Genomic DNA, 115,343 nt, shown 5'->3' on the forward strand with positions numbered 1-115,343 from the left:
TGCACGACGGAAGTTGCTTACAGATTGAACCAGTATTAACAAATGTACTGCAGTGGAAAGGTAGAGATTGTGCCACTATTATTGGATGGTCTATTGATACTGAAAATAAACGATGCGCTAATTAATATAAAAGGAGTTCAAGGTTTTTATCCTTGAACTCCTTTTTGTTAAGCGATATGGATGTGATACGTTTTTAACCATTCATTTACTTGAAGCATGTATTCCATAGCACTTCTTGCTTCAAAATTGTTAATTTCTTTATTGCTTTCATCGGCAATGGCAAGTAATGTAGAATGATTAATAAGTGAGAAAATAGGATTGTTTTTATTACTGCACATGTCGAGTGATAAATGACGGATTGTTTGCAGATAATGTGGATCTTGTGAAGTTGGATAAGCACTTTTTCTTCTATTACGTACATCGTCAGGTAAAGCAGGTTGTAGTGCTCTACGTAAAATGCCTTTTTCAATATTATCAATGCTTTTTATGTTGAAAGGAACGTTCCATAAATATTCAACTAATCGATAATCGCAAAACGGTACACGAACTTCAAAGCCTACAGCCATGCTCATACGGTCTTTACGGTCAAGTAAGAAAGGGAGAAATCTCGTTAAAAATAAATAAAACATTTGACGTTGTTTTGCGGATTTTTTACTTTCGCCTTCAAGAGTAGGTACTTCAAGTATCGCTTCTTGGAATCGTGCATCAATATAGTTTTCTAGGTTGCATTGGCTATTTACTTCATTTAGTAGAAGAGGAGAAGTGTTTTTCCAATTTGTTAGCCACGGAAACTTATCTACATATAGTAATTCTTCTTGATGAAACCAAGGATACCCACCGAATACTTCATCAGCAGATTCTCCAGATAAAGCTACAGTTGCATCTTTTTTCATTTCGCAAAATAGTAAATATAGTGAAGTTTCCATTTCACCGGCACTCGGTAAATCTTTTGCACAAAGGGGAACGAATAAGTGATTTGCTAATTCTTCAGCATTCACGATAATGTCATGATGCGATGTCCCTACATGTTCAGAAACGCGTTTTACCCAAGGAGCGTCTAAACCAGTGCGAGCAAATGTCAGCTCGAAATCTTTTGCGCTATTTACAAAGTCAACGGAATACGTATGAAGTGTTTTATTTTCAGCAGCAAATTCTTTCCCCGCTAGTGCAGTAATCCCGCTAGAATCTAATCCTCCTGATAACATACAAACGAGAGGAACATCGGCAATTAATTGTCTTTTTACTGTATCTTGTAAAATAGATAAAATATGTGATGATGTATCTTCAGTACAGTCTGTATGAACCTTACTTTCTAAATTCCAATACTTCTTAACTACTTTTTTATCACGTGTAAACGTTATAGAATGTCCAGCACGCACTTCTTGAATATGTTTAAAGACGCCACATCCTGGAGTTCGAAATAAGCCTAATCCAAATATTTCGTTTATGCCATCCGAATCAATTTCAGCAGGAACAGATGGATGAGCCAATAGCGCTTTTATTTCAGATCCGAAAATAATGCTGTCATTTCTTTCAGTATAAAAGAGTGGCTTTACGCCTAAGTGGTCACGTGCTAAAAATAATTGTTGCTTCTGATCATCCCATAAGGCGAAAGCGAAAATTCCGTTTAAATGTTGTACGCAATCTTCTTTCCATTCTAAATAAGCATGTAGTAACACTTCTGTATCTGAATGCGTTTCAAATGCATGACCACATTTTCGAAGTTGTTCTCTCAGTTCACGGAAATTATAAATTTCTCCATTATAAGTAAGAGCATACGTATAATCACCAGAACGAAATGTCTTCGGCTGTGTCCCACCTTCTGGATCAATAACAATTAAACGCCGGTGTGCAAAGGCCGCACGAGGTGAAAACCAAAATCCTTCAGCATCAGGACCACGATGCTGAATACTATTTGCCATCTTTTCTAAAATAACATGTTGATTTGAAAGATCTTTCTGCCAATCTACCCAACCTGTAATTCCACACATACACATCTCATCTCCTAATTTAAAATGTTGAAAAGTAGATTAATGAAATAAAGTGAAACTTTAATCAGTGGGGGGCCAGCCCCCACTGATTATTAGTTGAACCAATCGGGCTTTTACGGGCAGTTATCTCCCACCTAACTTCCTCGTATTCGCACAATTTTGAGGTGGGATTTACTGCCCGTTAATGCGGGGTAAAATGTACACTAAGTTAAAGAGTGACTATATAAATAGTGTACTACATGAATTAAAAGGCAGACTTGAGAAAATTTTCTTGTAATACATAGTTATGTGAGACAATGGCTTAGGGAAAGTATTCCATAACATACAAAAAATAAAAAAAGATGAGAGAAATTTTTTTGTAAGACGTTATATAGGGTGTAAAAGCTTTTACAAAAAAATAAGGGGAATCGCTACATGAAATCAAATGAGAAAAATTTTATAAAAAGATTACAACGGCAAAAAGAAGATGCGCTGGAATTCGTTGTTGATACATACTTACCACTCATAAAAGGAATCACGCACAAAGTTCTTCTTCCAGTTCAAAATGACGGACTCATTGAGGAATGTGTAAACGATATATTTCTTTCCATTTGGAATAACGCAAATAAATTTCATGGAGAGCCAAGTGACTTTAAAAAATGGATTGCGGCAATTGCGAAATTTAAAGCGATTGATTATTACCGGAAAGCGACTAGAAAAGTAGAAATTATTTCAGATGAGTTTCATATTAGTACGGAAAAGTCAGCTGAAGATGAATTAATCGTTATGGAAGATAGGGAAGAGTTATTGAAGCTTATTAATCAATTAGAACCGTTAGATCAAAAGGTGTTCATTATGAAATATCTTCTCGGTATGAAGACAGAAGAAATAGGAGACAAGTTAGGGTTAACTCGGGCAGCGATCGATAATCGTGTGTACCGTGGAAAAAAGAAACTACAACAAAATGCTACGAATATTAGTTTTGGAGGTAGTGCAATATGAAAGACATTTATGAACTATTAAATGATATTGATATAGATGAAAAAGAACTTGAAGAAATTGAGACTTCTGAAATTGAAAAAGAAAAAGTAAAACGGAATGTAAAACAGTCGATACGTACGAAGAAAAAGATGAAAAGTTGGAAAAAAGGTGTTGCTGCTGCATCTATTTTAGTAGGATTATCAGTTGCAACACTGGGCATTGGATTTCCTACGTATGCCGGGGGATTGCCAATTGTAGGTGACATATTCCGATTTTTAGATAATGGTAGAACAGGGTTATATGAAAATTATAAAGAGTTTTCGACTGAATTGAATATGACGAGAGAGAGTAATGGGGTTAAGGTTACAATTAATGATGCTGTTTTTGATGGTAGAACAATTACCATCACATATTCTATTGAGAGTGAAAAAGATTTAGGAGAGAAACCGTTCCCATTTGGAAGTCCGCAAGTTATGGGCTTTAATGGCGGAGGAGGTAGTTCGAACGTTACAAAAGTTGGAGAGAGAAAATATGTAGGTATGACTACGATGAGTGGTCATGGTAGTGAAAGGCTAGATGTAGCAAATGTTTGGTGGGATATAGAAGCAATTGAGTTGGATTATGAAGGTAATACAATAAAGGGAAACTGGAATTTCGCACTTAGTTTAAAAGCAATGGATAGTAAGGAAGTAAAGGTTAATAGGGTTTCTGAAAATGAATTAATAAAAGTAAACATAGACAAAATGGAAGTAACCCCGATGTCCTTTATCGTTTTTTTCAATCAGGAAGAATCTAAGGCATTACGAAGTATATGGGATAGTGCGGATGTTGAGTTAGAAATAAAAGATGATTTAGGAAATAAATATGCAGGTGAAGGAAATGGCGGAACTAGTACAGTAGCCGAACCGCATAAAAGTAGTTGGAGTGCTACATTCCAAAAGTTAAACGAAAATGCAACAAAGCTTATCGTTACACCTCGTGTGCACTTGCGAGTGCATACACCTGAAAATCATGGTGGAGTGGAGTATGTGAATGGAAAAGAGAAGAAAATTGAAGTTCCGAAAAAAGAAGCGAAGAGTAAAGATATAGTGTTAGATGATATTGTCATTGATTTAAAGAAATAAAAGAGAGACTGCCTAAAACCATTAGGCAGTCTTTTTTCGTTAAGAACTAGTTACGAGTAACGCATGAGGATGCTGCGTTTTATACTCATCTTTCCAAGGAATATTTAGTTGTTCCCATGATTCGCCGCTATCATTGGATTGAAACAGGCCGTTGTTATTTAAAGTGTAAAATGTATGTGGTTCTGCTGGATTTGTCGCAAACATCGAAATGACTGTACCGATTGCAGATGGTAGACCTTGTTGTACTTGCTGGAAAGGAGTATCTTTCGTTTTACGATAAATATAAGATTCATAAGGAATACGGTGATGAGCGAGGTCAGCACTTGGTGCGGCAGAAACGAGAATTGTATCGCAATCAGCCGGATCGATAGCCATACTGTATAAATAATGATGTTCAAGTCCTTCACTGCATGAGATCCAGCTGTTTCCACTGTTATAACTTTCGAGGTATGCGCGATCAGGTCCGCCCATAAATCCGTCACCGCATGATGCATAAAGGCGATTTGGAGCGTCAGGATGCATAAGCAATTGATGAGCATCGATAGGAGCACCAAATTTTTTATCAATCCATGTATGCCCTCTATCATTACTTTGAATAACAGCACCTGCTTCAATTGAAACATGGATTGTATTTGGAGTGTTTGGATCTACTGTTATCCAGCGTACGTGATGGGTGAAAGGTCTAGGAGGAAAAGCCCACGTATAAGAAGATAATAATGATTTCATATTTTTAAGTTCAGTCCACGTTTCACCGCCATTTTCTGAACGGAATAAAGCGCTCGGTTCTGTGCCGACATAAACGACGCCATATCCATTAACTTGTTCATTTGAGCTTATCGTTATGGAAGTGATAGAGGAGTGCAGAATACCATCCTCTTTAGGGAAATCAAAGTAACGATAGGAATCTCCAATCGGTCTCCACGAATACCCGCCATCGTCGCTTAACCATAAACCTCGTCCAAATGTTCCGCAATATACACGGTTTTGTTGGAATGGATCAACTGCAATACAGGTAGGTTGCATATTTTGTAAGTGATAGGATGCTTCATAGTTACCATATCGTTCTTTTACAACAACAAGTTCACGCTCCATACAGAGAAATAATCTTTTCAATTTCGTCTCCTCCTTAAAAATTCTTTCTTTAGTAAACAATATGAAAATAAAAAAGAAGTAGTCTTGTTTTTATTTGAGAAAAAGGACTTGTTTGAAAAAGAGCGAAGTGTGTATACAGAGGAAGCGGGATAAAGCGGAATTTTAATCAGTGTGTGGGGCACCGTTACTGATTATGAGCCTTCACCAATCGGGCGTTAATTCGGGATAAAGATGGGGAGTTTGTTTCATACTAACATACAGATATTGCACTTAAAGGAGCATTCGTATGGGACATTCACATGATCACGGTCATTCTAACAATAAAAAGGCGTTACTGATTGCTTTCGTACTAACAACAAGTTTTATGATTGCTGAAGTAATTGGAGGATTTGTAACAAATAGTTTAGCACTACTATCTGACGCGGGGCATATGTTAAGTGATGCGGTATCTTTAGCTTTAAGTTTACTTGCGTTTAAGCTTGGAGAAAAAACAGCAACAGCTGCGAAAACATATGGGTACAAGCGAGTCGAAATGTTAGCAGCATTATGTAACGGTGTCGTTCTTATTGTCATTTCAGTATACATTTTTATTGAAGCAATACGCCGTTTTAAAGAACCGGTTGAGATTGCTAGTAATGGGATGCTCATTATTGCCGTACTTGGTCTATTTATTAATATTTTATCAGCTTGGATATTAATGAGAGGCGGAGATGTGAAGGGCAATTTGAATTTAAGAAGTGCTTTCTTACACGTATTAGGCGATCTGTTAGGATCAGTCGGAGCGATTATTGCAGCGCTATGTATTAAATTTTTCGGATGGACTGCTGCAGATGCGATTGCTAGTATTCTTGTGTCTATTTTAGTCATTATTAGTGGATGGCGTGTAACACGTGATACGGTCCATATATTAATGGAAGGTGCACCACAGCACATAAATGTTGAAGAGGTAAAAAGTACATTATTAAATATTACGGTTGTAAAAGAAGTTCATGATTTGCATATATGGTCTGTCACATCTGATTTTCAAGTATTAACTTGCCATTTGATTATTAAAGATAATGAAACGCAAAGTGTATTAAAAGAGGCTACGGATATATTAAAGGAAAAATTTCATGTAGAACATGTCACCATTCAAGTAGAAATAGATGGTGAGTTTAATCATGGTGAGACAACTTGCAAAGTATGAAAGAAAAAGGATAAGAAAATGTGTCATAACATTTTTCGCACGGCATACATATATATAATGTGGCCACAAATACTTTGTAAGGTAAATATTTCATGAAATTACTTTACTTATAAAGAGTCATCTTTTATAATCAAAAGTGGTAATTGATAAAGATTATCATTTTCAATGATCGTAGAAAGGAGTTTTTTAAAAGATGAGTAGTCAACTCCGTTTTGCTGTTGAAAATCGTAAGAGGCATTTAATCGATGAGTTAATTGGAGCAGGTGTGTTTAAAATTCGCGACCGACAATTATACGAGCTGTCTTTAGAGGAATTGGAAAAAGAGTACGAAGATATGGAAGATTATGCAGATATTCAGGCATAACTATATAGATTAATAATAGAGCTGGTTACGATTTTGTGTAACCAGCTCTATTATTATTTCGTAGAAATTATTTTTTGTATTTCTTTCATTGGACGGAGCCAGTTTTGAGACATCATTTGTTCCATTTGTTTTTCGTCCTGCTTCTGCAGTGCTTGAATGATAGAATGATGTTCTTCAATAGATTGACCTGCTGGAACGAAGTTTTGGAAAAATAAATATTCAAGTCGTAAAACGTGAAGTTGCATATTTTCCAGAAATGGTTCAATATATTGGTTTTTAGCAATAGAAGAAATTGTATTGTGAAATTGTATATCTAGTTGTAAAGCTTGTTTTGCATTTTTGTTCTCTATAGAGCGCTGAAAGTCATCATTTATTTCAGAAAGTAGTTTCAAATCAACGTCTGTAATGTTTTGAAGTGCTTGCTTTCCTATAATAGAGTGAAGACCAGCCATCGTTTCATAAATGATAGGTATGTCGTCTAACTTAATAGGAGCAATTTTTGTTTTTTGCCCAGGTACCATTTCCACTAATCCAGAAAGTTCTAATATTTGAAGTGCTTCTCTTACAGGTGTTCTGCTTACTCCTAGTGCTTCAGCCAATTCCCCATCATTAATTCTTTCATCAGGCTGCAGTACACCTTCAATAATCCAATCTTGTAGTTGATTTAAAACGAGTGATTTTGCCGAAACTCTTCCTTGTTTTTTATAATTTTGAGGGATAGGCATAGTGAATTCAATCCTTTCATTGTATATTTTCCTTTTTCTCATGAACAAGCTTTAATTCGGGTTTGCCTTCATCTGGCTTTTGGCTTAAGATAAGCACCATTACAATTACACAAAGAGCCCCTAATAACTGAAAAGATTGAAACGGTACGTGTAATATAAGTACAGAAGAAATAATAGCTGCGAGTGGCTCTGTACAACCGAATAATGTCGTTTCTTTCGGAGTCAAGTATCGTATGCTGTCTAAGTATAAATAAAATGCAATAAGTGTCCCGAAAATGACGACAAATGTGATAAGCGGTAGGGTAGTTAGTTTTACATATTTCATAGTTGATAATAAAATGAATTCTTTTGTAGAAATAAAGTGTAGAATCGTTACTCCAATTCCCCCAATAATCATGCCCCATCCAACGATAACAGAGGAAGACCATCTTTCTAGTAATCCCTTTGAATATAAACTATAAAAAGCAAGAGATAATCCAGATAAAATACCCCAAATAATAGCTGGTGTAGAAACGGCCAAGTTATGAACAGATCCGTTTGTTAGTAAAAGAAAAGTTCCTACTAATGAAAGGGCAATTGAAATAAAATCAATTTTTGATGGACGAACGTTCCATTTGAAAAGTAAGTATACAGTGATAAATATAGGAGCTAAATATTGCAATAATGTTGCGACGGCAGCATTCCCTTCTTTAATAGAAGCAAAATACGTGTACTGTACAGCAAGCATACCGAATAGGCCAAACAAAATCATTTTAATAGCATCCGATTTTTGTTTCCATATGCCGAATATTTCTTTTTTTCTCGTTCCGAATGACGAAATAATGAGCAAGATAACGCCGGATATAAGCAATCGAATTGTAACTAACCATTCAGTAGAAACGTGTTCATATTGGAAAAGTTGTTGTGCAGCTGTCCCGGATAATCCCCATAAACAAGCACCAATTACAACCATAATGATTCCTTTTAAACGATTTGGATCCATATAGTTTTATTTCCTTTCTCTAAAAATAAGTTTTGAATACAATATGCAATATATCACGAAATGCATAAAAAATAAACTGAAATTTCTGTTTTGTGATATGGGGATTTTAGTAGTTCCAGTTATCTTTACGATATAAGTGATTAGGTTAAATAAAACGAGGCGAAATTATAAAATTAAATCATAATCAAGAAGATAAAAAAATAAAGATAAGAGTAATTTGGTTTGTTAAAAATATGTGTAGAAGGAGAAATGTGATGAGCTGGGTTACTCATAAACCAATATTTGAATTTGATCAATATAGTCCATATATTCGAATGAATTCGGCGTGGGTGGGACACTTAAACTTTGCTTATGATTTAGTACGATTTGAAAAGCCAGAAATATTAGTTGAGTTAGGTACACATTTAGGAGCTTCTTTTTTCAGTTTTTGCCAAGGGGTAAAAGATGGAGGATTATCTACAAAATGCTTTGCTGTAGATACTTGGGAAGGGGATGAGCATACAGGTCCATATGGAGAAGGTGTTTTTCAAATAGTGAGTAAATATACGGACATGAGTTATCCTCAAATAGGGAATTTAATTCGATCTACCTTTGACGAGGCGGTGGATCAGTTTCAAGATGGAACGATAAATTTGTTGCATATTGATGGTTATCATACGTATGAAGCAGTTTCTCATGATTATAAAACATGGTTACCGAAACTTGCGAATAACGGTATTGTTTTATTTCATGATATTGAGGTGAAAGGTCGAGACTTCGGCGTGTATAAATTTTGGGATGAGGTCAAAGCGAAGTACCCTCATTTTCAGTTTGAGCATTCATACGGACTCGGAGTGTTGTTTCCGAAAGGTTGTAGCGATAAGTTTGTGGAAATACTAAAAAATAAAGAAGAAATACAAAATATGTATAAATAAAAGTGGAGCATGCATCATTTTAATGATGTGTGCTTTTTTGCGTGGGGAAAAATGGTAGTCCTTAAAAGATGGGGAATAGTAAAAAGGTTTGTTGTGGCAAATATTAAAAAGGTTATTTTTGGGTTGTTCTATATAAAAAATGTAACATTTTTTATATTTTCCATTGCGAAAAGTAACATCTACTTTTACAATAGAAAAGGTGTCCAATATATTATACTGGAAAAATAAATCGAAATAATATGAAAATTTTGTTTTGTCTTCGCTAATTGTATATTACATACATGTAAGACGACATACGTCATGTTATCGACTTGTAAGGAGAGAAAAAAATGAAAAGTGTAAGATTACCATCGATGCTAGAAATCATAGTTCTTTTATTACTATTTCTTGCTGTTGTCTTTTCCTTCCAAACGATTTTTGATCTCCCAATTCAATTAGCGCTATTTATTTCATGGTTTTTAGTAATTGCGCTTGGATTAAGATTAGGATTTCGTTATCAAGAATTGCAAGATGCAATTACGAAAGGGATTTCTAACGGATTAGAAGCAATACTGATTTTAGTTGCAGTAGGTGCTTTAATTGGAACATGGATTGCTGGTGGCGTTGTCCCAACATTAATCTATTATGGATTAGAGTTTATTCACCCTAGCATATTCTTACTGGCAACATTAATTATTTGTTCGATAACTTCTATCGCGACAGGAACATCATGGGGAACAGTAGGAACAGCAGGTATTGCTATGATGGCAATTGGTGAGGGACTTGGATTACCACTTCCGCTTGTTGCTGGTGCAGTTCTTTCGGGAGCTTATTTCGGCGATAAATTATCACCACTTTCTGATAGTACAGTTCTTGCAGCGTCTATGGCAAAAGTAGATGTTATTGCTCACGTTCGAGCTATGCTCGTATTAGATGTTCCGGCTTATATTATTACTAGCATTATGTTTACAGTTGCTGGTTGGATGTATGGCGGCGATAATGTAGATTTGAATCGAGTAGAGTTTTTAAAAGAAGCTTTATTAAAGGAATTTGATATTAAAATATGGATGCTTGTTCCGGCGGTCATTGTTATCGCACTATTAGCGATGAAGAAACCATCTATGCCAACAATTGCAATGGGAGCTTTAATTGGTGCAATTTGGGCAACTCTTTTCCAAGGAATGAACTTTGGAGAGGCGATTGGAACAGCGTATAACGGATTCTCAATTCAATCTGGTGTTGAGTTTGTTGACAAGTTATTAAACCGTGGTGGAATTAACGGTATGCTTGGATCAGTAGCCGTTATTATTTTCGGTTTAGGATTTGGTGGATTACTTGAAAAACTAGGTGTTTTAAAAGTAATCGTATCAAAATTTGAGAAGAAATTAAATTCTGCAGGTAATGTAACATTGTCTACATTAATCGTGGCATTCTTAGCGAATATATTTGGTTGTGCGATGTACGTATCACTAATTTTAACACCGAAAATTATGGAAGATAGCTATGATAAATTAAAAATAGACCGACGTGTATTAGCACGTAACTCGGAAGTAGGTGGAACGTTAACTTCTGGTATGGTTCCGTGGTCGGATAATGGTATTTTTATGGCTGGTATTTTAGGTGTAGCAACGTTCTCATACGTTCCGTTTATGTGGTTAAGCTTTGTATCGTTAATTTTAGCAGTTATTTACGGATATACAGGCAAATTCATCTGGTATGTAGATGACGTTGAAAAAGGAAAGCAAGTATCATAAAAAATACCTTCTGCGATGGCAGGAGGTATTTTTTTATATATATAAGTGAGAATTCTTATCATCTGGGTGAAAGTCTGTTAATATAAGAAATGTAGGTATTTTATTTTCAAGGGGATGAAAAAATGGAGTACAGAATTGAAAGAGATACAATAGGAGAAATAAAAGTTCCAGCTGATAAATTATGGGCAGCACAAACGCAACGTAGTAAAGAAAACTTCCCGATTGGAACAGAGCAAATGCCGCTTGAAATTGTAAAAGCGTTTGCGATTTTAAAAAAGAGTGCAGCACTTAGCAATCAAAAATTAGGAAAGCTATCAGAAGAAAAAGCAAAAGCAATTGTGGCAGCAGCTGACGAAGTGATTGCAGGGAAATGGAATGAACATTTTCCACTTGTCGTATGGCAAACGGGTAGTGGTACACAGTCAAACATGAATGTGAATGAAGTAATTGCAAATCGAGGGAATCAAATTTTGAAAGAGAAGGGTAACTAACTGTTACGATTTATTTAACCAATTATAATGAAAGTTAATTAAATATATCAGTAAGCCCTGCTAGTCAAGTGATTGGCTAGTAGTGAGGGTTAACTGCGGGCAATCCCTAAAGCTGATTGAACTACAACGTGGCTAGAAATAGCGAGCGTGAATGTCGCGAAAGCAGAAAAAATCAATCAGATGGTGCAAGGTTAAATCCTAAACACTAGAACAATGGGTCTTCCGCCTCGAATCATCTAAGTCAAAATGGATAAGATGAACGTTCAACGACTATCTCGTATAACTGACGAGAGTACATCACAAGCCTATGGTGGTGGAAAAATCCTCTATCTCTAAGTAGATAAACATATAGTCTGCGCTCATGTGAAAACATGAGAAGTTCATAAGAGAACTGGCTAAGGAATTGCGCCCTTAGTTGAACAAGATAAATTTTATTGAATCTATCAAACTTCATTGAATTTATCGAACGTACGTGCTATGTTTGGTTCAATGAGGTGAGAATAATAATGAAATTTTCACGAGTTAGTCAAGTATCGGAATTAACAGGTTTGTATCCTGGTAGTCTTAGGAGAATGCTGGTGGAACACGCTACGATTCAGAAGAACAAATCTTTCATTAAAGGAGTTACATTCTGATGATATTGGCGAAGAAAGTCAGACTGATTCCAACGCCTGAACAAGAAAAAGTGCTTAGAAACCATGCTGGTGCTGCAAGATTTGCTTATAACTATTGTAAAAGAATGAGTGATAGATACTATAAGCTATTTGGAAAATCTGTTTCACAGTTAGCTTTACAGAAACGATTTACAAAGATCAAGAAGCGAAAGAAATATGAGTGGTTAAAAGACATCAATGCACAAGTTCCTAAACAGGCTTCAAAAGATTTTGATACGGCGAGGAAACATTCGTTCAAAAAGTACAAAAATGGTTATCACACTTCTTATAAATCCAAAAAAGATTTAATCCAAGGATTTTATGCCAATTATGAAAGACTGATTATAGGAAAGAAAGTAGTTCATATTCAGTCTATTGGAGAAGTGAAAACAAGCCAACAACTACCAAGAAACAAAAAAACATCCAATCCAAGAGTTACATTTGACGGTCGTCACTGGTGGATTAGTATAGGATTTCAAGAAGACTTTGAATTACAAGAACTAACCGATAAGTCGATTGGTGTGGATGTTGGTTTAAAAGAGCTTCTAATGGTATGAAAGAACGAAATATAAACAAAGATGCCAAGGTTAAAAAACTTTTGAAAAGGAAAAAGTCAGCACAAAGAGATATGTCTAGGAGATTTAAAAAAGGTGTAAAAATTCAATCTGCCGGATATGAAAAAGCTAAAACTGAGCACCTGCGGTTATCTAGGAAAATTACGAATATCCGAAATAACCATATCCATCAAGCGACAGCTAAATTGGTGAAAACCAAACCAATGAGGATTGTTGTGGAAGACTTATCCATCTCAAACCTGTTAAAAAACAAAAAACTATCGAAAGCATTTTCATTTCAAAAATTAGACTTCTTCTTTCAATGTTTGTCATACAAGTGCGAAAAGTACGGCATTGCGTATGTAAAAGCTGATAAATGGTTCGCCTCAAGCAAGATTTGCTCATGTTGCGGAGTAAAATACGACCATTCAGTTCAACCAGAAGGACAGTCGAGTTTAAAAATACGTGAGTGGTGTTGTGCTTCATGCAATAGCCATCACGATAGGGATGTAAATGCGTCGATAAATTTATCAAGATGGGTAAAATAAATGCTTGATAATAGGAGGTAACGATACTGCCTCGTGTGGAGTGTTATACCCCTCGTCCCTTCGGGGTTGCGAGAACACGATGAAGCACTAACTTGTGTAAATTTGATTGAATTGTATAGATTTAGTTAAGTTTATCGTATCGGATCTGATGTACATATTCATCCAAATGATGATGTGAACATGTCTCAAAGTTCAAATGACACATTTCCGACAGCGCTTCATGTAGCATGTGTAATTGCAGTAGAAAATCACGTATTGCCAGCAATTACGAAATTAAAAGAAACGTTAGCAGAAAAAGTAACTGCATTTGAACATATTATAAAAATTGGTCGTACACACTTACAAGATGCAACGCCTTTAACATTAGGACAAGAAATTAGCGGATGGCATCGTATGCTTGAAAAAACAGAGCGTATGATTGCAGAGAGCAATACATATATGAAAGAGCTTGCAATTGGTGGTACTGCAGTTGGAACAGGTATTAATGCTCATCCTAAATTTGGTGAGATGGTGTCAGAGGAAATTAGCCAATTTACAGGTAAGCAATTTATTTCTGCACCAAATAAATTCCATGCATTAACGAGCCATGATGAAGTTGTATATACGCATGGTGCATTAAAGGCATTAGCTGCTGATTTAATGAAGATTGCTAACGATGTACGCTGGCTGGCAAGCGGTCCACGTAGTGGTCTAGGCGAAATTATTATTCCGGCAAATGAGCCAGGAAGCTCTATTATGCCAGGGAAAGTAAATCCAACGCAAAGTGAAGCGTTAACTATGGTAGTAGCGCAAGTGATGGGAAATGATACAACAATCGGATTTGCTGCGAGCCAAGGTAATTTTGAGTTAAACGTATTTAAACCTGTTATTGCATATAACTTCTTACAATCTGCTCACTTATTAGCGGATGCAATTGTTTCATTTAATGATAATTGTGCAGTGGGTATTGAAGCAGATGAAGAAGTAATTAAAGAGAATGTGAATCGTTCATTAATGCTCGTTACAGCATTAAACCCGCATATCGGATATGAAAATGCAGCGAAAATTGCGAAGCATGCTCATAAAGAGGGGTTAACGTTAAAAGAGGCAGCATTGCAATCTGGACTACTAACAGAAGAGCAATTTGATGAAATTGTAGATCCGAAAAAAATGATTGCTCCGAAAGAGTAATAAAAAAGCCAAGATTCTTTGTTTAGAATCTTGGCTTTTTTGATATATATTTGTATGTCTTCTGTTTGTATTACTGCAATTGCCAAAATATATTATTTGTTAGCAGGACTATTCAATACTTTCATTTGTGGACAGTTTTCTTTTAAGAGTTCAATGAATTTTTCTTCTTCTTTGGGTACGAAAGTTGTCACAGAATCAAATAAATTGTAATGGATTTCTAATTGCTGCCTAGTCCACTTTTCAGAGCGAAGTGTTTTGCCGGAGAATTTAACGTGATGAATATCTTCAAATGGAATTTCAGTATGAAATACAAAACCATGTTTTACAACAAGGGATGTTTCCGTTACATTGTAGTGAGAAAAATAGAATGAAGAAAGATTCACGACATTTAGTAGCATCATGAGAGTGAAAAAAATAGAATTTTCATTTTGGAAGAATAGTGAAACGAGAAAAATACTGATAAATAATGTAATAAAAATGACGTGAAATGGATTCTTTTTCGCTTTAAATTTCAAGTTAGTCACCTCGGTATACGTGTACTCTAATTAAATTAAATCACAACATCGTAATAAAACGCGTGAATATGCAGAATTGCATATTCACGCGTTTTATTATTCATGTAAAATTTCTTGATGGGATAAATTCAAGGGAAGTTTTTTAATAGTGGAGTGACATGAAGTGACTTACAAGAATAGAAAGTTAGTGTTAGTTGTAATTAGTTGTATGATGATTTTGGGTAGTTGTGCTAATAAATTTGTTGAAGATCGAAACCTAAAGCATATATTTGTACAGGCAAGTAAAGTTTTACTAGAGATTGCAAATAGAATATATAATGGATAAAAGGTGTTTTCGTATACGGAAACACCTTTTTTGTAGTTAAAATTGAATACTGAAGTTTTGGAATGAGTGAGTACCAGTGCCGTGTTGAATGAGGTTGTTGTCACTCAAATATTGAATAGCGCATTTTACTTCTGTCAGTATAGTAGGCAGGAGACCAAGAGTATGATGTGAACCGTAAATTTGATTAATAGGTGAGAAATTTGTAATTTTGCGTAGAGACTGGACGAAGTCTACAGGATTAGTCGTTGGATAAAACGCAAAAATTGTGCCTTCATAAAGCAAATCTCCTGTGAATAAAAACGCAGTTTCATAATCGTATAGGCAAATATGTCCTGGTGAGTGACCTGGGGTATGTATAATTTGAATTTTCCTATTTCCAATATCAATCATATCTCCATCTTGTAGTAATTTTGTTGGTGTCCCTTGGAATGGCTCGAATGTTTCAGGTTGAAATGTTTTAGGTGTAGGTAAAGTAATGTCACGAGCGATGTCGTGCCTAATTTGAGTAATAGGGAGTCCTTTTATGCCGTTAATGAGCCAATCTTCTTCTAAAGCATGTACATAGATTTCTTCATATTGTGCGTGGCTACCGATATGATCCCAATGGACGTGTGTTGTGACAACTGTAATGGGGAAGTTTGTTAGTTGGTCTGTTATACGTTTCATATTATCGATACCTAGTCCTGTATCGATAAGAATTGCAGCAGTATCGCCTATAAGTAAGAAGGAATGTACTTTCTCCCAATGTCCATATTCACTAATTGCATATGTATTTTGTGCAATCTGCATTACAGTAAACCAAGGGTCTTGAGGAATAGTCATGTTCTATTTCACATCCTATTGAATGAATTTATATAAATACATTCGCTTTTCGTTGTACCAAACCCTTTTAATAGATGTTTTTATAAAAGTTTATAAAATGGGTAAACGAAGCGTTGAAGTGTTTGTTTGTTTTATGTTAAGATGATGAAGTAATAGTAAACGTTATTGGAAAATGTCTGTTTTTAGATAAACATTTTAAAGGAGTGTTTAGTATGAGTGATATTTCAGAGAAGTTTTGGGATGCTTCGGTTGAGGAATTGAAGAAAGGGTATGTATTTGAAGCGGAAGCAGAGGAATATATTTGTTTAGCTTGTGGAGAAGCATTTATTAAGGGAGTTATTTATCAAGATAATCAAGTTTTGTATGAAGCTGAGAAGTTTGTACAAGTGCATGTGCAAAATGAACATACGTCTATGTTCGATTATTTATTAAATCTTGATAAGAAGTATACGGGCTTAACGGATTTGCAAAAGAAAATGGTTCAGTTTTTCCATATGGGGCTGAATGATAAAGAAATTGTAAAAGAGATGGATGGCGGAAGTACTTCAACCATTCGCAATCATCGATTTACACTTCGAGAGAAAATGAAGCAAGCGAAAGTGTTTTTAGCTTTAATGGAACTGTCAGAAGAAAAATCAAAAGTACAAACGAAATTTGTACCTATTCATAGAACAGCGACGATGGTAGATGATCGCTACAATATTACGGAAGAAGAAAATGATGAAGTATTAAAAGCACATTTTACAGAAGGATTAGATGGACCGCTTTCTAAATTTCCGAAAAAGCAAAAGCGTAAATTAATTATATTACGCCATTTAGTGACGAAGTTTGATAGTAATAAAAAGTACACTGAGAAAGAAGTAAATACTGTCATAGAAAGTGTATATCCGGATTTTGTAACGTTAAGAAGATATTTAATCGAATATGGGTTTTTAGATAGAACAGCTGATGGAAGCCAATATTGGGTGAAGTTATAATCATACGGAAAAGAAAATGAATAGAAGCACATTGTTATAACAACTATACAAAGAGATAGAAGTTGAAAAATAGATTTTTAATAAAAGGAGAAATGAAATTTGAAACCACCTATAGATAACAATAAAGAAGGTGCGGGGTCACATAAGTTAGAAAGTGAGAGTAAACCGATTTGGAAGTCGATGTCCATGTTTTTAGTACCGTTACTATTAAGTAATGTATTACAATCGATTGGACAATTATTCGGTATGGTAGTAGTAGGAAGATGGCTTGGAGTTAATGATTTAGCAGCCATATCAGCATTCTTCCCTCTATTTTTCTTACTCGTTTCATTTGTAATTGGTATTGGTTCAGGTAGTTCTATTTTAATTGGTCAGGCGTTTGGCGCTAAAAACGAAGATCGTTTAAAAGCTATCGTTGGTACGACGCTGACATTTACATTTATTATTGGAGTTGTGTTGGCGATAGTAGGCAGTATTTTTGCAATGGATATTATGCGCCTTATGGGAACGCCAGAAAATATTATTGAAATAAGTGTACATTATGCACGTATATTATTTATATCGATGCCAGTATTATTTTTATATTTCGCATATACAACATTTATGAGAGGTACAGGAGATTCTAAAACGCCATTTTACTTTTTAATTGTAAGTACAGCACTAAATATGATTTTATTACCAATTCTTATTTTTGGATGGTTAGGAGCTCCAAAATTAGATGTGTATGGAGCAGCGTATGCTTCTGTTATATCTACAGTTATTACGTTTATTGTCATGTTGGTGTATTTAAAGAAGAAAAATCACCCACTACAATTAGATAGTACGGTAAGGAAATATCTTCGCATGGATGGGGAGTTATTGAAGCTATTGCTACGACTTGGTATTCCAGCGAGTATTAATATGATATTAGTTTCATTATCTGAAATTGCGGTCATCGCGTTTGTAAATCGTTACGGTTCGGATGCAACAGCAGCATATGGCGTTGTGAATCAGGTTGCAAGTTATGTACAAATGCCAGCAGTTAGCCTCGGTATTACAGTTTCTATTTTTGCAGCACAATCAATTGGTGCAAATCAATTTGATCGATTGCAGAAAGTTGTGAAGGCCGGAATTATTATGAACTATGTCATCGGTGGTGTGCTAATATCTCTTATTTACTTGTTCTCAAGAGACATACTATCACTATTTTTAACGAGTCAAACTACAATTGATATTGCTCACAGCCTAGTTATGATCACATTATGGAGCTATTTAATTTTTGGTCATGCGCAAATTATTAGTGCGACAATGCGAGCAAGTGGTACAGTATTATGGCCAACTGTTATCGGCGTTGTATCAATTTGGCTTGTTGAAGTACCCGTAGCGTATTACCTTTCTTACCATACAAGTCTCGGGATAGAAGGGATATGGATTGGGTACCCAGCAGCATTTATTGTCAGCTTAATTTTACAGTATGCATATTATAAGCTTTCATGGCAGAAGAAACGAATTACACGATTAGTGAGCTAAATCATGCAAATGTCCCTAAGTTATTATACTTAGGGACATTTTTGGTAAGTGTAGGTTTATAAATAGCTTTTTAAAGTGATATCAAAATGTTGTCTAATGAGTTTGTTATCACTCATATAAAACTCCCACGCTTTTTCAGGTTCGCCGATAATTTCAAAAGACTCTTCTGTAATATATAAAGCGCAATTATCCTCTAGTGCAATTCCTTCTATATTACCTTGATGATTTTGTAAAAAGGAATGGAAGGCGTTCATTCTATTTAATTGATTATAGTGTGGACAAAATCTTTTGTTCACAATCCCCCAGCCGTTGCTCTCAATATAACCAGAACTTTCATAATCAGATCGGATACTAGATGTGAACCAACACATAGCACCGGCGCTACACCCTGCAATGAGCGTTCCTTGTTGCAAAGCAAATAATAATTTTTCATCTAGTTTAAGTTCTTTCCATTGTGTAAGCATGTGAATATAGTTTCCGCCACCGAGATAAATTAAATCAGCCGATTGAATCATTTCGTCTATTTCATATTTAGAAGGTGTATCGGCTATAGTACGTAAAATTTGTACTTCACAGTGTAATTGTTTTTCGAACGTATCTAAAAATAGTTTTATATAGCTTTCATCATCATGACTTGCTGTAGGAATGAATAATACTTTTGGATACTGTTTATTTGTTAATGCTATAAGTCGTTCATTAATAGGCGAGTGATTTGAATCTTGTAAGTCACCGCCACCAATGACAGCTAATTTCATAGTAAAGCACCACCTAATCATTTTCGTTATATAAAAATTCGATAGAAGAGACTTACATTCCTTCTCTATGTAATGAATAAGTAGAAAATGTAGTTTCAGTATATCGGAATAGTAAAGGTGGCGACGGTTGATAAAAGTTTCACTTTATCGATATATAATACTTCATACTATTGTTTCAAAATATGGAAACAATATGTTTAAATAGATATAACAAAGCATGAATTCATATTGAATTAGTACTTATACTTTAAAAAAGAATCGGAAATAATAGAGATTTTACAAATGAGTTTTTACTTTTAATAGGAACTTGTATTACAATATGGTAAAATTATTTCAATATATTTATTTAATATAAAAATACAAAGAGGGAGCGTGAAAAAAGTGGATTTTCGATTTGAATTTACAACGAAGGTGAAAGAATACTTAGATGATGAGAAGGATGAAAAAATAATAAAAGATGGACATAGAGATATCATTTTTCAGTATTTATACCCATTAGAGAGTGAAATTGGCATTTATAAAAATCCTAACTTTACTTTTTTGGCATCAGGAAGACGCTCGCATATCGTATTAGAAAACATTGAATTTAAAACAGAGGTAAATGTAAAAAGTAACATCATTGAAATTACAAAAATAGTGGATAATGTCGTTATTCCGTTAGATACGATTGTAGCGAAAGATCGGGAATTATTTGCACTTGGACGTAATGAGAAGTTTAGTGTGCAAATATTAGAGCAGTATCTCTTTGATACATTTGGAGAGAAATTAGGTTTACGATGAATAGAACGGGGTACTGATTTATAGGTAGTGAATTTTAGTGCATATCATTCATGTTTGACCTTTCATTTAATTTATACTACAATTCGTAGTGTGAAAGGAGCCATACTATGTTTACTCAAAACTATAAGTTAAATGAGCAAGGGTTAAATCATTTCTTTGGACCGCTTGAAGCGAAAATTATGGAGATTGTCTGGTCTACCGAGGGAATTACGATTAAAGAAGTGCAGCAGAAATTAAGTGAAGAATCACCTGTGAATTTTAATACGGTCATGACAGTTATGAACAGGTTAGTAGAGAAATTCCACTTAGAAAAACAGACTGTGAAAAGAAGTGGTATATATCGTGCTGTGCAAACAAAAGAAGAATTCTTATCCAATCAAACGAAGAAAATGACACAGGAATTGATGGAGGAATTTGGAGATCTAGTTGTAAATCATATGCTTGATGAGTTAGAGCAGGCTGATCCGACTTTAATAAAAAAATTAGAAGACAAATTGAATCAGTTAAAAAAAGAGGATCAATGAAATGAAATGGCAAATGCGTAAAATCATATTGTTAGCAGTAATTGTTAGTACTCTCTTTTTCAGTTTGTTAGTGTATTACGTTACATATCCATTTCTATTTCAAAATAAGGCGTTCTTTCTTTCAAAGTTTTGCTTGTTTCAGTTAGAACAACATATGAAGGAATTATCGCTCATTCGTATTATAATTGCTGGATTACTATTACTTACTGTACTCATAGTATGCAAAAGAATTTGGCGACAGTTTTTCTATAGTAAAAAATTACAAAAAGTACTTATCCCTTTCATTCGAAAAGGAAAACAAATATATATATTGCCGACCTCGGAAGTTGCGGCATTTACAATTGGGTTATTTCGTCCGAAAGTTGTCATGTCAGAAGGGATGCTTCAAACATTCTCAGATGAAGAAATGGATGCAATTATTTTTCATGAAGAATATCATCAAAATAATCGAGATCCGTTAAAATTATTTTGTTTTACGTTATTAGCAGAAGGAATGATATACATCCCGATATTAAAAGGGCTATTGCAACGCTATCATGTGTATCAGGAGTTAGCTGCAGATAAATATGCAATGCGAAAAATGAAATCTAAATTCGAGTTAGGTAGCGCATTATTAAAAATAATTAAAATAAAGACAATCGAAAATCGATGTGTGACAGCTTCATTTGCAAAAACAGCAATAAATTTACGAATCGAGCAAGTGTTAAATGAAAAAGTTGTTAAGCTCAATATTCCATTACATACGAATTCGGTATATGTAACATTAGCTTTATTCTGTATATCGGTTGTACTTATTGTCGGAGAGTGCATATAGCCTCTTTTTTTAAGAATTAACACTACTCATTGTAGTGTATTTAGGGGGAATAAAATGAATGCAGCAGATTTAACAATTTGGCTTGTAGCTGGGGCAGGGGTATTGTCATTTATATCACCGTGTTCTTTACCGCTATATCCATCTTATTTATCATATATTACAGGTGTCTCTATTCAAGATTTAAAAGATAATCGTGGAATGATGCAAAAATCAGCGATTATGCATACCGTATTTTTTATGATCGGATTTTCGGTTATATTTTATGCGTTAGGTTTATCGGTAAGTTGGATTGGAATAACATTTTCATCTAATCAAAAATTGATTCAACAAATTGGCGGGATTTTCATTGTTTTGATGGGGCTGTTTATGACAGGTTTGTTTCAGCCTAAGTGGCTTATGGCAGAGAAAAAGGTACAGTATAGAAGTAAATCGACTGGATATATTCGCTCGATTTTAGTCGGTATGACATATGCAGCCGGTTGGACGCCATGTGTTGGACCGATATTTTCAGCTGTACTCATGCTTGGGGCGACGAATCCTGAAGGTGCACTTCTTTATATTACAGCGTATACTCTTGGGTTTGCGGTTCCGTTTTTCGTGATGGCATTCTTTATTGGGAAGGTAAAATGGATTGTTACATATGCCAATGTCATGATGAAAATTGGCGGTGGAATGATGATTATAACAGGTATTTTACTGTATACAAATCAAATGACGAAAATTACAGCATTCTTTATTCGCCTATTCGGTGGATTTACTGGTTTTTAAAAATGAGGAGGAAGAAAAGTGAAGAAACTAATTGCGATTATACTGGCCGGGGCATTAATTTGGGCCGGAGTGAACTTTTATAATACAAAAAAAGAAGAAAAAGAAAGAAAAGCAAAACAAGCTGAGTTACAAAAAACAGAAGTATTACCACAAGTAGGATTTAAAGCACCAAACATAACGTTAAAAGGATTAGACGGGAAGCTGCATTCATTAAATGATGCAAAAGGAAAACCATATCTTATTAATTTTTGGGCATCATGGTGTGGCCCATGTGAAATGGAGGCACCTGACTTAGTTCATTTGTATGATAAATATCAAAAGGATGTTGAAATTTTTGCGGTAAATGCGACAATTGGAGATCCAGTACAAGAAGCGAGCGCATTTGCAGATCGTCACGGATTTAAGTTTCCTGTTTTACTAGATATGGACGGAGTAGCTGGATTAGATTATAAAGTATTTTCGTTACCAACGACATTTTTTGTTAATAAAGATGGGATTATCGTAGAGCAAGTACGAGGTGTATTACCTCCAGATCAATTAGAAGAGAAATTTAAGAAATTAATTGAGAGTTAAGGGGATTTTGTATTGATGGAATGGATCATGAGGTTACAACCTGTATCTCTTATAATTGGAAGTTTATTTGGATTTATGTTGATGAAACGAAAGATGAAGAACGAAAGTGTACCATATGAAAAAATGATGGATGCAGTAACAAATGCTTTTCTAATCATTGTATTTGTATGGAAATTTGCACCGGCAATAATAAATCCAGTGTGGGCTTTTGGGTCGCCATTGCAAGCATTATTAGCTATAGGAAGTATGAAGCATATTATAGCAGGCTGTGTAATTGCGAGTGCATATATTGTTTGGAAAAGTAAAAAGGAGCAATTTTCGCTTCGTATTTTACTTGATGCATTGCCTATTGGGCTATGTATGAGTATTATTTTTTATTTTCTATTCCACCACAAAATAGGTGTACAAACGACACTGCCTTGGGGTGTGAAAATATATGAATCTAAATTTTTATATCATCCCATTTTCGTATATGAAATCATCCTTGGCCTTTGTATACTGGGCTTGTTATGGATGAAAAATGAAAGACTCGGAAATGGAAAGAATATAAGTGCTTTTCTAATAGTTGAGGGGTTTGCTCATATCATTATGTCGCTTGTTAGTGAACAAAATTCGGTTCTATTTGGTTTATCAGCACAGCAAATAATGAGCTTTTTTGTTATTAGTTTAGGGATTTTGTTGGTGCCGAAAAAATAAGAGGTATGCATGTATGGAATTTTCATACATGCATACCTCTTTATAATTGGGATTGTGAGCTTTTTTGAAAAAAATGAATGGTCTTCTTCCATGAATCAATACTAGCAAAAGCGTTATCTTTTTTGCTCCCCTGGTTATAATTTATTCTTAAATAAGGGATGCCGATAGAATGTCCAGCCCCTTTATATACGAGTTGTTTATAAAAATGAGGAGAATGAAATGTATCCAATCTATCAATCGCTTTTTTTGATAATCTTACAATATCAGCTTCATCTTCTTCACCAGCAATTAGCAATACATCCCCATCAATTTTTTCAACTGGTATAGTAGCATTTTCTACAACTTCAGAATTTGAAGTTAAAGCGTTATACCACTTTCTATATGGCATTCCCCTATGTTCTTCAAACATTTTACGACATTCGAGTGCGATGGAAATGGGATTTTTAGGAGACGCATACGGTAATGCTTTCCCTTTAAAGGTCCAAGCAGGAGGTAATGTTGTAACATCAGACCACGGTACAATCCCACTTAATGCAATAGCTGAACCGTTTAGAGAAGTAACAGCTTTTAGTTCATGGAAAAGGCATGCTGATAAAAGGGCTAGTTCACTTCCTCGAGAGGTCCCATGTATACCTAACCAATTGTCGGTGACTTCTTCTCGTTGTTTCATCCACTCAATGGCTGTTTTTATGTATTCAAGGGGAATTTCTACAAGTTGTTTTGGTAGATTATCGATTCCGAAATAAGCGAGGGCGAGTACTGAAAAATTATGTGATGCAAGTAAAGCGGAAAGGTATTCATTTAATCCACCCTCTGAACCGCCGAGTACAATAATTCCTGGATACGCTTTCTTATTTTCGTTGTAGAAAAAAGTAGCGACCAATCCATTTTCTCTAATTGGATACCGAACGATTTGTTTTGATTTCCATAACCTTGATATGTTTATTTCATCAATAATAGATCCATCAATTTCAAGTGATAAAGTTAAGTTTTGAGGCGACAGTGGATTCTTATCATTTTGCGTAGACTCGTAACGTTCGCCTATTTTAATAATGTCTAAGGACCAAAATAATCCCATTCCATCAATCCCTGTATAAGAGCCAGTAATGGGCGCTTGTTCAGTAAGGTTTACATTGCCATCTTTAGTTGCAATAAAGGTAGCATTTGATTCTAAATATATACCATTTATTCCCTCGGCAATTCTGGAGGCTCTTATTGTTACTTCTTGTAAAGGTTCTAATCCAGTTATATAAATTTGAATGGGAGAATCAATTAATGAGATTGACGAACTAACATGAATACGGGGTTTCGTTTTTTTGTGAATGCTCATTTCATAACACCTCAATATAAATTATATATAACAAGTTTTCTACGAATAACAAAATAGACCTCTACTGTAAATAGAATTTTATTAATATGAGGAGTAGTTTCCTTCTTCTTAAATAAGAAGGATAATCCATGTTTTACAAAGATTATCCTGTTTTTCTTAAATGTATTAAAAAATCGGTGGAGTAACAGAAAATAAAACAATGGCATTTTTCTCGAATTGATTTACCCATTTATGTTTTAAATAGGCGGGGATTTTTACGCTATCACCCGTATCTAAAGTGTACTCTTCTTCGTTTAAGTGCAATGTGATTGTCCCGTCTAATACAAATGCTAGTTCTTCACCTTTATGTTCTAGTACATTTTCAGATGAAGCTGTATTTGGCGGAACGGTCATAATTGCTGTTGCTAAATTCCCTGTAAAATCAGGTGATAACAATTCATATGATAAATTATCGATAATCATTTTTTTTCGTTTATGAGAACGTACAATTAAATCGTCTGTATTTGTATCTTCAAGTAAAAAGCTAAATGTTGGAACATCTAACGCTTTTGCGAGTACTTTTAATGTTTGGATAGAAGGGTTAGCAGACCCACGCTCAATTTGACTTAACATAGAGGGTGTTATACCTGCCATCGTTGCTAGCTCTTTACTCGTTAAACCTTTTTCTTTTCTTTGCTTTTCAATCTTTTTACCAATATCTATATTTTCCATAATGAAAGGCTCCTTAATTATTATTAAATTATATTTAAATGAATTAAATTAAAATTAACTGAAGTGGATAATTTGTGTTAAACTATATTAAAATTAATTTAATTATAATTTATAAAATCGTAAGCTACAAGGTTATGAGGAGGAAGAGAAATGAAGGGAATAGAAAATTTAAAAGAGGAATATCCACTCTTAAATAAATTAATTGAAACAGAAGAAGTGTTTTGGCTGAATCCGAACATGGAAAAGTATGAAGCGGCAATGAAAGATTCTCCATTAAATGAAGATAATGTAAAAGATGCCGAAGAGAGGTTAAAGCGTTTTGCACCATATATTGCAAAAGTTTTTCCTGAAACGAAAGAGACTAACGGCATAATTGAATCACCCTTACTAAAAATCCCTTCAATGAAACAAGCTTTAGAGAAACATTACGAGCAACCTATTTTAGGGGAATTATTATTAAAATGTGATAGTCATCTTCCGATATCAGGGTCAATTAAAGCTAGGGGCGGCATTTATGAAGTGTTGAAGCATGCTGAACGATTAGCTTTGCAGCATGGTATGTTAACAGAAGAAACTGATTACTCTATTTTAGATAGTGATACATGTAGAGAGTTTTTTGCAAAATACTCAATTGCGGTAGGTTCTACAGGTAATTTAGGGCTAAGTATTGGGATTATGAGTGCGAAACTAGGTTTTAATGTAACTGTTCATATGTCAGCAGACGCAAAAGAATGGAAAAAAGATTTATTAAGAAGTAAAGGTGTAAATGTTATTGAGTATGAAGCTGATTATAGTAAAGCAGTAGAAGAGGGGCGTCAGCAAGCAGATGCCGATCCTAGCTGTTATTTTGTAGATGATGAAAACTCCCATGATTTATTTTTAGGATACGCAGTAGCGGCATCGCGATTACAAAAGCAATTAGAAGAGTTAGAGATTATAGTAGATGAAGAGCATCCTTTATTCGTTTACCTTCCGTGCGGAGTAGGAGGCGGACCTGGCGGTGTCGCATTTGGTTTAAAGTTATTGTATAAAGACAACGTGCACTGCTTCTTTGCGGAGCCTACGCACTCTCCATGCATGTTACTCGGTTTAATGACAGGACTTCATGATAAAATTGCTGTTCAAGATATCGGGATTGATAATGTAACAGACGCGGACGGACTAGCGGTAGGAAGACCGTCTGGATTTGTCGGTAAAACGATGGAACCATTTTTGAGTGGAAATTACACAGTAAGTGATGAAGAGTTATATAGATTATTAAAAGAACTAGCTGATACGGAAAATATTTATTTAGAGCCTTCTGCGTTAGCCGGTATGATAGGTCCAGTGAAAGTATGTAAAGAAGATACGTATTTACAAAAACAACAGTTAACAGAGAAGATGAAGAAAGGTACTCATATTGTGTGGGGAACTGGCGGTAGTATGGTTCCAGAAGATGTAATGAATGGGTATTATAAAACAGGTGAGTCATTAACAATATTAGAAAAATGAGGCTAATTGTAGCCTCATTTTTTATTTAAATGACATATGTATTATTATAAATTCTTTGTTATTTTTGCATTAGTTCATTATAGTATAGATATAAAGAACGAATATCAAATAAATATAACAAAAAGCTTTATTTTACATAATAAGAGGATGTGTATACGATGTCATTACAGACTAAATATATAGCGGGTATTTCGCTTGGGGTTATGGGAGTAGGTTTTGCGGCTTCTATTCCGTTTCAAGGAACGGTAGCTGGGGAGATTATTCAAGGGGGATTTGAAGCTGGGTTAGTTGGTGGACTTGCGGATTGGTTTGCAGTTACAGCTTTATTCCGTCATCCGATGGGAATTCCCATTCCGCATACAGCGTTATTACCTAAAAATCGTAAACGAGTAACGAAAGGGCTCATTCATACGTTAGAAAATGAGTGGCTGACGAAAGAAAGTATTACGAATAAAGTAAAAGAAATGCAGCTAGCGCAAATGGTACTGCAAATTGCTGAGAGAGAAATGCAGTCTGACGCTGTAAAAAAAGGAATTGTAACAATTGCTGAGAAGGCGATTGTTACAATAGATACGAAAAAATTAGCGGTTATTATTGAAAAAGAATTAAAAACGTATTTGCATACAATTAATACAAGTAACATATTACAAGTACTTGTTGATCAATTAGTTGTGCAAGAATATGATGAAAAGACACTTGATTACATATTAGTAAAAGTGAAAGATTGGACAGCGCAAGATGAAGCGCGTTATCAGCTCGGAAGCTTAGGCATGAAGGCGATGGAAAACATAAAAGTAGATGGATTTTTACAGTTTACTTTGAAATCGTTTATGAATATTGTAGATGAAGATAAAATTGGCGGCATTTTGCAGAAGTTTATTATTAGTAATATTAACAGCTTACAAGATGCGGATAATAGCACAAGACAACTTATATTATCGAAAATTCGCCAAGAAATTATAAATGTAAAAGAAAATGAAGCGTTACTACAAGAATTAGAAAATTGGAAAGAAAAATGGATTGCCAATTGGGATGCTACTGACAAAATTAAAGAGATGCTGGAGCAAGTACAACAAAGGGCAATTACTTTTGTGAAAAATGAAGAATTTACGGATAAATATGTTATTCCATTTTTACAAACACAAATGAATAAAATAAAAGAAGATGAACAAACTGTTCAAAAAATAGAAGAATGGTTACAAAAACAAGTTGTCACACTTGTGGAAAAGAATCATTCGAAAATCGGAAAGCTTGTACAAGAAAACCTTGATAAGTTAGATGATAAAACGTTAATTGAAATGATTGAAAATAACGTGGGTAAAGATTTACAGTGGATCCGAGTAAATGGGGCTGTTTGCGGATTTATGATTGGATTAGTGTTAGAAGGAATTAAAGCGATTATATGAGGAAAACCTTCCACAATTGTGGAAGGTTTTTTATTTTTCAATAACACTCATATTTAAATTGTAAGCTTTCTCAATGTTTAACTTGTACGTCCCATTTCCTGTTTTAATCGAGTTTTTATACCAATGTTCTTGCTCGTTGAATTCTTTATTTTCTTCTGAAGTATTCTCTTCTTTTTTCGTTAAATCTTCAACTTGTTCCCAAGGTGTGTTCCCGTGAGCCTCTTTTTGATTTGTTACGGCGATTACAGATACATCGCTTTCTTTTGTTAAATGAACAGATACATGTGAACTTTCTTGTACAAACCAATTATTTTGTAATTGACCTGGGTAAAGGGATAGTTCGTTATTTGAAGCGCGAACTTCTACATTTTTATTTTGCGGAAGAACGAGTGTCGGTTTGACCTGTGGTGCTGAATTCCATAATGTATGTTGAACCGGTAATGATTTTAAACTAATATACATCGTTTCCCCAGCTGTTTGAACCGAAAGGAAATCTTCTTGTTTTAAATTAAGTTTTTCATTAGCTTTCGTCGTCATTTCATATGTTCCAAGAAGGTGAATTTGATTTGTATCATTTCCCTCTATTGTTAGAGGGTACTGTCCTGCATCCACTACAATTTTTTTGATAGATTCAGGTATATCAAGTTGTCCACTTGGAATATTACTCGTTTGGCGAGTCGTATGAATAGAATGACGAACTTCATCTAGCAATCCAGTTGATAATAAACAGTAAAAAGCAATTCCAACGCTTCCTAAAACGCCGATAAAGAAAATACTAAAAATATCATATTTAATAAAGGATTGTTCCTTCTTAGAAAATAGAAGGTATAGTAAAATTTCCACGCCAAGTATAATAAGTAAAACAGGCCACCATGCTGTTAAGGAATCTAATACCTCAGTACCTTTTACAACTGAAAATAGTAAGAAGCACCCTAATGAAATAATAGAAAGCCCCATTGAAAATGTTCCAACGCGCCATGTTCTCATTCTTTTGTACCACCTTTGTTTTCTTTATTTCCAATTAACAATTTAAAGCCGCCACCAATTAAGAGGAGTGCAACGATAGATGTTTGGAAATAGCGATAATATAGCTCGCTAAGATGAATGTTAAATATAGTTGCAAAATAATCATTCAAAATAGGAAGGACTGTTTGATCTAATAAATAATAACCACCGAGTGTAATTAACCCGATACCGATCCATCTTTGATGATTGATAAAATAATCAATAATAGGTTCGTCACGTACACGTTCTTTTCCATACTTTGCAGTTTGTTGTAAAGCGTCAAAGAAGCTATAGAACCAAATGATTGGAACTAAAAATAAAAACGCAGAAAGTCTTAACAAGTCAAGTAAATAGATTGAAAGTAAAAAGGCTGCCATAAGCTGAAGGCCGCGGCGTTGTAAGCCTAAATACATATGTCCCGCTCCAGGGAACATCGCTAAAATAGAAGCGAATGTTTTATTCTTCTTTCCTTGTTCACGATGCTCTTCAAACTCTTCGAAAATAGTACGATCATCTAGTTGCTCGCCACGTTCTTTTTTCTGGAGTTGCTGAACAACATCGAAGAAATTGTATATCCATAAAACAGGTAATGTAATAAGGAAGATAAGGAAACTTTCTTGCGATGTTAAAAGTGCAACGAAAATAATCATACTTCCGATCCCTGTGCAAGCTACTAAAAATGTAAGTCCACGTTGCATAAGTCCTAATTGAAAATGTCCAAGTCCAGGGATGATTGATAGAAGAATGATATAAAATCGTTCGCTCTCTTTAGAGGACTCTGTAAATTCTCCGGTTGCTTGTTTTTTCGATTGATTAATAATAGTGATAACTAAATCTAATAAATTGATCGCCCATAACACGACTAGTAAAAATAGAGAAAGAAAAGCTATATCACGCGCTCCTAATGCTATTGTACAAAATGCTGCGAAGATAAATAGAAATACAGCCCCTCCGCTATATAAAATAAACCGTCCAAACTTCTTTAAATATAAATGTCCAAGCCCGGGGATTAGCCCTAATACAAGTGCTAAAAAGGGATTTTTATTCATGCTTTGAACCTCCGTCCTTTTTTGATGTGTCTACCGATTTGTTTACAATTTGTTGTGAGATAGAAGACTCGTTATGTTTTGAAGATTTCTCGAAATTTGATGTCGCTGTGAAAATATATTGGAATAAACCACTTACCATAAAAATAATTGTAGCTGCGGTCGCAATTATGTAGTGAATAATCGTTCGCTTTAGTGAGTTTGTTTTTATATTTTCACTAGGTTGTAGCGTTTCAAAATCAATTTGCGTCATAACTGCATTCGTAAATGAATCATCATTTATCATTGGAAGGTTTTCGTGTTGTTCATCGATACTTTCCATATAAAGCGCTAAACAATGATCACATTCATAAAGGTGTTCTTCCATAGATTCACGTTCATTGCTTTCTAAAAAATCTAAAGTATAATTGCGCCAATCTTCTTTTGAATAATGCGTCATAGAAACTCTTCCTCCTTCCAATGTTTTTTAATCCATTTTCTTGCCCGATACAATTTCATTTCGACTGTTTTCACTTCGATGTTTTCCTGTAAAGCAATTTCTTGATAGCTTTTTTCTTCTAAATAATGTGAGAGAACGACGTCGCGGTAATTTTCAGGAAGTTCTCTCAGTTTTTGAGCAATGAGTAATTTTTGCTCTTTCGTCAATAATAAAGCCTCAATATTATGAGAGGATTTTATATTTTCCTCAGTTTCTTTACATAAGGAGAGTTCTTCGTTTTCTCTAGCTTTTTTTCTCTTATAATCAATAGCGTGATTGGTGGCAATACGCGCCATCCACGTTTTTAATCCGCGAAATTGATAATTTGGGAGAGAGGCGTGGATTTTTACGAATACTTCTTGTGTAACATCTTTCGCATCTTCTTCATGTCTTAAAATAGAAAAGATAACTTGGAAAATATAGTGACGATATGTTTGCACTAGGATACGAAAAGCATGCTCGCTTCCTTGCTGTGCTTTTTCAATTAATTGTTTTTCTTCAATGGGTCTCTCCCTCCTTTTTGACGCATTCTATTATATAGACGTAAGAAATGGCCGGTCACCCTACACATGTTGTAAAAAAAGAATAATATATTTTTAGAAAGGAGGCTATATGAAAAAAAGGTGTGAAAAAATGGTAAAGAGAAGTATATAATGAGCAAGTAGGAAATGTTACACGAAGAAAGGATGTGAATGTTAGTAGGGGAATGTCCATACTAACAAAGATGAAAATTAAAATATTAATAGCAGATGATAATTCTTTTATTAGAGAAGGCATGAAAATTATTTTAAATACATATGAAGAGTTCGAAGTGGTAGATACAGTAAATGATGGGAAAGAAGCAGTGGACTATTGTAAAGAGAACGACGTTGATATCGCTCTTTTAGATGTTCGTATGCCAAATATGAACGGGGTAGAGGCGACGAAATTCATTTGTGAAGAGACGAAAACGAAACCGCTAATTTTAACGACGTTCGATGATGATGAATATATTTTGGACGCAGTAAAAAACGGGGCGAAAGGTTATTTATTAAAAAATAATGATCCAGAGCGTATTCGTGATGCAATAAAAGGAGTATATAACGGTCAAACTGTTATGCAAGATGTAGTGCTTGATAAAATTAAGTCTAATTTAATGGAAAGTAAAGAGGACGAATGCAAAATAGATAAGAGTCTTTTTACAGAAAGAGAGCTTAGTATTATCGCATTAATTGCGAAAGGTTTCTCGAATAAAGAAATTTCAAAGCAACTTTTCATATCAGAAGGAACGATTGCAAATTATATTACATCGGTTTTAGGGAAAACTGGACTAGAACATCGCACACAAATTGCGATTTATTACTTAACAGGGAAAGTAGATTAGTGATATGGAATTTTGGTTAATTGTAAGTAAATTAATTGTTTTTATATATATTGTGTTTAGTTACATTTATTTAAATGTTGTGAACTTACCATGGATTATACTGACTTTGCTTTTATATCTTTCTGTAAACGTGCTAATTTCTATATTTAAAAAAGATACGTACAAAAACATATTAACTTCTCTATCAATTGGCGTAGTTATGTTATTTGCATGGAAGGTTCATCCGTTTTTTATTTTGTTTTTACCATTGAACTTATATGAAATTATATTTCCTTATATAGAGAAGAAATGGCAGCTCTTTATCATTATGATGATTCCTATTATCTTTACAGATGAAAGTATTCGAATGACATATGGATTAATTGTTGCATTTTCTTTCCTTGTATTAACTATGGCAGAACGTTATATATCGCGTGTGTTAAAGCTTGAATCACAAAATGATAAGATGCGAAAAGATATGCAGCGGCTGACGAAAAGCTTACATGAAAATAAAGAGTACATAAAGCAATCAGAGTACACATTTAAGTTAGAAGAGAGAAACCGGCTCTCTCAAGAAATTCATGATAAAATTGGCCACTCGATGACAGGGGCGTTAATTCAAATGGAAGCGGCAAAGAGATTAATGGGGATAGATAAAGAGAAATCTGCCGAGTTATTACAAAATGCAATTCATATTTCGAAAGATGGAATTGAAAGTATTCGGGTTACATTAAAAAATATGAAGCCACCAACTGAGCAAATTGGTATTCATCGTATGAAATTATTCATAGAGGAATTTGCCGGTAAGCATGATATAAATATTCCTTTCGTATATAAAGGGAATTTAGATATGATTTCACCGATTCAGTGGAAGATTATCGGTGAAAATGTTATGGAGGCACTAACGAACGCGATGAAATATGCTGATGCGACAGTCATTTCAATCGATATTCATGTACTTAATAAGATGGTGAAAGTACAAGTGAAGGATAACGGAAAAGGTGAAACTCTCGTTAAGAAAGGTCTAGGGATTATGGGGATGGAGGAGCGCACAGCGTCAGTAAACGGGAAAATTATTGTAGATGGAACAAGTGGTTTTTCAGTAACAATGCTGTTGCCGATATAAGAGAATGGGACGAAGATGAACCATCTCATATGAAAAAAGTGAATAATCTCATGTGAAAAGAATGAACTTCTGCACTGAGCAGGTTCATTTTTTTTGTTTATAATAAATAGCAGAGAAACCGAAATAGGGGTGAAATGATGAATACATTAGAAATTAAAAATTTAACGAAAAAATTTGGTGATTTCATCGCGGTAGATAATATGTCTTTATCTATTAAAGAAGGAGAGATATTTGGCTTTTTAGGATCAAATGGTGCTGGTAAAAGTACAACGATAAATATGATTGCGGGGTTGTTAAGAAGTAATGAAGGTGAAATTAGCATATTAGGAAAAAATATAAAGAAACATAATCGATTTGCGAAGATGAATATCGGTATCGTTCCGCAAGATATTGCGATTTATGAAGAGTTAACTGCCTATGAAAATGTGAAATTCTTTGCTGGATTGTACGGGTTAAGAGGTGCTGAGCTAAAAGCAAGAGTAGAGGAAGCACTTCAGTTTGTAGGGCTTAGTGATAAACATAAAAGTTACCCGAAAAACTTTTCTGGCGGGATGAAACGAAGACTGAATATCGCTTGTGCGATCGCTCATAGACCGAAGTTAATTATTATGGATGAGCCGACAGTTGGAATTGATCCACAGTCAAGAAACTATATTCTCCAGTCTGTTCGAAAATTAAATGAAATGGGAAGTACCATTATTTACACGAGCCACTACATGGAAGAAGTAGAAGAGATTTGTACAAAAATAGCAATTGTGGATCACGGTAAAGTAATTGCAGAAGGTACGAAAGAACAGTTAAAAGCGATTATTACTGATACGAAAGATATTTGGGTGGAAGTGAAGTCAGTAGAAAATTTAGATGTAGAACAGTTAAAAGTGATAAACGGTGTGAAAGCTGTTCAAATTGAAGAGAACGTAATTAAAGTAAACTCGGATGCAGGAGTAAACAATTTAAATAAAATTATTCAACACTTCATTAATCATGACATTGAAATCCGCTCGTTAGAGGAACAGGCTCCAAATTTAGAAACAGTATTCCTTACGTTGACTGGACGAAACTTACGAGATAAATAAAATGTAAATGAAGAAAAGGTAAAGGGAGGTTCATCAATTGAACATCTTCAATATTGCAGTTATGCATATTAAAAGAGATTTCAGAGACGTAAGAACTTTAGTTTTTATGTTAGCATTTCCGATTGTGCTTATGCTTGTATTAGGAACAGCGTTAACAAATGCATTTAATAGTGATAGTCAATCGATTAAGGATATACAAGTACTATATAAAGATGAAGCGAGTAGCTCACTTTCACAAGCGTTTGCAGCATTTACGAAAGAAGTCGATAAATCGGGTATTCATTTTAAAAAAGCTTCCGGCAGTATAGATGGGAAAGAAGAGGTGAAGCAAAATAAATATGCTGCTTATGTAGAGTTAAATAAAGATGGTGCAAAATTTTACGGGAGTGACAAAAGTAGTATTGAGGGAAGTATTGTGGAAGGCATGCTTACAACATTTGTTGATAAGTACAATGTAGCGGCCGAAGTTGCAAAAGTTGATCCTAGTAAGGTGAGCGCAGTTATTTTAAATGGAAATCATAATGATTATATAAAAGAAACATCTTTACAAGCTGCGAAAAAACCAGGTTCTATGGATTACTATGCGGTTGTAATGACAACGATGATTGCACTATATGCTGCAATGGGAGCAAGTTCTTTAATTCGAGGAGAACGAATACGTAAAACAGGAGATCGTCTCATTGCTGCACCTATAAGTAAGGCTGAAATATTCATTGGAAAAGTACTTGGTAGCCTAGTAGCAAATGCTCTGTGCATATTACTCGTCATGTTATTTAGTAAATTTGTTTTTCAAGCGAATTGGGGCGACCATCTTGGAATCATATTTATTATTTTATTAACACAAGTCTTCTTAGCAATTAGCTTCGGTTTAGGGATCGGATATATTACAAAAACACCGGAAGCATCAAGAGCAATTATTATGGTAGTAGTGCAATTAGCTTCTATTTTTGGTGGTGCATATTTCGTAATTGAAGAAAATTTCGTTACGAAGTTATCACCATTAACGTGGGCAAACACAGCCGTTATGAAAATTATTTATGCAAATGATGTAGGAGCAGCACTGCCGGTAATATGTTTAAACCTTGGAATTTCGGCACTCTTTTTATTAATTGCAATTATCGCATTACGTAGACGGGAGGGGCTATAGTATGAAAGATATTTTATGGCTCATACAAAAAACATTATCTGTGCTTTTGAAAAATAAAAAAAGTTTACTCATTATAATTAGTTTACCGATAATAGGGACGCTAATCTCCTTCTCAATGTATGGGAATGTGGGGCAAGGGACGTTAAATATCGGGGTTATAAATAAAGAAAATCAATCTATAGCAAATGATACGGTGAAATTTTTAGAAGGATTAAATCATGTAAAGGTAAGTAAAATTAAAGAATCTGAAGTAGAAGATAAACTCACTTCCAAAAAACTTGATGGAGTTATTACATTAGATTCTGGTTTTTCCAAAAGTGTTCGAGAAGGGAAACCAGATCATATTGAAATTTCATCGATTAAAGGCGATCAAGTAACAGGATTTATAAAATCATATTTATATAACTATATTGATAATGTAGCGGCTATTAGTAAAGTAGCAGGGGCAGATCAAAGTACATTTGATACTATGTACGCTGGGTATCAAAAAGGTTCATTTAAAATGAAAACTGAAACGTTAGAAGATACTTCGAAAAATAAAGATATGACAAAACAAACGCTGGGTTACCTTATTATGTTTATGTTATTTTCAGCAGCGAACTTATCTGGTCAGATTTTAAAAGAAAAAGAGAATAGAACGTATTTTAGACTCATATCAACGCCGATAGATGGGAAGAAGTTCATATTATCTAATGTCGGGGTAAATTTGATGATATTAACAGTACAAATTCTAATTACAATCCTAGTCCTAACGAATGTTTTTCATATAAATATTAATATGCCTTTCATCGTGATGATTGGTATACTCATGCTATTTGCTTTAATAGCGATTGGAATATCGTTAGTCCTTGTCGCTTTTTCGAAAAACTCAGCATCAGCAAATGCACTGCAAAATATGATTATTGTACCGACATGTTTACTAGCTGGATGTTATTTTCCGTATGACATTATGCCGAAAGCGGTACAAAAAGTAGCTGATTTTCTTCCGCAGAGATGGCTATTAGACACTGTATCAAAACTACAACAAGGAATTCCATTCTCTGAGTTGTATTTAAACATTTTAATTTTATTCGCCTTTGCGATTGCATTCTTCTTAATTGCTATTTATAAGTTTGGAAGAAATAATGATGCGAGAAACTTTGTTTAAATAAAAAAGGTGTGGCTTCATGCCGCACCTTTTTTATTCGTGCTTTAGAGTATCTTTTGTAATATAGGGATGCTTTTGTAGAGCACTTCGTTATGTGAAGCATGCACAATATATTGATTTCCCTCCAGAAGAAAAACGCTATGTAGAACAGCGTTACCATCACCATGTTTTGTAAGTATATCACCGACGACTTTGCCGTCTGTCCATTTCAGTTTGGAATGTGAAGGGACAACTTGTAAATATTGAATGGTTTCCTCTCCATCTCCGGCAATGAGTGTAGTTTCAATATTTCTTTTTTGTATCATAAATCTATTTTCATTTAATGCATCGAGGAAAGGGTTTTTCGTGTTCATCCTACTATAAGGAAGAAATGTAATCGAAGATCCAGATTTTACAAATAAATAATTTCCGTAATCTTTACACGGAATAACATCTTGTAATCCTGGAAAGTAAAGATGTATCGCCTCAACTGTATTCATGTTATGTAAGGTGCCTAAATAGTGAATGTATTGTTCCATATAAAAATGGACGATATTTATTTTAGAAGAGGCATGGACAGGAAGACTACCTCCAGTCCAATAACTATAATTTGCCGGAGATCCAGCGTTTGGTGTACAGAGTATAATAAGCTGATTCACATCATTTTTATATTCGTCACTTTGAACGTAAGTACGTCCAAGAAGCCCGCCCATACTATGACAAATGAGATTTAATTTATCGCAACCTGTAATTTTTTTCGCATAGGCAATCGTTTGTAATAAATATTTTTGTGTAGAAAAAACGATGCGCTGCCGCCAGTCATAAAAACAAATGAACAAGTCTTTATTTCGTTTGTACCCCATACTTTCTAACATCATGATGAACGGCTCATAAACAAACGCAGAAAGTCCAAAGCCCCAATTACCGGTACCTGGAATAATAATATTACTCATAGAACCGAAAAGCCCTGGAATAAAAACAATAGGGGTTTTTCCTTTTCTCATATTCTTCTCTCCTTTATCTGTTTAACATCGATAAAAAATTAAGAAATACATTTCGTATGAAAACATATTTAAATGAAACACTACGGAGTAGAAAGTAATTTGAGCGGAAGGAAATCAAAATGATAAAAAAAATATTGCGAGTTACTTCTATTATTATTGCGATTGTTATTTTTATATTAATTTGTATGCATATTGACGTTACGCTCGGAAGAAAAATGGAAGCCGGGAAAAACATGCCGACAGAGTATGCACCTCATCATAGTGACTTTCAATTATATGTAGAAGGGAAGTCATTTTATAAACAGTTATTTACTGATATAAAAGAAGCGAAACAATCTATTTACACGTACTTTTTTATTTTGTCGGATGATAAAAGTAGTCATACTTTTTTAAACTTATTAAAAGAGAAGGCAAAAGAAGGAGTAAACGTTTATTTATCAGTTGATCGCATTAATGATTTATCATTCGAAAGAAAGGTGATAAATGAATTGCGGGAAAGTGGTGTACATTTTACATATAGTAGAAAACCTCAATTGCCATTCGGATTTTATTCACTTCACCATCGCAATCATCGTCGTATTACGACGATTGATGGGGAGATTGGCTATACAGGTGGTTTTAATATAGGAGATGAGTACTTAGGAAAAGATAAGCGATTTGGATATTGGCGTGACTATCATGTGCGTCTTAAAGGAGAAGGAGCAAAAGATTTAGAAGAGCAATTCGCTTTAGATTGGAAACGAGATACGAAAGAACATATAAAAAGAAGTACGAATAAAGCGAGTAAAGGGAATACACTACATACGATGGTTAGCTACAATGGACATTACGTCGTTGAAAAATATATAGAGTTAATAACTCAGGCGAAGCATTCAATTGTCATTACAACACCTTATTTTATAGCGAAAAATAAAGAATTTATGAATGCTTTAATTGAAGCGAAAAAACGTGGTGTTACAGTAAAAATACTATGGTCATATAAACCAGATATTCCTCTTATTAAAGAAGCAGCGTATCCGTATATTCGTCAAGCTGTTAATAACGGGATTACGGTATATGGTTATAAAAAAGGTATGTTTCATGGAAAGTTAATGCTGATTGATAATGAACTAACTGTTATCGGCACAACGAACATAACTGCACGAAGTTTCTATATAAATGATGAGATGAATTTGTATATTCATGGTGGAACTATCGCTTCAGAAGTGAATAAGGCGTTAACAGAAGATTTTCGTGATTCAAAAGAAATGACGAAAGAGTTTTTTGAGAAGTTATCGTTTTGGGAGCGTTGTAAGGAAAAGTTGGGGGGATTGGCTGATTTCTATTTATAAAGGTTAATGAAAAAGGTGTCTTTTATAGACACCTTTTTTTATGGTAAATAGTTAGTTTTCATGCACAAGTAATGAAGCATCATCATTAATCAATGTCCCTACATGCTCACCTAAGCAAATTCTTTTCATTACACCAGGCTCATCAAAGTTAAAGACGTGTGCGGGTAAATTATAATCACGAGCAAGTAGTAAAGCGGCTTGATCCATGACTTGAATGTTTTGCCTAACAACATCGTTATAATTTAGTTTTCTATACATTTTCGCTGCTTTATTATGTTTTGGATCACTAGTAAAGACGCCATCTACTCCTTGTTTTGCCACTAATATTGCGTCACTATTCATTTCAATGGCTCTTTGAACACTTGGATAATCTGTCGTAACGAACGGTTGCCCGTTACCACCGCCAAAAATGACAACATAACCGTTATCTAAATGATGTACTGCTCTGAGGCGAATATAAGGCTCTGCTACTGCATTAAACGGGATGGAAGTCATAACACGTACTTCTCTATCTGTTTTACTTGTTAAAACGCCGCGAAGCATTAAGCTATTAATGATTGTACCTAATGTACCGATATTATCAGCTTCAACACGATCAATTCCCCATTCTTCAGCTAGATGACCTCTGAAAATGTTGCCACCGCCGATGACAATGGATACTTCGATACCTAAGTCAATAATGGATATAATTTCGTTTGCGATATGTTCTAATCGTTTGGAGTTAAAGCTATTTCCGGATTGATCAGCAAGTGCGCCGCCACTTAATTTAATTAAGACTCTTTTGTATGGCTTCATAACAATTCCCCCTATATAGATCGCAATAAAAAAGGAACAAAGGCAAATGCCTTTGTTCCTTTTTAAGAAAATGAAAAAGAAAAGAAAAAGATAGGACGAATTTTTGTACATAATTTTTCATACCATCCACTCCTTTTCATTTCGATTTGTTGTAAGTATATATCTTTTTGATTATACGAAACAATCTGATTACTTATCAAGTATATTTTATTTCTTTTTCACGAAAAGGTGTCAATGAAAAAGAAAAGAAAAATTTTCGAATTTTTTGTGACGAACTTGTAGGTTTTTGTATGATTTTGTAGGTTCACCTATATGATGTGTGTGTAAGGTTTTATAAATACGAAATGAAAGCGTTCGCATAAAGGGGATGAACATAAATGAAAAAATTCGGATTGGCAACACAAATTTTTGTTGCACTTGTTCTAGGGATTGTAGTAGGGGCAATCTTCTATGGTAATAAAACGGCGATTTCTTATATCACACCAATTGGGGATATATTTATTCACTTAATTAAAATGATTGTAGTACCAATTGTTATTTCAGCATTAATTGTCGCGGTAGCTGGTGTAGGCGACATGAAAAAGCTTGGGAAACTGGGCGGGAAGACGATTCTTTATTTCGAAATCATTACGACGATTGCTATCTTAATGGGATTACTTGCAGCGAATATATTCCAACCAGGTACTGGCGTTGATATGAGTAATTTACAGCAAAGTGATATTTCTTCTTATAAACAAACAGCAGATGCAACAGAGAAGAAAGGCTTTGCAGAAACGATTGTTCATATTGTACCGAAAAATATATTTGAGTCTATTACACAAGGTGACTTATTACCGATTATTTTCTTCTCCGTATTATTCGGTTTAGGAGTTGCGGCAATTGGAGACAAAGGAAAGCCTGTCTTTAACTTCTTTGAAGGTGTACTCGAAGCGATGTTTTGGGTTACAAATCAAGTTATGAAATTTGCACCATTTGGTGTATTCGCATTAATTGCGGTTACGGTTGCAAAATTTGGTGTAGCAACACTACTTCCTTTAGGAAAACTAGTGCTAGCTGTATACGTAACTGTTATACTATTCGTTGTGATTGTATTAGGTATTAATGCACGAATGGTTGGCGTAAACATTTTTACATTAATGAAAATTTTAAAAGAAGAACTTATTCTTTCATTTACGACAGCAAGTTCAGAAGCTGTTTTACCTAATATAATGAGAAAAATGGAAGAGTTCGGTTGTCCAAAGGCAGTTGCCTCTTTCGTAATTCCGACAGGTTATACATTTAACTTGACTGGATCGGCTATTTATCAAGCTTTAGCGGCATTGTTTGTTGCACAAATGTACGGTGTGCACATGTCACTGACAGAGCAAATTACGTTATTATTCGTTCTCATGTTAACATCCAAGGGTATGGCGGGAGTTCCAGGTGCATCATTCGTTGTTGTATTAGCAACGTTAGGTTCAATGGGATTACCACTAGAAGGTATCGCGTTAATTGCGGGAATTGACCGCATTTTAGATATGATTCGCTCATCTGTCAATGTATTAGGAAATGCATTAGCGGCCATTGTTATGTCGAAGTGGGAAGGCGAATTCGATAATGAGAAAGCAAAACAATATGTAGAAACAGTCAAAGAAACAAAAGCAGCATAAGAAATCGTTAAGGAGTGAATAATCATGGCAACATTAACTGAAGTTAAAAATGGTGTTCGAATTGAAAAAGATTTTTTAGGTGAAAAAGAAGTACCAAACTATGCATACTATGGCGTACAGACTATGCGTGCAGTAGAAAACTTCCCAATTACAGGATACAAAATCCATGAAGGCTTAATTAAAGCATTCGCAATTGTAAAAAAAGCTGCAGCGCTTGCTAATACAGATGTAGGAAGATTGGAATTGAACAAGGGCGGCGCGATCGCAGAAGCCGCTCAAGAAATTCTTGATGGAAAATGGCATGATCATTTCATCGTAGATCCAATCCAAGGCGGAGCAGGTACTTCAATGAACATGAATGCAAATGAAGTCATGGCCAATCGTGCTCTTGAATTATTAGGAATGGAAAAGGGAGACTATCATTATATTAGTCCAAATAGTCATGTGAACATGGCGCAATCAACAAACGATGCATTCCCAACGGCGATTCATATTGCAACATTAAACGCATTAGAAGGTTTATTACAAACGATGGGTTATATGCACGATGTATTTGAATTAAAAGCAGAACAGTTCGATCATGTGATTAAAATGGGTCGTACACATTTACAAGACGCTGTGCCAATTCGTCTTGGTCAAGAATTTAAAGCATACTCTCGCGTACTTGAACGTGATATGAAACGTATTAAGCAATCACGTCAACATCTATATGAAGTAAATATGGGAGCAACTGCAGTTGGTACAGGATTAAATGCAGATCCAGAATATATTGAAGCAGTTGTAAAACATTTAGCTGCAATCAGTGAATTACCACTTGTTGGTGCAGAAGACTTAGTAGATGCAACGCAAAATACGGATGCATATACAGAAGTATCAGCAGCACTTAAAGTGTGTATGATGAATATGTCTAAAATTGCAAATGACCTTCGCTTAATGGCATCAGGTCCACGCGTTGGTTTAGCGGAAATTATGCTACCAGCTCGTCAACCAGGTTCATCAATTATGCCAGGGAAAGTAAATCCTGTTATGCCAGAAGTAATTAACCAAATTGCGTTCCAAGTAATTGGTAACGACCATACAATTTGCCTTGCTTCAGAAGCAGGACAACTAGAATTAAACGTTATGGAACCAGTACTTGTATTCAACTTACTTCAATCTATTAGCATTATGAATAATGGTTTCCGTGCCTTTACAGATAATTGCTTAAAAGGAATTGAAGCAAATGAAGATCGCTTAAAAGAGTATGTTGAGAAGAGTGTAGGAATTATTACAGCCGTGAACCCTCATATCGGTTATGAAGCAGCAGCTCGCGTTGCGAAAGAAGCAATTGCAACAGGGCAATCCGTTCGAGAACTTTGTGTGAAAAATGGTGTATTGTCACAAGAAGACTTAGAGTTAATTCTAGATCCATTCGAAATGACACACCCAGGGATTGCAGGAGCAACTCTTTTAAAGAAAAATTAAAAGAAGAGGGGGGACAAGCCCCTCTTTTTTGTTTACAATATAGAAATGCTATATATGAATAGAGGTAGGGATGTTATGAGTAAGTTTACAGTAGCTTCTAATGGTTCATTAGAAACGACATTAAGAGGAGTAGAAGTATTATCAACACCACTTTTAAATAAAGGGGTCGCTTTCACGCAAGAAGAGAGAGAAGAATTAGGTTTAAAAGGGTTATTACCGCCAGCAGTTTTAACGTTAGAAGAACAAGCACGCCGAGCATATGAACAATTTTGTTCTCAGCCGGATGATTTATTAAAGAATGTATACTTAACGGCATTGCATGATCGAAATGAAGTATTATTTTATCGTATATTAACAAATCATTTACGTGAAATGTTACCGATCGTATATACACCAACTGTTGGTGTAGCAATTCAAAGATATAGTCATGAATATCGTAAACCACGTGGTGTGTATTTATCAATTAACGATCCGTCAGGTATTGAAGAAGCATTCGCCAATATTGGTGCAACAGCAGAAAATATTGATTTAGTCGTTGTAACAGATGGAGAAGGCATACTTGGAATTGGTGACTGGGGCGTTGGTGGTATTAACATCGCAATCGGAAAACTAGCTGTTTATACGGCCGCGGTTGGAATCGATCCTAGTCGTGTATTACCGGTAATTCTAGACGTAGGTACAAATCGTGAAGAACTATTAAATAATCCATTTTATATTGGAAATCGTCACCCTCGTATAACTGGTGAAGCTTATGATGAGTTTATTGATACGTTTGTACAAGCGGTAAATAAGCAATTCCCGAAAGCACTATTACATTGGGAAGACTTTAGTTCTCGAAATGCACGAAAAATTTTAGATAAATATCGTCATGATATTTGTACATTTAATGATGATATTCAAGGTACAGGTGCAGTTTCTCTTGCTGCTGTATTATCGGCAGTGAAAGCTTCAGGTGTACCGTTAAGTGAACACCGCGTTGTTGTATTTGGTGCTGGGACGGCTGGGATCGGTATCGCAGATCAAGTTAGAGATGCAATGGTCCGCGTAGGCGTATCAGAAGAAGAATCATATAAGCGTTTCTGGTGTATTGATCGTAACGGGTTAGTTACAGATAATATGGAAGATCTTCTTGATTTCCAAATGCCGTATGCACGAAAAGAAGTGGAAGTAAGTGAGTGGAAACAAAATGATGTGATCGGACTTGCTGAAGTTGTGAAACATGTAAAACCGACAATTTTAATTGGTACATCAACGGTTGCAGGAGCATTTAAAGAAGAGATTATTAAAGAAATGGCTTCTCACGTAGAAAGACCAATCATTTTACCAATGTCGAATCCGACGCCACTTGCTGAAGCGAAACCAGCTGATCTAATCGAGTGGACAGAAGGAAAAGCATTAGTAGCAACAGGAAGTCCATTTGAACCAGTTATATATAACGGTGTAACGTATGTGATTGGACAATCAAATAATGCACTTATTTTCCCAGGGCTTGGCCTTGGAACAATTGTTGTACGTGCAAGCGTCATGACGGATGGAATGTTCGCAGCAGCTGCTGAAGCGGTTGCAAGCATGGTAGACACAAGTCAGCCAGGAGCACCTATTTTGCCAGAAGTTGAAGAGTTACGTAATATCTCGGAAATGGTTGCAATTGAAGTAGCGAAAGTTGCTGTTGCAGAAGGTGTAGCTAGAGAGAATTTAAGTGATAACGATATCAAGATTGCAGTGAAAGAAGCAATCTGGGAGCCTGAGTATCGCCAAATAAAAGCGGTAGAAAAGGTTAGCATATAGAAATAAAGCCCGTTTATTATATAAGCGGGCTTTCATTTTTACTACTGACAAAAAGTATAGGAAGTGGCACCTTTGAATTGGAATCAGTTATGGAAGAAAGATATATCCCTTTTAATTATATTAATGGTTGTTGTTCCGATTGCTGGAGAGCTTAATTTTCATCCTTTTAACGATACGTTTCGCGTTAGTTTTGGGACACCGCTTTTCTTCTTTTTATTACTATTTTTAAGAAGAATACCAGCGGCAGCTGCAGGTATTCTTGTCGGTATATGTGTCGTTTTATTCCGCGTATGTCTTGACTGGGTTATGCAAGGGTCATTTCATATGACAGAATCATTTTATTTGCGTTATCCTGTGTTCTTTTATTATTTTATTTATGGAAGTCTTTTTTCATTTTGTAGGGTGAATAAGTTTCATCAGAAACCAATCGTTATTGGTTGCCTTGGAATTACAATTGAAATTATCGCAAGTATGTCAGAACTAGCGATTTATCATATGGTCGTGCTCGGTACAACGATAACAGTTTCTGAAGTAAATAAACTTATCATTATTGCTATTTTCCGTAGTTTCTTTGCACTAGGCTTTTTAAATATGATGATTTTATATGAAACGAAATTAAAAGAATCGCAAGTTCGAAAAGAAAATGAAAAAATGTTCATGCACCTTTCAAATTTATATGTAGAATCAGTTCATTTGAAAAAAACGTTACAAAATGCAGAATTGATTACACAAGAAGCGTATCAACTATATCGAAATTTACAGACAGGCGATGATTCCAGTAGTAAAACAGCATTGAAAATAGCAGGAGAAGTGCATGAAATTAAAAAAGATAATCAAAGGATTTTTGCGGGGTTATCTAAACTGCTATTAGATAAAAATGTGGCGGAGTATGTAGAAGGTCATGAGCTTACAGAAATGATCGTAAGAATAAATGAAAAGTATGCTGAAATGCTAGGTAAAGATATACGTTTTTCTAAACATATAGAGGGTGAACACGCTGCATACCACGTGTATACAGTGCTATCAATCTTTAATAACTTAGTTGCGAATGCAGTGGAAGCAATTGAAGATAGAGGTCTTATTCATATAAAATTATATAAACGAGAGCAACATGTAGTCTTTGAAGTAATTGACGATGGCCCTGGTATAGCACAAAAGTATAAGAAATTAGTATTTAAGCCCGGGTTTACGTCCAAGTATGATCAAACAGGAACACCGTCAACAGGGATTGGACTTTCTTACATACATGAAATGGTAACAGAGCTCGGCGGAGAAGTAAGGTTAGAAGATAATGAAACCGGAAAAGGGTGTAAGTTTATCGTTTGTTTACCGGAGTGCAGTTTAAAGCGGGAAGGGGAATAGGTTTGTTTTATTATATCGTAGATGATGATGAAGTTTTCCGTTCAATGCTTTCGCAAATTATTGAGGATGGCGACCTTGGGGAAGTAATTGGAGAATCGGAAGATGGAGCTTTTGTTGAAGCAGAACAGTTAAATTATAAAAAAGTGGATATTTTATTTATTGATTTACTTATGCCGATGAGAGATGGCATTGAAACAGTTCGCCAAATAGCGTCTTCATTCAATGGGAAAATTATTATGATTTCTCAAGTTGAATCGAAACAGCTCATTGGTGAGGCATATACACTTGGTGTGGAATATTATATTACGAAACCACTAAACAAAATTGAAGTTGAATCTGTCGTACGAAAAGTAATGGAACGGATTCGCTTGGAGCGTTCCATACATGATATTCAAAAATCATTGAATAACGTGTTTCAGTGGGAGCAGCCGCAAATGCGCAATGAACCGGTGCAAGAAGCAAAAAAGATAGCAGATTCCGGACGCTTCTTACTAGCAGAACTCGGTATTGCGGGAGAGAATGGAAGTAAAGATTTACTTAGTATGCTGGAATATTTATACGGACAAGAAAAGGCGCAAACATTTGAATTTGGATTTCCTGCGTTAAAAGACATTTTTCACCAAATCACATTAAAAAAATTAGATCATATAGCTTCAGATGTAGATATAGATAAGGAGAGAAAAGCATCTGAACAACGTGTAAGAAGAGCGATTTATCAATCATTGAATCATTTAGCTTCACTCGGACTAACAGACTTTTCAAATCCAAAATTTGAAAGCTATGCCCCGAAATTTTTTGATTTTACTGTAGTGAGAAAACGAATGACAGAAATGACAAAGGATGAAATAGCGACTTCTGGACATATACGAATTAATACGAAAAAATTTATTCAAGTGTTGTATTTTGAGGCGAAAAGGTTGATGGAGATAGAGTGAAGAAGGTGCTTATAAATAAGCATCTTTTTTTGTTCAATCAACATTTTATATTTTCTCGTTAAGCATGTAAAATGTTAAGTAAGAGAAAATGGTTTTACATTAAGGAAGTGTCAAAACAATGAGTTTTACATTAAATAAATCGATTATTAAAGAAGTGTGCGGAGAGACCTCATATAAAAGAGGCGAAGCTTATTATAAGGCAAATAAAGTAATCGTGAATCATTATGATGAAAAGAAAGAAATTTGTGAGGCGACGGTAAAAGGGAATGAAGATTTTCATGTTACAGTAGAAAAAGCTAAAAAAGGTGATGTAGTTGCTAGATGTAGTTGTCCTTCATTAGCGTCTTTTCAAACATACTGTCAACATGTTGCAGCCGTACTAATACAAATAAATTATAACCAGCAAACGGGTGGAATGGGCCCTGTTAGTAGTAAAAATGATCAATTAACAAACGGGATGTTTCAGTTGTTTGCAGACAAACCACTGCGGCCAAAAAGTAAACAACACCGTTTTGATACACGTGAAATATTAGATGTTTCGTTTATATGTTCACCAGTAGCTACGAAAAGTGGTGGGGCCCTTCTTGGAATTCAGTTAAAACTTGCGAAAACATATGTTATAAATCATATTAGAGAATTTCTTTCTAAAGTGGAGAAAAGAGAGAATTTTCATTGCTCTAATGAATTTACATACACGCCAGATGTACACAGCTTTAAACAAGAAACGGATACAATTATACAACAACTCATTAAAATATATCATAACGAAAAAATGTATGAAGATACGTTAGAAGTACATGCGAAACAAGATGAAAGTATGATATTCATACCGCCAGCTTCATGGCAAGATATGCTCTCTTCACTTACTAAAGTTGAGTATGTACAGCTGAAACAAAATGAGCAGCTGTTTCATGGCTTGCAAATGTCAAACGGTTTATTGCCATTACATTTTGAATTTACGAAAGGAAATAATGGTGGATTCACACTTCATATAGACGGCTTAAATCGTGTTCAAGTGATGGACATGTATAACAACGCTCTTTATGATGGGAAACTATATCATTTACCTATAGAAGATTGTATGCGACTTATCGAACTACAAAAGATGATGAGTCGCTCAAATAGCAATCAGTTTTATATTCCTGAAAATAAGATGGAACATTTTGTAGCGAAAGTTGTACCAGGATTAATGAAACTTGGAACGGTACGCATTGATGAAGTCATATCCGATCGTGTTGAAACACCGTCTCTAAAAGCAAAGTTGTATTTAGATCGAGTAAAAAATCGTTTGTTAGCAGGACTTGAATTCCATTATGGAAACGTCGTGATTAATCCGCTAGAAGAAGACGGGCAGCCGTCTGTTTTTAATCGGGATGAGAAAAAGGAAAAAGAGATTTTAGACGTTATGAGTGAAAGTGCCTTCGCGAAAACAGAAGGCGGTTATTTTATGCATAATGAAGAAGCTGAGTATAACTTTTTATATCATGTCGTTCCAACGTTAAAAGGCTTAGTTGATATTTACGCGACAACAGCAATTAAATTACGCATTCATAAAGGGGATACAGCACCTCTTATTAGGGTAAGAAGAAAAGAAAGAATTGATTGGTTATCGTTTCGTTTTGATATAAAAGGAATACCGGAAGCGGAAATTAAAGGTGTATTAGTGGCTCTTGAAGAGAAACGCAAATATTACCGATTAGCGAATGGTTCTTTATTGTCACTAGAGAGCAAAGAGTTTAATGAAATTAATCAGTTTGTAAAAGAATCAGGTATTCGAAAAGAATTTTTACATGGGGAAGAAGTGAATGTTCCGCTTATTCGGAGTGTAAAATGGATGAACGGACTTCACGAAGGTCATGTTTTAAGTTTAGATGAGTCTGTTCAAGATTTAGTTGAAAGCATTCAAAACCCGAAAAAATTAAAGTTTACAGTGCCGCAAACTTTACATGCTGTAATGAGAGAGTATCAAGTATACGGATTCGAGTGGATGAAAACACTTGCCTATTATCGTTTTGGCGGTATTTTAGCAGACGATATGGGACTTGGAAAAACGCTACAAAGTATTGCTTTTATAGATTCTGTTTTGCCTGAAATTCGGGAGAAGAAGCTACCTATATTAGTCGTTTCACCGTCCTCGCTCGTCTACAATTGGTTTAGTGAATTGAAAAAATTCGCCCCGCATATTAGAGCGGTTATTGCAGATGGAACTCAAACAGAACGACGGAAAATTTTAAAGGACGTAGCGGAATTTGATGTTGTAATTACGTCATATCCGTTACTGAGAAGAGATATAAGATCGTATGCGAGGCCGTTTCATACACTATTTCTTGATGAAGCACAGGCGTTTAAAAATCCTACAACGCAAACTGCAAGAGCAGTGAAAACTATTCAAGCTGAGCATCGTTTCGGACTAACGGGAACGCCTGTCGAAAATTCATTAGAAGAGCTATGGTCTATCTTCCATGTCGTCTTTCCGGAATTATTACCGGGAAGAAAAGAATTCGGTGATTTAAGGCGCGAAGATATAGCGAAGCGCGTTAAACCTTTCGTATTACGACGATTAAAAGAAGACGTATTACAGGAGCTTCCAGATAAAATAGAGCACTTACAGTCATCGGAGTTATTACCAGATCAAAAGAGACTATATGCTGCTTATTTAGCGAAATTAAGGGAAGAAACGTTAAAGCATTTAGATAAAGATACGTTACGTAAAAATAAAATTAGAATTTTAGCTGGCTTAACGAGATTACGACAAATTTGTAATCATCCCGCTTTATTCGTTGATGATTATAAGGGGAGTTCAGCTAAATTTGAGCAATTGCTAGAGATACTAGAGGAATGCAGAAGTACTGGTAAGAGAATTTTAATCTTTTCTCAATTTACGAAGATGCTGTCCATTATTGGCCGTGAGTTAAATCGTCAAGCGATTCCATACTTTTATTTAGACGGAAATACACCTTCGCAAGAACGTGTAGAGCTATGTGACCGCTTTAACGAAGGAGAAGGGGACCTGTTTCTCATTTCTTTAAAAGCTGGTGGTACAGGTCTAAATTTAACGGGTGCTGATACGGTTATATTGTACGACTTATGGTGGAATCCAGCTGTTGAACAACAAGCAGCAGATAGAGCATATCGAATGGGACAAAAAAATACGGTACAAGTTATTAAGTTAGTGGCCCACGGAACCATTGAGGAAAAAATGCATGAACTGCAAGAAAGTAAGAAAAATTTAATAGCTGAAGTGATTGAGCCAGGAGAAGAGAAATTGTCTTCAATTACTGAGGAAGAAATACGAGATATTTTAATGATTTAATAAAAAAGCTATGCTTTCACATGTATGAGAGCATAGCTTTTTTAGTGTAATAATTATAAATTGTTTTGAACAAAGTAAAGAGATAATACAGAATTTACTTTTTATTCCCTTTACTTTTATATGGCTTGGCAGCTGCCTTTTTCTTTGCACTTGATTGCCAACGATTCCATCCTTTACTTCCTGTACCTTGTCCTACACCTTTTTTCGGTTTTGCTTTCGTTTTACTCATATGATCACTCCGTTATATAAAAATCTTATTTGATAATAGTCAATGATTTAGAACATACTCTTTATAAATGACTATGTTTACTTTAAGTAAAAATAAACTGCTTGAATGCTATAGTATAACACGAATTTGCACGTAAACTGAAAGGAATTACAAAGAAAATGAAAATAATACGAAATACTGCGGATTCTATATTTCGAACGATTACATTACTTGTTGTGTATATGTTAGTCTCGGTTAGTGAAACGTTTTTTGGATTGACGAGACAGAAAAAGTAAAGATGTTAAATTAGCAACAATCAATAAAGCCGTAAAATAAAGAATTGAAAAATATTTTTAAATTTTTGTTGACTTTCTTTATTTTTTGTATAGAATAATCATTAATAAAATGTTTCAGAGATGTGACAACAAAACGACTATGAAAGGACGAGTAGTAGTAGGATGTAGTCTAAGCGAGTCAGGGGTGGTGTGAGCCTGATACGAAGCCTATTATGAAGAACCTCCTGGAGTTGCTAACCGAAATCCTTTACAGGAAAGTAGACTTAGCCGGGAACTTCGCCGTTACAAGAAGAACAGTATCGAGATATTTTATCTCCGTATTGTATAAGTGAGCAACCTCTGTTGCTAATTTGGGTGGTACCGCGGAACCAAAGCCTTTCGTCCCAGTTTTTTGGGAAAGAAGGGCTTTTTTTGTTGGCTTCTTTTCACAACATCCAAACATTTTAGGAGGAAACCACCATGTATCAATCATTAATGACAGTAAGAGAGACTCAAATCGCAATTAAGGAAGTTAAAACATTTTTCGAGGATCAATTAGCAAAACGCCTTGAACTATTCCGCGTATCTGCACCATTATTCGTAACGAAAAAATCAGGATTAAATGATCACCTAAACGGTGTAGAACGTCCAATTGAATTTGATATGTTACACTCAGGAGAAGAATTAGAAATTGTTCATTCACTAGCGAAATGGAAAAGATTCGCATTACATGAATATGGATATGAAGCTGGTGAAGGTTTATATACAAACATGAACGCGATTCGTCGTGATGAAGAACTTGATGCAACACATTCCATTTACGTTGACCAATGGGATTGGGAAAAAATCGTTCAAAAAGAATGGCGTACTGTAGATTACTTACAAAAAACAGTACAAACAATTTATGGAATATTCAAAGATTTAGAAGATCACTTATTTGAAAAGTATCCGTTCCTTGGAAAGTATTTACCAGAAGAAATTGTTTTCATCACTTCCCAAGAACTAGAAGATAAATATCCAGAATTAACACCGAAAGATCGTGAACATGCAATTGCAAAAGAACACGGTGCAGTCTTCATTATCGGAATTGGTGATGCACTTCGTTCAGGTGAAAAGCATGATGGGCGCGCAGCTGATTATGATGATTGGAAATTAAACGGTGACATTTTATTCTGGCACCCAGTATTACAATCTTCATTCGAATTATCATCAATGGGAATTCGTGTTGATAGCAAATCACTTGATGAGCAATTAACGAAAACAGGTGAAGATTTCAAACGTGAGTACGATTTCCATAAAGGTATTTTAGAAGACGTACTACCATTAACAATTGGCGGTGGTATTGGACAATCAAGAATGTGCATGTACTTCTTACGAAAAGCACATATCGGTGAAGTTCAATCTTCTGTATGGCCTGACGATTTACGTGAAGCTTGCAAGAAAGAAAACATTCATCTGTTTTAATAGAAGAGAGAGAATAACTCAAAGAGTTATTCTCTCTTTTTTATTGTGTAAACGAATGGTTTACAGTGGATTTTACCAATAGTTTCTTTCTTTTTTATCTCCTATTATGTAATAATTTGTTAAAGGGGGGGCGTTATGAGCTTAGGACAACAACTTAAAAGATTACGAGAGTCAAAAGGTTTTTCACAGGAAGATGTTGCTAAAAAGATTGGTATAACGAGGCAAGCAGTGTATAAGTGGGAACATGATAAAAGTTGCCCGGATATTGAAAATTTGATTTTATTGAGTGAAATGTATAATGTTACGCTCGATGAGTTAATAAAAGGGAACCAAAATTTAAAAGAGAAAATACATATTGAGGAAGATGAGGATTTTGAGAAAGAGAATGAGTTTGGTTTTTATATTGGATTTGGTTTGCTAATTGTTAGTGCTTTCGTTGATTATGAAGGAATGCAAGAGATATTATTAGGAATTGCACTATTCATGATGGTTTTTTACTCTGACGTAAAGAAAGTTATGTTGAATGAGTTCAAATCGTTTTTCAAAAGAAAAGATATATATGATAAGAAGTGAGAAGCGTAAGTTATATTTCCTAGGAAAGAGTATAGCAAGTGAAAAATTGTTATATAATGTTTTTTTGATGTCGATAGTATGTTAAAAAGCTCAAATAAGCATAACCCCGTTCTAAAGTTAGAACGGGGTTGAAAATCTAAGTTTTATGAAGCAAGAATTTCTTTCAAATATTTTTACTTTAGTAAAGACTTCTTATAAAACATTACTTATTTATTACCGAGTTCTTCTGCTAAACCAATTAAAATCCCCTCGGTTCCACGAATGTAGCAAAGTCGATACGAGTTCTCGTACTGAACTACTTCGCCAACGAGCTGAGCACCGTGCTTAGTAAGTCTGGATACCATTTCGTCAATGTCTTCAACGGTGAACATGACGCGCAAATAACCGAGGGCATTTACAGGAGCTGTCCGGTGATCTGCAATAGTAGGTGGTGTGAGAAATCGCGAAAGTTCAATTCGGCTATGGCCATCTGGGGTTACCATCATAGCAATCTCCACGCACTGAGAACCGAGTCCGGTTACGCGACCAGCCCATTCACCTTCGACAGTAGCGCGTCCTTCTAGTTTTAATCCAATCTCTTCGAAGAAAGATATTGCGTTATCAAGAGATTCTACAACGATGCTGACATTGTCCATTCTTAGTAATTTGTTGTTTGCCATAGTTTTTATCTCCTTATATGTAGAAATGTATTATTTAATTCTCCCCATAATTATACTAAAGTTCCTTCTAAACAAAAAACACCTTGTCACAGTGTAGGAAAGTGTGACAAGGTGTTTTCAGTATAGTATATAATATCTTATTAACGAACAACACTTCGTAAACCCTCTACTATTGAAATACGCGTGAACTTTCTTTCGTGAATGCTATTATTGTAAGAATTTGATAATGTAGTTTTTATTCGGTAATATAACTTCGACTTCCCCGCAAAATATTCCCATCCTATTTCTATTAATATAGGTAGGAAATAGATTCATATAATTTGTTTTAAGTTTTACTAGTGGAAATTAACTCATCTGCACTAAAGGCTCAATTTTCGCCATAAATGATTGATGCAGCGCCTCGACACCTGTTACTAAATGAAGGCGGTCAATAACGACAGACACTTTAATTTCTGATGTACTTACCATTTTAATATGAATATCTTCTTCTTTTAAAGTAGAGAACATATTCGCAGCAACACCCGGATTAGAGACCATACCAGATCCTACAATTGATACTTTTGCTAAATGATTTTCATATTCTACAGATTCATATTGTAATGTTTCTTGATGTTGTTCTAATACCTCTAATGTTTCTTTTAAATCATTAGAATGGATTGAGAAGGAGAGGTGAACAGTTCCTTCATTTGTAATACTTTGAATGATGATATCTACATTAATATGTGCCGCTGCTAATGTAGAGAAGACTGTTGAAAGTGAACCGTGTTCCAATCCTTTCATTGTGACGCGTGTAATATTATCTTCAAATGCAATACCTTTAACGATTGATTGTTGTTCCATGTTACATTCTCCTTTTACAATTGTTCCGTTTTCTTGTTCCATACTTGAGCGAACTTCTAAAATGACATTATGATTTTTAGCAAATTCAACAGCACGTGGGTGTAATACACCAGCACCGAGATTCGCTAGTTCTAACATTTCATCATAAGAAATTTCATCTAATTTATAAGCATCTTTTACAACTCTTGGGTCCGTCGTATATACACCGGTCACATCCGTGTAAATATCACATTTTTTTGCTTTCAGTGCAGCAGCTAATGCAACAGCTGTTGTATCAGAACCACCGCGTCCAAGCGTTGTAATTTCATGGTTTTCACTAACTCCTTGGAAGCCAGCTACAATAACAATCGTACCTTCAGTAAGATAAGATTGAATTCGATCTGTATGAATGTCAGTAATCCGTGCACTACTATGTACAGATTCTGTCGTAATACCAACTTGCCATCCTGTTAATGAAATCGCGTTATAACCTTTTGCTTGTAGTGCCATCGTTAATAATGAAATAGTTACTTGTTCTCCTGTAGATAGAAGCATATCCATTTCGCGTTTACTCGGATTTTCTGAAATCGCGTTAGCAAGTGCGACAAGTTCATCTGTGCTCTTTCCCATTGCCGAAACGACAGAGACGATATTATGTCCTCGTTCATATTCTTCAATAATTAAATTTGCTACATGTTGAATACGCTCAACACTTCCGACAGAAGTGCCACCAAATTTTTGTACAATCGTTTCCATTACGAATTCCTTCTTTCATCCATTTTTAAGAATAGATTAGGACATATATAAATCCCAATATTCCTGTAGTTACCAGAGAAAAACAAAAAACACCATCTCAAATAAGTGAGGATGGTGCTGTTACAGGAAAAGGGAAACAGAAAACGGAGCTAATAAAAAAACCGCCAAAAAAGGAATATCATAAAAATGATATCTCTTTTTTGTAGATAGCTCTTCATACATACACTTCTGTACATATGACAGTTCTGTTTCTATTCGAAAACAGCCCCAATCGATAAATGCAGAGAAAATTATCGATTTCGGCAATACTTCCTTTCGTCTAATTTCATAGACATCTCTGTGTCTCCATTAGAATAATCATAAGTATCGCAACCTCTATCTCACGTTTTAGGCGAGAGTGTTTGATTTATAAAGTTGTTGGTAACATTTGTTTTATAATAATTTAAATTTTTCGGGGAATCAAGTGTTTTGTATAAATTTTAAAAATTCTTTCTTTTTATAGGGAAGTTTGTGAAAAATGTAGCAAAATAAATTTTTTACATGTACATTAAAATCATAGAGCATTGGAGGTAGAAGAATGAAGGGAAAAAAGCCTATTTATGTTTCGACAGAAATGAACACAACAATGGAGAAATTATGGGAATATACGCAAGAACCAGATATACATACAGAATGGGATGCTCGCTTTACTAAAATTTCGTATTTAGAGAAAAAAGAGGGAGAACCGCAGAAGTTTTTATATAAAACAAAAATCGGATTTGGACTTGAAATAGCTGGTGAAGGGGAATCGATAGGTGAAATAAGAAAAGAAACAGGTGAACGAATTTCTTCTTTAAAATTTTGGACAGACAATCAATTATCAATTATTCAAATAGGGCGTGGTTATTGGAAGTATACACCGTGTGAAGAACAGATTCATTTTGAGACACAATATGATTATGATACGAGGTTTGGTCGTATAGGGAATGTAATAGATGTCTATATGTTTCGGCCGTTATTGGGCTGGGCGACTGCATGGAGTTTTGATGCTTTAAAATTATGGTTAGAAAAGGGATTGCACCCTAGATTACTAATTAGAAGAACAATGACATATTGGCTCGTATGTTTTTTAATTGCATTTGTATGGATGTATCAAGGAATAGTGCCGAAACTAGTGTTTACTCATTCAGAAGAAGTAAAAATGCTGTCTGTGATGATTGGTTCAACTGAACATAGTATTTTTGTACTTAAAATAATTGGATTACTAGAAATTATTTTTGGTGTCATATGGTTGTTGCCATTTCAAAAGCGAAAAGTATTTGTCGTACATATTTTTATGTTAATAGCCTTAACGATAGCAGCAGGATTTACGAATATCGTAAGCTTTACAGAGCCGTTTAATCCAATTACATTAAACGTTTTACTAATGGGGTTATCGATTGTCGGTTATATAAATAGTTTTGATTTACCAAGTGCAAAAAATTGCAAGAGGAAGAGAAAGGGATAATGTATGGCTAATATGTATGAAAGACTATTAGGTGATTCTTATAAAAAACTTCATCCGAAATTGCAGAAACGCTATGAAATTACAGAAGAAAATAGTTTTACTGGAGAAGGAAAGATGGATGAGATTTATGGAGGTTCTTTTTTCGTAAAATTCATATTAAAAATTGCATCGAAGTTCCGTATGTTTTTCTCTGAGCGGGGGAAGGAAGTGCCATTTACAATACATAATACCGCTGAGCGAGATGAACATGGACATGAATTTGTGCGGTGGAATCGTACTTTTTATTTTCATAATAAGAAAAGATATTTTAATGCCGTTATGCGGTTGGATGAAAAGAATAATGAAATTGTAGATTATTTTGGTGAACCGCACTTACTTGTTTCTACATTGAATTTTCATATTGATGAGGTGGGAGCAATGCATATTTCTTCAAAGAAACAATGGTTTTACATGTTTGGAAGGAAAGTCCCGTTACCTAGATTTTTATATGGGGAGGCCAATATTATAGAAAGTTATGATGAAACAAGGCAATGCTTTCGGATTCATGTACAAGTACGCAATCCGTTAATTGGTTCATTATTTTCATATAAGGGAACATTTGTGGAAAGGAAATAAACGAAATGAAAAATATAATAGTTGGGCTTGCTTGTTATATTATTTTTCTAATATGTGAGTGGTCAAATATAAACCCAGTTGAAGCAATTATATTATTATCTATTTTGTTATTTATACCGATGTCATTTTGCATCATTGATAAGAAAACAAGAGATGGATCATATGTATTCTTTTATAAACTGGTATCGCTGTTATATCCAATTGCAGCAATTAGTGCAACGCTAGCTTTCGTAACAAATCACTATTTCTTTGCGTTACTTTGGTTTGTATATACAGGAATTGTTGCGTTATTTGGTGTAAGTAGATTGCTAGAAAGAGGATGGAAACCGTTAGAAGAGACGGCTATCGATAGTGCGTTTATGTATTTGTTTTTAGGTGGTTTCTGGTTTTTTGCTTCAGTAGCAAAACTTTCCATTATGAATTTTAGTTCTGACATTGTTTTGCTTACCGCTGCACACTTTCATTATTCAGCATTTCTATTGCCGTTATCAGCCGGTTTAATTGGGAGAAAAAGAGAAAAGAGAAGTAAAGTATATGATGTTATTATGTTTATCATCGTTATTTCACCTATGACAGTTGCAATAGGAATTACGTACTCAAGAGTATTTGAAATTTTTGCAGTGTTCCTATATTTATGTGCGATTTATAGTTATGGAATTTATGTTTGGCGCACGAAATTTAATGCTATCAGTGCAAAGGTTCTTCTGATCATATCGTCTAGCACACTTATGGTAACAATTATGTTTTCACTTATATATTCATATGGGAATTTGAAATATGTACTGACGATTACAATTGCTCAAATGGTTTGGATTCACGGTGTTGTCAATGGGATTGGAGTGGCGTTACCAGCATTTGTCGGTTGGATGATTGAAAAGAGTGCTCCGAATTATAAATATTACGGGAAACCAATGAGCAGGTTAAGAGGAAATACGACAGTTGGGGAAGCATTTTTACATAACAGACATTTAATAGATGGCAAGGAATACAAAGGTTTAGTTGATAATATGAATGATTTTCATAGTGAGGCATTTAACGTGACGAAGATTCCTTTAAGTATTATTCGCTTTTATGAAAATACAATAGAGTATGAGTTACAATCACATATTAAATGGAATCGTTGGTTCAGCCCGCTTGCATTTTGCTATGAGAAAATGAGTAAACGTGTAGGACAAATACATTTAGGAATGGGTGGCAAGTGGGAAACGATGCATGGCTCTATCGTCGGGATAATAGATGAGAAGGATGGAAGAGAGGATGTAAGGGCTTGGTTAAGAAAAAATGAAGCAGGAGAATCTATATTTGTAGCTCTTTACTCAAAGCATACATATAGGAACGAGACATATATGAATATTGCATTACCTTTACCATATTCGAATATGACAGGGATTTTGAAATTATGTAATAAGAGTAATGATTTAATCATTACTAGTAAGCTGAGAAGCAATGGTAAGGGAGATGAGGGGATTTATTTGCATACTCGTTTCTTTACAATACGTTTACCGTTAGCAGAGACTTTTATTATAAAAGAGGGCACGGATCATATACTAGAAGCTAACCATAGAATGTGGATATTTGGAGTTAAGTTTTTAGAAATTGATTATGAGATTAAGAAAATAGAGGAGAAGTAAGAAAAGCTTGGAGAGATTCCAAGCTTTTTTACGTATGTGTAATTGTTATAGCAACTTGTTTATCTAAGTCTCGGTCCCAAACACGTTGAATTTCAAACGTACCTTTTTCAAAAAATAATGGGAATCGTTCTTTAAACCAATCTTGCATAGGAAGATTTAGTGCTTCATCAATTGGCACCCATAATAATTCGCCCTCAGGAGGGTTCATAAGAAGTTCACCATCAAATGAATCTGTCCAATAATTGAATACCATATATCGAACATTTTCTTTCGGATTTACGTATTCATCTAGTCCCTTGAAAATTAAGTTAGAAACGTGAAGTCCAGTTTCCTCTTTTGATTCTCGTATAGCAGCTTGTAAGAGGCTTTCTGGGAAATCTACTTTTCCGCCAGGAGCTATGTAGCCAGGAAAACCTCGATGATTGGGACGTTTTATAAGTAAAACGTCATTATTTTGCTGGATCATACACATTGTATAGATGCGGTGCTCGATGTTATGAGGATTTTGAGGCATAATCATGTATTCTCCTTTATTTTTCTTGATAATTTTACCATAACATAATAGTTTCTTATATAATAAAAAATAGAATAGTATTAATTTTCAGTTATATATTATAAATCCTATAATCAATTGAAAAGAGGAGAGAGAAATGCAAGGGGAAGTACAAAGAGAAAAAGATTTGGGGTATGTTGGAAAATTATTGTTGCCAGTTAAAGCATCACCACATTTTAAATTTTTGTGGATTGGGCAATTACTTTCGACTTTAGGCAGTTCGATAACGATGGTTATTTTGCCAGTCGTTGTGTATTCATTAACTGGTTCAACAGTTGTAATGGGAATGACAATGGCAATGTACATGCTTCCTAATATTCTTGCGTTACCGTTTGCTGGATTAGTAGTAGATCGAATTGATCGGGTGAAATTAATGTTATTTACAGATATAATCCGTTGCACATTAATGCTATTACTTGCAATGCTTATATTTATGGATGTTTTAACAATTCCACTTCTATATGTACTCGTAGCATTATATGGGCTTATGGAAGGGATATTTCAGCCAGCATATGCGGCTGTAAGAGCGAAAGTATTTGTACCGGAAATTCGAAATGCAGCTAATGCATTAACGCAAATGAGTAATCAAGGTATACGACTAATTGGACCGGCTCTTGGAGGATTAGTCGTTTCAGTTGCATCTGCTGGAATAGGATTTGGACTGGATGCAGTAACATATTTGCTATCATTTTTTTGTTTATTATTTTTAAGAGAAATAAAGTTTAAAAAAGTAAAACCCATCGAAAAGAGAAAGATTGATTACAAACAAGAGTTTATGGAAGGTGTATTCGTTTTAAGAAGTCATCCGTGGCTGTGGGTTACAATTTTAGTTTTTTCTTTTGTAAACATTTGTTATGCCGGCATTATCGTCGTATTAATTCCATGGTTATTTAATGTTCATCATCATTTTGAAGCATACGTGTATGGATTAGGAATGGCATCTTCTGGTGTTGGAGCTGTAATTGCCGCACTTATTTTTGGTGGGAAGGAGCGGTGGCATAAGCGGGGATTACTTGCCTATGGTGGTGTTTTAATAAGTGGTTGTGCGCTTTTGATAATGCCGTTTATTGCTTGGGCACCTGCATTAATTGGATTAATGGCAATTGAAGGGTTCGGTATGATGATATTTGGACTCATTTGGGAAACAAGTTTACAAGAACTCGTACCAGAAGAAGCATTTGGAAGAGTGGCAAGCCTTGATATGCTAGGTTCATTTGCTTTATTGCCACTAGGTTATGTGGTTGTAGGGTGGTTAGCTACTGTCATAGGTGGCGAGATAACGATTATAACACTAGCTATATTAGTACTTGTAACCATTGGAGTAGCGTTATGTGTGCCAAGTATTCGACGATTTGATTGATGATATAAGGGAAAGGAGAATAACTTATATGATTATAGAAAACTTGAACGACATAGTAGCAAAGGAATTGGACAGCGAATACACTTTGCAGGAAAAGATCTTTGAAGCAAAAAATTTCACAGTCTATATCGTTACCCGTAGAGAACATACTCTAACATATAATCAACTAGTATTATTAAAACATCTTTGTAACGAAAAGCCTTCTGTACATATTTGGCGTAAGAAAATTAGCACCGAAGCAACAGAACTGGAAATCACAAAAGAGGTAACAGAAGCGATTCAATCTGGTTTTGTAAATGAAGAGTAAGCCCTAATCAAATTAGGGCTTACTCTTCATTGAATACAAATGTTTGTTTCATTTGTTCCCGCTCACTTACCGGATGGCCGTTGTAAGAGAAATTATTTTCTTCCCAAGTGATGACGACTTTGAAATTATGGCTGTGAAAGTCTAAAGGGAATACGATGTAGTCAAAGCTTGTCTGACTTTTTGAAACGTTGTTATGTAATGTAGTAGGATTAAAAGTAGTTTTAGAGGTAGTAGTGTTATCAACGATTTCTACAGCCACATTTGATACATCATTACCGATGTTTTTTACGAGTAAACGATATGTATCATACACACCTTGTTTTGGCTGCACTGCTTGCTTGTTTGCGTTATGTGATTTATCAATTTCGATATACCACTGTCTAGACTTTGATTCAATTGGTAGTGATTGAAATGTGTATGCACTAGCTTGTATTGGTAGTGCTAAACAGATTAGTGCAAAGAGAGAAAATATTTTTCGTTTCATTTTTAGAGAGCTCCCATTCTGTAACGGATTTATTTGTTATTATCTACTCTTTGTGAGAGGCTATACCATAATTCAACTGTAAAAAATATAGTCTCTCTTCATAAAAGGGAAACCATATGTTGTTTCCTTAATTCCAGCGATATTTATGACACTCATGACTGTAATTTACATTTTAAATGCAAAAATAGGTTTTAATATTCCATTAAATACATCTTATATTGTAGGTACAGTTATTACGGTTATATTAACGGCTGTATTCTTTATGAAAGCTGTGAAAAATAAAAATGAGAATATTGAAGTAGATGTACAAGTAGAGAAGGAAGCTGTGTAGAGATTTTTCTACACAGTTTTTTCTAATGTGAAAATTTTTCCAATGATATGTTAAAATAACATTGTCATACAACAAGGGGGATTTGTTTGATGGAAAATGGATATCTTGCTAAAGTAGATGTAACGAAAAGAATTGAATCAAAATCCAAGTACAATAAGAAATTAGAAAAATATCAAAGGCGCTTATTAGCATTGCAGCAAATAGTAAAAGAAGAAAAAATCGCAGTTATGCTCGTTATGGAAGGCTGGGATGCGGCTGGAAAAGGCGGAGCGATTAAGCGAGTGACAGAACACCTTGATCCACGTGGGTTCCAAGTAAATCCAATTGGAGCACCAGCACCTCATGAAAAACGGTACCATTACTTGCAACGTTTCTGGCGGAAACTACCTCAGTACGGGCAAATTACTATTTTTGATCGCTCATGGTACGGCCGTGTGTTAGTTGAGCGTGTTGAAGGTTTTGCTACAAAGGAAGAGTGGACGAGAGCGTATGATGAGATTAATGATTTTGAAAAACTATTAACAGATGATCATTATATAGTCGGAAAGTTTTTCTATCATATTAGTAAAGACGAACAATTAAAGAGGTTTAAAGATAGAGAGAACAATCCTTTGAAAAGATGGAAAATTACAGACGAAGATTGGCGCAACCGTGAAAAATGGGATGAATATGTTGAAGCGATGGAAGATATGTTTGAAAAAACAAATAAGCCAAATGCGAAATGGCAAATTATCGCGAGTAACGATAAATTATACGCTCGTTTGAAAACGTTGAAAGTGATTATTTCATTAATTGAGGATTATCTCTTAGAACATAATATAGAATTACCTTCGTATTATTATGAGATGAAAGAAGGTAAGACAGAAGACTTTGAAACGAATCAAGATGAAGTTGTAAAATAGTACAAAGTTTTTATATGAAATATAAAGTAGAAATACCCTGTAATTTTGAACAATAAAATTACAGGGTATTTTTTATTTAGAAATATTTTACAAATAACGGAATAAGGTATATAATCAACAATCATATTAACATTGTTAATATGATTATTGATTATATACTATGCGGGGGTCTTATTTTGAAAGGAAGAGATGTTGTTTTAGGCTTGTTAATGGGAAAAGAATTGTCTGGTTATGATATTAAAATTGTGTTTGAAGACGTATTTACTCATTTCTTTGATGGAAGTTTTGGGATGATCTATCCAACATTACGTCAGTTGGAAAAAGAGGGGAAAATAAAAAAAGAAGTTGTTATGCAAGAAGGGAAACCGAATAAGAAAATGTACTTTATTACAGATGCAGGGCGTGAAGAGTTTTATCAATACATGCAAACCGATGTAGAGAAAGATGTTTTACGTTCAGATTTTTTAATGAGGATGTATTTCGGTAATTACAGCGATGATCAGGCGATAAAAAAATGGATTAAGGACGAAATTGAAAGGAAAGAAGCATACATTGCGGATCTACGTCTGAAATATGAAAAGTGGAGAGAAGGTATTACTTTTGTTGAGGAAATTTCACTTGATGTAGGAATCGCATCGTATAGTGCTCAAGTAGAGACTTTGAAAAGAAAACTAGAGCAACTAGAAGCAAAAGAACACAATAAAATGGAAGAGTGAAAAAACGTTCATAATAAATAAAGGGGTAGAAGAACATGGAACAATCAAAGGGTATTAAGGTTGTCTTTTTAATGTGCTTAGGTATATTTCTTTGTATGATTGATACGACAATTATGAATATAGCTTTACCAGCGATACAAACGAGTGTAAATACTTCATTAGAAAAAATGTCTTGGGTATTAAATGTTTATACAATGACAATAGCTGTACTCGCTATTCCGCTAGGACGGATAGCTGATATTTTTGGGAAAGCAAAGATGTATATTCTTGGTTTGATAATTTTTGGTGGTGGATCAGTACTTTGTGCTTTTGCTAATACGGGCGATTTTCTTATCTTTTCTCGCTTTATACAAAGTGTAGGTGCAGCGATTTTATTTCCAACTAGTATGGTAATTGGCGTATCAGCTATGCCATTAGCAAAGAGGCATGTTGCACTTGCGATTTTGGGAGTAACACAGGGACTATCAGCTGCGATGGGTCCAGTAATAGGGGGAATTATTACACAAAATTTCGGTTGGAGATGGGTGTTCTTCGTAAATGTTCCAATTTGTATTCTTGGAATCATTTTATGCTGCATTATGTTACAAATAAAAAATGAAGAACGTATTATCTCAAAAATAGATTGGGTAGGACTACTATTAAGTAGCGCAGCAATTTTTTCTTTTACTCTCATATTAGTAAAAGGAAATACATGGGGATGGCAAAGTAATATAGCTTTGTCTTGTTATGCAATTAGCACTATTTCTCTTATTCTATTTGTTTTAGTAGAACAAAAGATTCATAATCCGATGGTGAATTTAAATTTATTTAAAGATCGAATGTTTGTCGGAGCATCTATCGTTGTCATATTAAGTAATTTATTTTTAATTGGAGTTACTGTATTGCTTCCGACGTTCTTGACTAAAATACAAGGCCGAACGGAAATTGAAGCAGCCTTTTTAGTGACACCTATTTCAGCGATGATATTTTTTGTCTCACCAGCTGCAGCAACTTTAATTAAAAAACTCGGAAAAGTAACTATTATTTCGTCAGGCTTTCTTGTTATGGGCTTATCTTATTATTGGTTGCAAATGATTGATGTTAATTCAACAAATATAGAAATAATTATTCCATGTATGATATTAGGTGTTGGGTATGGTTTAGTAGTAGGTCCAATTACAGTTTTAAGTGCTTCTTCGTTTGAAGGGGAATTATTAACTGCTTCTCAAAGTGTTGTCTCGATGTTACGACAAGTTGGAATTGTATTAGCAGTTGCAATATTTGTATCTAACTTAACGCACAACATAACTGTAAATAAAGAGAATGTATATCGTTATGCAGAAGAAAAAGTGCGTAATATTCATGTGAGTAGTGCCGAGCAAGCTGAGATATTGCAAATAACAAAAGGAAAAATAGAGAAACAAAGTATAGAAACAAATGCAGAAAAACATCAAAATGAAACATTTGTAGAGTTAAATAAAGAGAAAAAAGATGAATTAATCCGCCAAAAAGTGAATGAAGTATTAAATGATGTTCCGGTAGAATATAGAGATATAAAAAGAGAAGAAGTTATGAATCAAGTGACAAAGGAAGTTGAAAAACAAGAGGAAAGTATAAAAAAAGAAGTGCTTGTATTTTCGAATGATGTAAATCACTATGCTCGAAATCAAATGGCTATGAGTTTTACAGATCTATATAAAGCAAGTGTGCCGATTATATTCATGTGTGCTTTAGTAAGTTTGTTATTTTTGGAAGGAAAGGCTTGGAGTAAAAGGAGAAGGGGAAGAGCGGTTGGGGGACTGTAAGGGAAATAAGTTAAAGATCAGTTATATTCAAATGATGGAACGCTAGTTATGAAAAAAATAGTATAGTTATTTTGGGAACTCTTCGGTAATGGTTGAAACATAAGCCGTAGGGTTCTTTACATGTATAAATAAATGTTCGTATTTTAAATTTGGGGATTTTGTTGTTCTATAGTACATTAACAAGAGGTATAAGTTTTATAGAAAGGGTGAGAAAATGATAGATACAGCAGATGCTTCAATAAGTAATCATATATATACAGAAGAAGAGCAACAAAAGTTATACAAAAGAACGTTACTAATCGTAAGTATTTCACAAATGTTCGGTGGGGCAGGGTTAGCTGCTGGTATTACAGTAGGTGCACTTCTTGCGCAGCAAATGCTTGGGACAGATGCATATGCAGGATTGCCGGCAGCTATGTTTACAATGGGATCTGCGGTAGCAGCTTTCTTTGTTGGGAAGTTATCGCAAAAACATGGTCGCCGCATGGGGCTTGCAGGAGGTTTTATAGTAGGTGGACTAGGGGCTATTGGAGTTGTGGTGGCAGCTTTAACAAATAGTATTATTCTTTTACTAGTTTCTTTACTTATATATGGCGCGGGCACAGCTACGAATTTACAAGCGCGTTATGCTGGAACAGATTTAGCGAATAAGAAGCAAAGAGCAACTGCTATTAGTATTACGATGGTAATGACGACTTTTGGTGCAGTCGCAGGTCCAAATTTAGTAGGTGTAATGGGAAGGTTTGCTCATTCAATTGGAATTCCTGAACTTGCTGGTCCGTTTATATTATCTGCAGCTGCATTTATACTGGCGGGTATTGTCCTATTTGTTATGCTTCGTCCAGATCCGTTACTTATTGCAAATATGATAGAAACATATAAACAAGAACATACATATAAAGGGCAAGAAGTAATAGAAGAAGTGACAGAAAACAAACGAGGTATTACTGTTGGAGCTATCGTAATGATACTTACACAAGTCGTGATGGTTGCGATTATGACGATGACGCCGGTTCATATGGGACACCACGGTCATGGATTAAGTGAAGTAGGGCTTGTGATCGGTTTTCATGTTGGTGCAATGTATCTTCCATCTCTCGTTACGGGAATGCTAATTGATAAAATTGGAAGAACTACGATGAGTATAGCTGGTGGAGTAATTTTACTGGCAGCAGGTGTCATAGCTGCGTTAGCGCCGAGTGACTCTTTAATACTATTAATCGTTGCTTTGTCTTTACTTGGATTAGGATGGAACCTCGGTTTAATAAGTGGTACGGCTCAAATTGTTGATGCAACTATACCTTCCACACGTGCAAAAACACAAGGGAAAATAGATGTGTTTATTGCGCTAGCTGGAGCTTCTGGCGGTGCGATGTCAGGTATGGTAGTAGCGAATTCAAGTTATGCGGCATTGTCATTAGCTGGAGGAGTTTTAGCTTTCATGCTGATTCCTGTTGTGATATGGGCTCGGACAGGTAAAGTGAAACTTTAATTAGTGGGGGGTTCTTCATCCCCCACTAATTATTAGTTGAACCAATCGGACTTTTATGGGCAGTTGATCCACCACCTAAATTCGTTGCTTTCGCTGAATTTTGAGGTGGGGGTCTTACTGCCCATTAAAGCGGGATAAATAAAATTAAGATAAAAAAAGCTGCGTTCAAAGGGAGAGAACCAATCTTTGAATGCAGTTTTTTTGTAGTTAGTTGTATAAAAGAAAAATGTTAGTTTAAATCCCACTCTATAATAAGTCCTAAATGTGTAAGACCACCGCCAAATCCATATAGTAAAAGTGTATCTCCGTTATTTAATTTCCCTTCTTTTCTAGCTAAATCTAGAGCGAGTGGAATGGAAGCTGAAGATGTATTCCCCATGTATTTTACACTCGTTAAAGTTTTTTGAATTGAAATTTCGGTTTTCTCACAAATAGATTCAATCATTCGTAAGTTAACACTGTGTGGTATGAACCAGTCTATATCATCTATTTGCATATTTGCAGTATGTAATAGTTCTTTTATACCTGCTGGCACCGTGCGTGTTGCCCATTTATATACTTCTCTTCCATTTTGCACGATTTTTTCATTTGTTTGCAGTGGTGTACCATTCATAGTAGTAGATAAGTTTGTTCGGTATAGATGAATACCACCGTGCCCATTTGTTCCCATATGCGTAGCAATAAAGCTTGGTTTGTTTTCATCTCTTTCTAATAAAATAGCTCCAGCACCATCGCCAAATAAAATACAAGTCGTTCTATCGGTGTAATCAGTAACTTTAGATAATGTCTCTGTCGCTACGACAAGTACCTTTTCATGTGATCCAGAAGTGATTAAGCTATTCCCAACGTGCAATCCATATGTGAAACCAGCGCAAGTTGCATTTAAATCAAATGCAATTGTATGAGGTATGCTGAAGTGTTGTTGTATTTGACATGCGACACTCGGAAAAAAATAGTCAGCGGTTGTTGTAGCGACGATGATACAGTCTATATCTTCTAAGTTCTTTTTAAAAGTTGTACATAAATTTTCAATTGCTTTAATGGCTAAGTGTGAGGAGTATTCGTCTTCGCTCGCGATTCGTCTTTCCTTCATTCCTGTTCTTTGTACAATCCATTCATCATTCGTATCAATCATTTTCTCTAAATCGTTATTAGATAATATTTGATCTGGAACATAAGTACCAATTGCAGTAATACGAGATTTAGAATGCATAGGAACATCTCCTAACTTGTTTTTATAACCTGATACTAATATCAGGTTATAAAAATGTCAATAAAGATTTTTATTGTATTGAAGTGATACTGCTTAACTTACTATGAAGGAATTTGGCGAGTGGTGTAAAAATAATATACGATAAGTTTTTAAAATTGATTATGAAGAGAGTTGGGCTCTTTGAAAAGAATTTTGTATATATTGCCTGTTGTCATTATTTGTAGCGTTATTCTTATTATTTTTCCAGGGAAATCTTATGCTTGTGATTGTATTAACGTATCAGCAGAAGATGCATTTCAAAAAAATGATGTAGTATTTGAGGGGAAGGTAATTGAGGTTGGAAGGAAAGAAGGGATTGGGATTGAAGTATTATTTGAAGTGAAGGGAATTTGGAAAGGGACAACGTCTTCGCAAATTATTGTGTATACAAATGGTGGGGATTGTGTGTATCACTTTTTAGAGGGAGGAGAGTACTTAGTATATTCTTCTCAAAGAGGATCTGAAAAACAATTACACACACATAGTTGTAGTGGAACGAAGAGATTAGATGAGGCAGGAGCGGACAAAGTGGCTTTAAGTCAAATTGCAAAAGAATCTGTTCCGACGAAGAAAGTCGATTTAAAAGATGACATGTTGAAAGGTTTAAGTTGGTGGCAAGTTGTTACTCTTTCTATAGGTCTGTTACTGATAGTAGTTCTTGTGATTTTTATTGTAAGAAAAACGCGCAAAAAATGACGATTAAAGTAAATATATAAGGATTTTCTTTCTGTTTCTATAGGTGGTTTAATCTTGTGAAAGCGAATTACTTATGCTACACTTTATGTAACTTAAAATGAACGGAGGGGCTTCCTTTGATCTTAATCAGATTACGTCTCAATACTTTGTGCCAATAATTGAATAGCGCTCAAAGGCTCTGTCTGTGTACAGAGTGAACGGGATTGGTCTGCCTATTTTAAAGGAACCCTTTATTAAGCTTATATGTGAAAAAGAGGGAGGGACGAATACGCCCTCTTTTTGTTTTGCCTTTATTAATAGAATGGGATCGTATAGGTGAACACTTATTGTGGATACGTATATGATCTTGGGACTTAATGACTCTGAGATAGGATGAAAGTATAACTTTCTTCTATTTCTTTGGTGAACCCTTATCCGTTTACGAAAACACAGGCAGTGACCTGTGTTTTTTATTTTACGTAATCGAAATGGAGGAATAAATATATGGAAGAATTATTACAAAGAGCAGTTTTAGTTGGAGTAAATTTAGGTAATGAAGATGACTTTGCGTATTCGATGGAAGAGTTAACGAATCTTGCAGAAGCTTGTGATGTAGAGGTAATCGGGCAAGTGACGCAAAATTTACAACGAGTAAATCCGTCCCATTATATTGGAAAAGGAAAGATTGAAGAAGTAGCAGCCTACGTAAATGAAGTAGATGCGAATATGGTAATCTTTAATGACGAATTGTCTCCTTCACAAATTCGAAATTTAGAAGCGGATTTAGATTGCAAAGTAATTGACCGTACCATATTAATTTTAGATATTTTTGCGCAACGTGCGAAAACGAAAGAAGCGCAGTTGCAAGTTGAGGTAGCGCATCTTCAGTATATGATGCCTCGTTTAATCGGGCTTCGTGAATCATTAGGAAGACAGAGCGGTGGAGTTGGTACGAAAAATAAAGGTGTCGGTGAGAAGAAATTAGAGTTAGATCGTCGTAAAATTGAAGAACAGATTTCAGTTTTAAATAAAGACCTAGAAGCACTTGTTGCCCAGCGTCAAACGCAGCGAAAGCAGCGTAAGAAAAATGAAGTTCCTGTTGTAGCTTTAGTAGGTTATACGAACGCAGGAAAATCAACGACGATGAATGCGATGCTTGAAATTTATAATGGTACAGAAGAAAAACAAGTATTTGAAAAAGATATGTTATTCGCGACGTTAGAAACATCTGTACGAAATATTGATTTACCAGATAACAAATCATTTTTATTAACAGATACAGTTGGATTTGTAAGCAAATTACCGCATCACCTTGTGAAAGCGTTCCGTTCAACGTTAGAAGAAGTAGCGGAAGCGGACTTACTTATTCACGTTGTAGATTACGCAAATCCAAATTATGAACAATTAATTGATATTACAAATGAAACGTTAAAGAAAATTGGAGTAGAAAATATTCCAACCATTTATGCTTATAACAAATCAGATATGGTAGATGTTGAAATTCCGAAAGTACAAGAAGAACGCGTTTATTTATCGGCGAAGAAACATATTGGAATAGAAGAGCTTGTCGAAATGATTCGCTCACACATTTATAAAGAGTATACGAAGTGTGAAATGTTAATTCCATATGACCAAGGGCAGGTAGTTTCCTATTTCAATAATCATGCGCACGTTTTATCTACAAGTTATGAAAACGAAGGTACGAAACTAGAAGTAGAATGTAAGACGAGTGATTACGAAAAATATAAGCGTTTTGCAATTTAATAAAAAAGGCGATCCTAATATATGCTAGGATCGCCTTTTTCTTATTCTGTAATAGAGGCCCACTTATAAGAATAAATTCCTGCAAATGGACGAATAACAACGCCTTTTACTGTTGGACGTTCTAAATATACAAGTCCTGATTGGAAGATTGGAGCGATAGCTGCATCGTCTTCCAGTAAGATTTTCTCTGCATCTTGGAACGATTTCCAACGTGCTGGTAAATTAGTTGCTAAAGTAGAGCTAGTTTTCTCAATTAATTCGTCGTATTTTTTGTTTGAATAGTTCATCTTATTAAACGGTCCGTCAGTGACAAACATATTTAAGAATGTTGTAGGATCAGGATAATCCGGTCCCCATGTAGAAAGTGAGATGTCATAGTCACCATTTCCTTCACGGTCTAAAAATGCTTTTACTGGAAGGGGCTGTAATGTGATTTTTAATCCTGGTAAGTTTTTCTCCAGTTCACCTTTTAAAAACTCACTAATTTTCTTATCGTTAGATTCATCAGTTGTTATGATTGAAAGAGAAGCGTTTTGTAAATTTGTTTCTTTTTTCGCAGCTTCCCATAGTGTTTTAGCTTCTTTCACATTTGTTTCTACTTTTACATTACTTGTACTGCGAAAATCTTTATTATCAGGTCCTTTTACAAATCCTTTCGGAACGAATGCATTCGCAGGTATAGAACCATTATTTAAAATTGTTGTTGCGATTCCTTGTTTATCAAAAGCAAGCGAAATAGCTTTTCGAGCGTTTTTGTTTGCTAATACAGGATTCTTTTGGCTAAATCGGAAAAACGTCATAGAAGGACGTTCCATTTTCTTTAAGCTCGGATCTTTTTGATATTTATCAACAAACTCTGAATTAATCGTAATTCGGTCTACTTGTTTGCTTTCAAATAAATTAACGGCTGTGGAAGTATCTTTTACGATATTTACATTAATTTCATTTAACTTCACATTTTTATTATCCCAGTAGTTCGGATTTTTTGTCATTTTATAACTTGTATCATGTTTCCACTCACTTAATTGGAACGGCCCGTTATACACTACATTTGCAGCTTCAAGCCCGTAATTTTTCCCTTGCGCTTCTACAACTTTTTGGTTTTGAGGATAAAATGTTGCAAATCCCATTAACCCTAAAAAGTATGGAACAGGGTGTTCTAACTGTACTTCAAGCGTTTTATTATCAATCGCTTTTACACCAAATGAATCAATTGGTAATTCTTTTTTATTTATTTTTTCTGCATTTTTAATATCGAACATAATATGTGCGTATTCAGAAGCAGTTTCTGGATTTACGGCACGTTTCCATGCATATTCAAAATCATGGGCAGTAACTGGATCACCATTTGACCATTTTGAATCGTGCAATGTAAACGTATATGTTTTTCCGTCTTCGCTCAGTTTGTATGATTCAGCTGCTGCAGGAACGGGTTTATTGTCAGGACCAGGCATATATAATCCTTCCATTACGTTGTTTAATGCAGCGTAAGAAAACCCATCGGTTGCGATAGACGAATCAAGTGTAGAAATTTCCCCAGCTTCTACAATATTTAATACTTGTTTTGAAGATTCTTTTTTCTTTTCCCCGGTAGTTGTTGCCTCTTGTTTTTGACCACATGCTGTTAAAAACATAGATAATGTGATTGAGAGTGCAACGATTCCTTTAGTTTTATTCTTCATAGCTGTCATCCTTCCCTTCATCTCTGTCCTAGTATAAAAGAAAATATAGAAAATTTCTATAAATAAATCCGATAAAACGTATAGAAAAAATATATTATGTAAGAAGTGATATTTCTGGAAAAAGAAATGAAACCAGTATAGAATAGAAATGTTTCAAAAGTCAGAATTTATTACACCTACTGTAATAAATATATATTTTGTACAGGAAGGAGAGATTCATATATGCAGGCAGTTTCGAAAAAAAATACAATGGAAACACCGACGATATATCGAATACTATTTGCGATTAGTTTCGGTCATTTTTTAAATGACTCGATGCAAGCAGTTGTGCCGGCGTTGTTTCCTATTTTGGAAAAAACGATGAATTTATCCTATATGCAAGTAGGATGGATTGCGTTTGCATTAAATATGACATCATCGATTATGCAGCCGGTTTTTGGTATGTATTCGGATAAGAAGCCGTCACCATTTTTATTACCGCTCGGTATGTTTTCGAGTATGATTGGGATGATTGGACTGGCGTTTGCACCGAATTTTATTATTGTTATTATTTCTGTTTTATTTATCGGATTAGGTTCCGCAGTCTTCCATCCGGAAGGTGCTCGTGTTGCTTATATGGCGGCAGGGGCAAAACGAGGTTTAGCACAAGCGATTTATCAAGTGGGAGGAAATACAGGGAATTCTCTAGCGCCTATTTTTACAGCGTTAATTTTCGTTCCGCTCGGCCAAATTGGCTCCTTAGGTTTTACAGCTTTTGCAGCGGTAGGAATTGTATTATTAATATTCGTATCAAATTGGTATAGGAATGAATTAGCTACTGGTGCTGTAAGAAGAAAGAAGAGGGCTGCGCTTGAAGCGGAAAATGCGATTGTAAGTACACATATTAAATTTGTTATTATACTTCTTGTTTTTCTTACTTTTGTACGTTCTTGGTACGGTGCTGGTATCGGGAATTTTTATCAATTTTACTTAATTGAGCATTACGGTTTATCTATAAAAAATGCTCAGTATTTCGTATTCGCATTTATGATTGCTGGTGTATTAGGAACTTTCTTTGGTGGACCGTTAGCAGATCGATTTGGGAAGAAAACAATTATTGTATTTTCGATGCTAGGTTCAGCGCCACTTGCACTTTTATTACCTCACGTTTCACTCGTGTGGGTCGTACCGCTATTTTTATGTATTGGTTTTATTAGTTCAAGTAGTTTTAGTGTAATAGTTGTTTATGCGCAAGAGCTTGTTCCTGGAAAAGTAGGGATGGTATCTGGATTAATTGTGGGACTTGCGTTTGGACTCGGCGCTTTAGGTTCTGTAGTCCTTGGGAAATTGGCTGACATATATAGTTTACAATTCATTATGCTACTATGTAGTTGTCTACCATTAATTGGTCTTACTTCTTGGTTATTACCAAGTGATAAGAAAACGATAGAATAGGGGATGCACTATGAAATTATGTGAAAATGTTACAGAATTAATAGGAGATACACCTGTCGTCCGATTATCTAAATTTATTCCAGAAGACGCAGCAGATGTGTATGTAAAACTAGAAATGTTTAATCCTTCACGCAGTGTGAAAGACCGTGCTGCCTATAATTTACTGCACGTTGCAGAAGAGAATGGTCTTATCAAACCAGGAGATACAATTATTGAGCCAACAAGTGGTAATACAGGAATAGGTTTAGCGATGAATGCAGCTGCTAGAGGATATAAAGCGATTTTAATTATGCCAGATAATATGTCAAAAGAGCGTATAAATTTATTGAAAGCATACGGTGCAGAAGTAGTTTTAACACCAGCAGAACAAAGAATGCCAGGGGCAATTGCAAAGGCGTTAGAACTGCAAAAGCAAATACCAAATAGTTTTATTCCGCAACAATTTGAAAATCCAGCAAACCCAAATATTCATCGTTATACGACTGCACTTGAAATTTATGAACAAATGGATGGTGAGCTGGATGCATTTGTAGCAACAGCTGGAACTGGTGGGACGATTACAGGGACTGGGGAAACGTTAAAAGAGAAACTACCAAACTTATATATTGCAGTAGTAGAACCGAAAGGATCTCCTGTTTTATCAGGTGGTGTTCCAGGTCCTCATAAACTAGTAGGAACAAGTCCAGGGTTTATCCCGAAAAACTTAAATACAGAAGTGTATAACGAAATTCTTCAAATTGCAGACGAAGAGGCTTTAACGACAATGAGAAAATTAGCTAGACAAGAAGGATTATTAGTTGGGCCATCGTCTGGAGCATCTGTTTATGCAGCAATTATGATAGCGAAACGATTAGGCGTTGGTAAAAGAGTTTTATGTATTGCACCTGATACAGGTGAGCGTTATTTGAGTATGGGATTATTTGAATAAAAATGATAGAAACCCCTTAATGGTGAAATAGCGCTATTAAGGGGTTTGTTATAGGTTATTAAGAGAGGAGAAACACAATGAAACTATTAAAACCGACATATGAATTTAGCGAACAAATTATGGAGTATCGAGAGGCATTTTTACATGCAGATGAACAACCACATGGCAGTAGTTCTTTACAAAATTTTGATTCACTTGATAAATGGTTTGAAAAAGTGAGTAAACAGGAACTGGGAGAAAACTTACAAGGTAATCGAGTACCTTCTAGTCAATTTTTAAGTGTTGAACAAGGAGAACTTATAGGTTTTGTGAATATTAGAAAACGATTAAACCAAGAATTATTGAGGGAAAGTGGTCATATTGGATATAGTGTTCATCCGAATAAACGTCGCCAAGGTTACGCGACAAAACAATTGAAACTCGCATTATATGAAACACAAAAATTAGGATTGCAGAAAGTGTTAATCACTTGTAATAAAGCTAATATTGCTTCGGCTAAAAAGATTCAAAAGGTTGGCGGTGTTTTAGAAAATGAAGTAGTTTCTTCTCATACTGGGGAAATTGTTCAGCGTTATTGGGTAGAAATATGATGTAGTGGAACATTGAAAAGGAAATACAATGCATAATATTGAAATAGATAAATGAAAAGTAAGGGTGTACTGCAATTGTAGGGGGGAAATGAAGTGCGATTAAAAGAGAAAGCAATAGAAATGTCGGAGATTTATAGGAGAAACCCGAAGATCGAAGCTATTATTTTAGCAGGTTCAGTAGCTAGAAAGTTAGAAGATGAACATTCAGATATAGAATTACATATATTGTGGTCAACGCCACCAGAGGATAAGGATCGTAAAGGGCCTATTAATCATATTGGTGGAACAATTTTGTCATATCATCCTTACGAGGAAGAAGAATGGTCGGAAACATATTTGACAAAAGAGGGAATTAAATTAGAAATTAGTAACTTTTTAACAGAAACAGTAAAGAAAGTTATTTCGGATGTGGTGGATCAATATGATATAAGTTATGAAAAACAATGTATCGTATCATCCGTTCATAACGGTGCTAGTTTGTATGGAGACGAGAAAGTGAATGAATTAAAAGATAGAGTGGTACCATATCCAGAAGACCTTGCGAAACAGATGATTTCAGAAAATCTTTGGTTAAGCAATCGATGGCATAATCGAGAGGCGCTTTTAAAACGAAAAGACTGGCTTATGTTATATGATGTTATTTGTGAAGTACAAAGAAATATATTTGGGGTCTTATTTGGTTTAAACCGAATGTATGTGCATCACCCGGCGTTTAAATGGATGCCGAATAATGTGGAACGAATGAGTATTAAGCCTGAAAACTTATATGAGCGTATGGCGAATACGTTAATAGGGAAACCGGAGTATAGTGTACAGGAGTTAGAGGTGTTAATCGAAGAGTTATTACATTTAGTAGAACAACATGCTCCAGAATTACATATTGCTGAACAACAAAAACATATTCAATATGCGAAGTAGAAAAGAAGGGATGTAACAATGCGTTACATCCCTTCTTTTTATTTGACTAATTTACCTAGTACGGGTAATCGCTGAATCCTATCACCGAGAATATGTGAAGCAAGTCCGCTCGTTAGGACGAATAAAAGGTAAACAATTCCTCCTGCAGCGCCGCATATAACAACAATGAGAAGTGATTCCATATAAGATTGTCCAGGGATTAACCATTTTAAAATAGCTTTTAATGCAATTACAACAGCAGACATTGCTGCGGAGTAAATTGTAATAAGAAGTACTGTTTTTGCTGTTTCACTAATATTAAATTTCGCAAACTTAATGATGCAGTACAACATAATAACATTGGAAACGAAGTATCCAAGAATTGTTCCAAGTACAGCACCGTGTCCACCAAATAAATGTAAGAGCGGTGTATTTACTAAAACTTTAACGAGAATACCGACTGAGAAAGCAATCATCGTTTTTCTTTGATAATCGATTCCTTGTAAAATAGCTGCTGAAACTGTGAAAATCGCACTTAATATAGCAGAAGGTGCAAATGAAATTAAATATTGTGATCCACCAAGTGCAATTTCAGGATTTACATAAACCATACGGAATGCATCATAAGCAATACTAGCAAGACCGAATGCAGCTGGGATAGTGAAGAATAACAAGACTTGAAATATCTTTGCAATTTGTTCTTGTAATTCTTCTAGTTTCCCGCTTGTATAAGATTTCGTTATTGCCGGAATGATCGTTAACGAGAATCCAGTAGCAAGTGAAGCTGGAATCATAATTAACTTTTGGGCATAATTCGTTATATAAGCGAAAACTGCATTCGCTGTTTCTAAAGGCTCTCCCATCGCTCTAAGGACATCAGCTACAGTATATTGATCTACTAACGTATAGAGCGGAATTGCAATGCCGACAAATACAATTGGGATTGCATATCGTAGTAATTCCATATAAATATTTTTTAATGGGATATTCGATGCCCTTGACTTTAATTCTCCTTCGGGAGGCTTTAATCTATTATATTTTTTCCAGTACACCATTAAAATCGAAACGCTGGCAAGTGCTCCGATAACAGCGCCAAACGTAGCAACTGCAACAGAAGAGGCGACTGAACCTCCTAATAGTTTTGAGACGATAAAACTACCAACTAAAATGAAAACAACGCGCGCAATTTGTTCTACGACTTGAGAAACGGCACTTGGTTTCATATGTTGAAAACCTTGGAAATAACCACGTGTAACACTCATAGCTGGTACGATAATAAGTGCGAAACTTAATGCTCGCATCGTAAGTGTTACGTCAGCGATAAATTGTGGATCTGGCGTTTTTGAGCGAATAATAAATTGTGATATGTACGGTGCTCCAATAAATAAAGTTAAAAACCCTAAAAAGCCCATAAACAGCATTAATTTTACGCTTGAGTTGTATAATTTTTTGCTTGTACTATAATCACCGAGCGCATTATGTTTTGCAACAAATTTGGAAACGGCAATAGGAATACCAGCTGTTGAGAAGCTTAATAAAATACCGTACCAAGAGTATGCATATCCATATAAAGCGACACCTTGTGTTCCGACTAATAGTTGAAAAGGGAAGAAGTATATAAAACCTAATATACGTGAAATCATTGTTGCACCACTTAATAAAGCAGTACCTTTTAAAACTTTTGAAGTAGACAAAATTCTTTCCTCCTACTCGTGCTGTCTTGCATGCATCGTATACTACTATAAACCCGTTAGCGAAGTTAATACAGTATAAACCATAAATGTTCTAATACTATTCATTTAAAAGTCATATTTCGAATTTTATAAAAGAAAGTACTCATAAAAATTCAAAATATAAGTTGACACTATTTTTAATGTGTGATAAAAATGATAGTAATCAATTCGGAAAATAATATTTGGGCAATGAAAGGGTATAGTAGTGAATATCTCCCTATTTCAGAGAGCTGATGGTTGGTGTGAATCAGTATATAGATTATTCATGAAGTTCGTCCTGGAGCATCTTTCATAAATCTCACATTATGAGGAAATGAAAGACGGTAGTTTATACCGTTATCAAATAAAGTGGTGAAGATTGTTTCACAACTAGGGTGGTACCGCGATATTTATCGTCCCTACGTATTTACGTAGGGACGTTTTTTATTTAGGTCCTAACTTTGTTGTGGCTTCATAACTAGGGTGGTACCGCGATAATTTATCGTCCCTACGTATTTGCGTAGGGGCATTTTTTATTTAGGTTCTAACTTTGTTGTATCTTCATAACTAGGGTGGTACCGCGATATTTTTGTCGTCCCTACGTATTTACGTAGGGGCGTTTTTTATTAGTAGGGAGGGAGTGAACGTATTAGAAAAGAGTATTGATAGAACAATATAAATACCGAATTGTAACAAAGAAAAAGAGATAGAGAGGAGATTAACAAATGAATTCACAGCAATGGACATCGAAATTAGGTTTCGTATTAGCTGCAGCAGGTTCAGCAATTGGTCTAGGGGCGATTTGGAAATTCCCGTATATGGCCGGAATTGGAGGGGGCGGCGCGTTCTTCCTTATTTTCATCGGTTTCACATTATTAATTGGTTTACCGCTATTATTAGCTGAATTCGTAATCGGAAGAAGTACACAAAAAGAGGCTGTTGATGCATATAGAGAAATCGCACCAAAAACATTATGGCCATGGTTAGGGAAATTAGGAATTGTAACTTGTTTCATATTACTTTCTTTCTACAGTGTTGTAGGCGGATGGATTTTATTATACTTATGGAATGCAATTACAGGTAGACTTTGGGAAGGAAATGGAGCATACGAAGCTACGTTTGGTGAAATCATTTCCAATCCGTATTTAGCAGTTGGATCACAGCTATTATTCATCCTTATTACTATTTTCATCGTAAGTAAAGGTGTACAAAATGGTGTTGAAAAAGTAAATAAATATTTCATGCCAGCACTATTCGTTTTATTCTTTGTATTAATCGTTCGTGCACTTACATTAGACGGTGCTGGAGAAGGGGTTCGTTTCTTCTTACAACCTGATTTCTCAAACGTAACATCAGAAGTTATTTTATATGCGATGGGTCAATCGTTCTTTTCATTATCGGTCGGTGTAGCAGTAATGGTAACATATAGTTCATACTTACCGAAGGAAGAAAGTTTACCGCGTTCAGCATTTTCTATCGTAGCTTTAACGCTTGTGATTACATTACTTGCAGGACTTGCGATTTTCCCAGTTGTGTTCGCATTTGGAATGGAACCATCACAAGGACCGGGACTATTATTCATCGTACTGCCAGCTATTTTCAGTAAAATGGCATTCGGGAAATTATTCTTCATCGTTTTCTTATTACTATTCTTCTTTGCTACTATTACATCGGCAATTTCGATGTTAGAAATTAGCGTTGCATCTTTAACTGCAAAAGGTAAAGGGAAACGTGAAAAAATGGCATTAATCGTTGGATTGTTAATCTTCGTTGTTGGAGTACCATCAGCGTTATCATTCGGTATATTAAGTGATCTGAAGATTTTTGGAAAGACAGTCTTTGATTTAGCGGATTATGCAGTGAGTAACGTACTAATGCCACTTGGTGTTTTATTAGTTTCCATCTTTGTTCCTTTAAAAATGAAGAAAGATGTATTAATGAAAGAGCTTGGTGTAAGTAAAAATAAAGGCTATAAACTGTTCGTATTATGGTTATTCTTACTTCGCTTTATCGCACCAATCGCGATTATTATCGTATTCTTAAATGTACTTGGCATTATTTAAAAAGAAAGGTAGCGTATCGCTCTATGATACGCTACCTTTTTACTTTGCTCTTTTTTGCAGTTCGTTTACTGTTACAAACTGATAGCCCTTTTTAGATAAAGAGTCTAAAATACCTTCGATGGTCTGTAAATTTTCATTAGACTTATCATACATAGGGTGCAGTAAAATGATAGAACCTGGTTTTACATTTTTATTAACATATTCAATTTTATCAGCAGCAGACTTATAAAAAGTATCAGGTTCAAGGTCCCATGTAATTGTTTCGATATTATTTTTATTTAAATAATAGGGCAGACCAATTAGCTTTTTTCCGTTAGGTGGTCTAAAATCAATTTCGCCTGTATATCCTGTTTGGCGGATTAATGCATTCGTTTTTTCTATTTCTTCTTTAATAAAAGAAGGTGTTTTAAAAACCATTCTGTTATGAGAGTATGTATGGTTTCCAATTTGGTGTCCAGATTGTACGATATCTTCTCCTAACGATAGGTTTTTCTCTAATTCATTGCCGATTAAAAAGAATGTAGCTTTTGCATTGTATGTATCTAGTAGCGGTAATATTTGTTTTACATTGTTCGTAGGGCCATCATCAAAAGTTAAAGCAATCACTTTTTCATTTGTTTCTACTCGATTTGTTAAATCTCCAAACAATTGAAAACTTCTTGCGTTCATCAATTTGTATGTTCCAAATAATGCTGCAGTAATAATGAATAATGTAACGATTGTAATAATTATTTTCTTTTTCACAAAGCAACCTCACTATATTTTTGGATTGGACTAAAAAGTATTATATCAAACTAAGTAATTTCATGCTTTAAAAAGGATGTGGATGCAAGGAGCAGAGATTTATCATATAATAAAATGCAAAAGGTATATTAGGAGGTGTTTAAATGGCGATTATAATTCAATTGCCGGACACTGCAACGTCTCATGCAAAGCCAAGTATGGAAATGGCGATACTTTGCGTGAGGTAGACAAGTAATATACAATCGCCTAAATGAGCTCGTATCATTTTTTATATTTGGCTTTGCACCTTATTGAAATGAACCATAAAAAATAAGGGGCGAGCAGAAATGAAATACGTTAAAGCTGCAACGGTTTTACCAGAAAGTTTAATTATTGAAATTCAAAAGTATATACAAGGTGAAACAATTTACATTCCAAAACAAGAAACGAAACATTATAAATGGGGTACACGATCTGGAGGAAGAAAACAATTAGATGAAAGAAATAAAGCGATTAAAGAAGCGTTTAAAAGTGGGGTTTCCGTTCATCAACTTGCAGAGGAGTATTTTCTGTCCGGAGAAACGATTAAAAAGATAGTGTATTCTAAATGAAGATAAAAGAGTCTAGTTCAAATATTATTTTGAACTAGACTCTTTTTGCTTTGTATGTATTGGATATATTGTGTATGAATGGACAAGATAATAGAAAAAATGTGCCGTTTTTTTACTAGAATATAGAGCATTTGAGTGAAAAGCAGAAAGGTGAGCATTTATGAATCATTTAGGACAAATAACGATAGAACTATTTTTTGGTTTTTTTGTGCTATTGATTGCTACTAAAATATTAGGGAAAACACAAATATCTCAGTTAACACCATTTGATTTTATTTCTGCCATTGTTCTCGGAGAATTAGTCGGAAATACTATATATGATCCGAAAATAAAAATATGGTCTATTTTATATGCAGTACTTGTATGGGTAGTGTTAATCTATTCAATAGAAGTGATAACACAAAAATTTAGAGGGACGAGAAGTTTTTTTGAAGGATCACCTTCAATCATTATCCGTAATGGGTATATTGATCGGGCACAACTAAGTTCAAATCATTTGGATATTAATCAATTACAACAAATGCTTAGGCAACAAAAAGACATATTTTCAATCAGAGAAGTTGAATATATGATTTTGGAACCTAATGGGAACATAAGCGTTCTGAAGAAAAGTAAATATGAATCACCCACTATCAATGATTTAAGTTTAAAACATAAGCCTGTATACTTACCGATTTCATTAATTAGTGATGGGAAAGTAGTGAAAGATAATTTGAGAGAAGCTGGTTTTGATGAAGGATGGCTGTATAAACAAATAAAGCAAAAAGGGATTACTAAATTTGAAGATGTATTATATGCAGAATGGAAAACAGATGATGGTTTCTTTTGTCAGGAAATGAAGCGATAGAACATAATCGAAGTATGTAATATTCGTTTCTAAGTTATCTTTTACATATCAAAAAGCTGAATCTTTGTATACAATAAAACTAGATCAACAATTTGTATGGAGTGATAAAGATGGAAGCTTTTATTAGAAGTGATCAATACAATTTTATAAAATCACAAGCTTATATTTTAGCAAATGGGCATGCAACGGCAAATGATAGAGGTGTCATTCAAGCGTTAAAATCACTTGCGATTGAAAAGATAATACATGTATTTGAGAATTTAACGGATGAACAGAAAGAGTTAATTGATACGGTATTAACAGTTCAAAATAGAGAAGATGCAGAATCGTTTTTAATGAAAATAAATCCGTATGTCATTCCGTTTCAGGAAGTTACAGCGCAAACATTAAAAAAATTATTTCCTAAAGCGAAAAAATTAAAACTTCCTGATATGGAAGAACTGGATATGAAAGAATTATCTTATTTAAGCTGGATTGATAAAGGGTCAAGCAGGAAATTTATTATAGCGAAAAATGATAAAAATAAGTTTGTTGGTCTGCAAGGTACGTTCCAAAGTTTAAATAAAAAAAGCATTTGTTCATTATGTCATGGGCATGAAGAAGTTGGAATGTTTTTAGTGGAAATTAAAGGTGATATACAAGGAACTTTCGTGAAAAAGGGAAACTATATTTGTAAAGATGGTGAAGCTTGTAATCGTAATATGAAATCACTTGATAAATTACAGGATTTTATTGAGCGATTAAAGAAATGAGTAGAATACCTCTAGTTTATAAACTAGAGGTATTTATTTTTTTGAAGATGTAGAGTGAAAATAAAGTTTGATACAGTGGCTTATTTTGAAGGAGGTAAATATGAATAATATTTCACTGAAAGAAGAGATGTTAAAAGTGAAACGGTGGCCTAAAGATACGATAGCGGCAGGTCGGGGGCATACAGTTGCTCTTAAATCAGATGGCACGGTAGTAGCAGTAGGGCGAAATAAAGAAGGAGAATGCAATGTAAGCGGCTGGTATGATATTGAAGCAGTCGCAGCGGGCAATGTTCATATGGCGACGAACACCGGTAACGCTCATACAATCGCACTGAAATGTGATAATACTGTGGAAGCGGTGGGATGGAATAAGCATGATCAGTGTGATGTGAACGACTGGCATAATATTGTATCGGTTGCGGCAGGATGGCGTCGTACTATTGGTCTTAAACTGGATGGCACGGTAATAGCGGTCGGGCGAAATAAAGAAGGAGAATGTAATATAAATAGCTGGAGAGATATTGTGGCGGTCACGGCGGGTGACTGGCATACAGTTGGTCTTAAATTGGATGGAACGGTGACGGCAGTAGGTAATAATCGATATGGCCAATGTAATGTAAGCGAATGGAGGGGTATTGTGGCGTTGGCAGCTGGTTATCTTCATACTGTTGGTTTGAAATCGGATGGCATAGTGATGGCTGTGGGTCATAATAAACTTGGTCAATGCGATGTAGGCAGTTGGAGAGATATTGTGGCAGTAGCTGCAGGGAGTAATCATACAATCGCTCTTAAATCAGATGGTACAGTGGCGGCAGTAGGTAATAATCGATATGGCCAATGTAATGTAAGCGAATGGAAAGATATTGTAGCGATAGCGGCGGGTTGTGCGCATACGGTCGGTCTTAAATTAGATGGCACGGTGGTAGCGGCAGGTGATAATACATACGGTCAATGCGATGTAAGTAGTTGGCGCAACATCCGATTGCCTGGCAAATAGTTAATGTACAATAAATCACTAGTAATATTATTCTATTTTAGGAGTAATTATGGAATAGGATACGTAGATAAGAATCCCTTCTTAAAAGAGGTTCTTATTTTTTTCCGTAAAATGAGTGTCTAAATGGAATTTTTAAATAAATTTTATTTCAAAGCTACAGTAGAAGAGATAAATAAGACATAGGAGAGCTGAAGAAATGCTTAAAAAGTTTTTGTTTTCTTTACCGGATGTTTTGCTTGTATGCGTTGTTCTCTACATAACATACACAACTACTCTTAGTTTTGGACAGATGTTAGTAATTTCAATTGCAATCGGAATCATTGGTGGTCTTGTTATAAGAATTTGTAAAGATGTATTCACGTATATAAGGTGGACAATTAAACAGAGGAAATCTTGAATATGTTGTATTGCTATTAGGAGGAGATGAAATGACTAAGAAAAAGAGTAGAGTGAAAAACGAGATAGCACTTTGGACATTAACAGCGGTTGTTCTCATCATTGTATGGTACTTTTTTCAAAGATAAAAATGCATCGCACTTAAAAAGTACGATGCATTTTTATTATTTTTTTTGCCAATTTTCTTTTATAAAGTCTTCACGCCCAGATTCTTTTTGCTCAGTAGCATATTTCTCTGGGTTCTTTTTATAGAAATGTTGATGGTATTCTTCAGCCTCATAAAAAGGTGCAGCCGAGCGGATTTCAGTTACGATTGGGTCTTTAAACATACCGCTTTCTGCAAGAGCTTGTTTTGATTTTTCAGCAAGCTCTTTTTGCGTTTCATTATGATAAAAAATAGCAGTGCGATAAGATGGACCACGGTCAAAGAATTGTCCGCCATCATCAGTTGGATCGATTTGTGGCCAATATAAATCTAGTAATTTTGCATATGGAAAAATAGAAGGGTCGAATGTGATTTGTACAACTTCTAAATGACCAGATGTACCGGCTTTTACTTGTTCATATGTTGGGTTTTCTACATGACCACCTGCATAGCCAGAAAGTACTTTATGAATACCAGGTAGTTCATCAAATGGCTTTACCATGCACCAAAAGCAACCGCCTGCAAAGGTTGCGAGTTCGTATGTTTTTTCGGACATTGTTGTAATCCTCCTAAATATATATGTTTTATATAGTATTATACAATCTTTTTTATTGCGCAATAAAAAAGATTTAGAAGTAAAGAGAAATTGAAATATATTTCTTTATAAAGTCTTTAAAATTCCTTCAAAGTTTCTTTTTTTCTGAGTGTTATGATGTAAATCGAAGTGAATATGTGAGGTGATAGGCAATGAATCCACGTATGAAAATTAATAGTTTACAACAAAAAATGAAAGAGAGACTAATATGAAAAAAGAATTTATACAAAGCGATTTAAGAAATATATTGATTGCGGCATGCTTACTATTAGGATTGGTTATTTTGGGATATTTTTTAATAAATAATTACCCAGGTACAAATGAAAAAAAGAAGTTAACAGATGCAACATCTACTTCAGAATCAATTACATCTATTGCTGAGTCAGATGCCAAAAAAAGGGTTACAAAAACTTTTAATATTACGGCGAAAGTAGCAAGCATAGATTTGGAAAATGGGAAAAAGGTAGATGCGTGGACATTTGATGGAACATCACCGGGTACTCAAATTCGAGTGAAACAAGGTGAACGTATTGTTGTAAATTTGAAAAATGAATTGCCAGAACCAGTTACAATCCATTGGCACGGATTAGATGTCCCGGCGGCGGTAGATGGTGTTCCAGGTGTTACGCAAAATGCTATAAAACCAGGGGAAACATATACATATGCATTTAATGCTGATCAGGTAGGGACATATTGGTATCATTCACATCAAAAAAGTGCGATACAAACGGAGCGGGGACTATTTGGAACTATTGTGATTGAACCGAATAAACCAGCTGTAAAATATGAAAAGGATTATACAGTGGCAATTCATGAATGGAAAACAGGAGATATAAAAGCCCGTAATCATAATAGCGAACAAGATAAAGATTGGGATAGCTATCCTAGCAACCATATTCGAAATGAAAAGGCGCAAAATTTAGAAGGACCGTTAATGATGCCAAGTAATGATCAACTTAAAGATTTATCTGATGGAGATGATTACGATGTATTTACATTAAATGATACGAGTGAGGGGCTACGATTGGATGCAAAACCAGGTGAAACAGTACGCCTTCGCATAATTAATGCTGGGAATAATACGCATTTAATGACATTAGTTGGGGCGCCATTTCAAATTATCGCATTAGATGGTCGTGATATAAAAGGTGGGGACGAGCTAGATAAAGCAATTCTTCCGATGGGAGCTGCACAACGTTATGACCTTGTTTTTAAAATGCCGGAAACAACGAGTGTAAAACTTATTAATGTGGATCCATCTAAGAAAATGAATAGAATGTTAACGGCGACTATTGGGAACGGTTCTTTGCCGAAAAAACCTATTGATATAAAGAGTTATCCATGGTTTGACTTTACGAAATATGGAGAAAAAGAAGTTGGCAAGTTTACGATAGATTCAAAGTTTACAAAGGTCTATGATATGGATTTGGCAGAAGGTGTGAAAGATATAAATGGACAAGAAAAATGGGTGTATACGATTAATGGAAAGACATCACCTGATATTCCACCCATTAAAGTAGAGAAAGGAGATAAAGTTAAGATTCGCTTTAAAAATAAGGGGGAAGAAATTCATCCAATGCATTTGCATGGACATACATTCCAGGTTATTTCTAAAAATGGTAAACCAATGGAGGGAAGTCCGATTTACTTAGATACAGTTAATGTTTTTCCGGGAGAAGAATATGAAATTGCTTTAGAGGCAAATAATAGTGGACTATGGATGGTTCATTGTCATCATCTCGTTCATGCGGAAAAAGGAATGCATACGATGATGAATTATGAGGGGGTAACTACTCCATTTTCTACCGGAGATCACTCAGGTAATCATCCAGAATAATAATACGGAGGTTTTCATGCTTTATAGAATGATAGTATTTATTTTAACAAGTGTAAGTATATTTTTATTTTCTCATAGTAGTGTATTTGCTCATACAAGTGTTATAGGAATCACCCCTAAAGAGGGTGAGGTTCTTACAGTACAACCGGAACAGATTATTCTTGAATTTAGTGAACCAGTTACAGGAAATGTAGTCAATATTGAACTGCTAGATCCAAGTGCAAAGAGAGTGCAAGTATCAAAGGTTGAAATATTAGATAACCCAACAAAAATAAAAGTGAAGATACCAAACTTAAATAATGGTACATACACAGTAAGGTGGTCTATGATATCTGCAGACGGACATCCGAGTGAAGGAGGCTATCCCTTTTCAATTGGAGAAGAAGTACAAACTAATGCAGTGGTAGAGGGAAATGTGAGTGGGAATGGCTCAGTATTTTCAGATGTTATGATAGTAACACTACGCTATATTGTAGAGGGAATGATTTTAATTGGAGCAGGAGTAAAGTGGCTCGATATGTTTGTAAAACGTTATAGATTACCTTCTATATTGCAAAGAATGAAAAATATGAAAAAGATTTTCTTCTCTATACTTGTAGTAGGATTAATAGCCGAATTAATAGTATATAAGTCAATTATGCCGAAGGGGAGTTTACTTATTCATTCGCCATTTTCAGTTGTTATTATGATTCAACTGCTATTATTAGTTCTTATGTCTTTGCAACATATGGGGAACGAATGGTATGCGCTAATTTGGGGATTTCTTGTTGCGAGTTTTTCTTTCACAGGCCATGTATGGATTACGAATCCAAATTGGGCAGCAGTTATAATTAGAATGATCCACGTTATGAGTATTGCAGTGTGGCTAGGAGCACTTATTTATTTAGCTCTTGTTATAGCGTGGACAACATTATACAAAATTACATTTGATCAAAAGCGTTTTCGTAAACATTTTAGTATTATTGCTGGTACTTCATTTATTCTAGCATTTCTTTCTGGGGAATTAATTGTGTTTTTACAGACGAGGAATTGGGTACTTTTTAATTTTAATTCAATATGGACGAACCTTTTAAATATAAAGATTCTTACTGTATGTATAATTACAATTGTAGCATGGAGACAAACGAAAACATGGGGTAAAGATATTGGAACAGTTAATCGCCGTTTATTGCTCTTAGAAATTGTTCTAGCTATACTCGTATTATTAGCTGGTATTTGGATGAGTCAAGTTTCGTTTCCGGTAAATTCTGTAACAAGCTAAAATTATAATGTTCATAGGAGTTCTGCAATGTCAATCCGTATTAGATTGCTGTTGTCGTATGTTGCGATGGTAATTATTCCAATCGTTTTTTGCGGTATAGCAGTTATATTAATTAGTGTTACTTTATTTGGTGATATTCGTATTGCAAAAGCAATCATTGGTCTTAATCAAAATAGTCATTCTCTCATTGATAAAGAGCAGGAGGGTGCTATTCGTACAAAAGAAGATGAAGATGATATTTTTAGTAGATTGAAAATTCTTTCATCGTATGCTCCAGAAAAATTGGAAGATATAAATTTTTTAAAGGAAACTGATAAAGAATTAAACGATAATCAAGCAGGATTACTAATTCGAAAAAATGATGAGCTTACATATTTATCTCCATATTTTAAAATCTCTTCGTTTGATAAATACCTACCCGCATTTGAAACAGAAGGACAAAGAAAAGGAATGGATGTGAAAATAGAGGGTAATTCTTTTTACTATAAGCAATTTGATTACTACGATGAAGAGAAGGATAAGGTTAGTATTTTTGTATTTGAGTATGTAAATCCTTTAGAAGAAATGATTAGAGAATTTTTCCCGTATTTCGTATTCTCTTTAATACTTGGGTTAATTATAACGAATGGAATATTAACATATTTTATATCAAGGAGTATTATTAAACCATTGCATTCATTAAAGCAGGCAACGGAAAGAATTCAAAAGGGTGATTTAGAATTTCAAGTAAAGCCACTTGCGAAAGATGAAATAGGTGAATTAAGTTTATCGTTTGAAGAGATGCGTGGGAGGTTGAAGGAATCGGTTGAGTTGCAAATGCAATATGAAAAAAATCGTAAAGAGTTGCTTTCAAATATTTCTCATGATTTACGGACGCCAATTACGGCTATTAAAGGTTATGTACAAGGAATTAAAGAGGGGATCGCTCGAACTCCGGAACAATTAGATAAATATTTAACGATTATTTATAATAAAGTGTTTGATATGGATCAATTAATTGACGAGCTTTTTCTCTTTTCAAAACTTGATTTAAAAGAGGAACCGTTTCAATTTGAAGAGGTTGAAATTAATCAATACTTATCTGATTGTATAGAAGAACTACAGCTTGAATTACAAGATAAGGGAATTGCAGTGAGATGGGATGCTCAAAAGGATACTTCTATTTTGGTAAAAGGTGATCGTGAAAAATTACGTCGTGTTATTACAAATATCATTTGGAATAGTGTGAAGTATATGGATAAAGAAGAAGGATATATAGGAATTCGCATGATCGAATCAATTGATTATGTAACGATTTACATAAAAGATAATGGGGTAGGAATAGAAGAGAAGGCATTGCCTCATATATTTGAAAGGTTCTATCGTGCAGATCATTCTAGAAATTCTAAAACAGGTGGAAGCGGACTTGGTTTGTCAATTGCACATCAGATTATCACACAACATGGTGGTGATATTTGGGTAGAAAGTAAAAAAGGTAAAGGAACGACGCTGGCATTTACATTACAAAAAATCAATTAGAAAAAGGAGAGCATCTTGAAAAGGATTTTAATTATTGAAGATGAAGCTATTATAGCAGAGTTAGAAAAGGATTATTTAGAGGTTGCTGGGTATACAGTAGATATTGATTACTCTGGCGAAAAAGGTTTACAAAGAGTTCTTCTGGAGGATTATGACTTGTTAATTTTAGACATAATGTTACCAGGAATAGATGGATATGAAATTTGTAAACAAGTTCGATTGGAAAAGGACATACCAATACTTATGGTGTCCGCAAAACAAGAGGAAATCGATAAAATTAAAGGGTTAGGTTTTGGAGCAGATGATTATATTATAAAACCGTTTAGCCCGAGTGAAATGGTGGCACGTGTAAATGCTCATCTAGCTCGTTATGATCGTTTAACAGGAAAGCGAGAACTAATAAAAGATGAAATTCGTATTCGAGGATTGTTTATTGATAAATCGGCCCGACGTGTATTTGTAAATGGAACTGAGGTCATGTTAACAGGAAAAGAATTTGATTTATTAACTTGTATGGCAGAAAATCCAAATCAAGTATTTAGTAAAGATCGTCTTTTTGAAACTGTATGGGGGATGGATGTAATTGGTGATGCAGCAACGGTTGCTGTACATGTGAAAAATATTCGTCACAAAATTGAACTCGATCCATTCGATAAATCATATATCGAGACAATTTGGGGAGTAGGCTATCGTTTTACACAGTGAAAAAGGCCAGCAAAGGTGCTGGCCTTTTTTTGTGTAAGTAGATTAAGAAATTACAAGCAAGATCCCCCGCTAACATCAATTAATTGTCCAGTAACCCAGCGGCTGTCTGGAGAAGCGAGAAATGCCGCGGTATCGGCAATATCTTCTACTTCACCTAAGCGATTAAAAGCGGAAATGGTAGTAGCGTACTGTTTCATCATTGGGTCGCTCAAGAGTTCCGCATTCATATCTGTTTTAATAAATCCAGGAAGTATTGCATTCACTGTTATTCCTCGTGCTCCGAGCTGTTTTGCTAGTGTGAAAGTCATTGTATTAATAGCGCCTTTCGTCATGCTATATGCAACGAAATCAGGTAAAGAAATACGAGTGGCAGCGGATGAAATATTAATAATTCGGCTATTGTCACGTAAACGAGATAAAGCTTGTTGGATGATAAAGAACGGTGCTTTTGCATTAACTGAAACCATTCTATCAAAAAATTGTTCAGTCGTTTCTTCAATAAAAGCACCAGGACCAATTCCAGCGTTGTTTATTAAAATATCAAATTTAGTACTACCAGTTCTTTTTTGTAATTCGCTATCTAAAGAACTATAAAGGGTTTCTACACCATGTAAAGATTCAAGGTTTGCACCGATAGAAAAAGCAGATCCGCCATTTGATTGAATTTCATAAACAGTTTCTTCAGCATCTTCTTTTCGATTTCCGTAATGAATAGCAACTAATGCACCGTCGTTTGCTAAACGTTTTGCAATAGCACGTCCAATTCCTCGGCTTGCTCCTGTAACTAATGCCACTTTTCCTTTTAACATAGTTTTCTCATCTCCTCATAAAATTTTATATGTTATTAAGTTGTTTTTCTTTATGTAGTAATGTGAACATACTTAAGTAATATATGAGTATGTGTAAGAAGTTCATTCCGATTTTGTTTGAGAAAAAATAAATAGACTTCCTTTAAATTGATTGAATTTTATTTTTTTTTTTGGAAAAACATGTTGACAATGAAAAGAACAACGTCCTATAATACGTTTAACAAATAAAAGTGAATTAAGAATTTTCTAACTTTATATGTTGTATATGCAAAGAAGAGGAAAGTAGATGGTTATGATCGTTTCAGAGAGCTGCTCCTAGGCTGTGAGAGTAGTAACAATCGAATCATTGAAGATCACCTCGGAGCATCGCTTGCGAAAGGGAAACTGAGTAGAGGGCGACGGCATCGTCTCCGGTAAAAGGACGGGGGTCTAATTGGACCTGCAAAGCTTATATTTCGTGAGAAATATAAGGAAGCTGAGTGGTACCGCGAAACTCTCGCCTCAGCAATCAAAGCTACTAAATTGTAGTAGTTGATTGCTGAGGCGAGAGTTTTTATTTTAAAAATAGAATAAGAGAATGCGTAGAAGCGGAGAGTAAATGATAAAAATTGTTTCAGAGAGCTGCCTAGAAGCTGTGAGGGTGGTAACAATTTCATCATTGAAGATCACCACGGAGCACTACTTTTGAAAACTAGTAAAAAGTAGCGGAGCTGTTTCCGATAGAAAAACAAAAAGTCTAATTGGACTTGCAGAGCTTATATTTCGTGAGAAGTGTAAGGAAGCTGAGTGGTACCACGATTCCCTCGTCTCAGCAATGGATTGCTACAAGTATGTATGTAATTGATTGTTGAGACGAGTATATTTTTAAGGTATATATACTGAATATTCTGTTAAAAATACTCATCTCAGCAATCGATATAAAAATAGGTTGCAAAATAGAGAGAAAAAAAGAGGAGCGATGTGAGATGGGAAACCAGTACATTTATATGAATGGGGAATTTGTAGAAAAAGAAAAGGCAGTTGTTTCAGTATATGATCACGGTTTTTTATACGGAGACGGTGTATTTGAAGGGATTCGTAGTTACGGTGGAAATGTATTTTGTTTAAAAGAACATGTAAAACGATTATATGAATCGGCAAAATCTATTTTACTTACAATCCCGCTGACGGTTGAAGAAATGGAAGAAGCAGTTTTGCAAACATTGCAAAAAAATGAGTATGCGGATGCTTACATTCGGTTAATTGTTTCAAGAGGAAAAGGTGACTTAGGGCTCGATCCGAGAAGTTGTGTGAAACCGAGCGTTATTATCATTGCAGAACAATTAAAGTTATTCCCACAGGAATTTTACGATAATGGATTAAGCGTTGTATCTGTTGCATCAAGACGTAATACGCCAGATGCATTAGACCCACGTATTAAGTCAATGAACTATTTAAATAACGTACTTGTAAAAATTGAAGCGGCACAAGCTGGAGTGCTAGAAGCACTTATGTTAAATCAACAAGGATATGTTTGTGAAGGATCTGGAGATAATGTTTTCGTTGTGAAAGATGGAAAGGTGTTAACACCTCCTTCTTATTTAGGGGCGCTAGAAGGTATTACGAGAAATAGTGTGATTGAGTTATGTGAGCGACTTAATATTCGGTGTGAGGAAAGACCGTTTACTCGCCATGACGTATATGTAGCAGATGAAGTATTTTTAACGGGAACGGCAGCAGAATTAATTCCAGTTGTAAAAGTTGATTCAAGAGAAATTGGAGATGGGAAACCAGGAAGTGTAACGAAACAATTGACAGAGGAATTTAAAAAGTTAACGAGAGAAAGAGGAGTACGTGTTCCAGGATTAGCGGAAAGCTTACTGTAGGTAGGGAGAGGAGTTAATTGAAATGGAGCAACAGTATACAACACGTGAGAAATTGCATTGTGAAGAAGTGACAGGAGCTGGACACGTTATTCAATGCTTGAAGAATTTAGGTGTAACTACCGTTTTCGGTTATCCAGGCGGAGCGATTTTGCCAGTGTATGATGCGTTATACGGAAGTGGTTTGAAGCACGTTTTAACTCGTCATGAACAAGCTGCCATTCATGCGGCAGAAGGATATGCGAGAGCTTCTGGAAAGGTCGGGGTAGTCTTTGCTACCTCTGGCCCAGGAGCGACAAATTTAGTTACAGGATTAGCGGATGCTTATATGGATTCGATTCCTTTAGTTGTCATTACAGGGCAAGTTGCAAAGCCCTTAATTGGTAAAGATGGATTTCAAGAAGCAGATGTTGTCGGGATTACAGTACCTGTTACGAAGCATAATTATCAAGTTCGTGATGTGAATCATTTATCACGTATTGTACAAGAAGCTTTTTACATCGCCGAAAGCGGGCGACCAGGGCCAGTATTAATTGATATTCCAAAAGATGTTCAAAATGAAAAGGTAACAAGTTTTTATAATGAAGTAATTGAGATTCCAGGATACAAAATAGAGCCTATGCCAGACAGTATAAAGCTTAGAGAGGTGGCTAAAGAAATTTCAAAAGCTAAACGCCCACTTCTTTATATTGGAGGAGGTGTCATTCATTCGGGTGGATCTGATGAACTCATCAAATTTGCGAGGGAGAATCGTATTCCTGTCGTTTCCACTTTAATGGGACTTGGTGCATATCCGCCGGGAGATTCATTATTTTTAGGAATGCTCGGCATGCATGGAACGTATGCTGCAAACATGGCAGTAACAGAATGTGATCTACTACTTGCTTTAGGTGTTCGCTTTGATGATCGTGTAACAGGAAAATTAGAACTCTTTTCTCCGCATTCGAAAAAGGTACATATTGATATAGATTCTTCAGAGTTTCATAAAAATGTAACTGTGGAATATCCGGTTGTCGGTGATGTGAAAAAAGCGTTACACAAGCTGTTACATATGCAAATTTGTACACAAACAAAAGAATGGCTTACGAAAATCAAGGAATGGAAAGCTGAATACCCTCTTTCCTACAATCAAAAAGAAAGTGAGTTAAAACCACAACATGTTATTAGCCTAGTAAGTGAAGTAACGAATGGTGAAGCGATTGTTACGACAGAAGTAGGACAGCATCAAATGTGGGCTGCGCATTTTTATAAAGCGAAAAATCCACGGACTTTTCTAACATCTGGCGGACTAGGAACGATGGGGTTTGGTTTCCCGGCAGCAATTGGTGCTCAGCTTGCAAAAGAAGAAGAACTCGTCATTTGTATTGCAGGCGATGCTTCTTTTCAAATGAACATTCAAGAACTACAAACAATTGCTGAAAATAATATTCCTGTAAAAGTATTTATTATAAATAACAAATTTTTAGGGATGGTAAGGCAATGGCAAGAAATGTTTTATGAAAATCGTTTATCAGAGTCAAAAATTGGATCGCCAGATTTTGTGAAAGTGGCAGAAGCTTATGGAGTGAAAGGATTAAGAGCGAAAAATTCAACCGAGGCGAAACAAGTGATGTTAGAAGCAATTGCTCATGAAGGTCCTATCGTAGTTGATTTTTGTGTAGAAGAAGGTGAAAACGTATTTCCGATGGTTCCGCCAAACAAAGGGAATAACGAAATGATTATGAAGAGGTGGGAAGAATGAGTCATACTTTTTCACTCGTTATTCATAACGAGCCAAGCGTCTTATTGCGTATAAGTGGAATTTTTGCTCGGCGTGGTTATTATATTTCTTCTTTACATTTAAACGAAAGAGATACTAGTGGCGTTTCTGAAATGAAACTCACAGCAGTTTGTACTGAAAGTGAAGCGACATTACTTGTTGGTCAGTTGAAAAAATTAATTGATGTACTGCAAGTAAATAAATTATAAGGGGTGTATGGAATATGAAAACGTATTATGAGAAAGATGCAAATTTAGAGTTATTACAAGGGAAAACAGTTGCGGTAATTGGTTATGGATCTCAAGGTCATGCGCAGGCACAAAATTTACGTGATTCTGGTGTGGAAGTTGTAGTTGGTGTTCGCCATGGTAAGTCTTTTGAAGTAGCAAAAGCAGATGGGTTTGAAGTAATGTCTGTTTCAGAAGCGGTTCGAACCGCACAAGTTGTACAAATGCTATTACCAGATGAACAGCAAGCCCATGTGTATAAAGCAGAGGTAGAAGAGAATCTCCGTGAAGGGCAAATGTTACTTTTCTCACATGGATTTAATATTCACTTCGGACAAATTAATCCGCCAAGTTACGTAGATGTAGCGATGGTCGCTCCAAAAAGTCCAGGTCATCTCGTTCGTCGTGTATTCCAAGAAGGAAATGGTGTTCCGGCATTAGTCGCAGTACATCAAGATGCTACGGGCACGGCATTACGTGTAGCGCTTGCGTATGCAAAAGGGGTAGGTTGTACACGTGCAGGTGTAATTGAAACGACATTCCAAGAAGAAACGGAGACAGACTTATTCGGAGAGCAAGCAGTGCTTTGCGGCGGAGTAACTGCACTTGTGAAAGCTGGTTTTGAAACATTGACAGAAGGCGGATATCGTCCTGAAATTGCATACTTTGAATGTTTACATGAATTAAAGTTAATTGTTGATTTAATGTACGAAGGTGGTTTAACGAACATGCGCCATTCGATTTCAGATACGGCTGAGTTTGGAGATTATGTAACAGGATCGAGAATTGTTACAGATGAAACGAAGAAAGAAATGAAACGAGTACTTACAGAAATTCAGCAAGGTGAATTCGCGAAGAAATGGATTTTAGAAAACCAAGCTGGGCGTCCAACATATAATGCGATGAAAAAAGCAGAGCAAAATCATCAGTTAGAAAAAGTAGGGGCAGAGCTTCGTGAAATGATGAGCTGGATTCATGCATCGAAAGAATTAGTAAAGAAATAGAGTAAGAGATTATAAGTGAAAAATACGTAAGAGGGGATTTGAAAAGATGAGAAGTGACATGATTAAAAAAGGTTTTGATAAAGCGCCGCACCGTAGTTTATTAAAAGCAACTGGTTTGAAAGATGAAGATTTTGATAAACCGTTTATAGCTATCTGTAATTCTTTTATTGAAATTATTCCAGGTCATAAGCACTTAAATGAGTTTGGGAAACTTGTTAAAGAAGCGGTGCGTGCAGCGGGTATGGTTCCATTTGAATTTAATACAATTGGAGTAGATGACGGTATTGCGATGGGGCATATCGGTATGCGTTATTCGCTTCCGAGTCGTGAAATCATTGCAGATTCAGTAGAAACGGTTGTAAATGCACATTGGTTTGATGGCATGATTTGTATTCCAAACTGTGACAAAATCACACCTGGTATGATGATGGCTGCACTTCGTATTAATATTCCAACTGTATTTGTTTCAGGTGGTCCGATGGCGGCTGGAAAAACATCTAAAGGAGACGTTGTTGATTTAAGTTCTGTTTTCGAAGGAGTAGGAGCTTATCAATCTGGGAAAATTTCAGAAGAAGAATTAAAGGATATTGAAGATCATGGCTGTCCATCTTGTGGTTCTTGTTCCGGTATGTTTACAGCGAACTCTATGAACTGTTTATGTGAAGTGTTAGGTTTAGCTCTGCCTGGTAACGGAAGTATTTTAGCCATCGATCCAAGACGCGAAGAATTAATTAAACAAGCAGCAGAGAAATTAAAAGTTTTAATTGAAAAAGATATTAAACCAAGAGACATCGTAACGGAAGAAGCAATTGATGATGCGTTCGCGCTTGATATGGCGATGGGCGGTTCAACAAATACAGTGTTACACACATTGGCGCTCGCGCAAGAGGCTGGATTAGATTACGATATGAACCGTATTGATGCCGTTTCAAGACGTGTACCACATTTATGTAAAGTAAGCCCTGCTTCCAATTGGCATATGGAAGATATTGATCGAGCTGGCGGGATTAGTGCCATTTTGAAAGAGATGAGCCGAAAAGAAGGTGTGCTTCATTTAGATCGTATTACTGCTACTGGGCAAACGTTAAGAGAAAATATTGCTCATGCAGAGATTAAAGATAAGGAAGTGATTCATTCTCTCGAAAACCCTCATAGTGAAGAAGGGGGATTACGTATATTAAAAGGAAACCTTGCGAAAGACGGGGCAGTTATTAAAAGCGGGGCAACAGAAGTAAAACGATTTGAAGGACCTTGCGTTATTTTTAATTCACAAGATGAGGCGCTTGCTGGCATTATGCTTGGGAAAGTTAAGAAAGGCGATGTAGTTGTTATCCGCTATGAAGGACCAAGAGGCGGCCCTGGTATGCCGGAAATGTTAGCACCAACCTCAGCAATTGCTGGTATGGGATTAGGTGCAGATGTTGCGCTATTAACGGATGGACGTTTCTCTGGTGCTTCACGTGGTATTTCAGTAGGGCATATTTCACCAGAAGCAGCTGCGGGCGGAACGATTGCACTTCTCAAGCAAGGGGATATCGTTTGTATCGATGTTGAGGAAAGATTGTTAGAAGTAAGAGTTAGTGATGAAGAATTAGATCAGCGTAAAAAAGAATGGAAACGACCAGAACCGAAAGTGAAAACTGGCTGGCTTGGGCGTTATGCACAGATGGTAACATCGGCGAATACAGGTGCAGTTTTAAAAATCCCGAATTTTGATTGAGCCAATTTAAAAGAGATAAGGATGATATGAAATGGTGCAAAAGGTAAAGGAGAGAGTGAAAATTGAAGATATCTTAATGGCTCATAATTGCATGAAAGATATCGTTATTAAAACACCGTTACAACGTGATACAGTTTTATCTGAGAAATATGATTGTGACGTTTATGTAAAAAGAGAAGACTTACAATTGATTCGCTCTTTCAAAATTCGTGGTGCGTACAATTTAATTCAAAGTTTACCAAAAGAACAATTACAAAACGGCGTTGTTTGTGCAAGTGCTGGCAATCATGCACAAGGGGTTGCTTACACGTGTAATTTATTGAAGATTCCGTCAAAAATCTTCATGCCAACAACGACACCTAAACAAAAAGTATCGCAAGTACAATTTTTCGGTGGTGATTTTGCGGAAATTGTATTAGTTGGTGATACATTTGATAGCTCGTTCCAAGAAGCACAGCGCTATTGTGAGGAAAATAGAATGACGTTCGTTCATCCGTTTGATGATCCGTATGTAGTTGCGGGTCAAGGGACAGTTGCAGTTGAAATTATGCATGATATGGAGAAACCAGTGGATTATATCTTTACCGCAATTGGCGGAGGTGGGTTAGCATCAGGTGTTGGTACATATGTAAAAGGCGTTAGCCCTGCTACAAAGGTCATTGGTGTAGAGCCAATGGGAGCTGCATCTATGAAAGAGGCTTTTCTTCAAAATGAAAATGTCGCATTAGAGAAAATAGATAGTTTTGTTGATGGGGCAGCTGTTAAAAAGGTAGGGAAATTAACATTTGAAACTTGTAAAGATGTAATTGATGACATTGTTTTAGTGCCAGAGGGAAAGGTTTGTACGACGATTTTAGAACTGTATAAGAAAAACGCAATTGTAGCTGAGCCTGCTGGTGCACTCTCTATTGCAGCACTTGATCTTTACAGAGATGAAATAAAAGGGAAAACGGTAGTATGTACGCTAAGTGGTGGGAACAATGATATTGATAGAATGCAAGAAATGAAAGAACGTTCGCTCATTTATGAAGGACTAAAACATTACTTCATCATTGAATTCCCGCAGCGTTCAGGTGCGCTAAGAGAATTTCTTGATAAAGGATTAGGACCAGAAGATGATATTACGCGCTTTGAATACATTAAGAAACATAATAAAGAAAATGGTCCAGCATTAGTCGGCGTAGAATTAAAACATAAAGAGGATTATGAGCAATTAACTACTCGTTTTAAAGAAAATAATATTCAATTTATGGAGCTTAATAAAAATCCTATTTTGTTTGATTTGCTTATTTAATAGAAGGAAAGAGTTAGCATACAGTTGTAATTGAAATAAAAAAGATAGATGCAAACAGCGGAAATGCTGCTTGTATCTATCTTTTTATAATTAAACAATATATTTTCCATATTCAAGAAGGATAAAGCTGGTTAACCAAAAGAATATCGCAGTACGAATGATTACATACATAGTAAATTCAAAGGTAGTAAGCTTTCGTTCACGTTTTATTTTTTTAAAAAGTCTAACAGAAAAAAATGAACATAAAAGTAGAACGGCTATAGATATTTTATAAATATTCTCTAACAAACTTACATTTTCTAATAAGTCTTTCAGCATGTTCATCACCTATTCTGTAAAGTATGTTACAGAGAAATAAATCTTGCGGTGTCTAGTTTCGTTTGTTTTTTATGTTCCCTGTATCATCAATTTCTACGTCAGTTGAAATTGTTTGTAAATATTGTAGAGCTTTTTTCTTTTCGTCCTCATTTACAGGGGAGATTTGGTTGTTGCGAATGATGTAAGGATTGAATGACATTTGGACATCCTTTCCTTTAAAAGTTAAAGTTAATACGCCAGTTTCGGCGCTTTTCCCGCTCACATAGCTTGGGAATAAAAAGTTTCCTAATGAGTAAGCGATAGGAACTTTATTATAATACTCAAATCCTTGAAGCCAATGTGGATGACTTCCGACAATCGCGTCAGCTCCTGCTTCAACCATTTTAGGAACATATTGCTTTTGGTATTCTACCGGACGATTTGACTTTTCAACGCCCCAATGCATATAGACGATTAAATAGTCTGCATCTTGCTTTTGTTCTTTAATTGTTTTTGTTACGAGATTTAAATCATATCCGTTCGCAACACCAGGTTTATTGTCACCAGCTACCCAATTCGTATCAGGCATAAATCGAACGAAGGAAAGAAATTTGAACTTTTTCCCTTTTACGGTCATTTCACGTGCTGTATATGCATCTTTTGCATTTTTTCCGGCTCCAATGTAAGGGAACTTTAATTTTTCTACGTGAGAAATCGTGTCTAATAATCCATCTTGCCCATAATCAAGAGTATGGTTATTTCCGATATTTACGATGTCATATCCAGTGTTTTTTATCGCTTGTAGTGTGGAGGGATCACTTTTAATCCAAAATAGTTGTCCAGGAGCTTTCTTTTCTCTCGTTGTAAATGCTGACTCTAAATTAACGAAAGAAATATCAGCTTTTGTTATTTCTTCTTTAACATGCTGGAATGGATAATCGGCCCCGTTTTTTTCGATTACAGGACGTAATTGCCAATCGAACATTGTATCACCAGAGAAGGTGAGTGTGATTTCCGGGTCTTCTATTTTCTTTTCACTTGTTGAAGCGGTTTTATTAGATTTGTTTTGCAAATCGGATTTGTCTTTCGCTTTTGAAGTAAAAGAGTAGTTAACTAATAAAACAATTGGTGTAATGCAAAAGGCTATTAACAGAAATCGTTTTAGTAAAGTTGTCATAAATACCTTCCCTTTTGAGTTTATACCGCAATTTGTAGGCAGTAAAACCCGCGTTAGTTAAAGTTTCACTTTATGTATAACTACAAAAAATTGCGGTTTATGTAGTGAAAAACATTTGTTAATATTCTCAATATTAAGTTAACATATAGATAACCTGTAAATCAATGAATAAACCAAAATATAGAAATAAAGAATTCGAAGGGTGAAGAATGAGAAATGGTTATATTAGGAGCAGTTGTAAATGGGATTTGTATTATATTAGGTACTTTACTAGGTAAATTATTTAGTAGAATTCCAGAAAGTATGAAGGGAACAATTATGCATGCAATCGGTTTAGCGGTTACTGTGCTTGGACTTCAAATGGCCTTGAAAAGTGAAAATTTCCTTGTTGTCATACTAAGTCTTGTAATTGGTACCGTCATCGGGGAATGGCTACAATTAGAAGAAAAGTTAAAACAGTTAGGTGATTGGCTAGAAAATAAAGTTGGATCGAAAGGGAAAGGAAGCATATCAGAAGGCTTTGTAACAGCTACTTTAATTTTTGCAATTGGTGCGATGGGGATACTTGGTGCACTCGACAGCGGGATTCGCGGAAATCATGATATTTTATTTACAAAGGCGATTATCGATGGATTTATTTCTATTATATTAACGACAACTTTAGGAATTGGTGTAGTGTTTTCGGCAATTCCAGTTATTTTATACGAAGGCGGTATTGCGGTTTTTGCAACACAAATTAATAGTTTAGTCCCGAAAGCATTAATGAATCAATTTATAGTGGAAATGACAGCGACAGGTGGTATTATGATAGCCGCTATTGGATTGAACTTACTTGGGATTATTAAAATTAAGGTGGCAAATTTACTGCCAGGTATATTGGTAGTTGGTATAATTGTTTCACTTATTTATGGTTACGGTTTAATAGTAAAGTAGTAGGGGATGAAGGTACATATGGAGGAATTTCAATTTACAAAACGTGTTCATAACATATTACAGATTGCAGCAGAAGAGGCGGAAAATAATATTATTCAACCAGCTCATTTGTTTATCGGCATGTGTAATGAAGGCACTGGAGTTTGCAGCGAGTTGTATATGTATTTGTTTCGTAACGTGGGTACGGATTTTTTAGAAAAACTTTCATTACGAAAACGAGATGATTTGACGGATCAAGAGTATGAAAAAATAGGACAATATAAGGTATCTTATAAGGTGCTAGAAATTTTACAAATAGCGAAGAAACGTATGGAGCGTTTTCAGCAAGTAATAATAAATGAAGGACATGTTATAGATGCACTATTTCGCGCGGGTACGTTTATTGGAAATGCACAAATACAAAAAGATATATTACGTATTCTAGCTGAGCCAAGAGATTTAGCTGTCGATCTAAAATGTTTTGATCCTACTTATAATCATTTAATCTGTACTGTTAGAAAGGCTAACCCTTCTGATTTTGAAAAATTAGCAAGCTTTGTGAATGAGGAATTTGGTGAACGTTGGTTACGTTCAATAGAATATGGATTTCGTACATATAAAGAAAATGTACCTATTTATATAGCAGAACAAGAAGAAGTGATAGTAGGTTTCGCTTGTTACGATGTAGTGAGAGGGAAGAAAGGATTGTTTGGTCCAATGGGCACAGCAAAGCAAAATCGTGTGAAAGGTGTAGGGAAGCAATTGTTACATCGTTGTTTACATAGTATGAAGCAAGATGGATATGAATACGCAATTATTGGACAAGCAGGTCCGATTGAGTTTTATGAGAGAAATTGTAATGCGCGTTTAATACCGATAGAGAATAAGTAACCAACTTCATATAGGGGAGTTGGTTTTTTTATGAAAAAAATGTAGAGATGTAGTGATTTTTACTAGAAAATAGCGGGTTTTGTAGTAAATCTTACAAATAAAGCAAATTACTAAACTTTTTACAAGAAAGGGTGTAGAATGGGTATCTAAAGAAAGAAGGTGTGAAAATGGCCAGCTGGAAACGAAATTTGATGATTTGTTGGCTAGGTTGTTTTACCACTGCAGCCGGTATGAGTTTAGTAATTCCTTTTTTATCTTTTTATATTGAGGAATTAGGAGTAACTGGAACTTCAAGTATTGCACAGTGGTCGGGACTTGCATTTGGTATTACATTTTTAATGGGTGCGATCGTATCACCAATATGGGGAAAACTTGGTGATATACATGGACGGAAATTGATGCTTATTCGTGCGAGTCTTGGTATGGCAATTATTATGACGCTTATGGGATTTGTAACGGATGTGTATCAACTAGTCGCACTAAGATTTTTAATGGGAGCAGTATCTGGTTTCCTTTCAACGGCGATGACATTTATTGCGGCAGAAACTCCGAAAGAACATTCAGGTTGGGCAATCTCCACAATTTCAACAGGTGGCGTGAGCGGTTCTTTACTTGGCCCATTACTTGGTGGTTATTTGTCAGAGTTAATTGGAATGCGCCATGTTTTTCTTGTTACAGGAGCTTTTTTATTCCTTTCTTTTCTCATCGTTTTTTTCTTCCTACATGAAGAGAATCACTCCGCTCAAGCAAAAAAAGTACAAACGAAAAAAGTATGGACGATGGTTCCAGCGAAGCATTTAATTATTAGTTTGTTTGTAACAACATTTATTATTCAACTTGCGAACATGTCAATTCAACCCATTATTACATTGTATGTAAAGAATTTAGAAGGCCCAGGAACAGCTCATATTGAAATGATTGCAGGCGCAGTTATGTCAGCGACAGGGTTAGCGGTTATTTTGGCAGCACCAAGACTAGGAAGATTATCAGATCAAATCGGTCCTCAAAAAACGTTAGTTGTAGCGTTGTTTACTGCAGGAATTATTTTTATCCCGCAAGCATTTGTAACCTCAGCTTGGCAACTATTAATTCTTCGATTTTTATTAGGTATCGCACAAGCAGGATTATTACCTTCCGTACAAACTCTACTAAAACAACATACACCAACCCATGTAACGGGACGAATATTTGGATATAATCAATCGTTTCAGTTTCTAGGTAATATGATTGGACCAGTACTTGGTGGACAAATTGCAGCACATGCGGGCTTCCAATATGTTTTCTTCTCTACTTCATCATTACTATTTATTGCGTGCATTTGGGTTTATTTTCATAATAAGAACGAAGAGGTATCAGAGAAACGACATTTGGAAGTTAGTTAACTAAGTGAATGAAAAAGGAAAAGGATGAAGCAACGATTGCTTCATCCTTTTCTTTAAAATTGAAGACAAAGATAGCTTAATGTACCAAGTTCGTAACTGCGGTGAATGATTTCACCGTTATTTTCACCGCTTCCCATAGCGATAAATAAAGGTACAAAATGCTCTGCTCTTGGTACTGCTAATTGTGCATGAGGGGCGTTGTTCTCCCAATTAAATAATGCATCTTTATCAGTAGTCTGCATATGTTTAATAATCCAATCATCAAATTCAATGGCCCATTGTTCGGGTGTCGTTTGATTCCATTTCAAAGCTCGTAAGTTATGAACGGTAACACCGCTACCGATTATTAAAATATCTTCTTTTCCAAGTCCTTTAAGCGCTTCTCCAATCTTAAATTGCTCTTTTGCAGGAAGGAATGGATTGACTGAAATTTGGACGACAGGAATATTTGCTTCTGGATACATGCGGTGCAAGAGTGTCCATGAGCCATGATCTAAACCTCTCGTCATATTATGATGGACTGGAATACCTTTGTTTTTAAATTTTGTTTCTAACATAGATGCAATGTTAGAAGAACCTTTCGCACGATATTTGATTTCGTATAACTCAGGAGGAAAACCTCCAAAATCATAAATTGTTTCATATTCGTTATCTGATGAAGAAATCGTTAATACTTCACTTTCCCAGTGAGCAGTGAAAATAACAATTGCTTTCGGTTTATATGTTTCTCCAAGTGTTTTTAAAAACCTTGTATAGTCTGTATCTTGAATAGCAAGCATCGGTGATCCGTGTGCTAAAAATAATGATGGCATCATAATAGAAACCTCCCAAAAATATAATAATTACTTTATGTAAGTAACTATACAATTTTATTTTTCGTTCGTCAATATATTAGTTTAAGAGCTAATTGGAAAAGTGAGTCATTTGTCATAATGAAGGCAATTGCATATAATACATAATAAGAATAATGAATGGATATTCATTTTTTGATATACATAATAGAGTTGGGGGCTGACGAAATGAACGTACAGGAAAGTTTCGTTACGGCATTGGATGGATCGGAAATTTATTTACGTAAGTGGCTACCAGAAAGAAATCCGCGAGGGATTATTCAAATTGCACATGGTATGACAGAACATGCAGGTGTTTATACAGACTTTATTGCTGCGTTATTAGAAGCAGGGTATGGTGTTTATGCACATGATCATAAAGGTCATGGGAAAACAGTGAAAAGAGAAGAAGATTATGGTCATTTTAAACCAAATGTAGGTTGGAATGAGGCTGTTTCTGATGTTATTTTTGTATCAGAAACGATAAGAAAAGAGCAGACATGCCCGTTATTTTTACTTGGACATAGTATGGGATCTTTTTTATCAAGACGTGCTGTACAACTGAAAGGTGAATTATATGATGGATTCCTTATTTCAGGAACTGGTGGAAATCCAGGGCTTTTAGGAAGTATCGGTCATAAAGTAGCGACAATTGAGATGAAATTACGCGGAGAAAAAACGAAAAGTCCGATGCTAAACTTTTTATCTTTCGGAAACTTCAATTCACACTTTAAACCAAATCGTACAAAATTTGATTGGTTATCTTCAGATAATAATCAAGTTGATAAATATATTGCGGATCCGTTATGTGGATTCATTTGTACGACGAGTTTTTATCGAGAATTATTTTCTGGTGTATTAGAAGTAAATAAACTAGAAGAGTTCAAGAAAACACCGAAAAACCTTCCGATACATATTTTTTCAGGAGATCGTGATCCAGTTGGGGATATGGGGAAAGGTGTAAAAGAAGTATATGAAAATTATAAAAAATGTGGCGTGACAGATGTAACGCTGCGTTTATATGAAAATGGCAGACATGAAATGTTCCATGAAGTAAATAAAGATGAAGTATTTCAAGATTTGATTTTATGGTTAGATAAGCATATTGTATGAGAAGAAACCTCACTTTTTTGAAGTGAGGTTTCTTTAAGAAGATGGAGGAATAGTTATGAGTGAATTTGTTAATAAAGAATATGTAGAAATAGATTTTCAAGATGTCTTGATTAAAGAAGAGGAATTGAAAAATTGTACATTCATAAAATGCCGTTTTAGAGGGATAGATGCATCGGAAGTTTATACTGAAAATTGTAATTTCATAGAATGTGATTTTACCGGTGCTCTTTTTAACGCTTCTATCCATAAAGGAACTACATTTGCGAATTGTAAGTTTGTTGGTGCGAATTTATTCGTATCAAAGTTTGAAGAATGTAAAATGACTGGTTCTGATTTTGAAGAAGCGAATTTAGACGGAATAACTATCATATCGGGTGATTGGTCCTATACGAATTTAAGGTTCGCGAACTTAAGTAAACAAATGTTAAAGGGTATACGTTTAATTGAAGCGGATCTATATGAATGTAATTTAGAAAAAGCAGATTTACGTGAGGCGGATTTAACCGGTGCACAATTAGGCAAGGCGAAACTTAGTGGTGCAGATTTAAAAGGAGCGGTAGTTGATAGAATTGATTTTACAAGTTTTAATTTAAAAAATGTGAAATTAGATATAGCGCAGGCAGTTGCAGTAGCAAGATGTTATGGGGCTAAGGTGAACTAAATTGTTTGAAAAACCGTTCAAAATGCTGAACGGTTTTTCAAATCATAATAGATTTAAAAATTATTTTCTATATAAGAAGCAATTTCATTAGCAAGAGTCGATGTTAATAGTGTAGATACATTGCTTAAAATGATGATTGTAGCCTCTTTGTCAATTAATCGTAAATAGGAGGACGTAAAGCCGTTAATTCCTCCGTGATGAAATATAAGTTTATTATTTTTTTCAGTTATAGCAATATTCCAACCGTAACCATATCCGTAAGATTCTGCAGTAAGCATACGAGACGTCATCCTACTTGATAAGAAGCGATTTTCTTTTAGTGCCTTATCAAATCTATATAAATCTTCGGCTGTAGAAACTAATCCACCGGCTGAATATGAATTAGACATATGAATAAATGATGCGTTCTGTAGGCCATGGTTTGGATGTAACTCATACCCAGTTGCTTTATGTTTTTGAATAGTGTGATTCAAATCAATACTTGTGTTCATTATAGAGATTGGATAGAAAATTTTATTTTTAAGAAATTCCTCATAAGACATTCCACTTATAACTTCAATAATTTTTCCTAATATAATATAACTTGAATTCGAATAATTGAATTTTTCACCAGGGCTAGATTCAAAGGGGCATGCAATAATCCATTGTATTAGTTCATCTGGTGTTCGAGGCTGTAAAGATTTTAATAAAAAGTCATGTTGAGCAGTAATATTACCGACTCCAGCAGTATGATTTAATAAATGCTTGATCGTAATTTGATTTCCTTTTGGAAAATCGGGAATGAATCGATCTAAAGTATCATGTAGCTGTAATTTTTCCTCTTCCACCAGCATTAAAATTGAAACTGCTGTGAAGATTTTAGTTATTGATCCAATACGAAACTTTGTTGTAGATGTATTAGGTATGTCCCAATTATAATTAGCTTTTCCAAATGACTGCTTATAAAGAGTCTCTTCTTTATGGACTATTAAAATTGTTCCATTAAATTTTTCGATATTCTTATATAAGAATGAATTAATATGTGAGTTTAACAAGTTTCAGGCACTCCTTTAAATGTTGGAATATTCGTTACCTGAAATGAAATCCAACGGCATAGGCAATTCCCCCTAAATGAAATGTTTTTTAAAATACTTTTCTATTTTATAATGCAAGTAATATAAGAAGCAAGTTGATTTAAAGTTATATAAAATAAAGGGTTTTTTATTGCTTGTGGCAATACTTTAGTAGTTCATATTTTAAAGGTGGAGAGAAACAATTATGGGAGTAAGAAAATTGATAGTAATTGAAGCTAGTGAATTAAGTGAACTTGCACTACATGTAAAAGCAACAGCTGCCCGTTCATAATAGTAGTATAATAGTAAATGAGGTGTTCATACTATGGAAGATAAAACATTAGGTATACTACTAGATGTTGTTGGGGAATTATTTTCAGATGAAATATCAATCGCTGTTTCGAATACGAAAGAATATATTTACTATCGGCCAAGTAAACGAATTGATTTAAAGATTAGCGCCGGGGATCCTATTAAGGAAGGGACGATTGCTCATAAAGCAATGGTAACGAAGCAAAAAGCTTCTGAGTTTATTAATCGAGATGTTTTCGGTATTCCTTATCATGGAATGGCCGTACCGTTTTCAAATAATGAGAAGATTGAAGGTTGTGTGACGGCAATTTATCCCGCTTTAACGGATGGGAAGTCAGTCGTTACTTTAAAAACAACAGACGGATGGGTTCCGGTTCCTTTCTCAAAGGTCATGTATTTAGAAGCTAAAGATAAAAAGACGTATGTGAATTCAGAAGAGTTAACAGGAACACATAAGTACTCGCTACAAGAATTCGAATACTTGTTGCCGAAAGATTCCTTTATTAGATGCCACCGTTCCTTTATTGTAAATGTTAATCATATTAAAGCGATTTATCCTGATACACATTCTACTTTTGTACTTTCTATGGATAACGGAGAGAGGGTACCAGTGAGTCAGTCATACGCTAGCTATTTTCGTAAGCTTCTAGGATTCTAAATTTTTCTGCTTTAGAACCTAGATTTGCTGTTTTATCTGAATTTTCGGCATTGTGTACAAAAATCCCTATTTCGATAGTGTTAATGTGTAAAATAATTATGAATATTCATTGAGAGAGGGATTACATATGGAGAATAATTTAGATAGAATTAGGGATCAACGTTTCAAAAATCGAGTAGTTACACCTGAAGAGGCAGCTTCATGGATTGAAAGTGGAATGACTTTAGGGTTAAGTGGATTTACACGTGCTGGGGATGTAAAAGCAGTCCCATTTGCGCTGGTGAATCGAGTGAAGAATGATAAATCTTTTAAAGTAAATGTTTATACAGGGGCTTCTTTAGGTTCGGATGTAGATAAATTATTTGCTGAGGCAGGAATTTTAGGGAAAAGATTGCCTTTCCAAGCCGATGCGACTATGCGAAAAGGAATTAATAACGGAGACTTTTTATTTGTAGATCAGCACTTATCTCATACAGCAGAGCTACTCCGTGCTGACGTTATGGATATAGATGTCGCTATTTTGGAAGCGGTTGCGATTACTGAGGATGGTATGATTATTCCAACCACTTCAATTGGAAATTCCTTAGCTTTTTCTTTAAATGCTAAGTCCATTATTATTGAAATGAATATGGCTCAATCTACACAACTAGAGGGGCTGCATGATTTATATGAACCAGGTAAACAAGGGGAAAGACTTCCAATTCCGCTCGTAAAAACGGATGATCGAATTGGAACAATTGGTATCCCGATTGATGCTGAAAAAGTGAAGGGGATTGTGTTTACGAATCAACTGGATTCACCATCGACAATTGTTCCTCCAGATGAAGAAACTGTCATTATGGCACAACATTTAATAGAGTTCCTTCGAGAAGAAGTTAAAGTAGGCCGATTAACAAAGAGTTTAGCACCGTTACAATCGGGAATTGGTTCAGTTGCTAATGCAGTATTGCATGGCATGCTAGATTCGGAGTTTGAAGATTTAGAAGTGTATTCTGAAGTTTTACAAGATGCGGTCTTTGATCTAATGGACGCTGGGAAAGTTAATTTTGCTTCCTGCTGCTCGATCACGCTTTCTGAAGAGAAAATGCAACAAGTATTTTCTAACTTTGAAAAATACCGAGACAAATTAATGATGCGCCCGCAAGAGATTTCTAATCACCCTGAAATCATTCGCCGCCTTGGATTGATCTCGATTAATACTGCTTTAGAATTAGATATATACGGAAATGTTAACTCTACTCACGTTTTAGGTACAAAGATGATGAATGGTATTGGTGGTTCTGGTGACTTTGCAAGAAATGCACGTCTAGCTATATTTGTTACGAAATCGATTGCAAAAGGTGGTAACATTTCAAGTATCGTTCCTTTCGTTTCTCATGTAGATCATACGGAACATGATGTAGATGTTATCGTTACTGAACAAGGGTATGCTGACTTAAGAGGGCTTGCGCCAAGAGAAAGAGTGGAACTTATTATTGAGAATTGCGTACATCCAATGTATCGTGAACAGCTACGAGCTTATTCCGAGGAAGCAAAAACAAGAGGTGGACAAACTCCTCATATTTTAGAAAAAGCTTTTTCTTGGCATACGAATTATGCTAAAAATGGAACAATGCTTGAAGAGGTAGTAGAAACTGTTTAGAAGTGTAAAAATGATTCTTAATATAATATGCTATAAAGGTTAAAAGAAAAAGAACGCCAATTCTCAGGAATGGCGTTCTTTTTCTTTTAAAAAATTGTTACCTATAATAAAGACTTATAAAAATAATCTCTTATTTACGGAAATAAGAGGTTTTTTAAATTACTTTTCGAATCATTTTAAGAGTTTATATATTGAAGGTGAGGAAAAAGAATCATGAAGATAAGAAAAGCGTTAGTAAGTGAAGCAAATGAATTAAGTGAACTCGCACTACACTCAAAAGCAACGTGGAACTATAGCGAAGCATTCATACTTGCTTGTAAGGAAGATTTAACAATTACCGATGAGTACATAAAAAATAATTTTGTATATGTTTTAGAAAACGATAATACGAAGATTGGGTTTTTCTCATTTTTACGTAACGATAAAGCTCTCGATTTCTTATACATTCATCCTCGTTACAAAGGAAAGGGGTATGGGAAAATAATGTGGAAGTTTGTAATAGAGCAAGCAAAGGAACTAGGAATAAAAAGCTTTACGATTGATAGTGATCCGAATGCAAAAGGATATTATTTGAAAATGGGAGCAAAGTTAATCGGAGAGACACCATCAACGGTTTTTAAGGACCGATTACTGCCCCTTTTGAAATATGATGTGTAAAACTATTAATAGTAGGAGAAGCTGAGAATGGATAATGTAAAGGCAAAAAGAATATATGAAGCACTTATAAAATCCTGGTCGATTGAAACAAGTTCAAAGTGGATAAGTGAAAATCCAGCAAATGGACAGTGTGGTGTAACGGCTCTAGTAATTCAAGATATATACGGAGGGAAAATCAAAAAGACAAAAGTTGGAGAGGAGTGGCACTTTTATAACTGTATAAATGGATATAGGTTTGATTTTACAGAGTCTCAATTCAATGAAAACCTGAACTATTTGGATGTGGAATCAAACCGGGAAGAAGCATTTGCAGATACAAATGAAAAACAATATAGCATTTTGAAGGAAAAGATAATGAAAGAATTGAAATTACCTTTTGACTCTTAATCTTTAATAAGTTACTATAATGGTGGTAACTTATTAAAGGGAACTTCATAGAGTTGAAAGGGGAAATACTTTTGAAAACAACTTATGTAAACGCTACAATCGTAACGATGAATGAACAAAACGAAGTGATAGAAAATGGATATATCATTGTAGAAAATGATCAAATTATAGATGTAAAGAGCGGAGAATTCGCTAATGATTTTGCAGTAGATGAAGTAATTGACATGAAAGGAAAGTGGGTTTTACCAGGGCTTGTAAATACACATACACACGTTGTAATGAGTCTCTTAAGAGGTATTGGCGATGATATGTTATTACAACCGTGGCTTGAGACGAGAATTTGGCCACTTGAAAGTCAGTTTACTCCAGAGCTTGCGGTTGCTAGTACGGAATTAGGATTACTTGAAATGGTGAAAAGTGGTACAACATCATTCTCTGACATGTTTAATCCAATTGGAGTAGATCAAGATGCAATTATGGAAACGGTATCAAGGAGCGGGATGCGAGCTGCTGTTTCAAGAACTTTATTTAGCTTCGGAACGAAAGACGATGAAAAGAAAGCAATCGAAGAAGCTGAGAAATATGTGAAGCGCTACTATAACGAAAGTGGCATGTTAACTACGATGGTTGCACCGCATAGTCCATATACATGTTCTACAGAACTGTTAGAAGAGTGCGCTCGTATTGCAGTAGAAAATCAAACGATGGTTCATATTCATCTTTCGGAAACAGAGCGTGAAGTACGTGATATTGAAGCACAGTACGGGAAACGTCCAGTAGAATATGCAGCAAGTTGCGGGTTATTTAAACGCCCAACAGTTATTGCACACGGTGTAGTATTAAATGAAAATGAGCGTGCATTTTTAGCAGAACATGATGTTCGAGTAGCACATAACCCAAATAGTAATTTAAAACTAGGTTCTGGTATAGCGAATGTAAAAGCGATGCTAGAAGCAGGAATGAAAGTAGGAATTGCAACAGATAGTGTGGCCTCTAACAACAATTTAGATATGTTTGAAGAAATGCGTATAGCAACATTATTACAAAAAGGCATTCATCAAGATGCAACAGCGTTACCAGTTGAAACAGCTCTTACACTTGCGACTAAAGGAGCTGCTGAAGTAATTGGTATGAAACAAACAGGATCACTTGAGGTTGGAAAGTGTGCTGATTTTATTACGATTGACCCATCTAATAAGCCGCATTTACAACCAGCAGACGAAGTATTATCGCACCTTGTATATGCTGCTAGTGGAAAAGATATTAGCGATGTAATTATTAACGGAAAACGTGTCGTTTGGAATGGCGAATGTAAAACGTTAGATGAAGAGCGTATTATATTTGAAGCGGGTCGTTATAAACGAGGTTTACAAAGATAGGTATTTTTAGGCTGTGGGGAAGGTCTTCTCCACAGCCTGTTTTTGTACCTTTCCCTGTGCTATGTGTCAACACTGATAAAAAGAGGGAAAGGAGAAATTTTTTATGAGTGTTGATTAATAAAACAGAAGAGAATGGTTTAGATAAAATCACTAGTTTCAAAAAAGCCTTCACGCAATAATGATTGCATGAAGGCTTTTGATGTTTTCTTATTTTTTTGTCTCATTGACCCATGTAATAATGTCCTGGATGACGTACTCGGGAACATTTGCAGGGATTTCGTACTCACTTGGAAGACTCAATTCCCCGTCACCCTCCGTGAAGAAATGATTCAATTTCGGATATTCTTTGAACTGAACATTCCCGCGGTTTGAAAGTCCTTCCTGCCATTTTGTATAATCTTCTTTTACTGTTACTTGATAATCGCGTGCCCCTTGCAGAATCAGCAAAGGCTCTTTTCGTGATTTTGTCTCCTCAACTGGACGCCACCTAGTAACATCATACATAAAATGAGGAGACGGAAATGGAAAATTGTAGCCAGCTGGCGGATGGTCAGGATCGAAAGTAGGATCCAGGATAAAAGCGAACTGTCTTTTTAGTTCATCGATTACTTCCTTTGGCGCCCCAAGGTATTGACTCACATCAATGGCAGTGTCAGTCAAAGGGCGTGCAGGTGGTGCGAGTAAGATACTTCCTCGAACAAGTGAGGAAGGCGCTTTGCTCAGTATTCGCGGCATTGTGCCAGCACCTTGGCTATGTCCGAGAATGAAAATATTATTTGGATCAATGCCTTCCTGCTGCGCTGCTGATTTTGCTGCATGTATGGCATCATCTGTAGTATCACGGTCTAACGTAACGGGTTCTGCACTCATCTTTAATGCGTGTTCAAAGGTGCGTTTTTCATAGCGTAACACCGCAATTCCGTTGGACGAAAGGCCCACCGCAATGTCTCGTAAGATTTTTGTTCCCAGATATGTACTATCGCGATCATGGATGCCAGCACCATGAACAAGAACAACTACGGGTACCTTTTCACCAGGCTTATGTTTCGGAACCGTTAATGTGGCAGGTAACGGATAGGTAGAACTTCCAATGACGATTTCACGTTCTTTATAGGAAGTAGGTTGATCGTAGCTAGGCTGCGGGATAATATAAGATTCTGGAGGCGTCCTTACCCCAACTTCATCTACTTTCCCACCAGGTGTGAATTTAAGGAGTAACGGTATGGTAGCTCTTTGGGTGGTTCCTGGAATTTCCACCGTCTGATGGACCAAGTTTCGTTCTTTTATCACGGGGGTTCCCATACTTTTTATCCCGCTCCAGTCACTTTGTTTCCACCAGTTTTGTAATGTGTTTGCTGTAAACTTAGATTGAAAAGCAGCAGACGTCAACTGAAGTGCCTCTGCATACTTATCTTGCTGGAGATATTCAAAAAATAACGATGCACGCTCTGTTAAAGAGACTCGTTCCTTTTCTGTAGATTGTTTCGCATGTGTATTTGCGTGAATAGCTGTTGTAAGCGGGAAAGATGCAATGTCAAAAGAAAAGAGCAGGGTAAAGGAAAGTGCTGTTTTTTGTATTTTCTTTTTTTTATTCATATTTTAACCTCCAATATGTGATGGTAAAAACAGGCATGGTAATTATGGTTCTGGTGCAAAAAGGCCTAATCCATTGAAATGTTCATCTAAAACCAACCGTACTGATTTTGTCTTAATAACTCTGGTAACTCTTAATCTCTCTTTCTTCCTTCACTTCATATTTTGACTATACGAAACAAAGCTCTCGTTTTTCTTACTTGATCCTTACAAAAACCTTAAGTATATAAGGTTGTCAAATACCACTTTCTATCTGAACTTCTTTTTATGTGTTAACACTGATAAAAAGAGAATAAGGAGAGATTTCTTAGGGTGGTACTTTAATAATCATTGTGACGAATGTATATCAGTTTCTGTTGAAGAGTTAGTTCCGAAAGAACATTTCCTTCATACAATTGAGGGCACAATTAGTGTTGATTTTATTAAGGAAAAGCAATCCTTTTTAAAAGGATTGCTTTTTTCTTGAACGAATAAATATTCAAAAAAATGTTGCATCTTTCTATTCATATTTCTGCTATAATATATAACGCTTTATATTATTTTATACTTAAGGAGAGCAACTCATGAAGCGAAAAAAGAGCCATTTAATGGTAATGGCACTTGTTACAACTTTATTATTAACAGCTTGTAATAATAAAGCGAATAAAAGTGATACAGAGGCAAAAAAACAAGTATTAAATGTAACAGTATCAGAAGAAATTCCTTCTCTTGATACTGCGAAAACGATGGATGGTACATCAGCACACGTTATGCAAAACATATTTGAAGGTTTGTATGTATTAGATGATCAAGATCAGCCTATTCCAGCGGTAGCAAAATCGTTTAAAAGAAGTGAAGATGGTAAAAAATATACATTTGATTTGCGTAAAGATGCAAAATGGTCAAATGGAGACAGTGTGACAGCTAATGATTTTATGTTTGCATGGAAACGTGCAATTAACCCTGAAACAGCGTCTCAATATGCGTACATGCTCTTTCATGTGAAAAATGCGAAAGAAATTAATAAAGGAACAATGGCTCTTGATAACCTAGGAGTTAAAGCAATAAATGATTATAAGTTAGAAGTGGAACTCGAACAGCCAATTCCGTATTTCTTACAGTTGTTAGCACTACCTATTTACTTACCACAGCATGAATCATTTTTGAAAGAACAAGGAAAGAATTATGCATTGGAACCTAGTAATCTCATATATAACGGGCCATTTGTATTAGAGAAATGGAAGCATGAACAAGAGTTTCAATTAAAGAAGAATGCTTCATATTGGGATGAAAAGAAAGTGAAATTAGACGAGATAAACTTTCAGATTGTAAAGGATACAATGACAGCTGTTAATTTATACGAAGCTGGTAATTTAGACCGGGTGCCTATTAATTCTCAATTTGTAGATAAGTATAAAGGGAATAAGGAATTACATATGTCGAGCGAACCTGGAATGGCTATGCTACGTTTTAATGA

104 protein-coding genes, 4 pseudogenes, 1 riboswitch and 4 other annotated features (2 of these 113 running past the window's edge) are annotated in these 115,343 nt (G+C 35.2%); of the genes and pseudogenes, 77 read left to right on the top strand and 31 right to left on the bottom strand.

The window, feature by feature from the left end; translation table 11 throughout:
- Positions 1-125, top strand: the final stretch of a protein-coding gene (locus MHB74_RS08800; RefSeq protein ID WP_061680586.1) for a protein phosphatase 2C domain-containing protein. It extends 703 nt beyond the left edge of the window; only the last 125 of its 828 coding nucleotides appear in the window; the start codon falls outside the window, past its left edge; it ends in the stop codon at positions 123-125.
- Between the two features lie 42 nt (positions 126-167).
- On the opposite strand, the gene asnB is transcribed toward MHB74_RS08800, so the two are convergent.
- Positions 168-1,991 carry an asparagine synthase (glutamine-hydrolyzing) gene (asnB, locus tag MHB74_RS08805; RefSeq protein WP_061680587.1) on the bottom strand — a complete coding sequence of 608 codons (1,824 nt, stop codon included), beginning with the start codon at positions 1,989-1,991 and terminating at the stop codon, positions 168-170.
- Positions 1,992-2,405: 414 nt separating this feature from the next.
- Here asnB and MHB74_RS08810 point away from each other — a divergent pair, with 414 nt between their 5' ends.
- Together MHB74_RS08810 and MHB74_RS08815 are read left to right on the top strand one after the other, a co-directional pair.
- Positions 2,406-2,972, top strand: coding sequence for a sigma-70 family RNA polymerase sigma factor (locus MHB74_RS08810; RefSeq protein ID WP_000840022.1), 567 nt, complete (start codon positions 2,406-2,408; stop codon positions 2,970-2,972).
- On the top strand, positions 2,969-4,075 hold the full coding sequence (locus MHB74_RS08815; RefSeq protein ID WP_061680588.1) for a DUF4179 domain-containing protein: 1,107 nt from the start codon (positions 2,969-2,971) through the stop codon (positions 4,073-4,075). The genes MHB74_RS08810 and MHB74_RS08815 overlap by 4 nt, the downstream gene beginning before the upstream one ends.
- A gap of 39 nt (positions 4,076-4,114) precedes the next feature.
- Here MHB74_RS08815 and MHB74_RS08820 read toward each other — a convergent pair whose 3' ends face one another.
- Complete coding sequence (locus MHB74_RS08820) at positions 4,115-5,188, bottom strand: hypothetical protein (RefSeq protein ID WP_061680589.1); 1,074 nt, start codon at positions 5,186-5,188, stop codon at positions 4,115-4,117.
- Positions 5,189-5,453: 265 nt separating this feature from the next.
- Here MHB74_RS08820 and MHB74_RS08825 point away from each other — a divergent pair, with 265 nt between their 5' ends.
- Together MHB74_RS08825 and fbpA are read left to right on the top strand one after the other, a co-directional pair.
- The gene (locus MHB74_RS08825; protein WP_061680590.1) at positions 5,454-6,353 is read left to right on the top strand and encodes a cation diffusion facilitator family transporter; all 900 of its coding nucleotides are present in this window, start codon (positions 5,454-5,456) and stop codon (positions 6,351-6,353) included.
- 193 nt (positions 6,354-6,546) lie between these two features.
- On the top strand, positions 6,547-6,717 hold the full coding sequence (gene fbpA / locus MHB74_RS08830) for a Fur-regulated basic protein FbpA (RefSeq protein ID WP_000098301.1): 171 nt from the start codon (positions 6,547-6,549) through the stop codon (positions 6,715-6,717).
- 53 nt (positions 6,718-6,770) lie between these two features.
- Here fbpA and MHB74_RS08835 read toward each other — a convergent pair whose 3' ends face one another.
- On the bottom strand, positions 6,771-7,442 hold the full coding sequence (locus MHB74_RS08835) for a GntR family transcriptional regulator (protein WP_061680591.1): 672 nt from the start codon (positions 7,440-7,442) through the stop codon (positions 6,771-6,773).
- Positions 7,443-7,458: 16 nt separating this feature from the next.
- A complete protein-coding gene (locus MHB74_RS08840; protein ID WP_061680592.1) occupies positions 7,459-8,424 on the bottom strand; it encodes a DMT family transporter in 966 nt (321 codons plus the stop codon).
- Between the two features lie 254 nt (positions 8,425-8,678).
- Here MHB74_RS08840 and MHB74_RS08845 point away from each other — a divergent pair, with 254 nt between their 5' ends.
- The 5 genes and pseudogenes from MHB74_RS08845 to MHB74_RS08865 form a co-directional block, all read left to right on the top strand.
- Positions 8,679-9,338 (top strand): class I SAM-dependent methyltransferase, encoded by a 660-nt coding sequence (locus tag MHB74_RS08845; protein WP_061680593.1) that lies wholly within the window; start codon positions 8,679-8,681, stop codon positions 9,336-9,338.
- 329 nt (positions 9,339-9,667) lie between these two features.
- Positions 9,668-11,071 (top strand): Na+/H+ antiporter NhaC, encoded by a 1,404-nt coding sequence (nhaC, locus tag MHB74_RS08850; RefSeq protein ID WP_061680595.1) that lies wholly within the window; start codon positions 9,668-9,670, stop codon positions 11,069-11,071.
- 122 nt (positions 11,072-11,193) lie between these two features.
- Positions 11,194-11,556: pseudogene (locus tag MHB74_RS08855) on the top strand (lyase family protein); the annotation flags it as partial.
- Positions 11,557-12,196: 640 nt separating this feature from the next.
- Positions 12,197-13,317: pseudogene (locus tag MHB74_RS08860) on the top strand (RNA-guided endonuclease InsQ/TnpB family protein).
- 144 nt (positions 13,318-13,461) lie between these two features.
- Positions 13,462-14,487 (top strand): annotated as a pseudogene (locus MHB74_RS08865) (class II fumarate hydratase); the annotation flags it as partial.
- 92 nt (positions 14,488-14,579) lie between these two features.
- Here the strand turns inward: MHB74_RS08865 and MHB74_RS08870 are convergent.
- Together MHB74_RS08870 and MHB74_RS08875 are read right to left on the bottom strand one after the other, a co-directional pair.
- On the bottom strand, positions 14,580-15,002 hold the full coding sequence (locus MHB74_RS08870; protein ID WP_061676585.1) for a PH domain-containing protein: 423 nt from the start codon (positions 15,000-15,002) through the stop codon (positions 14,580-14,582).
- 361 nt (positions 15,003-15,363) lie between these two features.
- Positions 15,364-16,149, bottom strand: coding sequence for an MBL fold metallo-hydrolase (locus MHB74_RS08875; RefSeq protein WP_061676586.1), 786 nt, complete (start codon positions 16,147-16,149; stop codon positions 15,364-15,366).
- 212 nt (positions 16,150-16,361) lie between these two features.
- Here MHB74_RS08875 and MHB74_RS08880 point away from each other — a divergent pair, with 212 nt between their 5' ends.
- Complete coding sequence (locus MHB74_RS08880; RefSeq protein WP_061676587.1) at positions 16,362-17,126, top strand: DUF2087 domain-containing protein; 765 nt, start codon at positions 16,362-16,364, stop codon at positions 17,124-17,126.
- Between the two features lie 99 nt (positions 17,127-17,225).
- The gene (locus MHB74_RS08885; protein ID WP_061676588.1) at positions 17,226-18,635 is read left to right on the top strand and encodes an MATE family efflux transporter; all 1,410 of its coding nucleotides are present in this window, start codon (positions 17,226-17,228) and stop codon (positions 18,633-18,635) included.
- A gap of 56 nt (positions 18,636-18,691) precedes the next feature.
- On the opposite strand, the gene MHB74_RS08890 is transcribed toward MHB74_RS08885, so the two are convergent.
- Positions 18,692-19,390, bottom strand: coding sequence for a peptidase E (locus MHB74_RS08890; protein WP_061676589.1), 699 nt, complete (start codon positions 19,388-19,390; stop codon positions 18,692-18,694).
- Positions 19,391-19,771: 381 nt separating this feature from the next.
- On the opposite strand from MHB74_RS08890, the gene MHB74_RS08895 reads away from it, so the two are divergent.
- From MHB74_RS08895 to MHB74_RS08920, 6 genes are all read left to right on the top strand, one after another.
- Positions 19,772-20,170, top strand: coding sequence for a DUF3942 family protein (locus tag MHB74_RS08895; RefSeq protein ID WP_048561514.1), 399 nt, complete (start codon positions 19,772-19,774; stop codon positions 20,168-20,170).
- Positions 20,171-20,277: 107 nt separating this feature from the next.
- Complete coding sequence (locus MHB74_RS08900; protein WP_061676590.1) at positions 20,278-20,694, top strand: BlaI/MecI/CopY family transcriptional regulator; 417 nt, start codon at positions 20,278-20,280, stop codon at positions 20,692-20,694.
- A gap of 1 nt (position 20,695) precedes the next feature.
- Positions 20,696-21,508, top strand: a complete 813-nt coding sequence (locus MHB74_RS08905) for a M56 family metallopeptidase (protein ID WP_061676591.1) — start codon at positions 20,696-20,698, stop codon at positions 21,506-21,508.
- A gap of 54 nt (positions 21,509-21,562) precedes the next feature.
- On the top strand, positions 21,563-22,276 hold the full coding sequence (ccdA, locus tag MHB74_RS08910) for a cytochrome c-type biogenesis protein CcdA (RefSeq protein ID WP_061676592.1): 714 nt from the start codon (positions 21,563-21,565) through the stop codon (positions 22,274-22,276).
- Positions 22,277-22,294: 18 nt separating this feature from the next.
- Entirely contained in the window at positions 22,295-22,849 is a 555-nt protein-coding gene (locus MHB74_RS08915) for a TlpA family protein disulfide reductase (RefSeq protein ID WP_061676593.1), read from the top strand.
- 15 nt (positions 22,850-22,864) lie between these two features.
- The gene (locus MHB74_RS08920; protein ID WP_061676594.1) at positions 22,865-23,545 is read left to right on the top strand and encodes a prolipoprotein diacylglyceryl transferase family protein; all 681 of its coding nucleotides are present in this window, start codon (positions 22,865-22,867) and stop codon (positions 23,543-23,545) included.
- Between the two features lie 40 nt (positions 23,546-23,585).
- On the opposite strand, the gene MHB74_RS08925 is transcribed toward MHB74_RS08920, so the two are convergent.
- Together MHB74_RS08925 and MHB74_RS08930 are read right to left on the bottom strand one after the other, a co-directional pair.
- Positions 23,586-24,875, bottom strand: coding sequence for an acyl-CoA thioesterase/bile acid-CoA:amino acid N-acyltransferase family protein (locus tag MHB74_RS08925; protein ID WP_061676595.1), 1,290 nt, complete (start codon positions 24,873-24,875; stop codon positions 23,586-23,588).
- Positions 24,876-25,040: 165 nt separating this feature from the next.
- A complete protein-coding gene (locus MHB74_RS08930) occupies positions 25,041-25,586 on the bottom strand; it encodes a helix-turn-helix domain-containing protein (protein ID WP_061676596.1) in 546 nt (181 codons plus the stop codon).
- 150 nt (positions 25,587-25,736) lie between these two features.
- On the opposite strand from MHB74_RS08930, the gene dsdA reads away from it, so the two are divergent.
- Both dsdA and MHB74_RS08940 read left to right on the top strand, forming a co-directional pair.
- The gene (gene dsdA, locus MHB74_RS08935) at positions 25,737-27,077 is read left to right on the top strand and encodes a D-serine ammonia-lyase (protein WP_061676597.1); all 1,341 of its coding nucleotides are present in this window, start codon (positions 25,737-25,739) and stop codon (positions 27,075-27,077) included.
- Between the two features lie 158 nt (positions 27,078-27,235).
- The gene (locus MHB74_RS08940) at positions 27,236-28,483 is read left to right on the top strand and encodes a DUF445 domain-containing protein (protein ID WP_061676598.1); all 1,248 of its coding nucleotides are present in this window, start codon (positions 27,236-27,238) and stop codon (positions 28,481-28,483) included.
- Between the two features lie 30 nt (positions 28,484-28,513).
- Here the strand turns inward: MHB74_RS08940 and exsE are convergent, their stop codons facing one another.
- Genes exsE through MHB74_RS08960 form a run of 4 tightly spaced genes read right to left on the bottom strand, consistent with a single transcriptional unit; the run spans position 28,514 to position 31,452 of the window.
- On the bottom strand, positions 28,514-29,470 hold the full coding sequence (exsE, locus tag MHB74_RS08945; protein WP_061676599.1) for an exosporium protein ExsE: 957 nt from the start codon (positions 29,468-29,470) through the stop codon (positions 28,514-28,516).
- A complete protein-coding gene (locus MHB74_RS08950) occupies positions 29,467-30,537 on the bottom strand; it encodes a hypothetical protein (protein WP_061676600.1) in 1,071 nt (356 codons plus the stop codon). Before MHB74_RS08950 ends, exsE begins: the two co-directional genes overlap by 4 nt.
- Entirely contained in the window at positions 30,530-30,973 is a 444-nt protein-coding gene (locus MHB74_RS08955) for a hypothetical protein (RefSeq protein ID WP_061676601.1), read from the bottom strand. Before MHB74_RS08955 ends, MHB74_RS08950 begins: the two co-directional genes overlap by 8 nt.
- Positions 30,970-31,452, bottom strand: coding sequence for an RNA polymerase sigma factor (locus MHB74_RS08960; RefSeq protein ID WP_001195472.1), 483 nt, complete (start codon positions 31,450-31,452; stop codon positions 30,970-30,972). The genes MHB74_RS08955 and MHB74_RS08960 overlap by 4 nt, the downstream gene beginning before the upstream one ends.
- 284 nt (positions 31,453-31,736) lie before the next feature.
- Here MHB74_RS08960 and MHB74_RS08965 point away from each other — a divergent pair, with 284 nt between their 5' ends.
- The 5 genes from MHB74_RS08965 to MHB74_RS08985 all read left to right on the top strand — a co-directional run bounded on the left by MHB74_RS08965 (position 31,737) and on the right by MHB74_RS08985 (position 36,850).
- A complete protein-coding gene (locus MHB74_RS08965) occupies positions 31,737-32,375 on the top strand; it encodes a response regulator transcription factor (protein ID WP_061676602.1) in 639 nt (212 codons plus the stop codon).
- A gap of 4 nt (positions 32,376-32,379) precedes the next feature.
- Entirely contained in the window at positions 32,380-33,480 is a 1,101-nt protein-coding gene (locus tag MHB74_RS08970; RefSeq protein ID WP_061676603.1) for a sensor histidine kinase, read from the top strand.
- A 137-nt stretch (positions 33,481-33,617) separates the two neighbouring features.
- Positions 33,618-34,556: an ABC transporter ATP-binding protein gene (locus MHB74_RS08975; RefSeq protein WP_061676604.1), complete on the top strand. Its 939-nt coding sequence runs from the start codon at positions 33,618-33,620 to the stop codon at positions 34,554-34,556.
- A gap of 37 nt (positions 34,557-34,593) precedes the next feature.
- Complete coding sequence (locus tag MHB74_RS08980; protein ID WP_061676605.1) at positions 34,594-35,703, top strand: ABC transporter permease; 1,110 nt, start codon at positions 34,594-34,596, stop codon at positions 35,701-35,703.
- Between the two features lies 1 nt (position 35,704).
- Entirely contained in the window at positions 35,705-36,850 is a 1,146-nt protein-coding gene (locus MHB74_RS08985; protein WP_061676606.1) for an ABC transporter permease, read from the top strand.
- 44 nt (positions 36,851-36,894) lie between these two features.
- Here MHB74_RS08985 and MHB74_RS08990 read toward each other — a convergent pair whose 3' ends face one another.
- Positions 36,895-37,833, bottom strand: coding sequence for an esterase/lipase family protein (locus MHB74_RS08990; RefSeq protein ID WP_061676607.1), 939 nt, complete (start codon positions 37,831-37,833; stop codon positions 36,895-36,897).
- A 119-nt stretch (positions 37,834-37,952) separates the two neighbouring features.
- Between MHB74_RS08990 and cls the strand changes: the two genes are divergently transcribed.
- Positions 37,953-39,164, top strand: a complete 1,212-nt coding sequence (cls, locus tag MHB74_RS08995; protein WP_061676608.1) for a cardiolipin synthase — start codon at positions 37,953-37,955, stop codon at positions 39,162-39,164.
- 51 nt (positions 39,165-39,215) lie between these two features.
- Here the strand turns inward: cls and pyrH are convergent, their stop codons facing one another.
- Positions 39,216-39,959, bottom strand: coding sequence for a UMP kinase (gene pyrH / locus MHB74_RS09000; RefSeq protein WP_061676609.1), 744 nt, complete (start codon positions 39,957-39,959; stop codon positions 39,216-39,218).
- A gap of 377 nt (positions 39,960-40,336) precedes the next feature.
- Here pyrH and MHB74_RS09005 point away from each other — a divergent pair, with 377 nt between their 5' ends.
- The 6 genes from MHB74_RS09005 (at position 40,337) to MHB74_RS09030 (ending at position 50,470) form a co-directional block, all read left to right on the top strand.
- A complete protein-coding gene (locus MHB74_RS09005; RefSeq protein WP_061676610.1) occupies positions 40,337-41,608 on the top strand; it encodes a cation:dicarboxylate symporter family transporter in 1,272 nt (423 codons plus the stop codon).
- A 24-nt stretch (positions 41,609-41,632) separates the two neighbouring features.
- Complete coding sequence (gene aspA / locus MHB74_RS09010) at positions 41,633-43,072, top strand: aspartate ammonia-lyase (protein ID WP_061676611.1); 1,440 nt, start codon at positions 41,633-41,635, stop codon at positions 43,070-43,072.
- A gap of 75 nt (positions 43,073-43,147) precedes the next feature.
- Positions 43,148-44,860, top strand: a complete 1,713-nt coding sequence (gene malS / locus MHB74_RS09015) for an oxaloacetate-decarboxylating malate dehydrogenase (protein ID WP_061676678.1) — start codon at positions 43,148-43,150, stop codon at positions 44,858-44,860.
- 63 nt (positions 44,861-44,923) lie between these two features.
- On the top strand, positions 44,924-46,222 hold the full coding sequence (locus MHB74_RS09020) for a sensor histidine kinase (protein ID WP_081110123.1): 1,299 nt from the start codon (positions 44,924-44,926) through the stop codon (positions 46,220-46,222).
- A 2-nt stretch (positions 46,223-46,224) separates the two neighbouring features.
- Positions 46,225-47,157 carry a response regulator gene (locus MHB74_RS09025; RefSeq protein ID WP_061676613.1) on the top strand — a complete coding sequence of 311 codons (933 nt, stop codon included), beginning with the start codon at positions 46,225-46,227 and terminating at the stop codon, positions 47,155-47,157.
- A 118-nt stretch (positions 47,158-47,275) separates the two neighbouring features.
- Entirely contained in the window at positions 47,276-50,470 is a 3,195-nt protein-coding gene (locus MHB74_RS09030) for a DEAD/DEAH box helicase (RefSeq protein ID WP_061676614.1), read from the top strand.
- 94 nt (positions 50,471-50,564) lie between these two features.
- Here the strand turns inward: MHB74_RS09030 and MHB74_RS09035 are convergent, their stop codons facing one another.
- Complete coding sequence (locus tag MHB74_RS09035; protein ID WP_061657016.1) at positions 50,565-50,699, bottom strand: DUF3934 family protein; 135 nt, start codon at positions 50,697-50,699, stop codon at positions 50,565-50,567.
- Positions 50,700-51,104: 405 nt separating this feature from the next.
- Positions 51,105-51,363 (top strand) — a binding site (T-box leader).
- A gap of 70 nt (positions 51,364-51,433) precedes the next feature.
- Between MHB74_RS09035 and asnA the strand changes: the two genes are divergently transcribed.
- Together asnA and MHB74_RS09045 are read left to right on the top strand one after the other, a co-directional pair.
- Positions 51,434-52,417 (top strand): aspartate--ammonia ligase, encoded by a 984-nt coding sequence (gene asnA / locus MHB74_RS09040; protein WP_061676615.1) that lies wholly within the window; start codon positions 51,434-51,436, stop codon positions 52,415-52,417.
- Between the two features lie 135 nt (positions 52,418-52,552).
- A complete protein-coding gene (locus tag MHB74_RS09045) occupies positions 52,553-52,990 on the top strand; it encodes a helix-turn-helix domain-containing protein (RefSeq protein WP_061676616.1) in 438 nt (145 codons plus the stop codon).
- Between the two features lie 206 nt (positions 52,991-53,196).
- On the opposite strand, the gene MHB74_RS09050 is transcribed toward MHB74_RS09045, so the two are convergent.
- Together MHB74_RS09050 and MHB74_RS09055 are read right to left on the bottom strand one after the other, a co-directional pair.
- Positions 53,197-53,649, bottom strand: a complete 453-nt coding sequence (locus MHB74_RS09050) for a VOC family protein (RefSeq protein WP_061676617.1) — start codon at positions 53,647-53,649, stop codon at positions 53,197-53,199.
- A gap of 345 nt (positions 53,650-53,994) precedes the next feature.
- Positions 53,995-55,224, bottom strand: a complete 1,230-nt coding sequence (locus MHB74_RS09055; protein ID WP_061676618.1) for an aspartate kinase — start codon at positions 55,222-55,224, stop codon at positions 53,995-53,997.
- A 199-nt stretch (positions 55,225-55,423) separates the two neighbouring features.
- Positions 55,424-55,610, bottom strand: a riboswitch (Lysine riboswitch).
- A 191-nt stretch (positions 55,611-55,801) separates the two neighbouring features.
- Here MHB74_RS09055 and MHB74_RS09060 point away from each other — a divergent pair.
- The 3 genes from MHB74_RS09060 to MHB74_RS09070 are packed head-to-tail and all read left to right on the top strand — an operon-like array spanning position 55,802 to position 58,956.
- Positions 55,802-56,710 carry a DoxX-like family protein gene (locus MHB74_RS09060; RefSeq protein WP_061676619.1) on the top strand — a complete coding sequence of 303 codons (909 nt, stop codon included), beginning with the start codon at positions 55,802-55,804 and terminating at the stop codon, positions 56,708-56,710.
- Positions 56,711-56,713: 3 nt separating this feature from the next.
- Entirely contained in the window at positions 56,714-57,325 is a 612-nt protein-coding gene (locus MHB74_RS09065) for a DUF4166 domain-containing protein (RefSeq protein ID WP_061676620.1), read from the top strand.
- A gap of 5 nt (positions 57,326-57,330) precedes the next feature.
- Complete coding sequence (locus tag MHB74_RS09070) at positions 57,331-58,956, top strand: YndJ family protein (protein WP_061676621.1); 1,626 nt, start codon at positions 57,331-57,333, stop codon at positions 58,954-58,956.
- Positions 58,957-58,984: 28 nt separating this feature from the next.
- On the opposite strand, the gene MHB74_RS09075 is transcribed toward MHB74_RS09070, so the two are convergent.
- A complete protein-coding gene (locus tag MHB74_RS09075) occupies positions 58,985-59,470 on the bottom strand; it encodes an 8-oxo-dGTP diphosphatase (protein ID WP_061676622.1) in 486 nt (161 codons plus the stop codon).
- A gap of 136 nt (positions 59,471-59,606) precedes the next feature.
- On the opposite strand from MHB74_RS09075, the gene MHB74_RS09080 reads away from it, so the two are divergent.
- Positions 59,607-60,869 carry an MFS transporter gene (locus tag MHB74_RS09080; RefSeq protein WP_061676623.1) on the top strand — a complete coding sequence of 421 codons (1,263 nt, stop codon included), beginning with the start codon at positions 59,607-59,609 and terminating at the stop codon, positions 60,867-60,869.
- 28 nt (positions 60,870-60,897) lie between these two features.
- A complete protein-coding gene (locus tag MHB74_RS09085) occupies positions 60,898-61,176 on the top strand; it encodes a hypothetical protein (protein WP_061676624.1) in 279 nt (92 codons plus the stop codon).
- 19 nt (positions 61,177-61,195) lie between these two features.
- Here the strand turns inward: MHB74_RS09085 and MHB74_RS09090 are convergent, their stop codons facing one another.
- Positions 61,196-61,660, bottom strand: a complete 465-nt coding sequence (locus MHB74_RS09090) for a hypothetical protein (protein WP_061676625.1) — start codon at positions 61,658-61,660, stop codon at positions 61,196-61,198.
- A gap of 94 nt (positions 61,661-61,754) precedes the next feature.
- Here MHB74_RS09090 and MHB74_RS09095 point away from each other — a divergent pair.
- The 5 genes and pseudogenes from MHB74_RS09095 to MHB74_RS09115 all read left to right on the top strand — a co-directional run.
- Positions 61,755-61,991 (top strand): annotated as a pseudogene (locus tag MHB74_RS09095) (carbon starvation CstA family protein); the annotation flags it as partial.
- 89 nt (positions 61,992-62,080) lie between these two features.
- Positions 62,081-62,893 (top strand): polyphosphate kinase 2 family protein, encoded by an 813-nt coding sequence (locus tag MHB74_RS09100; protein WP_061676626.1) that lies wholly within the window; start codon positions 62,081-62,083, stop codon positions 62,891-62,893.
- Between the two features lie 176 nt (positions 62,894-63,069).
- Positions 63,070-63,609 (top strand): PadR family transcriptional regulator, encoded by a 540-nt coding sequence (locus MHB74_RS09105; protein ID WP_061676627.1) that lies wholly within the window; start codon positions 63,070-63,072, stop codon positions 63,607-63,609.
- Positions 63,610-63,644: 35 nt separating this feature from the next.
- Positions 63,645-65,393 carry an MFS transporter gene (locus MHB74_RS09110; RefSeq protein WP_061676628.1) on the top strand — a complete coding sequence of 583 codons (1,749 nt, stop codon included), beginning with the start codon at positions 63,645-63,647 and terminating at the stop codon, positions 65,391-65,393.
- A 214-nt stretch (positions 65,394-65,607) separates the two neighbouring features.
- Positions 65,608-66,885 carry an MFS transporter gene (locus tag MHB74_RS09115; RefSeq protein WP_061676629.1) on the top strand — a complete coding sequence of 426 codons (1,278 nt, stop codon included), beginning with the start codon at positions 65,608-65,610 and terminating at the stop codon, positions 66,883-66,885.
- Positions 66,886-67,114: 229 nt separating this feature from the next.
- Here the strand turns inward: MHB74_RS09115 and MHB74_RS09120 are convergent, their stop codons facing one another.
- A complete protein-coding gene (locus MHB74_RS09120) occupies positions 67,115-68,098 on the bottom strand; it encodes a ketoacyl-ACP synthase III (RefSeq protein ID WP_061676630.1) in 984 nt (327 codons plus the stop codon).
- 180 nt (positions 68,099-68,278) lie between these two features.
- On the opposite strand from MHB74_RS09120, the gene MHB74_RS09125 reads away from it, so the two are divergent.
- Both MHB74_RS09125 and hflX read left to right on the top strand, forming a co-directional pair.
- The gene (locus MHB74_RS09125) at positions 68,279-68,833 is read left to right on the top strand and encodes a hypothetical protein (RefSeq protein WP_061676631.1); all 555 of its coding nucleotides are present in this window, start codon (positions 68,279-68,281) and stop codon (positions 68,831-68,833) included.
- 483 nt (positions 68,834-69,316) lie between these two features.
- Entirely contained in the window at positions 69,317-70,576 is a 1,260-nt protein-coding gene (hflX, locus tag MHB74_RS09130) for a GTPase HflX (protein ID WP_000391884.1), read from the top strand.
- A gap of 41 nt (positions 70,577-70,617) precedes the next feature.
- Here hflX and MHB74_RS09135 read toward each other — a convergent pair whose 3' ends face one another.
- On the bottom strand, positions 70,618-72,258 hold the full coding sequence (locus MHB74_RS09135; RefSeq protein WP_061676632.1) for a peptide ABC transporter substrate-binding protein: 1,641 nt from the start codon (positions 72,256-72,258) through the stop codon (positions 70,618-70,620).
- Between the two features lie 222 nt (positions 72,259-72,480).
- Here MHB74_RS09135 and MHB74_RS09140 point away from each other — a divergent pair, with 222 nt between their 5' ends.
- The 4 genes from MHB74_RS09140 (at position 72,481) to MHB74_RS09155 (ending at position 76,128) form a co-directional block, all read left to right on the top strand.
- Positions 72,481-73,692, top strand: a complete 1,212-nt coding sequence (locus tag MHB74_RS09140) for an MFS transporter (RefSeq protein WP_061676633.1) — start codon at positions 72,481-72,483, stop codon at positions 73,690-73,692.
- Between the two features lie 10 nt (positions 73,693-73,702).
- A complete protein-coding gene (cysK, locus tag MHB74_RS09145) occupies positions 73,703-74,620 on the top strand; it encodes a cysteine synthase A (RefSeq protein WP_061676634.1) in 918 nt (305 codons plus the stop codon).
- Between the two features lie 77 nt (positions 74,621-74,697).
- The gene (locus MHB74_RS09150) at positions 74,698-75,210 is read left to right on the top strand and encodes a GNAT family N-acetyltransferase (protein WP_061676635.1); all 513 of its coding nucleotides are present in this window, start codon (positions 74,698-74,700) and stop codon (positions 75,208-75,210) included.
- Positions 75,211-75,303: 93 nt separating this feature from the next.
- The gene (locus MHB74_RS09155; protein WP_061676636.1) at positions 75,304-76,128 is read left to right on the top strand and encodes a DUF4037 domain-containing protein; all 825 of its coding nucleotides are present in this window, start codon (positions 75,304-75,306) and stop codon (positions 76,126-76,128) included.
- A 38-nt stretch (positions 76,129-76,166) separates the two neighbouring features.
- Here MHB74_RS09155 and MHB74_RS09160 read toward each other — a convergent pair whose 3' ends face one another.
- Positions 76,167-77,801, bottom strand: coding sequence for a putative polysaccharide biosynthesis protein (locus MHB74_RS09160; protein WP_061676637.1), 1,635 nt, complete (start codon positions 77,799-77,801; stop codon positions 76,167-76,169).
- Between the two features lie 219 nt (positions 77,802-78,020).
- Positions 78,021-78,243: a binding site (T-box leader), on the top strand.
- Positions 78,244-78,544: 301 nt separating this feature from the next.
- Here MHB74_RS09160 and MHB74_RS09165 point away from each other — a divergent pair.
- Positions 78,545-79,882, top strand: a complete 1,338-nt coding sequence (locus tag MHB74_RS09165; protein ID WP_001088193.1) for a sodium-dependent transporter — start codon at positions 78,545-78,547, stop codon at positions 79,880-79,882.
- 39 nt (positions 79,883-79,921) lie between these two features.
- On the opposite strand, the gene MHB74_RS09170 is transcribed toward MHB74_RS09165, so the two are convergent.
- Positions 79,922-80,626 (bottom strand): polysaccharide deacetylase family protein, encoded by a 705-nt coding sequence (locus tag MHB74_RS09170; protein ID WP_061676638.1) that lies wholly within the window; start codon positions 80,624-80,626, stop codon positions 79,922-79,924.
- Between the two features lie 326 nt (positions 80,627-80,952).
- On the opposite strand from MHB74_RS09170, the gene MHB74_RS09175 reads away from it, so the two are divergent.
- The 5 genes from MHB74_RS09175 to MHB74_RS09195 all read left to right on the top strand — a co-directional run bounded on the left by MHB74_RS09175 (position 80,953) and on the right by MHB74_RS09195 (position 84,209).
- Positions 80,953-81,216, top strand: coding sequence for a CD3324 family protein (locus MHB74_RS09175; protein WP_061676639.1), 264 nt, complete (start codon positions 80,953-80,955; stop codon positions 81,214-81,216).
- A gap of 160 nt (positions 81,217-81,376) precedes the next feature.
- Positions 81,377-82,063 carry a DUF421 domain-containing protein gene (locus tag MHB74_RS09180; protein WP_061676640.1) on the top strand — a complete coding sequence of 229 codons (687 nt, stop codon included), beginning with the start codon at positions 81,377-81,379 and terminating at the stop codon, positions 82,061-82,063.
- 110 nt (positions 82,064-82,173) lie between these two features.
- Positions 82,174-82,815, top strand: coding sequence for a FusB/FusC family EF-G-binding protein (locus MHB74_RS09185; RefSeq protein ID WP_061676641.1), 642 nt, complete (start codon positions 82,174-82,176; stop codon positions 82,813-82,815).
- A 100-nt stretch (positions 82,816-82,915) separates the two neighbouring features.
- Positions 82,916-83,812, top strand: a complete 897-nt coding sequence (locus tag MHB74_RS09190) for an RCC1 domain-containing protein (protein WP_061676642.1) — start codon at positions 82,916-82,918, stop codon at positions 83,810-83,812.
- Between the two features lie 196 nt (positions 83,813-84,008).
- Positions 84,009-84,209, top strand: a complete 201-nt coding sequence (locus tag MHB74_RS09195) for a hypothetical protein (protein ID WP_061676643.1) — start codon at positions 84,009-84,011, stop codon at positions 84,207-84,209.
- Between the two features lie 163 nt (positions 84,210-84,372).
- Here MHB74_RS09195 and msrA read toward each other — a convergent pair whose 3' ends face one another.
- Positions 84,373-84,909: a peptide-methionine (S)-S-oxide reductase MsrA gene (gene msrA / locus MHB74_RS09200; protein WP_061676644.1), complete on the bottom strand. Its 537-nt coding sequence runs from the start codon at positions 84,907-84,909 to the stop codon at positions 84,373-84,375.
- A gap of 247 nt (positions 84,910-85,156) precedes the next feature.
- On the opposite strand from msrA, the gene MHB74_RS09205 reads away from it, so the two are divergent.
- Genes MHB74_RS09205 through MHB74_RS09220 form a run of 4 tightly spaced genes read left to right on the top strand, consistent with a single transcriptional unit; the run spans position 85,157 to position 90,269 of the window.
- On the top strand, positions 85,157-86,785 hold the full coding sequence (locus MHB74_RS09205; RefSeq protein ID WP_061676645.1) for a multicopper oxidase family protein: 1,629 nt from the start codon (positions 85,157-85,159) through the stop codon (positions 86,783-86,785).
- Positions 86,786-86,801: 16 nt separating this feature from the next.
- Entirely contained in the window at positions 86,802-88,046 is a 1,245-nt protein-coding gene (locus tag MHB74_RS09210) for a copper resistance CopC/CopD family protein (protein ID WP_061676646.1), read from the top strand.
- 27 nt (positions 88,047-88,073) lie between these two features.
- Entirely contained in the window at positions 88,074-89,564 is a 1,491-nt protein-coding gene (locus MHB74_RS09215) for a sensor histidine kinase (protein ID WP_061676647.1), read from the top strand.
- Positions 89,565-89,579: 15 nt separating this feature from the next.
- Entirely contained in the window at positions 89,580-90,269 is a 690-nt protein-coding gene (locus MHB74_RS09220; RefSeq protein ID WP_061676648.1) for a response regulator transcription factor, read from the top strand.
- A 50-nt stretch (positions 90,270-90,319) separates the two neighbouring features.
- On the opposite strand, the gene MHB74_RS09225 is transcribed toward MHB74_RS09220, so the two are convergent.
- On the bottom strand, positions 90,320-91,078 hold the full coding sequence (locus tag MHB74_RS09225) for an SDR family oxidoreductase (protein WP_061676649.1): 759 nt from the start codon (positions 91,076-91,078) through the stop codon (positions 90,320-90,322).
- A gap of 261 nt (positions 91,079-91,339) precedes the next feature.
- Positions 91,340-91,585: a binding site (T-box leader), on the top strand.
- Positions 91,586-91,651: 66 nt separating this feature from the next.
- Positions 91,652-91,892 (top strand) — a binding site (T-box leader).
- A 151-nt stretch (positions 91,893-92,043) separates the two neighbouring features.
- Here MHB74_RS09225 and ilvE point away from each other — a divergent pair.
- Genes ilvE through ilvA form a run of 6 tightly spaced genes read left to right on the top strand, consistent with a single transcriptional unit; the run spans position 92,044 to position 98,944 of the window.
- Positions 92,044-92,943, top strand: coding sequence for a branched-chain-amino-acid transaminase (gene ilvE, locus MHB74_RS09230; RefSeq protein WP_000528140.1), 900 nt, complete (start codon positions 92,044-92,046; stop codon positions 92,941-92,943).
- Between the two features lie 22 nt (positions 92,944-92,965).
- Positions 92,966-94,681 (top strand): acetolactate synthase large subunit, encoded by a 1,716-nt coding sequence (gene ilvB, locus MHB74_RS09235; protein WP_061676650.1) that lies wholly within the window; start codon positions 92,966-92,968, stop codon positions 94,679-94,681.
- Positions 94,678-94,908: an ACT domain-containing protein gene (locus MHB74_RS09240; RefSeq protein ID WP_061676651.1), complete on the top strand. Its 231-nt coding sequence runs from the start codon at positions 94,678-94,680 to the stop codon at positions 94,906-94,908. The genes ilvB and MHB74_RS09240 overlap by 4 nt, the downstream gene beginning before the upstream one ends.
- Before the next feature lie 14 nt (positions 94,909-94,922).
- Positions 94,923-95,930, top strand: coding sequence for a ketol-acid reductoisomerase (gene ilvC, locus MHB74_RS09245; RefSeq protein WP_061676652.1), 1,008 nt, complete (start codon positions 94,923-94,925; stop codon positions 95,928-95,930).
- A gap of 46 nt (positions 95,931-95,976) precedes the next feature.
- A complete protein-coding gene (ilvD, locus tag MHB74_RS09250) occupies positions 95,977-97,650 on the top strand; it encodes a dihydroxy-acid dehydratase (protein WP_061676653.1) in 1,674 nt (557 codons plus the stop codon).
- A gap of 31 nt (positions 97,651-97,681) precedes the next feature.
- Positions 97,682-98,944 (top strand): threonine ammonia-lyase IlvA, encoded by a 1,263-nt coding sequence (gene ilvA, locus MHB74_RS09255; protein ID WP_061676654.1) that lies wholly within the window; start codon positions 97,682-97,684, stop codon positions 98,942-98,944.
- Positions 98,945-99,034: 90 nt separating this feature from the next.
- On the opposite strand, the gene MHB74_RS09260 is transcribed toward ilvA, so the two are convergent.
- Both MHB74_RS09260 and MHB74_RS09265 read right to left on the bottom strand, forming a co-directional pair.
- Positions 99,035-99,262 carry a hypothetical protein gene (locus MHB74_RS09260; RefSeq protein ID WP_061676655.1) on the bottom strand — a complete coding sequence of 76 codons (228 nt, stop codon included), beginning with the start codon at positions 99,260-99,262 and terminating at the stop codon, positions 99,035-99,037.
- A gap of 52 nt (positions 99,263-99,314) precedes the next feature.
- The gene (locus MHB74_RS09265; protein ID WP_061676656.1) at positions 99,315-100,418 is read right to left on the bottom strand and encodes a CapA family protein; all 1,104 of its coding nucleotides are present in this window, start codon (positions 100,416-100,418) and stop codon (positions 99,315-99,317) included.
- A gap of 216 nt (positions 100,419-100,634) precedes the next feature.
- On the opposite strand from MHB74_RS09265, the gene MHB74_RS09270 reads away from it, so the two are divergent.
- The 3 genes from MHB74_RS09270 to MHB74_RS09280 all read left to right on the top strand — a co-directional run bounded on the left by MHB74_RS09270 (position 100,635) and on the right by MHB74_RS09280 (position 103,603).
- The gene (locus tag MHB74_RS09270; RefSeq protein ID WP_061676657.1) at positions 100,635-101,351 is read left to right on the top strand and encodes a DUF554 domain-containing protein; all 717 of its coding nucleotides are present in this window, start codon (positions 100,635-100,637) and stop codon (positions 101,349-101,351) included.
- An 18-nt stretch (positions 101,352-101,369) separates the two neighbouring features.
- Positions 101,370-102,221, top strand: a complete 852-nt coding sequence (locus MHB74_RS09275) for a GNAT family N-acetyltransferase (protein WP_061676658.1) — start codon at positions 101,370-101,372, stop codon at positions 102,219-102,221.
- A 167-nt stretch (positions 102,222-102,388) separates the two neighbouring features.
- A complete protein-coding gene (locus MHB74_RS09280; RefSeq protein ID WP_061676659.1) occupies positions 102,389-103,603 on the top strand; it encodes a multidrug efflux MFS transporter in 1,215 nt (404 codons plus the stop codon).
- 53 nt (positions 103,604-103,656) lie between these two features.
- Here the strand turns inward: MHB74_RS09280 and MHB74_RS09285 are convergent, their stop codons facing one another.
- A complete protein-coding gene (locus MHB74_RS09285; RefSeq protein ID WP_061676660.1) occupies positions 103,657-104,418 on the bottom strand; it encodes a DODA-type extradiol aromatic ring-opening family dioxygenase in 762 nt (253 codons plus the stop codon).
- Positions 104,419-104,622: 204 nt separating this feature from the next.
- Between MHB74_RS09285 and MHB74_RS09290 the strand changes: the two genes are divergently transcribed.
- Both MHB74_RS09290 and MHB74_RS09295 read left to right on the top strand, forming a co-directional pair.
- Entirely contained in the window at positions 104,623-105,546 is a 924-nt protein-coding gene (locus MHB74_RS09290; RefSeq protein ID WP_061676661.1) for an alpha/beta hydrolase, read from the top strand.
- Positions 105,547-105,601: 55 nt separating this feature from the next.
- On the top strand, positions 105,602-106,207 hold the full coding sequence (locus MHB74_RS09295) for a pentapeptide repeat-containing protein (RefSeq protein WP_061676662.1): 606 nt from the start codon (positions 105,602-105,604) through the stop codon (positions 106,205-106,207).
- Positions 106,208-106,260: 53 nt separating this feature from the next.
- Here the strand turns inward: MHB74_RS09295 and MHB74_RS09300 are convergent, their stop codons facing one another.
- The gene (locus MHB74_RS09300) at positions 106,261-107,241 is read right to left on the bottom strand and encodes a serine hydrolase domain-containing protein (RefSeq protein ID WP_061676663.1); all 981 of its coding nucleotides are present in this window, start codon (positions 107,239-107,241) and stop codon (positions 106,261-106,263) included.
- A 343-nt stretch (positions 107,242-107,584) separates the two neighbouring features.
- On the opposite strand from MHB74_RS09300, the gene MHB74_RS09305 reads away from it, so the two are divergent.
- The 5 genes from MHB74_RS09305 to MHB74_RS09325 all read left to right on the top strand — a co-directional run bounded on the left by MHB74_RS09305 (position 107,585) and on the right by MHB74_RS09325 (position 112,294).
- Complete coding sequence (locus tag MHB74_RS09305) at positions 107,585-108,229, top strand: LytTR family DNA-binding domain-containing protein (protein ID WP_061676664.1); 645 nt, start codon at positions 107,585-107,587, stop codon at positions 108,227-108,229.
- A gap of 127 nt (positions 108,230-108,356) precedes the next feature.
- Entirely contained in the window at positions 108,357-109,871 is a 1,515-nt protein-coding gene (locus MHB74_RS09310; protein WP_061676665.1) for an acetyl-CoA hydrolase/transferase family protein, read from the top strand.
- A 213-nt stretch (positions 109,872-110,084) separates the two neighbouring features.
- Entirely contained in the window at positions 110,085-110,528 is a 444-nt protein-coding gene (locus MHB74_RS09315) for a GNAT family N-acetyltransferase (protein ID WP_061676666.1), read from the top strand.
- Between the two features lie 27 nt (positions 110,529-110,555).
- Positions 110,556-110,915 (top strand): YunG family protein, encoded by a 360-nt coding sequence (locus tag MHB74_RS09320; RefSeq protein ID WP_061676667.1) that lies wholly within the window; start codon positions 110,556-110,558, stop codon positions 110,913-110,915.
- A 53-nt stretch (positions 110,916-110,968) separates the two neighbouring features.
- Entirely contained in the window at positions 110,969-112,294 is a 1,326-nt protein-coding gene (locus MHB74_RS09325) for a bifunctional S-methyl-5'-thioadenosine deaminase/S-adenosylhomocysteine deaminase (protein ID WP_141658038.1), read from the top strand.
- 207 nt (positions 112,295-112,501) lie between these two features.
- Here MHB74_RS09325 and MHB74_RS09330 read toward each other — a convergent pair whose 3' ends face one another.
- Positions 112,502-113,890 (bottom strand): alpha/beta hydrolase, encoded by a 1,389-nt coding sequence (locus tag MHB74_RS09330; protein ID WP_061676669.1) that lies wholly within the window; start codon positions 113,888-113,890, stop codon positions 112,502-112,504.
- A gap of 560 nt (positions 113,891-114,450) precedes the next feature.
- On the opposite strand from MHB74_RS09330, the gene MHB74_RS09335 reads away from it, so the two are divergent.
- On the top strand, positions 114,451-115,343 hold the 5' portion of the coding sequence (locus MHB74_RS09335) for a peptide ABC transporter substrate-binding protein (RefSeq protein WP_061676670.1). The gene runs 733 nt beyond the window's last position; 893 of the gene's 1,626 nt are visible here — the first part of the coding sequence; the start codon lies at positions 114,451-114,453; its stop codon lies off the right edge, out of view.

The sequence above is a fragment of the Bacillus sp. FSL K6-0069 genome (genome assembly GCF_038007785.1).
Taxonomy (GTDB): domain Bacteria; phylum Bacillota; class Bacilli; order Bacillales; family Bacillaceae_G; genus Bacillus_A; species Bacillus_A mobilis.

Coding starts and splice junctions, on each gene's coding strand:
- MHB74_RS09275 (WP_061676658.1), top strand. CDS start 101,370: ATGGAGGAATTTCAATTTACAAAACGTGTTCATAACATATTACAGATT.
- MHB74_RS09100 (WP_061676626.1), top strand. CDS start 62,081: ATGGAAAATGGATATCTTGCTAAAGTAGATGTAACGAAAAGAATTGAA.
- ccdA (WP_061676592.1), top strand. CDS start 21,563: ATGAATGCAGCAGATTTAACAATTTGGCTTGTAGCTGGGGCAGGGGTA.
- MHB74_RS09115 (WP_061676629.1), top strand. CDS start 65,608: ATGATAGATACAGCAGATGCTTCAATAAGTAATCATATATATACAGAA.
- MHB74_RS08970 (WP_061676603.1), top strand. CDS start 32,380: ATGGAATTTTGGTTAATTGTAAGTAAATTAATTGTTTTTATATATATT.
- MHB74_RS09120 (WP_061676630.1), bottom strand. CDS start 68,098: ATGCATTCTAAATCTCGTATTACTGCAATTGGTACTTATGTTCCAGAT.
- MHB74_RS09270 (WP_061676657.1), top strand. CDS start 100,635: ATGGTTATATTAGGAGCAGTTGTAAATGGGATTTGTATTATATTAGGT.
- MHB74_RS08905 (WP_061676591.1), top strand. CDS start 20,696: ATGAAATGGCAAATGCGTAAAATCATATTGTTAGCAGTAATTGTTAGT.
- MHB74_RS09030 (WP_061676614.1), top strand. CDS start 47,276: ATGAGTTTTACATTAAATAAATCGATTATTAAAGAAGTGTGCGGAGAG.
- asnA (WP_061676615.1), top strand. CDS start 51,434: ATGTATCAATCATTAATGACAGTAAGAGAGACTCAAATCGCAATTAAG.
- MHB74_RS09135 (WP_061676632.1), bottom strand. CDS start 72,258: ATGAAGAATAAAACTAAAGGAATCGTTGCACTCTCAATCACATTATCT.
- cls (WP_061676608.1), top strand. CDS start 37,953: ATGATAAAAAAAATATTGCGAGTTACTTCTATTATTATTGCGATTGTT.
- ilvC (WP_061676652.1), top strand. CDS start 94,923: ATGAAAACGTATTATGAGAAAGATGCAAATTTAGAGTTATTACAAGGG.
- MHB74_RS08890 (WP_061676589.1), bottom strand. CDS start 19,390: ATGAAATTAGCTGTCATTGGTGGCGGTGACTTACAAGATTCAAATCAC.
- MHB74_RS08815 (WP_061680588.1), top strand. CDS start 2,969: ATGAAAGACATTTATGAACTATTAAATGATATTGATATAGATGAAAAA.
- MHB74_RS08875 (WP_061676586.1), bottom strand. CDS start 16,149: ATGACTATTCCTCAAGACCCTTGGTTTACTGTAATGCAGATTGCACAA.
- MHB74_RS09185 (WP_061676641.1), top strand. CDS start 82,174: ATGGAAGCTTTTATTAGAAGTGATCAATACAATTTTATAAAATCACAA.
- MHB74_RS09210 (WP_061676646.1), top strand. CDS start 86,802: ATGCTTTATAGAATGATAGTATTTATTTTAACAAGTGTAAGTATATTT.
- MHB74_RS09075 (WP_061676622.1), bottom strand. CDS start 59,470: ATGCCTCAAAATCCTCATAACATCGAGCACCGCATCTATACAATGTGT.
- malS (WP_061676678.1), top strand. CDS start 43,148: ATGAGTAAGTTTACAGTAGCTTCTAATGGTTCATTAGAAACGACATTA.
- MHB74_RS09285 (WP_061676660.1), bottom strand. CDS start 104,418: ATGATGCCATCATTATTTTTAGCACACGGATCACCGATGCTTGCTATT.
- MHB74_RS08810 (WP_000840022.1), top strand. CDS start 2,406: ATGAAATCAAATGAGAAAAATTTTATAAAAAGATTACAACGGCAAAAA.
- MHB74_RS08950 (WP_061676600.1), bottom strand. CDS start 30,537: ATGAATAAAAATCCCTTTTTAGCACTTGTATTAGGGCTAATCCCCGGG.
- ilvB (WP_061676650.1), top strand. CDS start 92,966: ATGGAGCAACAGTATACAACACGTGAGAAATTGCATTGTGAAGAAGTG.
- MHB74_RS09320 (WP_061676667.1), top strand. CDS start 110,556: ATGGATAATGTAAAGGCAAAAAGAATATATGAAGCACTTATAAAATCC.
- ilvA (WP_061676654.1), top strand. CDS start 97,682: ATGGTGCAAAAGGTAAAGGAGAGAGTGAAAATTGAAGATATCTTAATG.
- MHB74_RS09290 (WP_061676661.1), top strand. CDS start 104,623: ATGAACGTACAGGAAAGTTTCGTTACGGCATTGGATGGATCGGAAATT.
- MHB74_RS08900 (WP_061676590.1), top strand. CDS start 20,278: ATGTTTACTCAAAACTATAAGTTAAATGAGCAAGGGTTAAATCATTTC.
- MHB74_RS09005 (WP_061676610.1), top strand. CDS start 40,337: ATGAAAAAATTCGGATTGGCAACACAAATTTTTGTTGCACTTGTTCTA.
- hflX (WP_000391884.1), top strand. CDS start 69,317: ATGGAAGAATTATTACAAAGAGCAGTTTTAGTTGGAGTAAATTTAGGT.
- MHB74_RS09280 (WP_061676659.1), top strand. CDS start 102,389: ATGGCCAGCTGGAAACGAAATTTGATGATTTGTTGGCTAGGTTGTTTT.
- MHB74_RS09090 (WP_061676625.1), bottom strand. CDS start 61,660: ATGAAACGAAAAATATTTTCTCTCTTTGCACTAATCTGTTTAGCACTA.
- MHB74_RS09055 (WP_061676618.1), bottom strand. CDS start 55,224: ATGGAAACGATTGTACAAAAATTTGGTGGCACTTCTGTCGGAAGTGTT.
- MHB74_RS09060 (WP_061676619.1), top strand. CDS start 55,802: ATGAAGGGAAAAAAGCCTATTTATGTTTCGACAGAAATGAACACAACA.
- MHB74_RS08940 (WP_061676598.1), top strand. CDS start 27,236: ATGTCATTACAGACTAAATATATAGCGGGTATTTCGCTTGGGGTTATG.
- MHB74_RS09180 (WP_061676640.1), top strand. CDS start 81,377: ATGAATCATTTAGGACAAATAACGATAGAACTATTTTTTGGTTTTTTT.
- ilvD (WP_061676653.1), top strand. CDS start 95,977: ATGAGAAGTGACATGATTAAAAAAGGTTTTGATAAAGCGCCGCACCGT.
- MHB74_RS09150 (WP_061676635.1), top strand. CDS start 74,698: ATGAAACTATTAAAACCGACATATGAATTTAGCGAACAAATTATGGAG.
- nhaC (WP_061680595.1), top strand. CDS start 9,668: ATGAAAAGTGTAAGATTACCATCGATGCTAGAAATCATAGTTCTTTTA.
- MHB74_RS09260 (WP_061676655.1), bottom strand. CDS start 99,262: ATGCTGAAAGACTTATTAGAAAATGTAAGTTTGTTAGAGAATATTTAT.
- msrA (WP_061676644.1), bottom strand. CDS start 84,909: ATGTCCGAAAAAACATACGAACTCGCAACCTTTGCAGGCGGTTGCTTT.
- ilvE (WP_000528140.1), top strand. CDS start 92,044: ATGGGAAACCAGTACATTTATATGAATGGGGAATTTGTAGAAAAAGAA.
- exsE (WP_061676599.1), bottom strand. CDS start 29,470: ATGAGAACATGGCGCGTTGGAACATTTTCAATGGGGCTTTCTATTATT.
- MHB74_RS09310 (WP_061676665.1), top strand. CDS start 108,357: ATGGAGAATAATTTAGATAGAATTAGGGATCAACGTTTCAAAAATCGA.
- MHB74_RS09165 (WP_001088193.1), top strand. CDS start 78,545: ATGAATTCACAGCAATGGACATCGAAATTAGGTTTCGTATTAGCTGCA.
- asnB (WP_061680587.1), bottom strand. CDS start 1,991: ATGTGTGGAATTACAGGTTGGGTAGATTGGCAGAAAGATCTTTCAAAT.
- MHB74_RS09315 (WP_061676666.1), top strand. CDS start 110,085: ATGAAGATAAGAAAAGCGTTAGTAAGTGAAGCAAATGAATTAAGTGAA.
- MHB74_RS08825 (WP_061680590.1), top strand. CDS start 5,454: ATGGGACATTCACATGATCACGGTCATTCTAACAATAAAAAGGCGTTA.
- MHB74_RS09175 (WP_061676639.1), top strand. CDS start 80,953: ATGAAATACGTTAAAGCTGCAACGGTTTTACCAGAAAGTTTAATTATT.
- fbpA (WP_000098301.1), top strand. CDS start 6,547: ATGAGTAGTCAACTCCGTTTTGCTGTTGAAAATCGTAAGAGGCATTTA.
- MHB74_RS09240 (WP_061676651.1), top strand. CDS start 94,678: ATGAGTCATACTTTTTCACTCGTTATTCATAACGAGCCAAGCGTCTTA.
- MHB74_RS09050 (WP_061676617.1), bottom strand. CDS start 53,649: ATGGCAAACAACAAATTACTAAGAATGGACAATGTCAGCATCGTTGTA.
- MHB74_RS09065 (WP_061676620.1), top strand. CDS start 56,714: ATGGCTAATATGTATGAAAGACTATTAGGTGATTCTTATAAAAAACTT.
- MHB74_RS08990 (WP_061676607.1), bottom strand. CDS start 37,833: ATGAGAAAAGGAAAAACCCCTATTGTTTTTATTCCAGGGCTTTTCGGT.
- MHB74_RS09265 (WP_061676656.1), bottom strand. CDS start 100,418: ATGACAACTTTACTAAAACGATTTCTGTTAATAGCCTTTTGCATTACA.
- MHB74_RS08920 (WP_061676594.1), top strand. CDS start 22,865: ATGGAATGGATCATGAGGTTACAACCTGTATCTCTTATAATTGGAAGT.
- pyrH (WP_061676609.1), bottom strand. CDS start 39,959: ATGAAGCCATACAAAAGAGTCTTAATTAAATTAAGTGGCGGCGCACTT.
- MHB74_RS09070 (WP_061676621.1), top strand. CDS start 57,331: ATGAAAAATATAATAGTTGGGCTTGCTTGTTATATTATTTTTCTAATA.
- MHB74_RS08965 (WP_061676602.1), top strand. CDS start 31,737: ATGAAAATTAAAATATTAATAGCAGATGATAATTCTTTTATTAGAGAA.
- MHB74_RS08880 (WP_061676587.1), top strand. CDS start 16,362: ATGAGTGATATTTCAGAGAAGTTTTGGGATGCTTCGGTTGAGGAATTG.
- dsdA (WP_061676597.1), top strand. CDS start 25,737: ATGAAGGGAATAGAAAATTTAAAAGAGGAATATCCACTCTTAAATAAA.
- MHB74_RS08835 (WP_061680591.1), bottom strand. CDS start 7,442: ATGCCTATCCCTCAAAATTATAAAAAACAAGGAAGAGTTTCGGCAAAA.
- MHB74_RS09140 (WP_061676633.1), top strand. CDS start 72,481: ATGCAGGCAGTTTCGAAAAAAAATACAATGGAAACACCGACGATATAT.
- MHB74_RS09080 (WP_061676623.1), top strand. CDS start 59,607: ATGCAAGGGGAAGTACAAAGAGAAAAAGATTTGGGGTATGTTGGAAAA.
- MHB74_RS09045 (WP_061676616.1), top strand. CDS start 52,553: ATGAGCTTAGGACAACAACTTAAAAGATTACGAGAGTCAAAAGGTTTT.
- MHB74_RS08955 (WP_061676601.1), bottom strand. CDS start 30,973: ATGACGCATTATTCAAAAGAAGATTGGCGCAATTATACTTTAGATTTT.
- MHB74_RS09205 (WP_061676645.1), top strand. CDS start 85,157: ATGAAAAAAGAATTTATACAAAGCGATTTAAGAAATATATTGATTGCG.
- MHB74_RS09295 (WP_061676662.1), top strand. CDS start 105,602: ATGAGTGAATTTGTTAATAAAGAATATGTAGAAATAGATTTTCAAGAT.
- MHB74_RS08985 (WP_061676606.1), top strand. CDS start 35,705: ATGAAAGATATTTTATGGCTCATACAAAAAACATTATCTGTGCTTTTG.
- cysK (WP_061676634.1), top strand. CDS start 73,703: ATGAAATTATGTGAAAATGTTACAGAATTAATAGGAGATACACCTGTC.
- MHB74_RS08975 (WP_061676604.1), top strand. CDS start 33,618: ATGAATACATTAGAAATTAAAAATTTAACGAAAAAATTTGGTGATTTC.
- MHB74_RS09110 (WP_061676628.1), top strand. CDS start 63,645: ATGGAACAATCAAAGGGTATTAAGGTTGTCTTTTTAATGTGCTTAGGT.
- MHB74_RS09195 (WP_061676643.1), top strand. CDS start 84,009: ATGCTTAAAAAGTTTTTGTTTTCTTTACCGGATGTTTTGCTTGTATGC.
- MHB74_RS09225 (WP_061676649.1), bottom strand. CDS start 91,078: ATGTTAAAAGGAAAAGTGGCATTAGTTACAGGAGCAAGCCGAGGAATT.
- MHB74_RS08925 (WP_061676595.1), bottom strand. CDS start 24,875: ATGAGCATTCACAAAAAAACGAAACCCCGTATTCATGTTAGTTCGTCA.
- MHB74_RS09305 (WP_061676664.1), top strand. CDS start 107,585: ATGGAAGATAAAACATTAGGTATACTACTAGATGTTGTTGGGGAATTA.
- MHB74_RS09215 (WP_061676647.1), top strand. CDS start 88,074: ATGTCAATCCGTATTAGATTGCTGTTGTCGTATGTTGCGATGGTAATT.
- aspA (WP_061676611.1), top strand. CDS start 41,633: ATGGCAACATTAACTGAAGTTAAAAATGGTGTTCGAATTGAAAAAGAT.
- MHB74_RS08930 (WP_061676596.1), bottom strand. CDS start 25,586: ATGGAAAATATAGATATTGGTAAAAAGATTGAAAAGCAAAGAAAAGAA.
- MHB74_RS09035 (WP_061657016.1), bottom strand. CDS start 50,699: ATGAGTAAAACGAAAGCAAAACCGAAAAAAGGTGTAGGACAAGGTACA.
- MHB74_RS09190 (WP_061676642.1), top strand. CDS start 82,916: ATGAATAATATTTCACTGAAAGAAGAGATGTTAAAAGTGAAACGGTGG.
- MHB74_RS08845 (WP_061680593.1), top strand. CDS start 8,679: ATGAGCTGGGTTACTCATAAACCAATATTTGAATTTGATCAATATAGT.
- MHB74_RS09085 (WP_061676624.1), top strand. CDS start 60,898: ATGATTATAGAAAACTTGAACGACATAGTAGCAAAGGAATTGGACAGC.
- MHB74_RS08840 (WP_061680592.1), bottom strand. CDS start 8,424: ATGGATCCAAATCGTTTAAAAGGAATCATTATGGTTGTAATTGGTGCT.
- MHB74_RS09330 (WP_061676669.1), bottom strand. CDS start 113,890: ATGAATAAAAAAAAGAAAATACAAAAAACAGCACTTTCCTTTACCCTG.